This window comes from Pedobacter nototheniae, from assembly GCF_032678625.1.
Lineage (GTDB): Bacteria > Bacteroidota > Bacteroidia > Sphingobacteriales > Sphingobacteriaceae > Pedobacter > Pedobacter nototheniae_A.
The window spans coordinates 288,358-403,700 of record NZ_JAVTSO010000005.1 but is presented as its reverse complement, the minus strand read 5'-3'; the positions used below and the strand labels follow the sequence as shown (position 1 = coordinate 403,700).

Below are 115,343 nucleotides of genomic sequence, written 5' to 3'. Positions count from 1 at the left end.
AATCAATCCGGATTAAAGCACCCAGCTTTTCCCAGCCATAATGTACTTGTAAATCCGTTACAATCTTTTCAAGTGTTATACCGTGTAAAGGATTATTTTTTTGTTCTTCAGCCATGAGGCAAAGTTAATTCAATTAATAAAATTATGAAGGATTATATTGCGCTAACCAAACGGCAGCCCTGTCACAATTTTCGTCGTTTACACCGGCCTCAAGAACAACAAATTTATTTTGCTCTAAAAGTGCTTTGTATTCGCGGGCATCTAAAGAAGCGTGAAACAGATTTTCGCCTCCATTTATTCCCCATGCTTCACCCAACGCTGTTCCGGAAGTAAACAGGAGCAAACCCTTTGGATTAATGTTATTTTTAAAAACATCAAACATTGCCCTTTGATCATCGGCAGGCAAGTGAAAGAAACTATCCCATGCTATAATTGCATCAAATTTCTCGTTTAATGAAAGTACACGCATATCCTGTTGTATAAAGGCAACCGAAGGGAAACTTTGAATTGCGATTTCGAGCATTTTCTGACTTGCATCTACACCAACAACCTTAAAGCCTGAATTAAATAAATATTCTAAAATTGGTTTCCCTGTTCCACAACCTAAATCAAGAATTTTGGCATCAACGGGTAAAAAGGAAATCAGTTTATCCAGGTAGGGCTTTTCCAGCAACCCTGTATACCGGTTTTCAGAAAACCAAGTGGCTATTTTATCATAAACTTCAAAAACATTCCTACGATTTCCTTTTTCCATTGTTATCGTTTTTATTCAAGTAATTTATTTAGCTACCGCAGTTGCATCAATTTCAATTAGCATTCCTGCCAAAGCTAACTTTTGCACCGGGATTAAAGTATTTACAGGAAAGTTTAAATCCGACCAGATCTTTGTCGACTCTTCAATTAATACCTGATGTTTTTCGTCATCGTAATCCACTACCAACGTGGTAAGTTTAGCAATATCCAGCAGGGTTAAGCCCTTGCTTTTAAGCGCTAAACCTAAATTATAAAAAGTTATTTGCACTTGGGTTCTAAAATCTTCACTCAATAGACCATCCAATTTACTGCCTCCCTGTCCGGCTACATAAACTAAAGTATGGCCCGGTAAAACTGTTGCAACGTGAGAATAAGCATGCGCGCGGGGATCATATATTCCTTCTGGATTTGAAATTTCAAAATTCGGATTTTTCATTTGATTTAATTTTAATAAAATCCGAAAGTAGAGTTTACATAGGATTAAAAAGTCGGTGCTGTGCCATAAAAAAAGTCCTGCACAAATAATTTATGCAGGACTTTTAAGATGATCAATAATTATACTATTTATCTTTTGTCAAAATGTAGGTTTCTCCTGCATCCGTAAGTTTCAACTCACCTTTGGCCGTATCAAATACAAGATCCACCCCTTGTTCTTCCATTACAAATTTATCGCCACTTACATAAGTTAGCGTTATAGGAGGTTGACTGCCTAAAGTAGCTACCAAACTTCCATCGGCTTTAGTAATAACAAGTTTGGCCGGGCTTTTTGCCATCGAATAAGTGCCTAGATAAGCATCAAGATTAGCAGGCGCAGCTACAGCCTTAGTTGTACCATCTGCAACCCAGGTATTGTTATCCGGATTTGAATCTGGTAAAACTTTATTTGGATCCAATGTTACTTCAACCACTTCTTCTGTTGTTGGATAGCGAACTGTCCATGTTCCGTTTTTCATCCAAACATCAACCGGAACTTTAACGATATCCGTTTTGCCACTCTTCGTTTTAACCTGAAGAATAATTGGCATTGGCATTTTTTCCAGGTTTAACACTTTAATGTTGTAACTGCTTATCGCGCCATTGGTTTTAACCTCTTTAACATCAGCAATAGCCTGATCCATTTTCCAGTTGTTTATAAACCAGCTTCTCCAAAACCACGAAAGATCTTCGCCGGCACCATTTTCCATGGAGCGGAAAAAATCTATTGGCGTAGGGTGTTTAAAAGCCCAGTTTTTAATATATTGTTTAAAAGCGTAATCAAATCTATCTTCGCCCAAAATCTGGTCTCTTAGAATATTTAAGCCCCAGCCTGGTTTAGAGTATAAGTTTATGCCAATATTAGCTTCTGCCATACCATCAGGTATTTGCATAATATTATCATATTTTAAGTTACCGATAACCGACTTACCAACAGCGTTCATATTCACAATACGTGGTTTATATTCGCCATTGTTAAAGTTTTGGGCAGATATTCCATTAATAAAAGTGTTAAATCCTTCATCCATCCAACCATACTTACGTTCGTTTGATCCAACAATCATCGGGAACCAGGTGTGGCCAAATTCATGATCGATAACTCCCCAAGCAGAGCCTTTTTTAGCTTTCCAACCGCAAAAAACGATACCAGGGTATTCCATACCGCCAACAGAAGTGGCAACATTTACAGCCATTGGGTATGGATATTCGAACCATTTTGTTGAATAATGTTCTATAGTAGATTTTACATACTCTACACCCCTACCGTAAGAATCCATACCATTACTTTCTACCGGATGTGCCGAAACAGCCAAAGCTTTTTTACCACTTGGCAAGTTAATCCGGGCTGCATCTAACACAAAGGCTTTTGATGATGCCCATGCCGCATCACGGGCATTTAAAATTTTAAACTTCCAGGTTAGCTTGTCTTTAGCCGGTCGAGATTTTGGATCAGTAACCTCCGCCTCAGTACGGATATGTACGGTTGCATCGCTGTTTTTAGCAGCATTCCATCTTTGTAATTGCTCTGGTGTAAAAACTTCAGCAGGGTTTAATAATTCACCCGACCCCATAACAATATGTGTTGCAGGTGCCGTAATGGCAAAGTTAATATCGCCATACTCGCAATAAAACTCGCCGCCACCCCAATAAGGCAGTGTATTCCAGCCAATCACATCATCATACACACACAGGCGGGGAAACCATTGTGCAATTGCATAAATTTCTCCGTTTTTTGTAGTTAAGTGGCTCGTGCGGTCCGATCCTTCTTTGGGAACAATATAAGAGTAATCCATTTTAACGGTTACAATATCTCCATTAGGTGCCAAAGGCTGAGCTAAACGAATCTGCATCCGCGTATCTTCTACTATTGAAGTAAATTTTACTGCACCAGCTTTTTGCGATACGCTGATATTTTCAATTTTATAACCTCCATCAAATTTTTCGCCCTGCGCTCCATACCGGCTACGTGCAGGTGTTATGGCATATCCACGTGATGTTTCCTTAAAAGTGTTTTGGTCTAACTGTAACCATAAATAAGGAAGTTTATCAGGGCTGTTATTTTTATAGGTTATAGTCACCGTTCCGCTTACCATATTTTTGGTTTCATCTAAGCTGGCAGTGATATTATAATCTACACGGTTTTGCCAATATTTTGCTCCTGGGGCTCCATTTGCAGAACGAAATTCGTTTCCGTTTGATGTGTAAAATAATGGTCCAAAAGCATCGGCCGCATTGTAATTACTTACAGGCGCGGCAGGTTGAGAAGTGGTTTGTTGTGCAAACGCAGTTATGCTGATAAAAGCAAACGTCAGCGAAAGTGAGGTTCGTTTGAATATTTTTAAATTCATAATAAGGTTGTTATAGAATTGTAAATATAAACAATTAACGATTCCAGATACATTTATGGAAACAATGTTACGTTTAAGAAGATTATACAGTTTAAAAAAAGCTAAAATCTATTTTCCTACTTATAAGGTTAAGGGCTTAGCGGTAAGAAAATATGGAAAAGCTTTTTACTCTATTTAAATATTTTAGAAAAAAGCAACATTATTTTTCCGCTTGCCGCGGGGCTCTTTTCTTCTTTGGACAACCAAAGAAGAAAAACCGAGCATTTCTGCGAGCTCATTAATACAAATAAAAACATAAACAACTATTAATAGTTGCCGGCTCGCAATCTTTCTTTTAAAGTAACTACTAAGGCTTATTTAGTGCTTACCGAAACATTGACCATGCCGGTTTAAAAGCGTAACGGAAAGATGGGGGTTTAGCCTTGCTGGGTGCAAATTGCAATTGCAAAATCATGCTAAACAAGCCTTAACTTTTTTACTGCTCTAACCCAAGAACGCCTCCGGCATAGCAACATTTCGAAGGATAGCACATTAGAATTCTTGCTGAAATTTTAATGCTCCGAATAACCAAGGGAATATGCTGCGAGCGCTGGAATTGTGAATTGGGCTAAGCCTCATATTACCGCAATTAAGAATTCTAATGATGCTATTCAAGAAAGGGTGCAAGCCTTGATTTTTGTTTCTTTTTATCAAGAAAAAGAAAAAAGGCCTGTCTGGCCAAGACAATTTCATCCAGCCGCTGGCCGCGGGGGCTTCTCTTCTTTGGGCAACCAAAGAAGCAAAGTTGCCGGCTCGCAATCTTTCTGTTAAATAACTAAGAAGGCTTGTCCAGTGCCCGCCGAAACATTGACCATGCCGGTTTAAAAGCGTAACGGAGAAATCGTGATTTGGCTTTACTGGGAGGAAATTGTAGCTGCTAAATCATGCTAAACTAACTTTCATTTACCCTTAAGTTACCCAAGCACGCCTCTGGCATAGCAGCATTTCGAAGAAGAGCATATTAGAATTCTTGTATTCCCTTTCATACTTTGAATAACCAAGGGAATATGCAGCGGGCGCAGGAATTGTGAAAAGGACTAAGCCTCATATTGCCGCAATTAAGATTCTAATGATGCTATTCAAGAAAGGGTGCAAGCCTTGATTTTTGTTTCTTTTTATCAAGAAAAAGAAAAAAGGCCTGTCTGGCCAAGACAATTTCATCCAGCCGCTGGCCGCGGGGGCTTCTCTTCTTTGGGCAACCAAAGAAGCAAAGTTGCCGGCTCGCAATCTTTCTTTTAAAGTAACTACTAAGGCTTCTCCGGTGCCTACCGAAACATTGACCATGCCGGTTTAAAAGCGTAACGAAGAGATAGTGATTTGGCTTTGCTGGGTGTAAATGGCAATTGCAACATCATGCTAAACAAACCTTAACTTTTTTACTGCTCTAACCCAAGCACGCCTCTGGCATAGCAGCATTTCGCAGAAGAGCATATTAGAATTCTTATATTCCCTTTCATACTTTGAATAACCAAGGGAATATGCAGCGGGCATTGGGTGGTGAATTGGGCTAAGCCTCATATTGCCGCAATAAGAATTCTGATGATGCTATTCAAGAAAGGATGCAAGCCTTGATTTTTGTTTCTTTTTATCAAGAAAAAGAAAAAAGGCCTGTCTGGCCAAGACAATATTATCCAGCCGCTCGCCGCGGGGGCTTCTCTTCTTTGGACAACCAAAGAAGCAAAGTTGCCGGCTCGCAATCTTTCTGCTAAAGTCATTAAGGCTTATTTAGTGCTTACCGAAACATTGACCATGCCGGTTTAAAAGCATAACGGAGAGATGGAGATTTGGCCTTGCTGGGTGTAATGGCAATTGCAACATCATGCTAAACAAACCTTAACTTTTTTACTGCTCTAACCCAAGAACGCATCCGGCATAGCAGCATTTCGCCGAAGAGCATATTAGAATTCTTGTATTCCCTTTCATACTTTGAATAACCAAGGGAATATGCAGCGGGCGCAGGAATTGTGAAAAGGACTAAGCCTCATATTGCCGCAATAAGAATTCTGATGATGCTATTCAAGAAAGGATGCAAGCCTTGATTTTTGTTTCTTTTTATCAAGAAAAAGAAAAAAGGCCTGTCTGGCCAAGACAATTTCATCCAGCCGCTGGCCGCAGGGGCTTCTCTTCTTTGGACAACCAAAGAAACAAAAACTGCCGGCTTGCAATCTTTCTCTTAAAGTTAGTGGTGAGGCTTGTCCAGTGCCAACCGAAACATTGACCATGCCGGTTAAAAGCATAACGGAGAGATGGAGGTTTGGCCTTACTGCGTGTAGAGAGACAATAAAAAAACTTAATTGCCTTTTAATTTTGGTAAATCCTGCAGCTTTCTTTCCTGAGGTGTTAATTTATTCCAGGCGGCATACGCCCTCGAAATATAGTAAGGATAACGATACGGTCTTTCTGATTTAACGGCTTCTACAGATGGGCGATAGATGAGCAAAAAGTTTTTTAAATCCTGCCCCTCCAGTTTGGTCATTTCAGCAACCGTTTTTTCGTTAAAATTATCGTCGATTTCTTCCTGGTAACGTTCTTTTTCTTCTAAATCAGCTTCTTTCCTTTGCTGTCTTTTATATTTCCCGTAACCAAGGTTTAAACCTAAGCCTCCAACTTTATCTGTCATTCTCTTTCTATCCAAATTCCCACCTGTACTTAATAAAGTATATTTTTCGGCCAAAGGATCTTTAACATTTACAAGGCTTTTATTCAGCCTTACGCCCTGGATATTAACATCGTTCAAACTATTGCTCTTGGCAGGCAAATAAATAGTCCTGTTTAGCAAATTTGTAAGGTATAGCGTATCCGTATGGTAACCTACAAGCGAAAATTCTATAAGATCGCCAACATTTGCACTAATGGTGTATTTTCCGGCATTATTGGTGCTTGTTATTTTTTTATTTGTAAGATTTTTAACCGATACACCAGGTAAAGAGAGTTTTTTGTTCGAATAATCGAAAATGGTTCCTGTGGCAACTGTTTGGGCAAAAGCCCCGGCTGGCAAAGCGAAGAAAAGAAAAATGATTAGCTTATACATAATAATCAAAAGTAATTTTGTTTAACATCTAAAGTTCGCCTTTAACAAATTTTAACATTAAACGTACAGGTTATAAAAGTGTTTGTGTATAAATGGTTTCGTCAAAACTAATCAAAATTGCATGTCCGTTTTTTTCTACCACCGGACGTTTTATAGCACTGGTATTATTTATTAAATATGCAACAGCCAATTCCTGATGATCAATTTTAACCTGTTCCTCTTTAGTTAACTTTTTCCAGGTTAAACCTTTACGGTTTAATACCGTTTCCCATCCAAAAATCTCACACCAGGCATTTAGCTTTTCGGCCGTAATGCCTTTCTTCTTAAAATCGTGAAATTCAAATTCGATTTTATTTTCTTTTAACCAGTCTAAAGCCTTTTTTACTGTATTGCAATTTGGAATTCCGTAAACGATCATATTTAATTTCTTCAGTGTATAAAAAGCAAAAATACGAATAAACTAAGCATTTATAAATTCATCACATTTTTTAAGGCATCCATCACATTTTAAATATTCACTTATTAATGCTTCGTAGAATTGCATCGTTAAACAATTTTTACGCCATAATAAATTATCTGCATTAACTTAGCAACAATGAAAACAAAAAGTATAAACCAGCTGGAGTTTTGGATTTCAACAACGATATACATACTTGCCTTAATTGGCATTTGTGCCAAAACTACCTACAGCCCCGGAAGCTCCTATCGTTTTACTGAAAACCACATTGATTACAGTGTAATGAAGAATTACTTTCTTCCTGAGTTATTTAAAATCAGTATTCTGTACATCAGCTTTTTATTATTTAATTTTTGTTTTATGCCGCAGCTGGCCGCTAAAAGAAATGTAACCTTAAATATTATATTAACAATTTTAGTTACATCTGTATCTGTAATTGCATGGATGGTTGCCAACACCTATGCGCAAGCTTATCTCTTAATAGAATATGGAAATTTAGGCCATGCTTACGATAGATTTTTCGGAGAGGCTTTTTCTTACATTATTTTCCTTTACCTTTTATTTAATGCCTATGCCTATTTTAACGAAAAAGGTTTAGAGCTTCTGAGCAGAATTTCCTATCTAAAAAACTACGAAAACATTATTCCTGAAATTTTCACTTCTACAAGGGTTTGGTTAATCTCTTTAATGATTTTTGCTTCTGTTTTATCGATTACCTATGATTATGAAATTTTTCTTTTTTGGGTAGTTGCACCTCCCGTAAATATCATTTTGGCTTTCTATTCCATCTATTTTATCATTCCAAAGCTTAGAAAAAAGTTAAAGGGTTTTCCAAATTATTTTTGGGGAAATATAGGGATAACCATTATTGTAATTCCATTAATGTTTTTAATTCTTGCTCCGTTAATGAGGGGGGGCGCAACCATTCCAATTACCTTAATTTTAACTTCAATAAGTTTAATTTGCATTACAACTCCCCTATCCTGGTATGTATATAAACATAAATTTGAACAACAAACAGAATTACAGATTCTTAAAACTGAGCTGGGCAAATCTGATGCAAACTTAAATTTCCTTAAATCGCAGATTAACCCGCATTTTTTATTCAATGCACTCAATACCTTGTTTGGTACGGCTCTACAGGAAAACGCAGAAAGAACAGGCGAAGGCATTCAAAAGCTGGGCGATATGATGCGGTTTATGCTCCAGGAAAACATGCAGGATAAAATTGCATTAACACGTGAACTTGATTATTTGAATAATTACATCGACTTACAAAAGCTGCGCACTTCACGCTCTGGAGATATAAGAATTGAAACACAAATTGAAGAACAGCCAGGAGCCCTTCAAATTACGCCCATGTTGCTCATTCCGTTTGTAGAAAATGCGTTTAAACATGGCATCAGCCTGCAGCAACCTTCTTACATTAAAATTACGCTTCAAACTAAAGAAAGTACACTTTATTTCGACGTAAGCAACAGCATCTACATTAAGGCCGATAATGACCCCGAAAAGTTAAAAAGCGGAATAGGATTGGAAAACGTAAAACAAAGATTATCGTTACTTTACATTGGAAAACATGAATTAATTATCCGCGAAACTGCTAAAGAATTTTTTGTTCACTTAACTTTACAGCTGGATTAATATAAAATTACTGAATAAATGATTGCCATAGCTGTAGATGACGAACCGATTGCACTTGATATTGTAAGATCTCATGCATCCAAAGTGCCCTTTATTGAGTTGGCAGCAACATTTACAGATGCTTTTGAAGCCATGGCTTACTTACAGCAAAACAGGGTAGATTTACTTTTTCTCGACATTAAAATGCCCGATATAAGTGGAATAGATTTTTTAAAGAGTTTAAGCAAACCACCAATGGTTATTTTTACAACGGCCTATACAGAACATGCAGTACAAAGCTTTGAGCTGGATGCCATTGATTATCTATTGAAACCATTTGCCCTTTCGCGCTTTTTAAAGGCTTGCAACAAAGCGCAGGATCTTTTTAATCTTCGTAACCAAAAACAAGAAATTAAACCTGAACATATTTTTATAAAAGATGGCTACGAACAAATAAAAGTAATGCTTGGAGAAATATTATATATCGAGGCCTCGGGAAATTATACTCAAATACAGCTTACGGACAAACTTTTAAGTTCGAGAATTACCATTAACGACCTGGCCGATTTATTGCCAAGAGAAAATTTTATCCGTTGCCACCGGGCTTTTATCGTTTCTAAAAATAATGTGAGCAGATTTGATAAAAGCCAAATTTGGATAGGAGACAAAAATATTCCCATTGGCTCTACCTACTCTAATGTTTTAAAAGCCCTTTCTTAACTTCTATTTCTTTTATTCATTTTATTATTAATTGAATTTATATTAATTCTGATCTTATATTTACCAATTAATTAGATTAGGTAGATCTAAGCGTCCCATTTATAGATTCAACATTTAAAAAATGTTTAAACTTTCTTTTAAGCAACAGGTTTTAACCGGCTTTACAATATCCTTGATATTTGTATTTATTTCGGCTCTCAGTTCTTATTTAAGCATCAATTCATTAAGAAGTAGTTCTGATTGGGTAGATCATTCGCAGGAAATTATTCATTTAGCTGAAAAAACTGAAATTGGACTGCTTAATGCTGAAACAAGCTTACGTGGCTTTTTAATAAGTAAGGAAGAAAAACACTATTCAGTTTACATAAAGAACATTAGCCAAATTTTGCCTTACATATCGCAATTAAAAAAGCTTGCGGCAGATAACCCCACACAATTAAAGAAAATAGATAGCCTGGAATCTTACGCCAGCCTTAAAATCGACAACATGAAGCAAATTATGCTTCATTTGGGCAACAAAAGTACTAACCAGGTAAGCTTACTCAGCTTGCTCGATAAAGGAGAAAAACTAAAAAACAATTTTCTATCTGTAAATGAGCATTTCATAAACAATGAACTGGCTCTTTTAAAAAAACGTAAAACATCTACCAAAGACAATAGTAATCAAACCATTATTGTTGTGCTGGCCAGCTCGCTCATTATTTTTTGTCTGATTTTATTTCTCCTGAGGTACATAAGAACAACCTTTAACCAGCAAAAAGAAATAGAAGATGAAATTACCAAAACCAATAAAGAGCTGGAAGAAATTTCAAGAGAAAATGAAAACAACAACTGGTTGTTAAGCGGGGCTGCAGAAATTAATGAAGCCATGACAGGTCAGCAGGGATTGGAGGAACTTTCCAAAAACATTATATCCAAGATAAGCAACTACATTAATGCAACCATTGGAGCTATCTTTTTAGTCGACGAACGGAAACAGCAGCTATACCTCGCAGGTTCTTATGCCTATCAAAAAAACAAAAAGAACATCTATTTCGGCGAGGGTTTAGTGGGCCAGGTTGCCATAGAGCAAGTGCCAAAATTGATTAATGATGTTCCAAAAGATTATATTAAAGTAAATTCTGGTCTTGGAGAAACAACACCTAATTACATTTTCCTGGTTCCAATTGTTCATGAAGACAAAACTATTGCTGTAGCCGAACTTGGTTTTATCAACCATCCGGAAGAGAAAAAACTGGATTTAATTAGCAATATGGCCCGAAATATTGGCATTGCCATAAACAGTGCCATTGCCCACGTACAATTAAGACAGCTTTACGAGCAAACGCAACAACAAACCGAAGAACTGGCCAGCCAACAGGAAGAACTGCGCACCACGAACGAAGAACTGGTGCATAAAACAGAGGCGCTACAGGCATCTGAAGAAGAGTTGCGTGTACAACAGGAAGAATTACAACAGGCCAATTCGGAACTTGAAGAAAAAGCCCAACAGCTGGAAGAGCGTAACGCATCTATCAACCAGGCAAAAGAAGCCATCAGTTTAAAGGCTGAAGAGCTGGAAATGAGCAGCAAGTATAAGTCAGAATTCTTAGCTAATATGAGCCATGAGTTGCGCACACCACTCAATAGTATTTTGATTTTGGCCAGGATTTTAAAAGAAAATCGTCCGGAAAACTTAAATGAAGACCAGATTAAATACGCTGGGGTAATCCATAATGCAGGAAGTGATTTACTTAACCTAATTAATGATATTCTTGATCTCTCTAAAATAGAATCAGGCAATATTGATCTATTGGTTGAAAATATCCGCCCGAATGAGTTAAAACAAAACCTGGATTCGCTTTTCTCTGAAATTGCCAACCAGAAACAAATTAATTTCGATGTTAAACTAAAAGATAACCTGCCGGAAGCTTTCATTTCAGATCAAGGGAGGTTAGAACAGATCATCAAAAATTTACTCTCCAATGCCTTTAAATTTACCCCAAAACAGGGAACAGTAACTGTAGAAATCGGTGTTGGAAATCAATCTCAGATAAAATCAAGGATAGCTTTAAAAGAAAGTAACGAAAAGCCAATTTATTTTAGTGTTATAGACACGGGCATTGGTATTGCTGCAGATAAATTAAACGTAATTTTTGAAGCCTTCCAGCAAGAAGATGGTTCAACCAGCCGAAAATATGGTGGTACCGGTTTGGGCTTATCCATTAGTAAAGAACTTGCCAATATTTTAGGTGGAGAAATTCAGGTACAAAGCCAGGCTGAATTAGGCAGTACTTTTACACTTTTCTTGCCTCAAAATTTAAATAATATTGAAGTACAGAAACCTGAAGCAATAGAAAAGCCAGCTGTTTCTGAACCTGCAGACGTTAAAACAGATTTTGAATTTATACCAACCCAACAGGAAAACGGTAAAACAAAACTTTTAATTGTTGAAGATGATGAGGTTTTTGCAGATGTATTAAAGGATTATGCAATAGAAAAAGGCTTTGCCCCAATACTGGCTCATAGTGGAGATGAGGGTTTAAGCATGGCTATACGGGAACTTCCGGATGCGATTGTTTTAGATGTGATGTTACCGGTTATGGATGGGTGGACAATCCTTAAAAAATTAAAATCCAACCCGGCAACCAAACATATTCCCGTGCACATGATGTCTGCAGGAAATGAAAAAGCCGCCAAAGCACAACAGGAAGGCGCTATAGGATTTCTAAAAAAACCGGTGGAAAAAGATAAACTCGACCAGGCTTTTGAACTGTTAAGCCATCATGAATATACTTTTAATAATGTATTAATTATTGAAGACCAGATTTTACAAAGCAATACCTTAACAGAACAACTGATTCAGAAAGGGGCAAAAGTATGCCAGGCTTACACCGGCAAAGAAGCTTTAGAGATTTTGGAAGAACAAGTATTTGACTGTATTATTCTGGATTTAAAATTACCAGATATTTCCGGCTTCGATTTGCTTGATGAAATAAAATCGAAACCAGCGTTAAAACACATTCCGGTAATTATTAATACCGCCATGGAGCTCAGTAAAGAGAAAATGTCGCATATTATGAAGTATACCGAGGCTATGGTTCTAAAAACCAGTAAGTCAAACGACAGGCTTTTAGATGAAGTAAGTTTATTTATGAATAAACTTCAAAATCAATCGCAGCAAAATGTTCAGGTAACCTATGGAAATGCTTCGGGAGCAAAGAAACACGCCACAACACTTGAAAAAGCGCTAAAGAATAAAACCATTTTAATTACCGATGATGATATGCGTAATATTTTTGCCTTATCAAGTGCATTACAGATTTACGATATAAATATTCTTATTGCCAACAACGGCCGCGAAGCTTTAAACAAACTGAAAGACAATCCACAAACTGATTTAGTGCTGATGGATATTATGATGCCTGAAATGGATGGTTATGAAGCTATGCGACAAATTAGGTTAAATAAAGCAATGAGCAAATTGCCCATTATTGCCCTCACCGCAAAGGCGATGAAAAATGACAGGGAAAAGTGTATTGAAGCCGGTGCAAACGACTATATTTCAAAACCTGTTGATGTTGACAAATTACTTTCGATGTTAAGGGTTTGGCTAAGTTAGGTATGAAAGATTTTCAACAACCCCTGATCGAAGTTTCAACAGCTGAATTAAATACCTTAATTACGCTGATTAAGAATGTACATGGTTTCGATTTTGAAAATTATTCTGTTGCCTCTTTAAAAAGAAGAGTAAGCAGAATTATGAGCCTTCAAAAACTGAGTTTTTTCGAACTTTCCAACTTATTAACAAACGACCACGAATACTTTGAACATTTTTTAGAGGAAATTACGGTTAATGTGACAGAGATGTTCCGTGATCCATTATTTTACAGATCATTAAAAGAACACGTTATTCCTTACTTAACATCTTACCAACATATTAAAGTTTGGAATGCAGGTTGTTCTACGGGCGAAGAGCTATATTCTTTTGCCATCTTATTTGCGGAACAAGGTTTGTATGACCGATGTTTCTTTTATGGAACAGACATCAATTCGGAAGTTTTAGCCCATGCGAAAGAAGGCATATATGATTTGCAAAAGATGAAGCTTTATTCAGAAAACTACAGGGCAATAGGAAATAACAACTCTTTAGCAACTTATTATACAGCGAAATACGACGCCGCATCCATTAACCGTTCACTAAAAAAAAATGTACTGTTTTCAAGTCACAATTTAGTTTCTGATGGACCATTTAACGAATTCCAGATTGTATCGTGCCGCAACGTATTGATTTATTTCAATGTAGAACTTCAGTATAAAGTCATTCAGTTATTTTATGATAGTCTGGCAAATTTCGGCTTTTTATGTCTTGGTGCTAAAGAAACCATTAGAAATTCTGAACTTGCACAAAAGTTTAAACTCATTGATAAGAAAAATAACATTTATCAAAAAATTGGTTAACCTCTTAACTGAAAAATATGAATAAGCTTAATCTCCTGATTGTAGATGATAAGCAGGAAAATATAGTTGCGCTCGAAGCTTTGCTTCATCAGCATGATATTAATATAATTACCACAACATCGCCAAACGAAGCGCTACGTATTTGTTGGGAAAAGGATATTGCCATTGCACTGGTAGATGTTCAGATGCCCGGTATGGATGGCTTTGAACTGGTCGAAATCCTAAAAAATAATCCAAGGACACAAGAGATCATGGTTATTTTTGTAACCGCCATATCTGTTGAAACCAAATATGCCATTAAAGGCTTAAATGTTGGCGCAATAGACTATTTGTATAAGCCCCTGGATCCGTATATTACCTCGGCAAAAGTAGATTCTTTTGTACAACTGGTTAGGAACCAACGGGAAATTAAAAGAAAAAACATTCAACTGGAACATTTTCAGGGCGAACTGATTAAAGCTAAAGAAGAAGCTGAACAAGGTAAAAGAGCCAAAGAAAATTTTTTAGCCAATATGAGCCATGAAATCCGCACCCCAATTAATGGAATTATTGGCTTGGTTCATCTGCTGGAAAAAAGTCAGCTAAATGATGCCCAAAAGGAAATCATTAACTTACTAAGTGTATCATCTGATTCATTGCTGGGTGTAATTAACGACATATTAGACATTTCGAAAATTGAAGCCGGTAAATTCCGGATTAATTTTGCCGAAACCGATATTCGCCAGCTGGTGCAGCAAGCCATTAATCTTTTAAACATAAGAGCAAAGGAAAAACACATAGACCTTATCCTGGAAATAGATAATGATTTACCCTATATTATCATTGCAGATTCTTTACGCCTGAACCAGATTTTAATGAACTTGCTAAGCAACGCCATTAAATTTACCAGTGAAGGAAGTGTTACCCTAAAAGTAGAAGTAGTAAACAAAAAGAGCAATAATGCGCAGATTAATTTTGCCATTACGGATACAGGAATCGGCATATCTGAGAACAACCTGAGTAAAATTTTCGAATCTTTTGAACAGGCAGAAGACCAGACAATTGCCAAATACGGAGGAACAGGACTTGGTTTATCTATTGTTAAAAAGCTGGCCGAATTAAAAGGCGGGCTACTGAATGTGGTAAGTGAAGAAGGAAAAGGCAGTACTTTTAGTTTTACCCGCTGGTACGAATTTGTTGAGGGCATGAGTGTAGAAAAAGAAGTTGTTGAGCCTGATTTTCTAACTTCCCTAAAAGGTATTCGAATACTGGTTGCCGAAGATAACCCAATTAATAAATTTTTAATTGTAAAACTGCTGGATAGCTGGGATGCCGAAACAATGGTGGTAGAAAACGGACAGGAAGCTTTAGATGTTTTAAAAGATAACGATTACGACATTATTTTAATGGATACCTACATGCCGGTAATGAATGGCTTAGAAGCCATAAAAAGAATCCGTTTAGGACATATTCCCGGCAAAAACCAAATCCCTATTATTACTTTTTCTGCAGGTGTACTCGATAAAGATAAAGAAACAGCCATTAAAGCTGGCGCAAATGATGTTGTAGGCAAACCATTTAAGGTAAATGTGCTGCACCAAAAAATTAAACTTTACGCAAATAAAAAGTAAGCTTAAAACTTACAACATTTAAACATTCGGGGCTTTTAACATTCCCTGCTTAGCACTATCTTTGTCACATGTCAACACAATTAAAAAATCTATCCGACTTTTCTCACACTACCGTGCCCAATGGTGCTCATTATAAATTCGGCATTATTGTAGCAGAATGGAATGCCGATATTACCGGAGCTTTATATAATGGTGCTTTAAAAACCCTAATCGAAAACGGTGTAAAAGAAGAAAATATTATTTCTTTGCCTGTTCCTGGAAGTTTTGAATTAACTGGTGGTGCAGAAATTTTGTTGAGTAAGGTAAATGATTTAGATGGTGTTATTTGCCTGGGCTGTGTAATACAGGGCGATACAAAACATTTCGATTTTATTTGCGATGCAGTGGCCCATGGCTTAACAAATGTGGGTATTAAATACAGTAAGCCAGTTATTTTTGGCGTATTAACAACCAATAACCTCGAGCAGGCTCAAGACAGGGCTGGTGGCAAACATGGTAATAAAGGAGATGAAGCGGCAATTACAGCAATAAAAATGGCTGATTTTTCTGCGCGGATTTAACCTTGCGTTTTAATAAAGTATTTGTAACTTAGAAACTTAAAGTTTATAACCCTGAAAAGCGTTATAATTTTTAAAAATTTAACCCGCTTAACATGAAAGTTTCGTACGTATTAATATGCCCACGATTGTTTCATAATCTTTAAATTAATTATAATCTGATGAAAAAAGTAGCCATCTTATTATTGGCAGTATTTTGCTCCATTACCATTTTAGAATCTTGTTCTTCTAAACTTTGTCCTGCCTATGGTTCTTATCCTGAAGGCAAGCGCAGAAGAAATTAATTCTTTTTTCATTCTAAACTCATCTTTTTCAATTCACAGAACTTTCTATTTCTGCTGGTGTTTTAGTATTAAAATATTTATAAAATTATGACCTGGGTTAATTTAACTTCAATGGAACAGCTTGCAGAAATTAAAAATGCAGGTGGTTACAACCTTATTTTTAAGCACAGTACACGTTGCTCCATTAGCTTAATGGCTAAAAGAAACTTTGAAATGGACTGGGAAACAATCCCTGCTGGCACGAAATTATATTTTCTTGATTTAATTAGTTACCGCGATATTTCCAATCAAATTGCTGAAACCTTTCAGGTTGCGCACCAATCTCCACAAATATTATTAATCAAAGATGGCGATTGTATCCTGGAAGCATCGCACAGTGATATATCAGCAGAAGAAGTTGCAGAAGTAATTGCGGCATAATTTAAAAAACATAAAACAAAAAGGGCTTTGAATATTCAAAGCCCTTTTTGTTTATAATAAAATATCATTAAATAAGCAGCGCAAATGCACAAACAAATTCAGCATAATGTACGCTGCTAAGCCTCGTTTATTTTTAAAATTTTAGAAGTTCTGCTTCTGGTTTCTTTACAAAGCGTGGTGTTATCAGCCAAAGTTTGCCCGTAAGTCGGAATCATCTCTTTAACCTTTGCTTGCCACTCAGGGGTTTCCAAATCTTCTTTAAAACAACGGCTTAATAAATCAAACATAATAGAAACTGCAGTTGAAGCTCCTGGAGATGCACCTAATAGCGCCGCAATAGAACCATCAGCAGCACTTACTACCTCTGTTCCGAATTCTAAAATACCGCCTTCTTTTTCGTCCTTTTTAATTACCTGTACACGTTGTCCTGCATTTTCCAGTTCCCAATCTTTCAATTCAGCCTTTGGTAAGTATTCCTTTAATGCTTCGAGCCTATCTTCGGGCGACTGTCTAACCTGATCAATTAAATACTTGGTCAAGTCAAGATTATGCAAACCCGCCGAAATCATCGGGCGGATGTTATTAAATTTTATTGATTTTGGCAAATCAAGGAAAGATCCGTTCTTCAGAAATTTTGTCGAAAAGCCTGCATATGGGCCAAACAATAACGCCTGTTTACCATTTATCATCCTGGTATCCAGATGCGGCACCGACATTGGTGGTGCACCTACCGCCGCTTTACCATATACTTTAGCATGATGCTGGGCAATAATGTCTTCATTGGTGCATTTTAGCCATTGTCCGCTTACCGGAAAACCACCAAAACCTTTTCCCTCAGGAATATCAGATTTCTCCAATAAAGGCAAAGAGCCTCCACCAGCGCCAATAAAAACAAATTTAGCTATGCGTTTACGCTTATCTTTAGTTTCAAGGTCTTTAACCTTAACAATCCAGTTGCCATCCTTATTTTTCTGCAAATCACGAATTTCGTGATTGAAAAACAAGCTTACATTTTTTTGTTGTTTAAGGTTATTAAACATATCGCGGGTAAGAGAACCAAAATTAACATCAGTACCCAAATCCATCTTTGTAGCCGCAATTTTTTCACTTTTTCTACGGCCATCCATAATTAATGGTGCCCAGCCCTTGATCACTTCGCTATCTTCCGTGTATTGCATATCGCTAAACAAATCACAGTTTTGCATCGCTTCAAAACGTTTTTTAAGATAATCAACGTTCTTTTTCCCCCATACAAAACTCATATGCGGAATGCTGCGGATAAAGTTCTCAGGATTCGAAATTAATCCCTTTTCAATCAGATAAGACCAAAACTGTTTAGATACTTCAAAGTTTTCGGCAATTTGAACAGCCTTTTTAATTTCAACTGAGCCATCCTTTTTCTCCGGCGTATAGTTTAACTCACAAAAAGCAGAGTGCCCTGTACCGGCATTATTCCAGGCATCAGAACTTTCGGCTGCTGCAATATCTAATCTTTCGTAAATTTCAATGCTTAAATCTGGTTGTAATTCTTTTAACAATACACCAAGGGTTGCACTCATTATGCCTGCCCCAATTAAAATTACATCTACGTCAGTTTTACCAACTGTCTTTTTCTTTTTTGTCATCTTATCTTAAAGGAGTTACAAATTTAGGAGGTTTTTAAACACAACACGAATTTTAGCCCCCTAAAACTCAAAAAAATTGCTAAAAAATTAGAAATAGTTTACAATTTTCACTTGCTCAACAACAAAGTTCAGTCCAAAGCAGAGTTGTTTTACCCACCAATTCAAAAAAGACATTAAAATAACATTAGAAAAACGAAATGTTCTTCTTCAAAACCAAAGTTTTACAAAATCTTTAAATCCAAACACCTTAATTAACGCACTTAAGTTGCAATATTTAAGAATGAAACTGCCCTAACCCTTTTAATAAGGTTCGCAAATAATTAAATAAAGCAGGCAAAAAACAAGAAAACGTGCTCAAATAATCATTTTGTTTATCAATCTCAAGTGTAAATCATAAATTTAGCCTATTAATGCGCCCAAAATTTGCATTTTTAACAAAAACCGATGAAAAATATATTAATTCTCTCTCTTCTCTTATTTCTTTTTGGCTGTTCAAAAGATAAAACTGATGAGGCTTTACTGGAACTGGATAAAAAAGAACTGGCAGCAAATGTCGATTATGATAAAATCCTGTTTTACAAATTTGCCAAAATTGCAATTAGGTCATCTGCCGTACAGGATACCAGCATGCCTGTTTATAAAAAATTTGTTCACGAATCTTTAAACCTGAACCGCACATTAAGCAATGTGAAACCTGGCAGTAAAGAAAATATCTCGGTTGTAGATGCCCTATTGATTTACAATGACTACCGAAAAGTTAAAAATTTTGTGAAAAACACAGATGAAGACATTTTTCCCTTGCTCATTGAAGGGTTTACAGCCAACCGCGATAGCCTTAAAACTCAAAAACTATTAGTTAAAGAAGATAAACTTTATTATCAAAATGTTGAACATGCCGTTTTAAGCATGGCTGTATTGGCTACAAGAGATTTAGGACGTGATTTTGCACTTTATGAATGCTCTAAAACACAACCAGAACATTTAAAGGATAGTGAAGAAAAAACACTTTTAGAATTTATCCGGGGGTTTTTATTTTTTAGCCACCGGCTTTTTTATTTATCTGAAGATGGTTTATCCAGAAATATTACCTGGCTGGAAAAACATAAAGATATTCCTTTGCCTTACACTAAGGCATTATTTGGTTGGGGCAATTTAAGTAACGAACAAACAAATACGGGCTTTCACAGCATGAATATTCTATTCAGAGGCTTTGACAGGCTGATGATGGAGCGGGATATAGATGAAGAAAGGGCAATGGAAGATTTTGAACTTTTTTTAAAAGATGCCGACAAATTAGGCCTGCAAAATGAATTAATCTGGAGTGTTGAAAGTTACTTGTACCTCAAAAAAGAAAACCCGGAAAAAGCGATTTCTGCTTTAACAAAATTAAGAAACAGCCCCTTATTGAGCAATAATGAAAGAGAAGCAACGGATAAAACGATTGAGTATTTAAAAACAAGAAATTCGGATTCGAAACTTAAAGGCGTTTACGACAAATATTTTATTGGCAAAATTGCCGCTAAATATATGTTTGCAAAGCTTGCTGAGGTAGATTGGGAAAAAGTGATGAAACAACAAAATGTACCACATAGCACCGAAATTTTTGCTGCCGTTAGAAAAGTAAAATCATTAACCAACGCGGTTGATGAATACACCAACGATAAGGCTGTAGAAAAGGGCAAAAATAAAATTAAAGAAACGGGAAGCAATTTAATCGACAAAGCAAAGGGTATATTTAAATAATAAATTTAAAATTTATGATCAGGTTAATCACTTTTTTCGCACTAATATTAGCTGCTAAAACTTCATTCTCTCAGGGAAAAACTGTTTATTTTGATGCGGACTGGCAACCCACTACAAAAAACAAAATGGTTTACTACAGGCCTGAACCTAAAACTGTTAATGGTAAGTTTTTATTTAAAGATTATTATAAATCAGGCAAATTACAATTTGAAGGCTTCTCTTTATCAAAAACGGAAGATAAATTTGAAGGCCAGGTGACTTATTATGGAGAAAACGGGCAAAATATAGGGCAATCTAATTTTAAAAACGGTGTATTAACTGGCAATTTCACTATATATTACCTCAATGGAAAATTGAAATCAAAAGGTACTTATCTGGATGGATCTGTAGAAAAGAGCCTCACATTTAATTACAAAGGATTGGAAGACTGGAACGAAGATTACGATTTGGCAACCAAATACATAGGAGAACAAAAAACTGTGGAGATTATTTTTGATGGCGATATAAGAGGAATCAGGAAAGAAACATTTTTTGATGACAGGATGATTAGAAGCTATGATGAAAGCGGCAAATTAATTGGAGAAGTAACTTTAGATTATAATGACGAGCCTGTTAACGGAACAATAGCGGACTATACTTTTTCACCCATGAAAGTTGAGAAAATCCGTACCTATAAAAATAATAAAGAAGTTATAAAATGATATCAGGATACAGATTTACCTGATAACCAACACCTTTAAGATTCATTCATTAAAATCAGAAAACATTACAAGGCCCAAACATTTCATTATTACAAGTTTTCAGCAGGATTGCTTAACTTTGCAACATGATTGATTTACCGGTAGTACCTGCTGTTACAGAAGTTAAACGTAAACCAGATTGGTTAAGGGTTAAATTGCCTGTTGGAAAGGAATACGCACAAGTGCGTAGCCTTGTTGATACGCATAAGCTGCATACCATTTGTGAGAGCGGAAATTGCCCAAATATGGGCGAATGCTGGGGTGCGGGTACTGCAACCTTCATGATTTTGGGAAATATCTGTACGCGTAGCTGTTCTTTCTGTGCTGTGGCAACCGGAAGGCCATTAGCGGTTGATGTAGACGAACCCAATCGTGTAGCCAATTCGGTTAAATTAATGGGCGTTAAACATTGCGTAATTACATCTGTTGACCGCGACGACTTAAAAGATGGTGGTTCTATTATCTGGGCCGAAACTTTACAAGCCATCCGCCGCGAAAGCCCCGTTACAACCTTAGAAACTTTAATTCCTGATTTTAAAGGCCAGTGGGATAATTTATACAGGGTTTTAGAAGAAAGACCAGAAGTTGTTTCACACAACATGGAAACCGTTAAGCGCCTAACCAAACAAGTGCGTGTTCAAGCAAAATACGATAGAAGCTTAGAAGCTTTAAAAAGAATCTCTGAATTCGGCTTACGCACTAAAACCGGCATTATGCTTGGTTTAGGCGAAACTGAAGAAGATATTTTTGAAGCCATGGATGATTTAGTAGCCAATGGCGTTCACATTTTAACTTTGGGCCAGTATTTACAGCCAACGCGTAACCACCATCCTGTTGTAGACTGGATTCATCCTGATACTTTTGCCATGTATAAAGAAGTTGGTTTGGAAAAAGGTTTAAAATATGTGGAAAGCGGTCCGTTGGTTCGTTCATCGTACCACGCGGAGAAACATCTTTTCCCAATCGAAGGAATTAAATAAAAACATTTTTTTGGAATTGTTGTTCAGTATTGTATATTAGCTAACTAGTGAGCGCATTAAAAAAATCTACCTTAACTGAGCCTGAACTTGTTTTAGCATTACAGCAAAAAGATCCTGTAATACTGAAAACGATATACAGCATGTATTCGTCAGCACTTTACGGTGTAATTTCCCGTATTATAACGCATACCGAACTTGCTGAAGATGTTTTGCAAGAAACTTTTGTAAAAATCTGGCAGTCTGCTGCACACTACGATCAAACAAAAGGACGTTTATTTACGTGGATGATGAATATTGCCCGTAATCTTTCTATAGATAAACTCCGTTCGAAAGACTTTAAGAACTCACTCAAAAACCAAGACATAGAAAATAACGTAAGTTTCGTTGATGAACAAAACAAGGTTACGTTTAACCCCGATGTACTTGGCGTTAAACAACTTGTAGAGAACCTTAAACCTGATTTGCAGGCCGTTCTTGATTTAGTTTATTACAAGGGCTTTACACATGTAGAAGCCGCAGAAAAGTTGGACTTGCCTTTAGGAACGGTTAAAACCCGGATACGACTGGCTATTATTGAATTGAGAAGGAATTTTAATTGAGCGTGGAAAATTTAAAAGCATATATCGAATCTGGAGTACTTGAGCTGTACGTTTTAGGTGATTTATCGCCTGAAGAAGCAGCACAGGTCGAGGAAATGGTGTCTCTTCACCCTGAGGTCAGAGATGAACTTATTTCCATTGAACAGGCTATGGAGCAATATGCAATGCAAAATGCAATAGAACCATCAGCCCATGTTGAAACAAGAATATTTGATGCTTTAGGCTTAAATACCGAAGAAGAAAAGCTGGTAGAGCCTGTTGCTACAGAAGAACCTAAAATTATACAATTAGATACCAGTAATGGCAAAATAAGAACGCTGCGTTTCGCACTTGTAGCTTGCGTAGCTTTACTCATTGTAAGTACGGCAGCATTATTTATTACATACAATAAGCTTAATGATGCACATGATGAAATTGCAAGTTTAAATGTTGATAAACAGAAATTTGCTTCAAATGCAAGTAAACTGGAATTTGAAAATGCTGGCCTGGAAAACATGGTTGCCATGCAAGACAGCAAAGAATGGGCATCAATTAGATTACAAGGTGTAAAAACCAGCCCATCTTCTAAAATGATGGTTTATTGGAACAAAGAAAGCAAAAGTGTTTTAATAAATTATGCAGCAATGAATTTGCCTAAAACGGATGAAGCACATGAATATCAGCTTTGGGCCCTTGTAAATGGAAAACCTGTTAGTTTAGGCGTATTTGGAAGCAATGACAGGGCCAAAGAGGCTTTAATTAAAATGCAAACGATAGAAGGTGCGCAGGCTTTTGCAGTAACAGTTGAACCAATGGGTGGAAGTATTAACCCTACAATGGAGAAAATGTTGGTTTTTGGCAACGTTTAGTCCGTTAAGAATATCATAAAAATAAAAAAGCCTTTGAATAGTGATATTCAAAGGCTTTTTTATTTGAGCATTTCTTTACCGTGTTTATTCCATTATTTTTTTGATTTCTTTAGAAATTCTTTTAGCTACCTGCGATGCGGTTACGACAGTTCTTTTATTGGCTAAGTCATCGCCGGCTTTACCATGAACGTAACAAGCCATTACAGCTGCATCTTGTGAAGGATAACCCTGGGCAATGAGTGAGGCTATTATTCCAGTTAAAATGTCACCCATGCCACCCTGAGCCATTGCTGCATTTCCGGTTGAATTAATCATAATTTTTCCGTCAGGTATACATATAAAAGTAAATTGATTTTTAAGAACGATAACAACCTGAAGTTCCTGAGCTTTATTTTTTGCCGTTTCTACCCTTTCCCACCAGGTTTTATGTTCTCCAAAAATCCGGTCAAACTCTTTTATATGAGGGGTAAGTATGGAATTTTTGGGTAAAATCTCCATTAAATCCTGTCTGTCTGACAAAAGGTTAAGCGCATCTGCATCAATAATTAAAGCTTTATTATTTGCAATTAGAGATTCTAAAAGCTTTTCATTTTCGTTTGAAGTACCCAAACCAGGACCAATAGCAATAGCCTGATATTTAGCCGGATCTTCAATGCGTGTATATTCATCTCTTGGCAATGCCATTACTTCGGGTAAAACTGTATTTAAGGCCGTTAAACCACTATGCGGAATACAGGCGGTAGTTAAACCGGCCCCTGCATGTAAACAAGCCATTGCCGAAAGCAGCGCAGCCCCCATTGTTTCAGCATTACCCGCTACAATTAAGGCATGCCCGTAGGTGCCTTTATGCGTAAAGTTCTTTCTTGGCCTTAGTTTTTGTTTAACATCAGATTTCTCAACAAGATAAAAATCGGATTTAGTTTTCTGAATAAAATCTTCATCCAAGCCTATTTCAACCACTTGAAATTTTTCTGTTGCCTTTATCGACTCAGGGAAGAAAAAATTGATTTTAGCCCTTTGAAAACAAATGGTTTTAAAAGCCTTAATTCCATGATAAGGTTCTGGCATTTTACCTTCCGAAAAAAAACCTGTTGGAACATCAACCGCATAAACCCTTTTGTTGAGCTGATTAATTGTGGTAACCAGTTCTAAGTAATCGCCCGTTAAAGGCTTATTTAGGCCCGAACCCAAAATGGCATCAATAATCAAATCAGCGTCGGCCTTTTTAAATGTTGCCGGCTCATCTACTTTCACCTTTAGGCAATTGGTTTCTTCAAGCCTTTGCAAATTAATGGTATAATCCTCGCTTTCCTTTTTTGAAAAATTAACCAGATATACTTTTAATTTTTTATAGCCAGCGGCCTGCAAAAGATAAGCAATTGCCAGTCCATCGCCCCCGTTATTCCCTTTACCACATAAAATAGCTATGCTTTTATTGGTATCTGGTTCATCCTTTATAAATTGGTTTACAAATGCCCGGGCTGCCTGTTCCATCAAATCAACAGAAGCAATTGGTTTATGGGCAATGGTATATTCATCTGCTTGGCGCATTTGAACGGATGTTAATAGGGTTTGCATATAACTAAGATAATCTAATCTGTTAATTAAAATGGGTTAAATGCAGATATTGTTTTGAGCATGGGTTATAAAGATATTTTTCAACAAAAAAATACCAATAATTATTATTTAACGTTTCTACATCAACAAATTAAAACTCTAAATCTAACCAGGATGAATCAAAAACCATCAAACGCATTCATTGCAGCTGCATGGATTGCCTTAGGGATCGGTATGATAGGCTTTATTATAGGCTTATGGCGATCGGACATGTTACTAAACGAAAAAGGATATTATTTTACCGTATTGATGTTTGGGCTTTTTGCCGTTGTATCTTTACAAAAAGCAGTTAGGGATAAGCTGGAAAGCATTCCCGTTACCGATATTTATTATGGATTAAGTTGGTTTTCGACCATTTTAACCATTGCATTATTGGTTATCGGACTTTGGAATGCGACTCTTTTACCCAGCGAAAAGGGTTTTTATGCCTTTGCCTTTTTACTTTCCCTTTTTGGAGCCATATCCGTCCAAAAGAACACGAGGGATACCCAGATTATTAACAGAAATCAAAATCCAGATTAAAATCAAGGCCGGTTGTTTTACAACCGGCTTTTTTATACCCTTAAAACTGATGTTTCTAAATTAGTTTTAGAAACATATATACCTAAAGCATTATTTTATTCCTTTATCAAAATATAAAGTTGGCATTAAGATATTTAGGCGTTATGCTTTTTTTATCTTTAGCTGTTGAAAGTTTGATTAAAGTATTATGAGTGATAAAATCATTATAGGCGTTACCGATTGTAGCAAATATGAAATTTACAGAGACTGGGTTTTATCGTATAATAACCAGGTTGAAGTAATTAAACTGGGTTATAAACTTAACAACTTTGATGAGATAAAACACTGTCAGGGCGTTGTTTTAACCGGAGGAGAAGATGTGCATCCTCGTTTTTATAACCATACAGAATATTACCATTATTGCCACGAAGATGATATTGATGAGCTGCGTGATGAATTTGAGTTTAAAATTTTAGATTATACTGAAAAGCATCAAATTCCATTATTAGGTATTTGCAGGGGGATGCAGGTTGGCAATGTATATTTTGGCGGCACATTAATTCCTGATATTGCAACCTGGGGTAAATTCGATCATGCTAAAATGCCCGATAAGAGCGACCGCTACCACGAAATAATCATCAACCCATCGTCATGGTTAAATCAGATTGTTAATACCGACAAAGGGCTTGTAAACAGCAATCACCATCAAAGTACAGATAGAATGGGCAAAAATTTGGTTGTAAGCGCCATATCGTCTGACGGAATTGCTGAAGCTATGGAAAGATTACATCCTGAAGGAAAATCTTTTTTATGTTTTGTTCAATGGCATCCTGAAAGATTAAAAGATCAGCAAAGTCCTTTTAGTAAAAACCTGCACGAGGCTTTTATAAGTGCCATCGTTCATTCTAAATGATCATGATTTATTAAACTCAATTCTTTTTTAATAAATTGCGGATTAATACTCATTGGTTAATCCGTATTTTAATATTAATGAAGAAATTATTTCTATTGATTTCTTGCTGTATCCTATCGGCAAGTTCTTTTTCACAATCTATAGTAAGCGAAACCGAAATTGGCGATGCTGAAGATATGATCTCACAAACACCTATCGCCATTATTCCTGAACCTGTTTCTTTAATGAAAAAGGCCGGAACGTTTACTTTACCAGAAAATGTAATTATTCAGGCACAAAAAAATGGCGAGCTTAAAGAAGCTATTGACTATTTATCGGAAAAGATCACCAACGCAACAGGCAAATTTGTAAGCACCTTAGGTAATGCAGCCCACCCTACTATTAAATTAATTTTAAATAGCCAGGAAGAAGCTCAATTGGGCAAAGAAGGTTATAAATTAAATGTTAACCCTACTCAAATTGTAATTACAGCAAATAAACCTGCTGGTATTTTTTATGGTGTACAATCGTTAATTCAATTGTTTCCGGCTGAGATAGAAAGTAAAGAGCTGGTCAATAATGTAAAATGGAAAGCGCCATGCGTAGATATTATTGATTACCCGAAACTGGTGTGGAGAGGTTTAATGTTTGATGTAGCGCGGCACTTTTTTACCAAACAAGAAGTTAAACAGTTTATTGATAATATGGTTCGTTATAAATTTAACGTACTGCATTTACACTTAACCGATGATGAAGGCTGGCGGATAGAAATTAAAGGTTTGCCTAAATTAACCGAAGTTGGCGCATGGAGTGTTAAAAAAACAGGAACTTTTGGTGATTTTATTCCACCAACCGCTGATGAACCACGTACTTATGGTGGTTTTTATACTCAGGAAGATATTAAAGAACTGGTGCAATATGCGCAGGAACGTTTTGTAAATATTTTACCCGAAATTGATGTTCCCGGGCACAGCTTAGCGGCTGTTGCTGCATATCCTGAATTATCATGCACACCTGAAGCCGTAAATTATAAAGTTCGCTCAGGAGAAAAGATTATGGATTGGAGCCGTGGTGCACCACCCATTGCACTTGTAGACAATACGCTTTGCCCTGCCAACGAAAAGGTTTATACTTTTTTAGATACCGTAATTACCCAAATTGCTAAACTGTTTCCTTTTGAATACATCCATATGGGTGGCGATGAAGCATCGCACAATTTCTGGGAGAAAAATGATCAGATTAAACAACTAATGCAACGCGAAGGCTTAAAAACCATACCGCAGGTGCAGGCCTATTTCGAAAAACGGGTAGAACAGATTGTAATTTCCAAAGGCAAGAAATTTATGGGCTGGGATGAAATTTTGGATGGAGGGGTTTCTCCAACTGCTGCTGTAATGAGCTGGAGAGGCATGAAATATGGCATACAGGCCGCAAATGATAAACATCAGGTGGTGATGAGCCCGACTGAATTTGCTTATCTTGATTACATGCAGGCTGATGCGATTACGGAGCCGAAAGTTTATGCCTCACTTAGATTAAACAAAGTTTATCAGTTTAACCCAGTACCTGCTGGTGTTGATGCCAGATATGTAATGGGTGGGCAAGCTAATCTTTGGACAGAACAGGTGTATAACATCCGTCAGGTAGAATATATGATCTGGCCACGTGCCTTTGCTATTTCAGAATCGGTATGGAGCCCTATTGAAAAGAAAAACTGGACTAGCTTCACCGATCGCACAGAACAACAGTTTAAACGTTTAGATTTTTCTGAAACCAAATATTCTCCTGCTATTTACGATCCCATTTTTAATGTAAAACGCTCGCCTGACAAGCAGTTAATGATCGAATTAACCACTGAGATTGATGGCTTAGACATTTACTACAGTTTCGACAACTCTACTCCTGATCGTTTTTACCCCAAATATACCGGTGCTTTGGTTCCACCTAAGGACGCAACTCTATTACGCGTAATTACTTACCGGGGCAAACAAGCTATCGGGCGTTTAATTAGTATGCCCATTACGGAGTTAAACAAGAGAACAAAATAATTAACCAAATCATTCAGGCTTTTAAGTATTCAAAAGCCTGAATGATTTCCATCGCTTTATTACCCGCTTTCTACATTCCATAAACCTTTGTTGGGAAATAAATTTATTATTTCATTTCCAATTTAAACACAATCTTTATATTCGTTAAATCAAAATCATCCTTTTTTAGTTTATTATAATAGTAGAATCATCCCGATATATTCTAAATCTTATTTAATAATTAATTAACCACTGTTAAAACAAAAAGATGAAAACAACTAATTTTTTAATGAGTATGGCTATTGCCTCCAGTCTATTTTTTGTAGGCTGTGGCCCTAAAGATGTCGATCTGAAAACTGCGATCCAGGCGAAAGAAGCCGCAGGTGTTACTGTTGCAGTAGCAAAGGGTAATGTTACCTTAACCGGCGAAGTAGCAGATGAAACTGCAAAAGCAGAAGCTGAAAAAATTGCAAAGGCAGAAAAAGGCGCTAAATCTGTAGTCAACAGTTTAACCATTAAGCCTGTTGCTCCGGTTATTATTGCCGAAGACCCAACATTAAGCAAAAATGTTGTTGATGCGGTTAAAGATTTCCCAACAGTTAAGGCTGATGTAAAAGATGGGGTAGTTACTTTAACAGGCGAAATTAAAAAAGCTTCACTGATTACTTTAATGCAACATATCAGTGCATTAAAACCAAAAAAAATCGATAATAAATTAACTGTAAAATAACAAGAAACATGTCATTAGAAGAAAAATATGCAGATTTAACAAATGCTGCAACAACAGCAGGAATTGCTGATTTAGCTGTGCGTGAACAGGATGGTATTTTATATGTTGATGGCACCGCTCCGGATGGTGCTACAAAAGATCATCTTTGGGAAATTTATAACCAGATAGATCCAAACTTTGCCACAGGTGATTTAGTTTTAAATGTAAATGTTGCCATTGATGCTGAGGTTACCCATGCCAAAGTAATTACTGAAAGCAGCAACTTAAACATCAGAAAAGGTCCTGGTACAGATCAACCAATTGTTGGCAAGGCGGCACATGGAGAAGTTATTACCTTGGTAAACCGAAGTAACGAATTATGGTGGCTTGTACGCACTAACGATGGCGAAGAAGGTTATTGTTATGCGCAGTACTTAGAACCTCAAGCTTAAAAATTTATAATCTATTTTAAAAGCCACGATATTCATTGTCGTGGCTTTTTTATATTCATTGCAAGGCACGAAGCAACTTTAAAGTGTTGAATGGATAAGAAAGAACCTACCCAATTTACTTAAACACACTCATAATAACCCATAAAAAAACCCTGACAATTAAATTGCCAGGGTTTCTATGCGATTCTAATAACTATTTTGCCCGAGGAACTGGGGCTGTACTTTTTATAATCTGCTTTAATTCGATATCAAAAACTAAAGGCGTAAATGGATTAATCGGGCCACCGCCATTTTCACCGTAAGCTAATTTTGAAGGAAGAATAACTTTAACTTTTCCACCAGCACCAATTAATTGTACCCCTTCGATAAAACCTTGCGGCAATTGACCTAAAGGCATTGGACGTGGTGCATACTGTGCACTCGGCGAATAAATCCCCGCTTCTTTTGCTATTTTTTCATCAGAAGTATCAAATACATTCAGTTTTCCGTTACCTTTTTTATTTGTAAACTGACCGGTATAATTGATTACAATAGTATCAATTAAGGCAGCACGTTCGATATTACCTGGAGTTTCAATCACATATTGTAAACCCGAAGCCGTAGTTTTAGGTGTTAAATTATTTTCAGTAATGTACTTTTTTATCTTACCTTCTTCTGTTGCTTTGTTTTTAGTAATTAAAACCTTGTATTCCGATTCAAAGAAATCTCTTTTCTTTTTCTCAAAAACAGAATCGGCTTCGTTAGTGGCTTTATGCAAAACCTTTTCAATTTTAACTACAAAAGTAGAAAAGTTATCTTTTGAACCTGTCGGTTTTGGCTGCCCGGAGTATTTAGCCATTGAATCAAGGTTTAACTTAAATACAGCACTATCGCCCTCACCCAATAATTTTAATGCGGCAACCATATCTCCTTTAAACATTGGTTTTCCAATTGGAAAAAATGCAGGACGCTCATTATCGTATGTATTCACTAATGTAGAATCGCCATTGCTTTTAGTTTCAACGGATTGTACAGCATTTAACTTTACGTAATCGCCTTCCTGAATTTTTGGCTTACCCTCACTTTTGTAAATTTTGTAGGTCATATCGCCTTCACCCTTTTTGAAGTTATTACAAGCAGCCAAACCCAAAGTTGCCGCCAATACAATTACAATCCCTTTTTTCATCTGTATTTTTTTATTTTTTAATCTTATTAATAGGTTAATGATGCCGCAAATATAGTTTATAATAATATGTATGTTATAAAATCAGTGTAAAATGTATTGTTCCAAACAAAAAAGTCCTGCCTAAATTAATAGGCAGGACTTTTAACTTCGTTTGATATTTTTATTTCTTAACTACAGGGGCAGCAACTACTGGTTGTGCCGGTGCAGTACCTTTTTTAATGTCTTTAATTTCAAGTTCAAAAACAATTGGGCTATAAGGCATAATACCAGCTTGCATAGCACCTTGTTCTCCATAACCTAAGTTAGAAGGAATAATTGCCACAATTTTACCGCCTTTACCAATTAATTGAAGCGCTTCTGTAAAACCTGGGATTGTACCGCCAACAGCCATTTTAGTTGGTCCGTATGGTCTTCCAGCCTGGAATTTACCTTCAGCTTTCGCTGTTTTCTCGTCGCTTGTATCAAATACAGTATAAGTACCTTTTTTGTTTTTCTTGGTTAATCTACCGGTATAGTTTACTTCAACGGTATCGCCAAGCACTGCACGATCAGCAGTTCCTGGTTTTTCGATAATGTATTGCAAACCAGAAGCAGTTGTTGTTGTTTTTAATTTGTTATCTGCTACGTAACTTTTAATTTTTCCTTCTTCAGCTTTTTTCTTAACGTCCATTGAGGTTTTATAATCCGTTTGAAAAAACTCTGAAGCTCTTTTTCTGAATAAAGAATCTGGTTCGTTAGCATTCTTTTTAAATACTTTTTCAACTTTAATGGTAAAAGTGATGTATTTATCATTTTTAAATTGCTCTGGTTTAGGCTGTTTGCTGTAAAAAGCCATAGTATCCAGGTTAATTTTAAATTTTGCGCTATCGCCTTCACCAAAAAGGGTTAAAACATCATTCATATCACCAGCATACATTTTCTTTTGAGCTGGAAATACTTGTGCCATTTCATTTTCGTAAGTACTCGCTAATACAGAGTCTTTATCATTTGTTTGGATAAAGTTCATTTTAACGATATCACCTTCCTTGATTTTTTCTTTACCATCAGAATGATAAATGGTGTACAATAAGCCTCCAGCGCCTTTTTTCTCTTGCTTACAAGCAGCTAATCCTAATGTTGCTGCTGCCAGAATAATAATTCCTTTTTTCATTTACTTAATTTAACTTTTAATGTTTTTATTGGTTATTTAATTTATTTTTTATTTCTTTTATTATGCAATTAATTGGTTTTTATATTCAACCAGGATTGATTTAAATTCTTCTACTACTTCGTTTAATGGTTTATCTGAAGCCCCCCCGGCTGCGTTTCTGTGCCCGCCACCATTAAAATATTTTTTGCAGATCTCGTTCGCCGGGAAATCTCCTGTCGATCTTAGAGATAATTTAACCTTATCGGTACGCTCTATAATTAGAGCAGCCAAACGGATACCATTGATTGATAACGCATAGTTTACAACCCCTTCTGTATCTCCTGTGGTGCTGTGGTATTTAGCCAGTTCCTCTTTGGTTACAGAAATAATTGCAGTATTGTATTCTCTTAAAACTTCCAGTTTATTGGATAAACAGTAGCCTAAAAAGCGCAACCTATCTTCGCTTGCATTATCGTAAACCAGCTGGTGTATTTTCCAGTGCTCGGCACCTAAATCAATCAGGTTAGCTGCAATGCGGTAAACATTAGAAGTAGCCAAAGGGAAACGGAACGAGCCCGAATCGGTCATAATCCCCGTATATAAACAGGTTGCAACATCTTTGCTAATGCCTTTTTCATCTTCAAGCTGGTTCACAATAAAATCATAAACCAATTGTGCAGCAGCACAGGCATTAATGTCCCAGTGGCGGTAATCATCAAAATCTTCCGGTTCAAGATGATGGTCGATCATGATTTTTTTAGCTCCAGCCGCTCTTACCAGTTCGCCTAATTCATTTATCCTGCTTAAGGTATTAAAGTCTAAACAAAAAATTAATGCGGCTTCATCGACTAATTTAGCGGCTTTTTCCTGTTCTTCTGTATAAATAATTACATCGGCATTGTTTGGCATCCAATGTAAAAAATTAGGGTAATCTGTTGGGGTAATTACTTTAACATGGTGCCCCTTTTGGATCAGGTAACCATATAAACCTAAAGATGAACCCATTGCATCGCCATCAGGTTTATGATGCGTGGTAATTACAATTCTTTTTGGCGTAGCCAGTATTGATTTTAATTCGGGTAGTGTTAACATAATTTTTGCGTGGCAAAGCTAAGTAATTTTCACATTAATTAGATGATATTTAAACCTTTCGTTTTTAACCTCTTTTTAACGTTAACCCATTCAGTTAAAACGGATCACTTTATAAAAAAACTGGCCATCCTGTTAATAGAATGGCCAGCTTTAAATATTTAGTTATGGATTAGAATTTATAGGCTAAGGTAGCCACCACCTGGCGTGGAGGTATTGGATTTACACTATAATTTTCGTGCACATAATAATTAAGCTCGTTGGTGATGTTAGAAAGTTTAGCTAAAATAGAAAGCTTTTTCCAGCCATAACCTGCTGAAAGATCAACTGTTGTAAATGCACCTAAAGGAATAATGCCCGACGATGAATTGTTTTTAGTTGTGTTTCTACCCCCGTTACGATCACCTACATAATAAGCAGATGCTCCAAATTTTAATCCTGAAGGGAAAGTATAAAACACGGATCCATTTGCCGTATTTTTAGTTGTACCCACCAAACGTTCGCCCTCAACAACGCCTGTAGTTGCTAAAGTACTGGTATAACGCATGTAGTTATAACTGTAGCCGGCAATAAAGTTTAAACCTTTAACAATTGTACCGGTTAAATCAATCTCTAAACCATCGCTTTCAGTACTCCCCGAAAACTCTCGCTTAGTAGCATCTGCAAGTGCCGTTTGTGCAAATTTATTGTTCTTAATTTTATAATAAGTTAGGTTAGCTGAAAGCCTTCCGCCCAAAAAGTCATTTTTAACCCCTGCTTCATATTGATCAATAATTGATGGATCCATTGGAGCGTTTGTTGCGATATCAATTCCTGCATTTGAAGTAAAGTTATTCGAATAACTTGCATAGATTGATGTTGTACTTATGGGCTGATAAATTAAACCTACTTTAGGTGAAAATGCTTTATCTACTTTATCTGCCACTGTACCTGCCGTGGTTACGCCCGTTACTACATTATTTACAGAAGTTGTTGGTGTTTTCTGAAAAGTCCACCTCACACCTGCCAAAACTTTAAATTGTGTGGTAAGTTCAATTAAATCCTGTACAAAACCACCCATTCTGTACACCACTGCATTAGTGTTGGTTAGCAGATTGGTTTCTGGCATTGTAAAATTAGTTGGGATATTAAATGATGAAGGATTAAGTAAATTTACCTGATCATAGTAACTTGATTTGGCCTTCGTTACCGGATCGGTATAGGTTAATGGATTAATTTTACCACTATAAGCACCAGTAATTACTTTAGATTGATCTGCATCGGCGCCAATGGCCAAAGTATGTTTAATTCCAAAAGTACTGAACAGGCCATTTAAGTTAACTTGTTGATTATAGGTGTACTCATTGGTTTTAGATCTGGTAAGTGCACGTCTTAAAATTCCATCAGCTGCTGCAAACGGACGCTCTGCAGCAAAATAATTTCTTGCATAACTTTGAAATGAAGCAATCACATTCAATTTCCAGTTGTCGTTAAATTTGTGGTTTAAATTTGCCTGTGCCGTTGTTGTACCGGTTTCATTATATGCCCAATTTGTATTTAAAAAAGCATTTCTTCCTAATGGGGAAACTTGATTTCCTAATGTTCCAATACCAAAATCCGGTGTAAAATCGCTTTTCAGATAATCGCCCTGAACCAATAGTTCGGTTTTTTCACTTATTTTATACAATACAGACGGATTGATATAAAATCTTTCAGACTTTACCTGATCCCGGAAACTGCCAGCATTCTCATAGGTTTCGATGGTACGAAAAGCAACTTTTTTAGATAATGGCGTGTATAAATCGATTGTTGCTTTATATAAATCGTAACTACCACCTCTTAAAGAAACTTCACCACCGGTTTCAAATTTTGGCTTTTTAGTAACCATATTTACAACTGCACCACCACTCACACCACCGTATAGTAACGCGGCACTTCCTTTTAATACTTCAACAGATTCTAAAGTACTGGCTTCAGGACTACCACCAATAGTGGTACGTGCACCGTTTTTAAATACATTGTTTGCTCCCAGGCTATAACCTCTTGCATAAAAATTTTCGCCTACCGAACCACGGTTAGCGCCTAAAGCTACACCGTTTACATTGCGCATTACATCGCCCAAACGATTAGCCTGCTGATCGGCAATTACCTGAGTTCCGATAATTTGTACAGATTGAGGTAAATCAATAGGTGCAATAGCCACTTTACCCAGGTTTACCGGTTTTTTATTGGGTGTTTTGTACCCATTAACAGCAACTTCATCCAATTGAGATGCCGACTCAGCGATTGAGAAATCTGCATTTACAGTTTTTCCTGCTGCAACCGACACTTTTTTCTCCTGAGTAGCTACGCCAACAGCGGAAATCTTGATTATATAACTACCATCAGTCAGGTTTTTAAAGGAAAAATTTCCTTCCTCATCTGTTTCTGCAGTCTTTCCGGTGTTCTTTAAGCCCACACTTATATAAGGCGCTGGCTTCCCATCACTGGTACTTACTTTCCCTGAAATTATAGCTGATTTGGTTTGTGCATTTGTACTTCCAATAGTCAGAATTACAAAGAGGCTTAACAAACTTAAAAATTGGGTAAATGTTTTATACATGCTTCTATTTAGATTGATTTTAAATTGCGCAAAGATAACAGAAGCTTTTAAAAACCAAAAGGTTATTTATAATTAATTTAAATAAAAATTAAAAACTCTTAAATTTCATACAAGTTGTTGATTAACAAGATATTTTAGACAGCTGTTTTAAGTAAAAATTTGTCTTTCGGTAATTAATTGTACTTTTGCAGAAAATTTGATATCAAACACGATGAGCACGAACAGAACTTTTACCATGATTAAGCCTGATGCAGTAGCAAATGGACATATCGGCGCAATTTTAAACGACATTACCAATGCGGGTTTCAAAATCATTGCATTAAAATATACTAAGCTTACTGAAGAAACTGCTGGTCAGTTTTATGCAGTACACGCTGAACGTCCTTTCTACAAAGATTTAGTAAGTTTTATGTCTTCAGGACCTATTGTTGCTGCAATTTTAGAAAAAGATAATGCAATTGAAGATTTCAGAAAATTAATCGGTGCTACTAATCCTGCTGAAGCTGCAGAAGGTACAATCCGTCAGAAATATGCAAAATCTATCGATGCAAATGCTGTTCACGGATCTGATTCAGATGAGAACGCAGAAATTGAAGGAAACTTTTTCTTCAAAGCTGATGAGCGTTTCTAAGCTGCAGTTAAAAAACCATATAAAACCTCGATTTTCGGGGTTTTATTGTTTTAAAAGAGTTTGTATCTTTCGATCGAATTAAACGCCTATAGTTGCAGGTTATAAAGCAACACACAATATGAAAAAAGCATTTTTAACAATATTTATTTCAGGTGCAGCAGTTGCATCTTTTGCACAAACCAAAACAGCGGCCAAGAAGCCTGTTGCAAAAAAAGCAATTACCACAACTAAATCAACAACAGTAACCACAATGAAATCGCCATTAGACTCTGTAAGCTATGCTTTCGGAACCTCTATAGGTGCAGGATTAAAAACAACAGGCCTAACTACTTTAAATTATGAAGTGCTGCTTAAAGGCTTAAAAGATGCTTTTACGGGTGGTAAAGTTTTATTGGATCAGCAACAAGCCCAACTGGCTATAAACGGAGCTTTGGCAAATGCGAATAAAGGAAAATTTGCAGGAAATATAACTGAAGGTAAAAATTTCTTAGAGCAAAATAAAAAGCGTTCGGGTGTACAAACCACAGCGAGTGGTTTACAGTATGAAGTTTTAACGGCGGGCACCGGTATTAAACCTAAAGCAACCGATTCTGTTTTAGTGCACTATAAAGGAACTTTATTAAGCGGAAAACAATTTGATAGTTCTTACGATAGAGGTGAACCCATTACTTTTACCCTTAACCAGGTTATTAAAGGCTGGACAGAAGGTGTACAATTAATGCCGGCAGGCTCTAAATACAAATTCTTTATTCCTTATAACCTGGCCTATGGAGAACGTGGTTACGGACAGGATATCCCTCCATACAGTACATTGGTTTTTGAAGTTGAATTACTGAAAGTAAACGGTAAATAATCATTTCTGAAAACTTTTCATATCTATGTTGTGTTAGCTTAATACAAAATTATTTAGATATGAAAAGAGCATTTCCATTAGTACTTATTGCATTTTTATGCAGCACATTAGGCAGTTGCCAAATGATAGAGGGAATATTTAAAGCGGGCGTTTGGTCTGGAATTATTATAGTAGTAGTTGTACTGGCTTTAATTATCTGGATCTTAGCTAAGATATTCGGAGGTGGTAAAAGCTAAAAATAGCTACACTTTAAAACATAACGTGGTGTAAGGTTTAAAGCCTTACACCCTAAAAAAGCTATAAGAAAACCATTTCGGTTATTACAATACTGCCCGCATGGTCATTCAGTTTCTGGATAATGCCCTGGCGCACCATTAACAATTCATTTTTAATTACAGAAGATTCAATCCTGATAAAAAGCTTTTTATCGTGGATATAAATCTGGGTAGTCCTGTTTGCAATTGCCGTCCCCATTATTTCGGGCCAGATGGCTAAAATAGAAGTTTCATCAAATTTACGGCGTAAACGATACACATCAAGCATTTTGCCAATGGCATCTTTTAAGGTTACATCATTAGGTTTACGCATGTTTTATAATTCCATTTTCTACTTCAAACAAAGTTACAGCAACTTCTATTTTTTTAAAAACTGATTTCACTCTTTCTATTCCCGTATCCGTAATAAAGATCTGACCAAAATCGTGATGAGAAACCATTTGCATCAACTTCTGCACGCGGTTATCATCAAGTTTATCAAAAATATCATCAAGTAAAAGCAAAGGTTTAAATCCTTTATTTTTGGCTAAATAGGCATATTGAGCTAATTTTAAAGCAATTAAAAAAGATTTCTGCTGTCCTTGGGAGCCAAATTTCTTTAAAGGCATACCGCTAATTACAAAAGCCAGTTCATCTTTATGAATACCTGTAGTAGTACGCTCCAGTACCCTATCCTTTTCAACTGATTTTTGGAGCAGTTGCCCAAAAGCGCTTTCATTAAGCTGCGATTGATAATTAAGTTCTACACTCTCCTTGTTATCGGTAATGTAAGTATAATATTGATCAAACAGTGGAATAAAGTCGTTCATAAATGCTTTACGCAGATGAAATATTTTATTTCCGGATCCAACCAGTTGCTCATCCAAAATCTCGAGCAAAGCCGGATCATATCTTTTTGTAATTGCGATTTGCTTGAGCAAAGCGTTTCTATTTTGCAGAACCTTATTGTAATGAATCAGCTGATCGAGATAATGCGAATCGGTTTGTGAAATTACATTGTCAATAAAACGCCTTCTTTCCTCACTCCCATCCATAATCAGGTTTACATCGTATGGAGAAACCATTACTACAGGAAATAAACCAATATGATCTGCCAGTTTATCGTATTCCTTTTTGTTGCGTTTAAATTGTTTTTTTTGGTTGCGTTTTACACCACAGCTGATTTTTTCATTTTTTTCACTTCGATCAAAATCGCCCTGAACCATAAAAAAATCTTCGGCAGTCTTTATTTGCTGGCCATCTATTGGATTAAAATAACTTTTACACAAGCATAAATAGTGAATTGCATCGAGCATATTGGTTTTACCCGAGCCATTATTGCCGGTAAAAACGTTTACAGTTTCCGAAAATTGGAGATCTGCATCCGCATAATTTTTAAAATTTAGAAGCGTAATATTTTTTAACCACATAAATATCCCGCAATTTACCGTTTTTTAGCCTCTAAATAATCAGACTACGGTTAAATACTTAAAATAAGGTTGCAGGAGCAAAGAAAAATTGTAGTTTTATATAAAGATTTATAAATAGATGGTTGCTCAAAAATTACTGGAAGGAAATGTCTTATGGTCTTACGATCATGAACTTAACGTTAAAACCAGCTGGATAAAAAAAATTGCAGGACTTTTTTCTTTTTTACCCCCGCTACACCACCATGAGGGTGATATTTTACTAACCAATCATAGCCTTTCTATAACCGGAGATGAAGATTTGGTTTTACCCTTACGCGATATTGAAGAAGTATTTATTGGGTTTGACGATTTGTTTCCGGCATCTTCTGTTAAAAATTTCGGAGCATTTTGGCAACCCATCAGGATTAAGGCTTCGCCGGGTATGGCTGATGTATTAACCATTTATATGATGATAAACTACAACGGTATATTTACCGCAAATAAAGACTGGTTTAATACACTGATCAGATTATTGCGTTAAACATTTTACATTATCAATGTTAAACCTGCCGCAATCATTTTTCTGGCGAATTGCCTTTGTATAAAGATAAAAACGCCTTATTATCAAGCTTTCTGTAAATATTAAAAAAAATTCAGCCTTATTTAGCGGATATCGGTGATTTTTAATTAAATACTTCAAAATAAAGGTTGATACTTTGACTGAAAAATGTATTTTTGCAATCTCAATTTTTTAAACAAACATGTCTACAACAGATAATCAGACAACTCAACCTATTAGAAAAGGTTCTTTTTTACAGGAAAACAATAAAAGCTTACTATTTATAGCAGGAGCTGTAGTTTTATTAATCGGTGTTTATTTTTGGTATCAAAATGTATACTTAAAAAACCGTGCTGAAGAAGCTGCAAGCAAAATGTTTAGAGCAGAACAGTATGTAGGTGTTGATTCTTTATCGACCAAAGCTTTAAAAGGCGAAGGCGGTTACCCGGGATTAGAAAAAATTGCTGAAGAGTATGACAATACTAAATCGGCTAACCTTGCTAATTTATATTTAGGTGGTATCTACCTACGTAAAGGCGAATATAAACAAGCGATTGAATCGTTAAGCAAATACAGCGCTACCGGAAGCCCGGTTGCTGATCCATTAGCTTTAGGCTTATTAGGTGATGCTTACAGCGAGTTGAAAGACTATAAACAAGCTGTTACTTACTATAAAAAAGCAGCAGATAAAGCCAGTAAATTTACTTCACCTATGTTTTTGAAAAAATTAGGCTTGGTGAACGAAAACTTAAAAGACTTTAAAGGTGCTGTTGATGCCTACACTAAAATCAAAACGCAATACCCTGAGAGCCAGGAAGCACAATTAGTTGATGCTTACATTGCAAGAGCACAGGAACAAATTAAATAAGTATTAAAAATTATATTTGAGAAAAGACCATCGAAAGATGGTCTTTTTTTGTTTATCACCAATCGTTATTGCGAGTTGAATTAACAGGAATCGTCATTTAATGCTTATTTATTAAATGCTGTCATCGTATGGGCAGGACCTATCGTTACAAAGCTTTTAATCAGCTCTACACTTTTATCAATTAATGCAGGAAGCTCCAGCTGTTCCTCTTTATCAAATAAACCCAAAACAAAATCTACCTGACGTCCTTTTGGATAGTCACTGCCAATTCCAAAACGCAAACGCGCATAGTTTTGCCCACCACATACCTCTTCTATACTTTTAAGGCCGTTATGCCCTGCGCTGCTTCCTTGTAGCTTTAAACGGAGTTTTCCTAAAGGCAAAGCGAGGTCATCAACGATCACCAGCACATTTTCGGGCGCAATTTTTAGTTCTTTCATCCAATAGTTAACTGCTTTTCCACTCAAATTCATAAAAGTGGTTGGCTTTATTACATGCAGTTTTTTACCTTTAAAACCCACTTCCGAATAATAAGCTAATCTGATATTTTCAAAACTGCCACCCAAACCTTTAACCAGTTCATCGGCAATATCAAAACCAATATTGTGCCTCGTATGTGCATAATCAGGTCCAATATTTCCTAAGCCAACTATAAGATATTTCATTGCGCAAAGGTAAAATGTTTAAGGTAAAATGGAAAATATTTTGGCGATGATTGAAAACCAGAATACGCTTTCAAGGTTACAGGATTTGAAAGCTGGATACCATATAAAAAGATAAATCTTAATACAAAAAAAAGCGGTAAAGAATTGCTTCTCTACCGCTTTAATTTCTAATCAGTGAAAATCACCAATTATTTTTTACCTTTTGCAGCTTCAGTTTCTGCTTGTTTCAATGCTCTTGACATTGCAACAGATACGATTGTATCTTCAGGAGTGTTCGTAATTACGTATTTCGTTCCTTTTAAGTCACGAACACGGAATAAACTACCTACTTCTAATTTTTCTAAACTTACTTCAACGTTTTGTGGCATGTCAGCTGGTAAAGCTTTAACACGTAACTTACGTAATTTCTGGATTAACTTACCCCCCATTTTAACACCTGGAGAAGTTCCTGTTAATTTTACAGGGATTTCCATTACGATTTCTTTGTCATCAAATAACTGAAGAAAATCGATGTGCATTAAAACGTCAGTTAAAGGGTGAAACTGAGTATCTTTAACGATAGCTTTAGTTTTAACACCATTAACATTTACTTCTACAAAGTTTACATCCGGAGTGTAAATTACATCTCTTAAGTCTGCGATAACAACAGCTAAATGTTGTTGTGATTGACCACCATACAATACCGCAGGAACTTTACCTTCGTAACGAAGCTCTTTGGCATCGCGTTTCCCTACGTTCTCTCTTGGAGAACCGCTAATTGCGATTGTTTTCATTTTATATTTATTTATTTATTAATACTTAAGTACTCAACACCGGATATGAAGGCTTTTGCCTTTACCCTGAACCTTATACTTTTTTTATTACACTCTAAAAAGATCACTGATTGATCCATGTTCATTTACATTGGCAATTGCCCTTGCAAATAAGCTGGCTGTACTCAGCACCTTAATTTTCGGACTTTCCGTTTTTAATGGAATGGTATCCGTAACTATTAATTCTGTCAAAACAGAATTTTCTACCGTTTCTACTGCTTTACCTGATAAAACTGCATGCGTACATACTGCTCTAACACTTGCAGCACCGTTTTCCATAATTAAAGCCGCAGCTTTTGATAATGTTCCGGCAGTATCGCAAATATCATCAATTAAAACCACATCTTGCCCGGTTACATCTCCAATAATCGACATTGATTCGATTTCATTGGCACGTTTACGGCGTTTATCACAGATAATAACCTCTGCATTAAAAAACTTAGCAAAGGTACGGGCCCTGTATGAACCGCCCATATCAGGCGATGCAATTGTTAAGTTTGGTAAATTCAGGCTTTTAATATAAGGTACAAAAATAACCGATCCATCTAAGTGATCCACCGGAATATCAAAGAAACCCTGTATTTGTGCCGCGTGCAAATCCATTGTCATAATGCGGTGTATACCAGCACTCTTTAATAAATTGGCAACTAATTTTGCGCCTATTGCTACACGTGGTTTATCTTTTCTATCCTGACGGGCTAAACCATAATAAGGAACAACTGCTGTAATATAATGTGCTGAAGCTCTTTTAGCCGCATCAACCATTAAAAGTAATTCCATCAAATTATCACTTGGCTGGCAAGTGGATTGAATTAGAAAAACATCGCTACCCCGGATAGATTCATCAAAAGAAGGTTGAAATTCACCATCACTAAACTTATGAATGGTTACACTACCGAGCGGCTTGCCGTAACTTTCGGCAATTTTAAGTGATAATCCCCTGGAACCTGTTCCGGAAAAAAGTTTTACCGGGTTAAACTGCAATGGCATGGTCCGTGTAGTTTACGGTTAAAAAAAAATCGGATCATGCTAATAAACACGATCCGATGTTAAAATTGTTGTCCGACCTGGATTCGAACCAAGACAAACAGTACCAAAAACTGTCGTACTACCCTTATACTATCGGACAAAAAGTAAATCTTGAGTTACCTCTCGATTGGGAATGCAAATGTAGGAAGCTTATTTTAATTATGCAAGAGTGTTTTTAAAATATTTTTTATTTTTTTTCTTGCTGTTTCCTACTGCGATGCAAAGATAAAAAAATCATCATAATCCATGCAACATTTTGATTTTTTATGTGACTTTTTAAGTCAGAAATCTATAAAACATTTAATATCAATAACTAAACTTTAACGAATGAACTACTCAAAGATTAACACCATTACAGGCTGGCTCTGTTTTTTGATTGCCATGCTAACCTACATCCTAACTTTAGACCAATCGGTAAGCTTTTGGGATTGCGGAGAATTTATTGCAACAGCTTTTAGAATGGAAGTTGTACATCAGCCTGGCGCACCTTTGGTTTCCATGATTCAACGTTTATTTTCGGCATTGGCCATGGGCGATCATTCAAAAGTGGCCTACTTTATGAACATTGCTTCTGCCTTAGCCAGTGCAACAACCATCTTATTTTTATTTTGGACGATTACGGCTTTGGCTAAAAAAACCATCGTTAAGGCAAATGAAGAAATCACCACATCGCAAATCATCAGCATTATCGGTTCGGGCTTAGTTGGTGCATTGGCCTATGCATTTTCGGATAGCTTCTGGTTTTCAGCAGTTGAGGCCGAAGTTTATGCAATGTCTTCACTCTGTACAGCTGTGGTATTTTGGGGCATATTAAAATGGGAGTCGCAGGCAAACGAAAAAGGATCAGATCGCTGGTTGCTTTTTGTCGCTTATATGATCGGCCTTTCTATTGGTGTCCATTTGTTAAACCTATTAACCATTCCTGCTGTAATATTTGTGTACTACTTTAAAAAAACAGCATCCCCTACCTGGCAAGGCACTTTAAAAGTGTTTTTCATTTCGATATTGGCTTTGGCTTTTGTTCAGTTTGGCATCATCCAGTATATGGTTTCATTTGCGGCAAGTTTTGATTTATTCTTTGTAAATACTTTAGGTCTGGGTTTCGGTACAGGAATTTTATTTTTTGCATTATTGCTGATTGGAGGCCTGGCTTATGGTATTCGTTATTCAATTTTAAAACATAAACGGGCTTTAAATCTGATTTTATTATTTACCGTGTTGTTAATTTTTGGCTACAGCTCTTTTGCTGCACTTATAATCAGGGCGCATGGAAAACCAAACCTAAACAATACCGATCCTGAAAATGCCTTTTCTTTCCTGAGTTATGTTAACCGTGCCCAGTATGGCGACAGACCTTTACTTTATGGTGAAAACTACAATTCAGATAAAATAGATATAAAGGAAACGGGAAAATTATACAGGAAGGGTGATCAGAAATATGAATCAGCAGGTACGAAATCGGATTATGTTTTTGACCAGAAAACGTTAATTCCAAGAATGTACAGTGACAAAGCGGAGCATATTAAATTTTATAAAAACTGGATGGGTTTTGATGATGCCCATAAGCCAACCATGATGGATAACCTAAAATATATGTCTTCTTTCCAGGTTGGACAAATGTATATGCGGTATTTTATGTGGAATTTTGTTGGTCGCCAGGACAATCAGGATGGGCAGCATGGTGGAAATGGTGGTGCATGGTTAAGTGGGATAAAACCAATAGATGCCATTCGTTTGGGCGACCAACAAAATCTCCCTCCTTCGATTGTAGACAATAAAGCCTACAACAGATTTTTCTTCCTTCCATTAATAATCGGCTTAATCGGTGCGTTATGGCATTTTAAACGCAACCAAAAAGATGCTGGTATTATTGGGTTGCTATTTGTATTTACTGGTGTAGCCATTGTAATTTATCTAAATTCAGTACCTATAGAACCTCGTGAACGTGATTATGCCTATGTAGGTTCGTTTTATGCCTTTGCCATTTGGATTGGATTAGGTGTGCTGGGCCTAAAAGAATGGGTTTTTAAAAAGTTTACACCCGCCAGGGCTGGAATTTTTGCTTCTGTTGTAGCTTTATTCGCTGCCCCAATTATTATGGCTGGCCAGGGCTGGGATGACCACAACCGCTCAGACAGTCACCTTGCTAAAGACATTTCGGCGAGCTATTTAAAATCCTGTGCGCCAAACGCCATTCTGTTTACTTATGGCGACAATGATACTTTCCCGCTATGGTATGCTCAGGAAGTTGAAAAAATTCGTCCTGATGTAAGAATTGTTAACCTGAGTTTATTTACGGCCGATTGGTATATAGATGGTATGAAAAGGAAGCAAAACGAATCTGCACCCTTACCTATTTCGATGAAACCCGAACAATATGTGGCAGGAACAAGAGATGTAATGTATTACCAGGATTTTAAAATTGCCCAGCACATCGAACTTAAAGAAATTATGAATGTGCTTTTGTCTGATCAGGATGAAGATAAATTAAGTTTAAGAGACGGCTCTAAAACCAATATATTGCCCACCAAAAACCTAAAAATTACCATCAATGCCAAGGATGTTTTAGATACCGGAACGGTGCCGAGAGAGGAAGCCGGAAAAATTGCAGACAGAATGGAATGGACCTATGATTCTGATTACGTAACAAAAGGTACTTTGGCTCTTTTCGACATTCTAACGCATAACGACTGGAAAAGGCCCATATATTTTACCGGTGCCATGCCTGATGATCAGTATGTTGGCTTAAAAAAATACCTGTATTCAGAAGGGTTAAATTTAAGGTTATTACCCCTAAAACCTGATACAAGCGGAAAACAAGTTTACGAACAGGTTAATATTAAACCACTGTATAATAACGTAATGAATGTTTACAAATGGGGAAATATTAAAAATGCAAACCATTTAGACAGACAATCGGCAGATGATGTACCGATGTTTTCAAACATTTTCAACAGCCTGTTAAATGGATTGATTACTGAAGGAAAAATTGAAGAAAGCAAAAAAGTAGTTGATCTGTACTATGCGGTGATCCCTTCTAAATTTCACAGTATGCTGCAGGTTCAGGGAACTTTTTTCTTTACAGAAAACTTATACCGCTTAAACGAGGTACAACGCGCCAATGCAATGATTAACAGAACCGCCGATTTTGTGGATAAAGAACTGGGCCACATTGCTGATGTTTCCATCAGTAAAAACCAATTAGATTCGGAAAGGAAGGTTCAATTTTACATGGCTTATTTAGGGCAAATGGTGAAACTTACTGATGCTTTTAAACAACAGGAACTTAGCCAGAAATTAGAAAAACAATATACAGCACTACTATCACGCTTTTCGCCCTTTATTGGCGGTTAAAATTTAGCTGCATCCTCAAACCCATAAGAACATTTTTAACCGTTCTTATGGGTTTTGCTGTTAAAGTGTTTTTTTAATGAAGCAAAACCTTGTATTATCCTCCTGTTTAGGGTGTGCGAGGTTAAAAATTGTTAAAACAATCGAAGAAATTACTTATTTTATCGACTTTAATAGTTAATTTCGGCAGCATTTTTATGCCAAAAACAATTTTAATTATCATTATCAAAAACCAATGAATTATTCAAAAGTTAATAATATAGTAGGCTGGATCTGCTTTTTAATTGCGACAATAACTTATGTTTTAACCTTAGAGCCCTCTGCCAGTTTCTGGGATTGCGGTGAGTTTATCGCATCAGCATTTAAAATGCAGGTTGTTCACCAACCAGGTGCTCCATTATTTTTAATGATCCAGCGCTTTTTCTCTATTTTTGCTTTTGGCGAAACAACCAAAATAGCTTACTGGATGAATATTGGTTCGGCTGTTTCCAGTGGTGCAACCATCCTCTTTTTATTCTGGACCATTACAGCTTTAGCTAAGAAAACCATAATTAAAGCCGGCGATGAATTAACCACCAGCAAATTAATCAGCATTATGGGTGCCGGTGCAGTTGGTGCTTTAGCCTATACTTTTTCTGATAGTTTTTGGTTTTCAGCTGTAGAATCTGAAGTATACGCACAATCATCTTTATTTACGGCAATCGTTTTCTGGGGTATTTTAAAATGGGAAGCGCACGCCGATGAACCTAAGGGAGACCGCTGGTTACTATTCATTGCTTATGTAATGGGTTTATCAATAGGTGTTCACTTATTAAACTTATTAACCATACCTGCTATGGCATTTGTTTACTATTTCAAAAGAACTGATAAAGCAACTACAGCTGGTATTTTTAAAACACTAATTGTTGGAATCCTTATTTTGGCAGTTGTTCAATATGGTATTATTCAATACCTGGTTTCATTCGGTGCCTATTTCGATCTTTTCTTTGTAAATACACTGGGCTTGGGTTTTGGTACAGGTGTACTGTTCTTTGCCGTTGTGCTTATTAGCTTGTTTGTTTGGGGTATTCGTTACTCTATTACGCACCAAAAGAAACTATTAAACTTGGGTTTAATTTCTACTGTTTTAATCATTTTCGGTTATGCATCATTTGCCATGATTGTAATCAGGGCTAAAGCAGAACCAAACTTAAATAACAGTGCTCCTAAAGATGCTTTTTCTTTCTTAAGCTACTTAAACCGTGAGCAGTATGGCGACCGTCCTTTAGGTTATGGGCCAAACTATAATTCGGAAAGAATTGGTGTAACAGAGGGAAAAACGATCTGGAGAAAAGGCGACACTAAATACGAGGTTGCCGGCAAAAAAAGTGAATACGAATACAGCAACAATACTTTATTGCCCCGTATGTATAGCGATGATGCCCGTCATGCTTCTTTTTATAAGGAGTGGATGCACATGGATGACAGCAAAAAGCCAAATGTTGTAGATAATGCAGGCTTTTTATTCAGTTACCAAATTGGTTATATGTACATGCGCTACTTTATGTGGAACTTTGCTGGTCGCCAAAATGATGAGCAAGGACAGGGAAGCGGGTTTGAAGGCGAATGGTTAAGTGGTATTAAACCAATTGATGCCATACGCCTGGGCGATCAGAGCCACCTACCGCCATCAACTGTAGATAATAATGCTTATAACCGCTTTTTCTTTTTACCATTAATTTTAGGTTTATTAGGTGCAATATGGCATTTCAAACGCAACCAGAAAGATGCTGGTGTGGTAGCCTTACTCTTCTTTTTTACAGGTATCGCCATTGTTTTATACCTCAACCAAAAGCCATTGGAGCCTCGTGAAAGGGATTATGCGTATGTAGGATCGTTTTATGCCTTTGCCATCTGGATTGGACTCGGGGTGTTGGCCTTAAAAGAATGGCTATTTAAAAAATTAACGCCTACCAATGGTGCAATTGGTGCTACCGTTATTGGTTTATTGGCTGCACCAACCATTATGGCTGAGCAAGGATGGGATGACCACGACCGTTCTACTAAATTAGTAGCACACGATATTGCCTTGGATTATCTGCAATCTTGTGCGCCAAATGCCATTCTATTTACTTATGGAGATAACGATACATATCCACTTTGGTATATTCAGGAAGTTGAAAATGTGCGCCCTGATGTACGTATTGTTAATTTAAGTTTATTTGATACAGATTGGTACATCAATGGTTTAAGACAAAAACAAAACGAATCAGAGCCATTGCCAATTACCATGAAACCTGCTCAGTATGTTCAGGGAGAAAGAGATGTAATGCCTTTTGATGATTATAAAATTGCGGGTAGCATTGAATTAAAAAATGTAGTGGATTTATTATTATCAGATAATGCAGATGATAAAGTAGCTATGCAGGATGGCACAAAATCTAACTTCTTACCTACTAAAAATCTAAAAATCACAATAGATCCTCAACAAGTAATCAACACCGGTACTGTTTCTGCTGCTGATGCGGGGAAAATTGCACCAGAAATGGATTGGAAATTTAACAAGGGATACGTAACTAAAGGTACACTCGCCATGTTTGATATCCTTGCGCATAACAACTGGAAAAGGCCAATCTATTTTGCTTCAACAGTTCCCTCAGAGCAATATAATGGTTTAGATAAATATTTATACAGTGAAGGTTTAGCCTTACGCTTATTACCTTTAAAAGCGGATACAACTTCTAACAAAGAAGAAAGAGAAGAGCAATTAAACACGCCTGTTCTTTACAACAACGTAATGACTAAATTTAAATGGGGCAATATGAAAACGGCTACTTATTTAGATCCGCAGTCATCTGATGATACGTTTATCTTTACTAACCTTTTCACCAGTTTAAGTGGCAGCTTGATTAAAGATGGTAAAACGGCTGAAGCTAAAAAGGTAATTGACAAGTACTACGAAGTAATGCCTGATAAGTTTTTCGGGATTCGTACAGTAGTAGTTAAATTCTACCTTGCTGAAAACCTGTATAAGTTAGGCGAAGTTGCAAAAGCCAATGATATTATGACCAAATCGGGCGATTATATCAATAAGGAGCTAACCTACCTGGCTGATATCTCTCAATCGAAAGGCACCCTTACAGGCTCACAAAATGTACAAACCGGATTATATTACTTAGATAGAATGATTAGAACAAGTAAAGCAGCCGGACAAACTAAAGTGAGTTCGCAGCTGGAGAAAATATTTGCTGGTTTAGAAAGCAGGCTATCTGTTTATTATCCTCAACAGCCACAGCAATAAAAAATTCTTAAATGGAATTGAAAAAGCTTTGCATTAATTTGCAAAGCTTTTTTTTTTAACCAAACCCAATTGATTAAACCCCTGTAACTGAAAGTTTATAAGGTTGGCTAAAGAGAGAAACAAATTCTACCCTTTAAAAGCGGTCATGAAGAAACATTAAAAAATTTTAAACAACAAATATTCAATACATAGAGATTGCTTCGTGCCTCTCAATGACGCAAGAATTTTATTACCTATTTAAAATTTGTCTAATCGTATCCAAATCAAAAATGTTCCTGGCAATTATTTTCCCATCTGAGTTTATAAGAATATTGGCTGGAATTGCATTTATTTTATAATTTTTTGGCGTATCGGAAGAATGTCCTTTACCATCAGAAATGTTTAACCAAGAGTAATTGTCATACAGGCTGGCTTTTTTCCATTCGCCAGCGTCATCATCCAGCGAAACCAGAATGATATTAAAATCCTTTGATTTGTTTTGATAATAAAATGAATATAGCTTCTTTAGTGATTCCCTGCAAGGAGCGCACCAGCTTGCCCAAAACTCTATTATTGTTACTTTACTATAATTTTGTTTGAAATAATGTTGATTTAGCAATATGGTACGACCCGCTAATGTATTTCCTTCAATTGGAATTAAGTCTTCTTCAATTAGCTTCAGTTTTTCTTCCGTCTTGCCACCACGCAGGGCTATATCCATATTTTCTTTAAGGGCAATACCATAATTGCTTTTTTTGATGTCATTAGAAAAGTTTTCATAGATTTTCTGCTCTTCCAGATCAAAATTATTGTTTTTGATTAGTATATAGGGCGATATGATATTGTCTGGATTTTCAAAAGCTATTTTTTTACTGAAATTCCGTAAATCGTTGTTAAAATTGTTCGTTATTCTTAATACACTATCTGCCGAGTATACATTCTTCGCAACTATAAATTCTTTATGCAAAGAAAGCCTTTGGTCTTGTTGTTTATACAAACTGTCCAGTCCATTAAAAAAAAATCTCAATAGGTGATCTGATTTAGAATTGCTTACAATATCAAATTTTTTATTGTCCACATTATAGGTTATTTGATAGGTAGCCCCCGGTTCAACCGCTATCTTATATGAAGCATACCTGGTGCCAATATCCAGGCCCAACATGGCTATATAGGCGGTATTTATCGTATCTTTAAGTGTAGCTTTTTTATTATGAACCTCAGCAGTATAAATATGTTTAGCACCTGAAAGAGCGTCTTTATTATAGGTTGTTAAATTACAAAGACTGTTATCAGCGATTTTATTCTCAGGGTCTATAAATTTTAGATTAAGTTCAAAATTTTGGGCAAAAAGAATCTTGGGAATAAAAACGGAAAAGAGAATGATTATGAATTTCATTTTTTCGGGTTTAAATTTTTGACTCATAATCACTACAAGCCACAATTAATCAATCAAACATTAACGCCTGCAATCTACAAAAGCACAGCTTTGGTCATTATCGCAAAACACTTCGGCAAATTGATGTGCAAAAGCAAATCCGCTACCGGCGGGAACGGTTACCCCTCCGGATTTGAAATTAAGTTTTTCATTATTCAATAATTGTTTAAGTTTTGCCTCCTTTTAACGCAAGGATAACTTAGCGACGCCAGTAAAAGCGCTGGTGTGTGTATTGTTCTTATGTGTTTGCAACGACACCTACAAAAAACAGTCAATCTGAAAATATTAAGCGGGATGTAAAACTTATGCCTTGAGGATGCATCTAATCACCAGTGTGTTAAATATTTGACAACATAAATTAAGAGATATAAAAGGATAAAAGCAAATAATTTCATGCTTATTTTACCTGCTCATTGCTCAACAAAAAGCATTCTAAGCAGTAATATATTCTGATTGATTACGGTTAAAAAAAGACTATAAACGAAAAAATCCTCCAGGTTTTAACCTAAAGGATTTAATACTTTTAAATAAAATTTTCGCTTTATTTATTTTTATTCATTTACAACACCCATTGCGCAAAATTTATCAATTCTTTGCTCAATCAGTTTGTCTGTTTTTATTTTACCTAATGATTTTAAATCACCAATAATTTGCTCTTTTAAAGTTGCCCCCATTAATTCAGGGTTTTGATGTGCGCCACCAAGTGGTTCTCTTATGATGCCATCGATTAGCTTATTTCCAAACATATCATCGGAAGTTAACTTTAGGCATTCGGCAGCTTTTTCTTTAAAATCCCAGCTTCTCCACAAAATCGAGGAACAAGATTCAGGAGAAATTACTGAATACCAGGTATGCTCAAGCATATATACTTTATCACCAATACCAATGCCTAAAGCACCACCAGAAGCACCTTCACCAATAATAATACAGATAATCGGAACCCTTAATACCGACATTTCCAGTAAGTTTCTGGCAATGGCCTCTCCCTGTCCGCGTTCTTCTGCTTCCAAACCAGGATAAGCACCCATTGTATCGATAAAAGAAACTACAGGTTTGTTAAATTTCTCTGCTAAACGCATTAAACGTAAAGCTTTGCGGTAGCCTTCAGGATTAGCCATACCAAAATTACGGTACTGACGCTCTTTGGTATTTTTACCTTTCTGATGGCCAATAACCATTACGGTTTGACCATTAATGGTAGCAAAACCACCTATAATTGCTTTATCATCTTTTACGGTTCTATCACCGTGCAATTCAATAAAGTCATCGCAAATCATGTTGATGTAATCAAGCGTTTGCGGTCTGTCGGGGTGGCGGCTCATCTGAACCTTATTCCAACCCGTTAGGTTATTATATAGATTTTTAGTGGTTTCATCTAATTTACCATCAAGTTCCTCTAAAGTGGCAGACATATCTACCTTGGTTTTTTCGGCAACTTGCTTAACCTTTTCTATCTGCTGAACTAAATCGGCAATAGGCTTTTCAAAATCGAATGACGTTTTTATTTCCTGCATAATTGGGTCACAAAAATAAGTAATTATTTTTAGTTTGAGCTAACAGTTTTTTTATTCAGATTTTTAATGGAGAATAGCGCCAAAATCCTAAACTAAACCGAGCTGATTTTAGAAAGCAATTACAAAGGTTTTGTTTTGAACCTGCTAATTTTAAAGCTTTAACTACAGTCATTTATGTGTTGAGTTTTAAACAAAGCACCGGCTTTAAGCTTATTTTGTATAATTTAGCAATTTCACATTGCCTTTATACATGACTGATATTATTCATTTATTACCTGATGCTGTTGCCAACCAGATTGCTGCCGGAGAAGTTGTTCAAAGACCTGCTTCTGCGGTAAAAGAATTGCTCGAAAATTCTATTGATGCTGGGGCAGATAAAATTCAACTGGTGATAAAAGATGCAGGTAAAGCCTTAATCCAGATTATTGATAACGGCTGTGGCATGAGCGTTACCGATGCAAGAATGTGTTTTGAACGCCATGCAACTTCTAAAGTAAAAAAGGCCGAAGATTTATTTGCCATTCGTACTATGGGTTTCCGTGGAGAGGCAATGGCTTCTATTGCCGCCATTGCACAGGTTGAAATGAAAACCCGCAGGCATGAAGATGAAATTGGTACCTGTATTAGTATAGAAGGTGCCCAGGTTATCAACCAGGAGCCAGTAGCAACCTCGCCCGGCACGCAAATAGCAATTAAAAATTTATTTTTCAATACACCAGCCAGGCGGAATTTCTTAAAAAGCAATCCTGTTGAAATGCGCCATATTATTGATGAATTTCAGCGTGTGGCTTTAGCGCATCCAGCTGTGTTTTTCAGTTTGCACCACGATGGTGTAGAAATTTACAACCTGCCGAAGGGAAATTTAAAACAACGCATTGTCCATTTATTTGGCAACAATTATAACGAACGCCTGGTTCCGGTTGAAGAGGATACAACCATCATTAACCTTAAAGGATATATTGGTAAACCTGCCTTTGCAAAAAAAACCAGAGGTGAGCAGTTTTTCTTTGTAAATAACCGTTTTATTAAAGATCCATATTTAAACCATGCAGTTAGTTCTGCTTTTGAAGATCTTTTACCGGATGATAGCTACCCGCTTTACGTTTTGTTTATAGAAATCGATCCTGCAAAAATTGATGTGAACGTTCACCCAACAAAAACGGAGATTAAATACTTAGATGAGAAATCTATTTATGCCATTTTAAAATCGGCAGTAAAACGATCAATTGGCCGTTACAATATTGCACCAACACTTGATTTTGACCAGGAAACTGGTTTCAGCAACATGATTACGCCGAAAGCAGTGGAGGATATTGTGCCACCAAGTATTAATTTTAACCCTGATTTTAATCCGTTTGCAAGCGATAAAAATGAAGTTGGTTTGGGTTATACAACTGCTTCGAGCGCACCAAGAAATTATGAAGCTAAACCCAACACTAAAAACTGGGGCTCCTTATATGAAGTAACCCAGCAGCCTGTTGTAGAACAAACCTCATTTTATGCTGATGATGCCGTTTTAGAGACTAAACAAAAGCAATATATGCAATTGCATAACCGCTATATTGTATCGCAGATAAAATCGGGTTTAATGGTTATCGATCAGCAAATGGCCCATGAGCGAATCCTTTACGAGCGATTTCTCGTACATCTCGACGATCGCAAAGGCGCCTCACAGCAAAGTTTATTTCCGCAAACCATTACCTTAAATGCCAACGATTTTGAACTGGCCAAAAGTTTACTCGATGATATAAAAAGTTTAGGCTTTGATGTACGCGAATTCGGGAAAAACACGTTAGTGGTAGAAGGTATTCCTGTTGATTTAGGCAGCAGTAATATTAATGAAACACAATTATTTGAACAGCTTATTGAGGGTTTTAAAAATTCGCAGCAAGAGCTAAAATTAAATAAGCGGGATAGCTTAGCCCGAAGTTTAGCTAAAAACAGCGCCATAAAAGCAGGAACAGCTTTAAGCCAGGAAGAAATGAATACACTTATTGATGAACTTTTTGGCTGTAAAACACCTAACTTTAGCGTAACCGGAAAGCCGATTATACAAACCATTACTTTGGCCGAACTGGATAAGAAGTTTGAGAAATAAGCAGGGAGCATAACCAAATTACTCATAAAGCAAACGTGGTTAAAAGTACTACAAAGGCTTAATTAGAACAATAACACTATAAATGAACAACATACATATCCCACCGGTAGTAAAAAACCTGCTGATTATAAATATTTTATTTTTTGCGGCTGCAAACCTGCTTCCAAAGCTTGATATGGATAATTTATTCGCAGCTTTTTACTTCGACTCCCCAAAATTTAATTTCTGGCAGCCCATTACATATATGTTTATGCATGGCGGCATTGCACATATATTTTTCAATATGTTTGCATTGTATTCGTTTGGCAGTTTGCTCGAATCTCGGTGGGGGGCAAAGAAATTTATTATTTTCTATTTGATAACGGGTTTAGGTGCTTTGTTTTTACAATGGGCCGTACAAGCTTTTGAAGTTCATCAAATTTTAGGTTCTATAACCGCCAGTGGTAAAATAAATATGGATACCTTTTCTCAGGGCCAGTTTGACAATAGATCTTTAACCTTAGCTAATGCAACTACCTTATACGGAATTTATTTCGGGGGTATGGTGGGCGCATCGGGTGCAATATTTGGGCTTTTGGTTGCTTTTGGAATGCTTTATCCTAATGCAGAGCTTTTAATTATGTTTATTCCGGTTCCGGTTAAAGCAAAATACATTATACCTGTGTATATTATCATAGAATTTTCTTTAGGTGTAGCACAAATACAAGGCGATTCTATTGCTCATTATGCGCATTTAGGGGGTGCTTTAATTGGATTTATCCTGGTAAAACTGTGGAAGGACAAGAACGATACTTTTTATACGCTGTATGAATAATAATATTTTTAAAGATTTAAAGTTTAAAATATTCCAGTCGGGCAACCCATTGTTTTTTTACATTGGTATTAATGTTATTTTATTTCTTGTTCCTGCGCTGGTTTCTGTTTTCTGCCTGCTTGGTAACGTACCATTTAATATTTACAACTGGATTAACAGTTACTTAGCCTTGCCAGCATCATTTTCGGCATTGCCGGCACATTTTTATACTATAATTACGTATATGTTTTTTCATGCCGGCTTTTTGCATCTTCTTTTTAATATGCTGGGGCTATTTTGGTTTGGAAACATATTTATGAACTTTTTAAATGCCCGCCAGTTTCATTTTGTTTATATAGCAGGCGGCTTGGCGGGTGCCATATTTTATATTGCTGCTTTTAATATATTTCCATTTTTTACCTCAACAGTAAGCTCTGCTGTACTTATTGGTGCATCAGCAGCAGTGATGGCTATTATTGTCGGTACGGCAACATTGGTTCCAAACTATGCTATTTTCCTGATGTTTTTTGGGGAGGTTAAAATTAAATACCTTGCCATAGCCTATATTATTTTAGATATTATCGGCATTACTTCGTTTAATGCCGGTGGCAGTTTGGCCCATCTTGGTGGTGCATTTTTAGGCTTTGCATTTATTAAAAGCCTTCAAAGTGGAAAAGACTGGAGCAAATTGTTCGAACGTAAGCCTAAATTAAGGGTCGTAAGAAATGAACAGCCTGTTAAAAAGGCCGAATTTAAAAATGTTTCGCAACAGGAAATTGATGCCATCTTAGATAAAATTTCTACTTCCGGTTACGATAAATTATCTCCGGTAGAGAAAGAAAAACTTTTTAAAGCGAGTAAAGATTAATGGCTAAAAAAAAATACAGCTTTTTTGATAAGTTACTTTTACCCATTGCTGTTGTATTGGCTATTTTTTTGCTGCTTGGTACTTTAGCCGGCAGCATGGATCCACGTAAACATGCAATAATTGCTTTTTTCGGTCTGGCCTATCCTTTCACTTTACTGGCCAATGTTATATTTTTAATCTGGTGGTCAGTTAATAAAAAATGGCTTTTTGCCATAATCACGTTTGCGGTTATTGCCTTTGGGTACAAAACGCTTAAAGCAACACTTGCTTTTGGTGGCAGTGAAGGCCGGACAGAAAAATCGGAGGGTAGCATCAGGATGATGACCTACAATGTACATAGCTTTAAACTTTACGGAGAAAACAACACCGAATCTGTTAAAGAAAAAATGCTGAAAGTAGTTAAAGAACAGAATCCAGATATTATTTGTTTCCAGGAATTTTATACGCGTTACAAGGGCTCTTTTGATACCATCGACAGTTTAAAGGCTTTATTGAATACCAGGTATTACTATTTTGTACCCACCAATAAAAATGATTACGAAGCCAATGGCCTGGCTATTTTTTCTAAATATAAAATTATAAATAGCGGGAAAATTCCTTTTGAACAAGGCATAGCAGGCAATATGAGTATTTATGCCGATTTGCAAATGGGCCTTAAAACTTTAAGAATTTATAATGTGCATTTCCAGTCAATCTCTTTTGAAAAACAGGATTACGATTACTTAGACAAGGTAAAGGAAATGAATACGGAACTCCAGCCTTCTAAACGAATCTTAAAAATGCTTAAAAGTGCTTTCTTAAAAAGAAGCAACCAGGTAGACATTATGAAAAAAGAAATGGCTACTTGTAAAACACCTTATTTAATTGCCGGCGATTTTAACGATACCCCCGCGTCTTATGTTGTAACTCAAATTACGGCTGGTTTAAACAATGCTTTTATTAAAAAAGGTTCGGGCCTGGGCAGAACTTACAATGGTAAATTCCCTAACTTTCAAATCGATTATATTGCTACAAGTAAAGAATTAGAAATTCTAAATTATCACATTACACAGGCGAAGCTGTCAGACCACTTTCCGGTAAGAAGTGACATCAGGTTTTTACCATAATTAAGGATTTCAATATCACTATCCTTTAAGATACTGCGAGTAATTCTTACCATACATCAACAAAGAGTTTTAAGCTAATCCAGATATTTGTGCTATTAATTGAAAATAAAAAACTTATAATATGAGCTTAATAGATGCCCTGAACTGGCGTTATGCCGTTAAAAAAATGAATGGTCAGCCTGTTGACCAAGAAAAGGTTGATAAAATTATTGCCGCAGCACATTTAGCACCTACTTCTTCGGGCTTGCAACCCTTTAAAGTTATTGTGGTGACGAACCAGGAGTTAAAAGAGAAAATTGCCCCTATCGCTTTTAATCAGTCGCAAGTTATAGATTCTTCTCACTTATTAATTTTTGCTGCAAACGAAAATTATACAGACGAGGGTATTGATGCCGTTTTTAACAGAATGAATGCTGAGCGTGGCTTACCTGAAAATGCAACTGATGCTTATAAAACACAGTTAAAAGGTATGATTTTATCAAGAACAGCTGAAGAAAACTTTAACCATGCTGCACGTCAGGCTTATATTGGTTTTGGCGTTGCCATTGCTGAAGCTGCAAGTTTACAGGTAGATGCTACACCAATGGAAGGTTTTAACGGCCCTGAGTTAGATAAACTTTTAGGTTTAAACAAACAAGGCTTACGTAGTGTAACCTTGCTTCCTTTAGGTCACCGTGATCCTGAAGGCGACTGGTTGGTAAACCTTAAAAAAGTACGTACTCCGTTAAACGAATTTTTAATCGAGTTTAAATAAGCAATTCGTTTATTTAGCAATCCTCTGAGGTTTTAAAACCTTAGAGGATTAATACAATGCCAAAGAGACAGATAATTTGGGTTTCTATTTTTATGTAAAAAAGTGTTAAACATCATAACATTTTAGGCGCTCTATGTATAATTGGATATATTTACCTCTTAGTATTTAAATTCCAATTCATGAAGATTTTTAGAGTTTTATTAATATTAGTTGCCTTTATATCAGTTCTAAACCTGCATTCATCGGCCCAAACCGATACCGTTAGCATCAATACCATTATTAATAAAACCAATAAAGTTTTAAACGATTACCCTGCCGAAAAAATTTACCTGCATTTTGATAAACCTTATTATGCCGTTGCAGATACCATTTGGTTTAAGGCCTATGTTACCGAGAATCAGAATTTCCTATCCGGGTTAAGCAAAATCATCTATGTAGATGTAATTAATCAGCAGGATTCGCTCATTCAAACGATAAAGTTACCCCTTACTGATGGTACCGCCAGTGGAAATATCCCTTTAGACCAGGTTAACTTTAAACAGGGTAATTATCACCTCCGGGCTTATACCATGTGGATGTTAAATGCAAACGATCCAGCATTTTTCAATAAAGCTTTTTTTGTTGGCGAAGCCATTGATAAAGAGGTTAAAACCAACATTACACTCAAAAACTCTTCAACAGATAAACAGGAAAAGATTGATGCACGTGTGCAGTTCAAAGATGCCGCTAATAAACCATATGCCAATCGAAATGTAACCTGGCAGGTGGTAACCAGTTATACCGTTATTGCTAAAGGGCGGGGTACTACAGATGCCAACGGCTTTTTAACCATTAATATGACGGCCAATCAAAAAGCTGAATATCAACTACAAAAAGGGCAGTTAATAACCAGCATTAATACAAGTGAAAAAGATATAGTTAACAATAGTTTTCCGTTAAAAACAGCCATCATCAGCAAAGACATACAGTTTTTTCCTGAGGGTGGTAAACTTATTGCGGGTTTAACTACCAAAATTGCTTTTAAAGCAATTAAAAGTGATGGTTTGGGCATTAATGCAAAGGGCACAGTAACGGATAATGACGGAAAACAGGTGGCTACTTTTTCTGCCCAACACTTAGGCATGGGAACTTTTACTTTAGCTGCTGAAGCGGGTAAAACTTATACTGTAGCGATTACTTATGCGGATGGCACAACGCAAAATGTAACCTTGCCAGCAATAGAGGCAACGGGTATTACCATTGTGGCCGACAATAGTAATCCTGAAAACATATCGGTAAAAATTGCTTCCAACGATGCTTTTTTCCAACAAAATCAAGGCAAAAAATTCTATTTAATTGCGCAAAGCAAAGGGGTAATTTGTTATGGTGCGCAAACGGCACTTTCAAACAAAGAGTATTCAACATCAATTTTAAAATCGAAGTTTCCGGCAGGTATTGCGCAATTTACCCTATTTGCAGAGAGTGGGAAACCGCTTAGCGAAAGGATTATTTTTGTACAACATAAAAATGGTTTAACGCTTAATGTTACCAGTCCGTTACCAGCTTACGGTGTAAAGAAAAAAGTTAAAATTAATTTAGCAGCTAAAAAGGATGCATTGCCGGTTGCAGGGAATTTCTCTGTATCGGTTATTGACGAAACCAAAGTGCCTTTTAATGAGGACGGTGCCAGCACCATCTTTACGGGTTTGTTATTAAACAGCGATGTTAAAGGATATATCGAAAAACCTAATTATTATTTTAACAATACCGACGCTAAAAAAAGTGCAGATTTAGATGTTCTTTTACTAACACAAGGATATCGCAGTTATGCCTACACCGATATTATTGCCGGTAAGTTGCCAAAAGTTGATTTCCTGCCTGAGCAGGGTATAGAAATTTCAGGAATATTGAGAATGTCTAATGGTATCCCTGTAAGAAAAGGAGCACTCTTATTAACAATTCCTGATAAACGTTTTAATTTAGAGGGCACCACAGATCCGGTTGGTAATTTTAAGTTTTCTAACCTTGTTTTTAACGACTCATCGAAAGTGACCATTACAGCAAAATATAATACCAATTATAAAGGCATGGTGATTAGCTTAAGCGGGTCGCCTACACCAACCATCAGCCGAAACTTAAATGCACCGGAAGAGGTTTTAAACATAGACAGCGCCTTAACAACTTACTTAGCCAACAGTCAGAAACAATATTCTTATTTACACACCTTAAAGGATATAACCATTAAAGCGGCGGCCATACCTAAAGTAAGCCATAAAGATTATCCTGCTTTAACAGGCTTAAGCCAAATAGCAGATCATGAAATATCGGGAGATAGGCTAACGGGTTGTAATTTATTAATCAATTGTTTACAATCCATGTTGCCTGGCGTAACCTTTGTTGACAATAATTTCTATGTATCGAGAGATTATAATGCCGGCAAAAAGATCCCAATGGGTGTATTTATAAACGGAATGTTGATGGATGTTAACCAGCTTAATACTTTAGAGGCAGGTAACATAGAATCGGTAGAGGTATTTTTAAGAGATGAACTTGGCCTTGTAAACAGAGCCAATAATGTAAATGGTGTGATTGTGGTTAACCAGAAAAAAGCACCTAAGGGTACTAAAATTTCGAAAAGCCAGTTATTGGATATGTTGCCTAAAAACTACGAGATTACCTTCTCTCCTCAAGGTTATAATAAAGAGCGTCAGTTTTATGTACCTAAATATGATGTTCCGGCAAACTTAAACCGTAATGATTTAAGAACCACAATTTACTGGAATCCAAAGGTAATTACAGATGCAAGCGGAAATGCTTCTTTTGAGTTTTACAATGCCGATGGCAGAGGTCAGTATAAAGTAGTGGTTGAAGGAATTGATGCAAGTGGCAATTTAGGTCGGTCTGTTTTTAAATATACCGTAAAGTAACCACAAATTTTATTTCATATAAACAAGTATGCCGGACATTTTTGCCCGGCATACTTGTTTAACAGCAGGTTACTTTACCGGGTAAGGTAAAACGTCTCCCTTTAAACCAGCCATAATATTTTTTGCAATAATGTTAGCCATTGCCGATCTGGTTTCTATTGTAGCTGATCCGATATGTGGCAAAACAGCAACATTTTCCATGTCCAGCAATGGATTATTTTTCTGCATCGGTTCAGGATTAGTTACATCCAAACCAGCACCCCAAATTTCTCCTGATTGCAAAGCGTCCAGTAAATCTCCTTCATTATGTATGCCTCCTCTTGCGGTATTGATAAAAATAGAGGATGGTTTCATTTGTTTAAAAACCGATGATGTAAATTTGTTTTTAGTTTCGGCTGTTAATGCAGTATGCACAGAAAGCACATCGCTCTGCTCCAGCAGTTCCTCGAAAGAAACGTACTTTGCTCCTATGGCTTTTTCGGCTTCAGCATTTCGACTACGATTGTGGTAAATTACCGGCATTTGATAAGCACCAATGCATTTCTTCGCCATCTCCAACCCTATTTTACCCATGCCAAAAATCCCCAGTGTTTTGCCATTCAGTTCAATACCCAGTTCCGGTACAGGTTCATAGTTCTTCCATTCACCATTAATAATTTTTTTATGAAAGTAAAATGCTTTGCGCGATACTGCCAGCATAAGCAAAAAAGCGGTGTCGGCTGTTGCACCACTTAACACACCAGGTGTATTTCCAATCGGGATATTCAACTTTTTAGCTTCTTCAACATCAACCTGATCAAAACCTACGGAATGCAATGCAATTACCTTTAAATGGCTGCAAGAATTTAAAAAATTTGCATCGATTTTATTAGGGCCAACACTAATCAGTGCATCGTTTTGCTTACAGGCCGCAATTAGTTCTTCTGCAGTAATTTGCCTGCTTTCTTTCCATTGGGTAATGGAAATATTGTTTTCTTCTAATTCTTTTATGCCACTTTCGGCTATGTTGCCGCTAATAAATACTTTCATCATCTATTAACAAAGGTAGCTTTATTGATGTTTTAGGAAAGTCAAAAAGAAGTGCTGCTGTAAGATAGATTGCCTCGCCCAAACGCACAAAAAACCTAAGCTTCGTTCGCAATGACGGTCCTATTTCCGTCTTTGCAAGGGGGGAAAGTGTGAGCCGAAGCAATCTGTGAAGCTGTTCGTTATCTAAAGTAAAAAGATTGCTTCACCCAAACGCAAAAAAACCTAAACTTCAGTTCGCAATGACGTTCCTGTTTTCATCTTTGCGAGGCAGGAAAGTATAAGCCGAAGCAATCTGTGAAGCTGTTCGTTATCTAAAGTAAAATAAATTACTTCACCCAAACGCACAAAAAACCTAAGCTCAGTTCGCAATGACGTTCCTATTGCCGTCTTTGCGAGGCAGGAAAGTGTGAGCCGAAGTAATCTGTGAAGCTGTTCGTTATCTAAATAGATTGCTTCACGCAAGCGCACAAAAAAAACCTAAGCTTCAGTTCGCAATGACGTTCCTGTTTTCATCTTTGCGAGGCAGGAAAGTGTGAGCCGAAGCAATCTGCGAAGCTGTTCGTTATCTAAAGTAAAATAAATTACTTCACCCAAACGCACAAAAAACCTAAGCTTCGTTCGCAATGACGGTCCTATTTCCGTCTTTGCGAGGGGGGAAAGGGGGAGCCGAAGCATTCTGAAAAGAAAAACTACATCCGAAGACTAAGGTGCTGTAATGCTAATTTTTTGATATGTATGTGCCGAAAAATAACCTAAAGCATTATTGGAAATGTTTGAAGTAGGATTTGAAGGAGTTGTACCCTGATTTGGCCCCCTGCCCGATTGCTGGCTTAACGCATACCAGTATTTAAAAATATTGGCATCAATACATTCCATCTCTACACTTACCTTGTCGCCAGTGTTTAAACCTTCATCATCATCGTCACTTTTTTCATAGTACAGCTGCAAACGTAGCTTGTTTCCATTAGTTAAACGATCATCATTTACATAGATACGATTAGATAAAGTGCCATTTACATATAAATAGAAGTGATAATAATTTGCATCTAATACCGGGTCGACCAAATAAGCCGCGGCCGTTTTACGCTCCTTACCAAAAAAACTATTGCTAATTACGCCAACCGAATCCAATTTAACCACTTGTGGCATAGTAGAAATTGCAGTGTAGCTTTTATTTTCTGCCGTTACCATCAGGCTATAGGTCAAACCAGGAACACCCTTCATTTTATTAATGTACACACCAGGTTCTTTTTCTGTAAAAGTATAAGTATTGCCTTTGTTATCGGCTACAGTAACATTTGCTCCGCTTACCTTCGGGTATATACTCTGATCGCTATAACCTACAGATTTTGTAATCCTGATTTGCTGATCAGTGAGTTTATCCGTAATGTTTGCTTCTATTACAATTTGAGGCTCGGCGTTGTCGGTATCAATGCTGATAATTTTCTTGCAGGAGGTTAGACACAAACAAAGGGCTGCAAAGTATAGAGTAAATGTTTTCATGTTGCTACTAAAATTTAAAGTTCCAGGTTACAGATGGAATTAATCCGAAAAGAGAAGTTTGTTCGGCCACTGTTTTTGTTGGATCTTTTGGATCATTAATAAATTCAATTGAATATGGATTTTTGCGGGCAAGGGCATTATAAATTCCAAAATTCCAGCTCGACTGGTAGCGTCCTGTATGCTTACCTTCTAAAGTTGCACTTAAATCAAGGCGCATGTTATAAGGCATTCTGCCGGCATTTCTTTGGGTATAATAGTACATGGTTTGGTTGCCAACGCTATACTTGCCGGCTGGAAAAGTAACGGCATTGCCCGTACTGTAAATGAAACTTGATGAAAATGTCCATCGCTTATTTAAATTATAAATACCAACTACCGATACATCGTGGGTTCTATCCTGCCGGGCCGGGAAGTAATTACCATTATTTAATTCAGCAAACTTCCTTTCCGTACGCGAAAGTGTATAACCTACCCAACCGTTTAATTTCCCGAATTTCTTTTTGAAAAACAATTCTAAACCGTATGCTCTTCCGGTGCCATAAAGCAGCTCTGATTCTACATTTGAATTGGCAATTAACTGTGCTGCATTTTTATAGTCGATTTGGTTCTGCATCCATTTATAATAAACTTCGCCCGAAAGTTCGTAATTGTTTTCTTCCAGATTTTTAAAATAGCCTAAAGCAACCTGATCGGCAATTTCGGGTTTAATGTTATTGCTGCTTAAAACATACTGATCGGTTGGCGAACTGGAGGTAGCATTGGTTAAAATGTGAACGTTTTGCGTGTTTCGATTGTAGGAGGCTTTAATGGAGTTTTGCTCATTAAACAAGTAACTTACAGAAAAACGAGGTTCTAAATTCAGGTAGTTTTTGTAAAACCGGCCGCTTTCTATATGATCTACATTACTGATGTTTCCATCTGTATCGTACTGGCCAAAATTACCTGGTCCCATTAAAGAAAATGCGGCTAAACGCAAACCATAAAGAAAATTTAATTTATCGCTTACGGCCCATTCATCAGAAATGTAAAGAGCAGACTCCAACCCGTAACGTTTTTCCTGTGTTAATGAATTTACCTGCGACTCTTGCGAAGTTGAGGTGATGTCTATCGGAGAAATGCGGTGCTGCGTTGCGTTTAAGCCAAACCGTAAAGTGTGTTTATTACTGAAATACTGAAAATCCTCTTTAAAATTGAAATCCCTTACTAAAGAAGTGGCTTTAAAATTAGTCGCATCGTTAAGTAACCTTACCGTATAATTGTAATTGTTGTAAATTAAAGCAGTATTGGAAAACAATCTTGCATTAAAAATATGATTTAACCGGATGGTGGTGGTTACATTACCCCAGTTATTCTCAAAAAGATCTTTTACGCCAATATTATCCTTCCCAAAATAACCCGAAATGTAAATGGTGTTTTTATCATTGATTTTATAATTGGCCTTTGCATTAATATCGTAAAAATTCAGCGTACTGCCATTTATAGAAGAATCAGGCGAAGCTTTTAAAAACAAATCGATATAAGTTCTTCGGAAACTAACCATAAAAGAACCCCTATCTTTAACAATTGGTCCTTCTGCTTTCAAACGCGATGCAATTAAACCAACACCGCCCTGAAACTTAAATTCTTTATTATTTCCATCGTCCATTTTAACATCTAAAACAGAAGATAAACGACCGCCATATTGCGCCGGCATACCACCTTTATATAAACTTACATCTTTAATGGCATCTGCATTAAACGTAGAGAAGAAACCCAGTAAATGGGATGAATTGTACACTACGGCTTCATCAAGCATAATTAAATTCTGATCTGCTGCACCACCTCTAACATAAAAACCGGTATTGCCCTCACCCCCAGATTTTACACCTGGCAACAGTTGAATGGTTTTTAAAACATCTTTTTCACCTAATAAAACCGGGATGGAATTTAAAGATTTCATATCCACTCTTTCCAATCCCATTTGAGCACTTTTAACGTTTTCATTTTTACGGTTGCTGGCACTAACCACCACTTCAGCCAAATCATTTGCTGTTTTCAGCTCCTCATTTAGCTTAATGTTTTTATCCAGGGTAATGCTTTTGGTAAAGGAGGTGTAGCCCGTATAACTAATGGTTACGGTGTAAGTACCTTCGGGTTGTGTTAAAGCATAATAACCATAGGCATTGGTTTGCGTACCCGCAGTGGTGTTTCCGCTTATTTTTATTGTTGCACCAATTAAAGTTTCTCCGGTACTGCCATCGCGAACGGTACCACTTAATGTAAATTTATTCTGTGCAACTGCAGAATTAATGAAGAGGAAAAGCAATAATAAAGGGAAGTAAAATTTTAAGGGCATATCTGATCAGAATCTTATGGAGATTGATGCCAAATGTACGAATTACAACTTCTTAAAAAATATAAATTCAAGCCATTAAAAGCTAAGCCATACCTTTTAACATTTAATTAACGTGCTGCAGAAGATTGTGCAACAGGATAAATACCAATATGATGCGAACGCAAAAGATACGGGCTTACCTGATCTTGCCCTGCTTTTTGAAAACTGATTAATTTTGAAGGCTGCTTAGGCATGTGGCAATCGATGCAATTATCTTTGAGTATGCCTTTAGCCAATGTAACGGCACTATGTTGTGTTGTTTTATGGCAGTTTATACAGCGCTGGCTATAAAGCTGCATATTTCCTTTTACACTTTCGTGGGTATTATGGCAAGATTGACACGTCATGGTTTCGCTTTTCCGGTAACACATACTACCTGTTAGCATGGCGGTTTGATTACCGTGTACATCGGGATTGGCACCGCCGAAGGATACAAAATCCTGAAAGTAATAATCACCCAAATCATCGCCAGGCTGAAAGCCAAAGACAGATTTCTGAGGCAGAACATTGTTTCCTGAATGGCAAACACCACAGGCATCCATTTTTTGTTTCCGGCTTAGGGTTTTATAAATGGTTATAAATTTTGCATTCTTTTCTTCCGGATTTTCCATATGAAAAACGACATGCTGTTTACCTGGTCCATGGCAGCGTTCGCAATCTATTCCATAAATTAAGGATCCTTTTTCCATTTCCTCATCCAAAACCAAGGCTGATTTTTGGGTAACTTTCTTTTTTACATAACTTCCGTGGCATTCAATACAGCGGCTGGTAATTCCTCTGCTGTAATAAATTTTATCCATTGGAAAACCGGGACTGTTTGCCCAGTTATTAATAGAGGAGAAATAAGATAATGGCAGTTCGAGTAACTTTTTCCCTTGCCAGTAACCATAGGTATATGCTTTTTCGCCCGATCCAAATTGAATATCGAAGCGTTCTGCATGGGTTTCTTTTCCGTTTTCGTAAGCAACCTGATAAATGCCATTTTTCCTTTTTTCGATTGCTACCCGCATATGGTCGTTATAAGAAAAGGTATTAGAATCGGCTGCAAACACTTTCAATAAATCCCGATCAATGATGGGTTTGGAGGTTAAGCCATGCGCACTGTGGGCATAAGATTGAGATAGAGCCGCATGGCATTTTACGCACGTTGCGGCTCCGGTATAATTTTCACCCCTGATGTCTTTTGGCAATTGATCGGCTACACTCATACACCTGGATAAGATAATAACAACCAAAATAATTGTTGCAAATAGGAGGAGAATGCGCTTAAAGCCTTTCAAGGGGATGTTTTGTTATTTTACAAACTGAATATAAGAAAAATTATAACCACCTGTATCAGTTATAATCCGAATATGCTGTTTGCCTGCATTTAAAGCTATGTTTTTAATTTCAAAAGGTATAAAATTTTTATTATTTCCGGTATTGGGAATTTTAATGTCAGTTGCCATAATTTTACCGTTTACAGCAACTGAAATTTTTCCATCGTTCTGGTTGGAAGCTGTACTTAGTTTTAGTGTATAATTGCCTTTTTTCTCTACCGCAAGTGTGTATTGTAGCCATTCTCCCTTTTCAATATTGGTTACATAATATTTTTCGTATTGGGCTGAATCTTTCAAAATATCAACCCCGTCATTTCTATAGATACGACCACGGTTACCAGCACTTCTTTTACCTGTAGATACATGGTAATCTGCCGTATCAGCATCAAAATAGGCGTAGCCATTTCTACCCAAATCATAATCAACGGCATTAATTATAGCATTATTTTTCACTAAATTAGCCTTAAAAGATTTGGTTTCAGTGGTGAAGGGCTGGCGAATCATGGCATCAATTACATCTCTATGAATAATTGTATTTTCTAACTTTACGTAAGTTGCCAATTCCATCAATCCACTGTATACATTACTTTCTTTTGGCTTGTTGCCACCTTCGTTCATGTATTTAACCACGCTGTCGTAATTTGGATTAGATTTTATTTCCATCGGGTTATTGAAGCCAATCTTTTTTAAGGGCCACCATGACCAGCCAATGTTATTTTCTTCCAGCAAGTGAATGGCATCCGTAAACCAAACATTGGAGTTTTCGCCGGTTTCACCCAACCATACCGGTACATTTTGCTCCTCTCTTGCTTTTATCAGGTGTGCAATAGAAGCCTGATCATTGTAATTCCAGTACTTATGGTAACTCAATACCATATTTTTATCCCATACCGGGAAAATGCCATTGTAATTATTGCCCCAACCGTTGCCTTCTATAATGATAATGTGTTTCTGATCTATTTTTCGGATGGCAGCAGTAATATCAACCATTAATTTTTTTAAAGGCGCATTTAATTTTTCTTTGGTACCATTTTTATCCTCTTCCAGGTTCTGGAAACCCCAGTTTGGCTCATTCAAAATGTCGTAAGCTCCAATATAAGGTTCATCTTTATACCTTTCAGCTAATTTTACCCATAGTGCAATTGTTTTCTGCTGATTGGCTTCGCTGTCCCAAAGCGATAGCTTTGACGGATCTCTGTCGGCAATATTTAAATCGCTGCCTTGTCCGCCAGGTGCGGCATGTAAATCTAAAATTAAATACATATGATTGGCCTTACACCACGAAAGCAAACTATCCGTTAAAGCAAAGCCCTTTTCCAACCAGGTATTTTGTCCGGCAACAGGCTCTTTATCAACAGGCAAAGTATAAAGGTTATAGTGCATGGGCAGGCGTACAGAATTAAAGCCCCATGCTTTTAAAGAGTCTATATCTATTTTTCTGGTATGGTTATTTAACCAGGCATCATAAAATTCCTGCGTTTGCCTGGCACCCATCAGTTCTTCTAAACGTTCGCGGATTCTATATTGCTGTGCATCTTTATTAATTTTAAGCATATAACCTTCCTGCAACATCCATCCGCCTAAACCAATACCTCTGAGTAAAACATTTTCGCCCTTTTCGTTTACTATTTTCTTGCCTTCGGTTTTTAAGAAACCTTGAGCGAAACCGTTGAGCGAGGTAATGCTTATTAGAAGGAGAAAACTTAGTTTTTTTACAGTGTTAACAAACCGGTATTTTTTTTTGATTGGGTTTTGTGACATAGAAATTTTGATTACGTAAATTATAAAACGGGATTAGTGATTGACTACCAGATATAAGTTCCAACAGCACCTTTATCCAGGCTTGTAGCAAGCATTTTGCCCTTGTAGCTGATGTTGAATTTTGCCATTTCTTTACCTGTGTTTGCAACAATCAGCACCCTTTTTCCATCGGGTGTTTTAAAGGCTACATTAGATAAATCGTTAAATTCTGTAGAGGCAATGCGTACCGAACCAGGGCGAACAAATTTTGATGCATGGGCTACAGAATAATAGGCCAGATTTCTGCTTACCACATCTTTATCTATCGTTACGGCACCCTGGCAGGTGGGACATCCGCCACGATCCGTAAAGGGCTTATTTTCAGAATCGGCTGCTAAATTCCATTCCAAAACATTGCGGCTCCAGTTACGCGTTGCGCCAATAATTAATCTTTTAACCGGGCCGGTAATATTAATACCTGTACTACCGGGGCGTTCGACAACCATTTGCTCAGAAAAGTAAATGTTTTTATCCGGATGGGCATTATGCACATCGCTCAGGGCCTCAATCTTACCTCCATATAAATGAAATGCCGAACCATCAATATATTTGGCTGCTTGAGGGTCGTTCAAAATTGTGATTGGATAATCGGGCCGATCGGCATTATGATCGTAAATAATAATTTTAGTTTTAATACCTGCTTTTGCAAATGCTGGCCCCAGGTTATTTTTAACAAATGTAGCTTGTTCAGGCGCAGGCATTAATAAGCTTGGATTATTACCTGGATGCAAGGGTTCATTTTGAACAGTAACCGCATCGATAATAATGCCTTCTTTTTTCATTTCCTGTACGTAACGCACAAAATATTTGGCGTACGCTTCATAATATTCGGGCTTTAACATACCACCGCGAGCATCATAAGCGGTTTTCATCCATAAAGGCGGAGACCAGGGCGAACCTAATATTTTAATTTTAGGGTTTATAGCCAGGATTTCTTTCATAACCGGAATCACATCATTTTTATCCAGCCCTAAATTAAATTTACTTTGTTCTAAATCGGTTTGTCCTTCGGGCAAATCGTTGTAAGAGAAAACTTTTTCATTCAAATCGGATGCTCCAATACTCAGGCGAATGTAACTTATACCTATATTATTCCCATCGGTTGCAAATAATTCTTTAAGTAATGCAGCCCTGGCCGGAGCAGACATGTTAATAATGTGTTGAGCACTTCCGCCCGTAAGCGAATATCCAAATCCATCAATTGGCTGGAAAACTTCCTCTTCATTTACGAGAATGGTAGTAAAGTCATTTTTTTCAGCAGAAAATTTTAAGGCAAGATCTTGTTTCGCAAATAAAATAGATCTGTCGGCTTTGGTGAGCCAGAGCTGAGCTGCCGTTTGTGCCTGAACAGAAAAAGATAATGCAATTAAAAGGCACGTTAAAGGAAGGACAAAAAATTTGTGTATCATCATATAGAATCAAATGAAAAATGGAGACGGCAATGAAATTCTGAAAAAACAGGAAGAGGCTTTTTTTCCCCTCCCTGTTAACAATTAAACGTAATTTAAGCTATTTGCTACCTCCCCATTCTTTACTTTGGAGTATTTTTGTATTATTTAATTCAGCCTGCGGAATTGGCAAAATTTCATTTTTATTGGCCTTAAACCCTTTAAAAGCTAATTTTGTTGGAGCAAGGCCCCATCTAACTAAATCAAACCACCTTTGCCCTTCGGCCACTAATTCAAGGCGTCTTTCTTTCATAATGTTATCCATATTTACCTCAACAGGATTTAAACCTACACGTGCTCTTACGGCATTTAAGAAAATATAAGCTCTTGTACCCGCGCCAACCGCAGCTCCACTTTTTAATAATGCTTCGGCTTCCATCAGGTAAGTATCGGCTAAACGTATTTCGTACATATTCTGACCGAAATTTAATTCTAACTGGCCAATAGCAGCTTTAGTAGATACTCTTCCTGCATATTTTTCAACAAAATACCCGGTGTTATCATTGGCATGTTTATAGGTTACAATACCTGCTTTTTCTAAACTATCTAAATTGGCCACCGTTGGTTTATTACGAGGATCATAGTGAATTAAATCAAACAATTCTTTCGTTATTGGCATAACACTCCAGCCCGAAACATAATCTGGTGCCTTTGCTGCAATTACCGGAATGTAGTTACGTGGCCCTACTAAAATGCCCATCACATTTCCCTCGCGACTACCCACATTGCTCCAACCCATGTTTGAGGTGGTATTGTAGCTGAGTTCCAAAATAGATTCTGAATTGAACTTATTTTTCCAGTTCCATAAATCGGCAAAATTTGGCAATAGTTTATAGCCATAAGTGCCTACACCAGGTGCTGTACCATTCACTAAAGCAAATTCTGCGGCGGCCGGCCCCCATTTTTCTTGCCACAGGTACACTTTACCTAAAACGGCATGCACTGCGCCCTGATTTAGACGTCCTGCATCGGCAATAGGAATGGTTGTAGGCAGTGCGGATAAAGCATCGGTTAAATCTGTTTCTATTTGTTTGTACACATCGGCCGGAGCAACTTGTGTAACATCAAACATAGCGGAGGCCTCTACTGGAGCTAATATTAATGGTATATTTTTGAAAATACGCACTAAATCAAAGTAAAATATAGCACGCAATGCTTTCGCCTCTGCAATATATCTTGCTTTTTTAGAAGCATCCATAGAAATGCCCTCTATTTTTTTCAGTAAAACATTTGCACGATAAATTCCTGTAAAGCCCTTGCCCCACAAATAACTTGGCGCACCGGATAATGAATTCACCGTATAATTGTTCATTGCCTGCAAATCGCCCAAATCAGATGGGGAATCGGCTCCCGCAAAGTGATCATCAGACGCAGAACTAAATAGATTAAGTTTGGTAAGGTACCCACCAGATTGATTACCCAGCTGATCGTAAACCGCTACTAAACCTGTAAAAGCTTGCTGTTCGTCTTGATAATAGCTTGTTTCCAAAATACGTTCACGCGGATTTACATTGAGTTGTTTTTGACAAGAAACCATTAGTTGTGAAGCCGCTAACAAGGCTGCAATGGCTAAAATATTTTTTTTCATTTTAATTTTTTTAGAATCCAACATTTAAACCTACCATGAACGAACGGGCCTGTGGATAGATACCTCTATCTACGCCCAGTACAGTTCCACCAATTTCAGGATCGTAACCTGTATATTTTGTAACTGTCCAAAGGTTTTCACTCATTAGATATACACGAACCTTTTGTGCTCCAATTTTTTTAATAAAATCATTTGGAAGATTATACCCAATCTGAAGGGTTTTCAACCGGAAGTAATCTCCTTTTTCTAAATATTTTTGAGAGAATTTTGTATAGTTTCCGTTTAAATCCTTATCCGCTACACGTGGCGTGGTGGTTGAAGGATTTGTAGGTGTCCATCGATCAAGAATTGACTTTTGCCAGTTTCCATAAGTTACGTCCAAACGTCTTAACCCCTGAAAAATCATATTGCCACCAACACCATTTCCAAAGGCAACAAAATCAAAGTTTTTGTAAGCCAAGTTAATGGTAATACCGTAAGTATATTTCGGAAGTGGGCTCCCCAAATATTTACGATCGGCAGCATTTATGGTTTCGTTACCATCCAGGTTTTCAAATTTAATATCGCCCGGTTTTGCCGAAGGCTGAAGAATTGTACCGCCTGGCCCTCTATAGGCATCAATTTCGGCTTGCGACTGGAAAATACCAATCATATTGTAGCCATAAAACTCATTAAATGCCCGGCCAATTCCGGTACGTGTAAAGTTGCCCATACCCTGGAAACTCTGTGCATTGTCTTCAATAAATTCTCTACCCGGTAATAGCTTGGTTACCTTGTTTTTTAAGGTTGATACATTAGCGTTGATGCCTAAATTAAGTTCACCAATTTTCTTTCTATAGCCGATTTCAAATTCGATACCGGTGTTTTGCATATCACCAACATTTTCTGCTGCACCACCTGCAGCACCCAAATAAAGTGGAATTGAAGGGGTTTGCAATACACCTACGGTTTTCTTTTTAAAGTAAGATGCGCTTATCGTAAAATCAGTAAATAAGGTTGCGTCTAAACCAATATCTGTTTGGCGTGTTTCTTCCCATTTCAAATTGGGGTTTGATAAAGCAGCCGGGCTCCATCCAATGGTACTAACATCAGTAGTTCCAAAAGTATAGTTACGGCCACTGTTTACCAATGATACATAACTGAAATCGCCAATTGCATCATTTCCTGTAATACCGTAACTACCACGGAGTTTTAAGAAATTAACAACTTTGTTTTCTGGCCAGAAACTTTCCTTTGTAGGTACCCATCCAACTGAGGCTGACGGAAAATAACCGAAGCGGTTGTTTGTACCAAAACGAGAAGAACCATCACGACGAATAATACCTGTAAACAAATATTTTTCATCATAATCATAGGTAACACGGGTAAATAAAGAGTTTACAACATGTAAAGTTGCATCGCTACCATCACCTTGAATATCGGCTGTAGCAGGTTTATAGTTTAAATTGCCTTGATAAAAATTTTGCGCAATTACGTTGTTAAACCGCACGTTTAAACCACGGTTATTGTTATCCATGTAATAACCTTGTCCAAAAAGTGCATATGCATGGTGTTTGCCGAAATTTTTAGAATAACTTATTGTGTTTTCCCAGGTATAGTTTAGCGTTTGGTTCATCTCCCGATAAAAATTTGCCTTTGTATTTGTATTTGAAGGACTTAACCAGAATAACGGGGTAAAAGATTCAGTGCCGTAAAAAGCAATTTTAGTTCCTAATGATGATCTGAACTTTAAATTTTTAATAGGCTCAATATCTAAAAAAGCATTACCAACAATGTTATGATCCCAGCCATAGTTACCCAACCTGGTTTGAATATAAGCCAATGGATTACTCATTTCCTGGCCAACAGGACCTGAAATACCATATGGAAAGCCCGTTGCCGGATCTTTAATAATATTTGCAATGGTATAAGGAGATTTAGCAATAGCAGTTGGATCAGTTTGAATTACTGGTGTAATTGGATCCAGGTGAATTGCCGAACTTAAAGGACCGCCAAATTCACTATTGGTATTACCTAAAGAACTGTTAACGGAGTGACTATAGCCTAAATTTTGACCGAAACTGATCCATTTAGCTGGTTTAAAGGTCGAGTTAATCCGAACATTGGCTCTATTAAAATCAGAAATGGGTGTGGCTACAATACCTTGTTGCTCTATATAACCAAATGAAGTATAAAACGTATACTTATCGCTTCCACCCGAAACGCTAAATTCATGGGTTTGTCTGCGGGCATCATCATTAAAAACAACTGATTGCCAATCTGTACCTTCTCCATAATTAGTCGTAGCTGAATAAGGAAGTACGAAAGGATTACCTGAAGCCGGATCGTAGCTATTGGTATAAGCTTCATTTCTAATGGTAGCATATTCGTTTGCATTTAATAGCTTGAGTTTTTTAGCAGGCGCCTGCGTACCGTAAAACCCATTGTAATTTACGCTAAGTCGCCCATCTTTACCTTTCTTGGTTGAGATAATAATTACGCCGTTTGCAGCACGTGCACCATAAATGGCTTGTGAAGCAGCATCTTTTAAAACCTCAATGGATTCAATATCTGATTGATTTAAATAACCAATCCCTCCATTATCCACAATTACACCATCAACAACCCAAAGCGGATCATTATTACCTGACGACGCGAAAGAAGTGAAACCCCTAACCCTTACCGTTGATGCCGATCCAGGTTGACCATTACCACTTGCAATAGTTAAACCAGAGGTTCTGCCTTGTAAAGCTTGTTCTACCCTGTTAATCGGCATCGTTTCCAGGTCTTTGGCCTTTACACTGGAAATTGAACCGGTAACCAAAGCTTTCTTCTGTGTACCGTAACCTACTACCACCACTTCGGTTAATTCTTTGGTATCGGTCAGTAAATCCACATTAATGGTTGATGAGGTAACGGTAACTGTTTTATTGATCATTCCTACTAAACTGAATGTTAGTTTTGCGCCATTAGCAGCCTGAATAGAGAATCGGCCCTGGCCATCTGTAGAAGTTGCCTTAGCTTGGCCTTCTACTTTTACGGTTACCCCCGGAAGTGGCAACCCTTCTTTTTGATCTGTTACTTTTCCTGTAACGGTAATATCCTGCGCCATTAAAGCAAAGGGAAATACCATAATACAGTAAATGAAGAATACGAATGTAAATCTTCCTCTCATAGAAAATAGTTTTTAGTTAATGATTTGGTTAGCTCGAGCGCCTGCACAGCTGCCGCAACTCAAATCAAATCTAATAGAGGAAAATTATTTTAGGCTATTTCAGGCCTACTACACCAACCATACAAAAACCTGTTTTAGGTCAAAAATAAGATTATTAAGCACCTACATAAGCACTACACAGCGTTTGCAACGAACTGAAAACAAGATAGATACAGAAACACCCAATGAAATTCAAAAAAATGATTTTAAAGCACGTATAAAGCGTTGTTACTGGCCTTTTTGTCTGGCAATTTCAATCAGGAATTCGTAAAGATTAACTTCTGGTTTGATCTGGAGTTTCTTTCTTAAACGATACCGTCCTACTTCAACAGCTTTTATCGTTACATTCATGAGTTGTGCCATTTCTTTTGTAGAAAGGTTCATGGATAAATAAGCACAAAATTTCAGGTCATTTTGACTAAGCTCCGGGTAAAGATCTTTAAGCTTATTAAAAAACTCTGTATTTACATGGTTAAAGTGTACACTTAAATGATCCAGTTCCTGGTCTTTCTTTTCTACTTCACGAATCAACCGAATCAGGTGCCTGAAATTTGGCGAACTTTCCGAAAGGTCGGGGCTTTTAATTACAGCAGAAATAACCTCCTTTATTTTTGCCAGTACTTTGCCTCTTTGCACTAAATGCATTGTCATGGTAGAAAGCTCTTTATTTTTATAATTTACATCAGCTTCCAGTTTCTCATTTTTAAGGCGCACAATTTCTTTTTCAGTTTGGTCTAATTCCAGCTGATGGAGGTAGCTCATTCTTTCCTGCTCCTTTAAGTGTTTGCTTTTTTGCCATCTAATAATTAACCTGACCAGCAAAACCAGCAACGCGAGGTAAAATATTCTCATCCAGATGGAGTTGTACCAGGCAGGTAAAACCTCAAAAGTATAACTGACAATTGCCGATTCATTTCCTGCATCCGTTCTTGCTTTTATATTAAAGGTATATTTCCCTGCAGGGAGATTGGTATAATCTTTCTCACTCTTTACACCCCATGCAGACCACTCACGATCAAAACCAACCAGCTGATAACTAAAATTAATATTCTTTTCGTGCTCAAAAAGGGTAGATGAAAACTCAAAATGTACTGAGTTTAGCGCATTTTCAAGCTTAAGTATTTGTTTTAAATCCTGTTTGTTTACAATATTGCTCTTTTCAACAAAATATCCGCCAAAGATATTACTGTCGGTAACTAATAGTTTAACTGCACCCAAAAGCACCACAGGCTTGGTAATGTTCTCTATATATTTATCATAGTTAATATGATAAGCACCTTTATTAGCCCCGATAAATATATTTTTCTTATCTAATGCATAAATAGATTCAAAGCCACCTACAACTTTTCCATCCAACTCGGGCAAGTAAAATATACTAAATGGATTGCTGCCCGATGGTTTGCTAAAATCAACAATACCAACTTTTTTATTGGTTACAAACCAAATGTTACCCTCGTTATCTTCTTTTAAATATTGAATGGAAACTCCATTAAGGGCATTTTTCAGCAATTTTAACCGGATAAATTTTTGATGTTCAATATCGTATTCATAAACCCCGTCTACCGTGGCAATAACCACCCTGTTTTTAACCCGGTAAACATAGTTGTACAATTTTGATGGCAAACCCTCCTTTGTAGAAAACATTTTTGTACGGATTACCTTTTTGTGATCGGCGCTTAATTCTATTTTATAAACACCATGATAAGGATGAGAAGCCCAGATATTATCATTATTATCTACAACAATAAACCTCAGGGTTTCTGTAATGCCTTCTATTTTACCACCATTGGTGAATGTACCATTTGCATAATTTAATTTTTGCAGCCCCCAGTAGGTTCCGGCTAAAACGTCAGATGCGGGTAAAACATTTTGTAAGGGCTGGAACATCCAGGTACCAGGAAGTGTATATAAAGGTTTCGCCACATTGCCCTGAATTAAAGAAGTGCCCTCTTCATGTGCCATTAACAATTGGTTGTTAATTTCATCAAGGCCCCAAACCTGTCCTTTTGTATTTTTAACCTCCTCAAAACTGGAAGATGAATAACTTAAATCTTTAGTCGCTGGATTAACCGGAGTTCGGTATAAACCGTTAGAAGTACCAATGTATAAGGATTGGTTATACTTGCGAAAAGCATAACTGGTAATTTGTTTATTCCGGTCGGGATAAATGTTTTTAATGGCACTGTTTATGGCTACGTAGGCAATTCCATCATCCAATGCAAGCCATATATTTTTATCCTGATCTAATAAAATCCCCCTTACATTATTGTTCTGCAAACCTTCCCGGTAGTTGTATTTCTGTACCAGTTCTCCCTTTCTGTTCATGATATAAACTCCACCCGATGTGGTGCCAACAGCATAAAGATCGGCACTGATTTGGCTGGCAAAAAAAATACGGTCGTTTATAAATACTGCATCCAATTGAGTATGCATCGGGATAAGCTGGCTATTATGGATCAGAAAAAACCCTTTTTTTAAGGTAGCAACCAGAAGCGTGTCTTTTCCATAAGGTATAACCGAAGTAACTGAAAATCTTTTTAAAACGGTATCGGTGCAATAAGGTTTCCAAACTTCTTTATCATAAACCAGGATACCTGCATCTTTAGATTGGGCAAAAACCTGTTTATTTACATAACCGAGATACAACCATGTTGAGCTGGGCTTATAGCTTTTAATTGCACCATCTTTATAATGGAGCACTGCATTGGTTGAACGGAAGAAAACCTCATCTTTAACAATGGCAATATCCCATATATCAGCAAATTTACGTTGGGATTCGGGTAACAATGACAATAATGAAGTATACCTTAAAATTCCACGCGAATCTGGAAAAAAATAACCCAGCTCATCTTGTCCGCCAACATAAATCTTGTTTTTAGAATCTATTCCGATAGACCTTACCGATGTATAATTAGGCAAACGATGCAGGTTCCAGTAACGACCGTTAAATGTTAATAGTCCTTCGTTGTTACCAAAATATAGGATGCCCTGTTTATCTTGCTTTACGTCCCAGTTTTGAATTCCGCCATGATATTGTTCGTTATTGTAATTTACAATCTGAGGAATTCCTAACAAATCCTGCGCATAGGATTTAAAATTCATCAAAAATATAAACGCAATAAGTATAGTTTTTTTCATGGTTAGCGGGAGGCTTTTTGCAATAATAAATATATAATTTTAATTTCTGCAAGCGTATTAATTATTGGCAACATTCTATTTTAAAGCACGAAAATTATAAATTGCAGGCTCATTTGATTCAAATCCCTTTATGATTCATTGCTATAAAAGCGCATCTATAAAATTCTTTTTGCTTTCAATTTTTACCTTGAGTTTGTTTTCGGCCAAAGCTCAGGACAATGTAGTGGTTAAAATTTCTAATGGTTATTTAAAAGGATTTAAAGAAGAAAAAAGCTTTGTTTTTAAAGGAATTCCTTATGCCGAACCACCAATTGATTCCTTAAGGTTTAAAGCTCCAAAGCTCAAAACAAACTGGGCCGATACGCTATCTTGTTCTAATTTTGGCCATCCCGCAGCACAGTTTGATGGTGGCAGTAAAAGTTTGAAAGGAAATGAAGACTGTCTGAAACTAAATGTATATACGCCTGTACCCGATCAAAAGAAAAAAATGCCGGTTCTGGTTTGGGTACATGGAGGTGGTATGACGAATGGATCAGGATCGGGGCAAAACGGGCATGCTTTTGCAGATACTGACAGCATTGTAACGGTAACCATTAATTACCGGCTTGGTGTTTTTGGTTTTTTATACCTGGCAGATCAAAAAACTGACTATCAAACGGCTGGCAATAATGGTTTGCTGGATTTAATGATGTCGCTAACCTGGATTAAAAATAATATTGCCGCTTTTGGTGGCGATCCAAATCAGGTTACGGTTATCGGAGAATCGGCGGGTGCAAAATTGACCAGTGCTTTATTATTAACGCCTGGTGCAAAAAATCTTTACCATCAGCTTATTCTCGAAAGTGGCGGCGTTCAATGTGTAAGGGATATTAAAACGGCTAAGGCAATACGTACTAAATTGCTAAAAGCACTAAAACTGCGTAAGCCCGAAGATCTTTTAAACCGATCAGCAAATGATTTAATTAAAGCTCAAAATGAGGTTTGTAAAGGTGCTCAGGGTACAAACTATTTTGGTCCGTTAGCAGATGGCGTAATCATTTCTGGTGACCCATATGACTATGCAGTTAAAAATACCGCTAAGGAAAAGCGTTTTTTAATTGGCACCAACAAAGTGGAGAGCCGCTTATTTATGGATATGGATAAACGTTTATATCAGCCCGATAAAAAAGTTTTAAAGGATTGGTTCGGGCAAAATGCACGCTACATCTTAAAAAATTTTAAGCAAAATGAGCGCCGGCTGGGTACAGATTCTGCCGCCAAAACAACACTTACACAATACATGTACACCATGCACAGTTACCGGTTGGCCAATCAATTATCAACTGTTAACCAACATGTTTGGATGTATCGTTTTGATTATGCTAAAGACGGAAAGCCAGCAACTCATGCTGCCGAATTACCATATGTCTGGTATCAGGCAAATCAACCGCAACAAAAAATAAATACAAACCTTGCCGCAACCATCCATCAGTACTGGGTTAACTTTATTAAAGGGCAGGAACCTGGATTAAATAAAAATACCGGCGCAACTATAAGCTGGCCGGTCTATCAGGATAATTTAAAGCAGGTTATAATTTTTGATCAAACGACGATGGTAGAAACTTTAGGACATGTATTTAATGACCCTAAATTTCCTTCTGCTTGTTTTATTTTAAAGTAAATCTAATTTTTAATCAACTTTGGTTTAATGGCCTTACGCCAAATGGCATAGCCCTGTGCATTCATATGCAACATATCTTCCAAAAACAATTCAGGTCTTAAAGCCCCGGTTTTTGTAAGCATGGGTTTAAAAACATCTACAAAAACTACATTTTGTTCTCCAGCTAAAAACTTCTCAATAAGCTGGTTTGAAGCTATGGCCTTTGCTCTGAATTTATCGCGACTTGGACTTGGTTTTATTGAAATGTAAACAATAGGCGTAGTTGGCAATTTGGCCCTTATGGATTTATATAAATTAATGGTTCTGTTTAAAACTGTATCAGGGGTTACTTTTGCATCTGGCAAATCATTTTCACCAACATACAACACAATTTGGCGCGGTTGATACGGGAAAACAATATCGTTCAGGTAAAAAGTGATATCGTTAATTACCGCACCGCCGATGCCCCGGTTTAAACCATTATGTTTTGCAAATACCTGTGTTAGGTCGTCCCACTTTCTGATAGAAGAGCTACCTACAAACAAAACAGGATTGGCTGGTGCCTTATACATGGCATCGTAATGTTTAATGGCCTGTACATCGTCCCAGTAAGCAGGTTTTTGTTGTGCGAAAGCAAGGCTATTAAGCAAAAAAATAAGACTAAGGGCTACAAAATATCTTCTCATACGAATCGTGAATAAATTATTAAACTCCAAAGTTACAAATTATGCTTACATGCTTACCCGGCTTTGGGCTTTATCACAATTTTATTAGTTTAAAGGTTTGATTTTTATTAAAAGTTTTAGCTAAGACAATATTATCCAGCCGCTGGCCGCGGGGGCTTCTTTTCTTTGGAAAAGCCTAACGGAGAAATAGTGGTTTAGCCTTGTTAGGAGGAAATTGCTACTGCCAAATCATGCTAAACCGCCTTAAAATTTACACTGCTCTAACCCAAGAACGCCTCCGGCATAGCAGCATTTCGAAGGATAACACATTAGAATTCTTGCTGAAATTTTAATGCTCCGAATAACCAAGGGAATATGCAGCGGGGGTTGGGTGGTGAATTGGGGCTAAGCCTCATATTGCCGCTATTGGAATTCTGATGATGTTATTCAAGAAAGGGTGCAAGCCTTGATTTTTGTTTCTTTTTATCAAGAAAAAGAAAAAAGGCCTGTCTGGCCAAGACAATATTATCTATCCGCTGGCCGCGAGGGCTTCTCTTCTTTGGACAACCAAAGAAGCAAAGTTGCCGGCTCGCAATCTTTCTGTTAAAGTAACTAAGAAGGCTTGTCCAGTGCCCGCCGAAACATTGACCATGCCGGTTTAAAAGCGTAACGGAGAAATCGTGCTCTGGCCTTGCTGGGTAGAAATAGCAATTGCAAAATCATGCTAAACTAACTTTAAATTTTCTACTGTTTTAACCCAAGCACGCATCCGGCATAGCAGCATTTCGCAGGAGAGCACATTAGAATTCTTGAATAAACTTTAATGTTGTGAATAACCAAGGGAATATGCAGCGGGCGCAGGGCTATGAATTGGGCTGAAGCCTCATATTGCCGCTATTGGAATTCTGATGATGCTATTCAAGAAAGGGTGCAAGCCTTGATTTTTGTTTCTTTTTATCAAGAAAAAGAAAAAAGGCCTGTCTGGCCAAGACAATATTATCTATCCGCTGGCCGCGAGGGCTTCTCTTCTTTGGACAACCAAAGAAGCAAAGTTGCCGGCTCGCAATCTTTCTTTTAAAGTAACTAATAAGGCTTGTCCAGTGCCCGCCGAAACATTGACCATGCCGGTTTAAAAGCGTAACGGAGAAATATTGGTTAGGCCTTGTTAGGTGGAAATAGCAATTGCAACATCATGCTAAACAAACCTTAACTTTTTACTACTATAACCCAAGCACGCATCCGGCATAGCAACATTTCGAAGGAGAGCATATTGGAATTCTTGTATAAACTTTAATGTTCCGAATTATCAAGGGAATATGCAGCGGGCGCAGGGATTGTGAAAAGGCTTAAGCCTCATATTACGGCTATAGGAATTCTGATGATGCTATTCAAGAAAGGGTGCAAGCCTTGATTTTTGTTTCTTTTTATCAAGAAAAAGAAAAAAGCCCGTCTGGCGAGGACAATAACTTTATCTGCTGGCCGCGGGGGCTTCTCTTCTTTGGACAACCAAAGAAGCAAAGTTGCCGGCTCGCAATCTTTCTTTTAAAGTTAGTAATGAAGCTTTTTCAGTGCTTACCGAAACATTGACCATGCCGGTTTAAAAGCTGAACGGAGAAATGGTGGTTTAGCCTTGCTGGGTGTAAATAGCAATTGCAAAATCATGCTAAACAAACTTTAAATCTTCTACTGTTCTAACCCAAGTACGCATCCGGCATAGCAGCATTTCGCAGAAGAGCATATTAGAATTCTTGTATAAACTTTAATGTTCCGAATGATCAAGGGAATATGCAGCGGGCGCAGGGATTGTGAAAAGGATTAAGCCTCATATTGCCGCCATCAGAATTCTGATGATGCTATTCAAGAAAGGGTGCAAGCATTAATTTTTGTTTCTTTTTATCAAGAAAAAGAAAAAAGGCCTGTCTGGCGAAGACAATAACTTTATCCGCTGGCCGCGGGGGCTTCTCTTCTTTGGACAACCAAAGAAGCAAAACCGAGCATTTCTGCGAGCTCATTAATGCAAATAAAAACATAAACAACTATTAATAATTGCCGGCTCGCAATCTTTCTTTTAAAGTAACTAATAAGGCTTGTTCAGTGCCAACCGAAACATTGATCATGCCGGTTTAAAAGCTGAACGTAGAAATGGTGGTTTAGCCTTGCTGGGTGGAAATTGCAAATTTTACGTCATACTAAACAAACTTTCATTACTTTAGATGATGCTAAAAATTACTCGTTTTCTACCCATTCTGTTGCTAATCAACACTTCTTTATTTGCACAATCTAAAAAGGCAGATAGCCTTTATAAGGCCAAAAATTACGCTGAAGCAGGTAAATATTACCTTATTAATGCATCCGAAACTGATTTCAATGGTTCTAAAAAGGGCTACTACTACAATGCAGCCTGCGCTTATGCCCTTGCCGGAAAAACCGACAGTGCAGTCATTTTACTAAAAAATGCCATTTCTGGTGGTTATAATAATATAGACCAGATAAAAAAAGATACCGATTTTATCAGTCTGCACGAGTTGCCCGAATGGAGTAAAATTTTAAACTCGGTTAAAGTTAAAACCTCATCCTTTACTACTGACCCAAATCAGGTAAAACTGGTTACTTCCGATATTCACAATTTCTGGAAGGCTTATGATCTCGCGAAAAAAGATACGGCCAATCGGCTAAATATTTTTAAAAAGTATTATGTCGATCCAGGATCTGAAGGCATGCAGGATTATTTTGCCACCAAAGTTTGGACCATGAAAGGTTTTATCAATTCACAGGATAGAAAACCAAAATTTTATGCAGCCATTCGTAAAAACACCTACCTGGTTGATGCTCAAAAGCCAATGATGCTCAAAAGCTTTAAAAAGTTTAAAGAAACTTACCCGGATGCCAGGTTCCCATCCATTTACTTTGTAATTGGTTCTTTCAATTCGGGTGGTACTGTATCCGATGCTGGTTTACTTATAGGATTAGATCAATCTGCTGGCAGTGATGACATTCCTTTGGGAGAACTAACGCTTTGGCAACGCAATAATTTAGGTAAAGTGAATGGAATCCCCTATTTAATTGCACATGAATTAATTCATTTTAACCAAAAAGATGTAGCCAGAGACACCACCCTTTTAGGTGCTGCACTGGTGGAAGGAATGGCTGATTTTTTAGGCGAATTAATTTCAGGTAAAAATGCCAATGCGCGTTTGCATGTTTGGGCTATAGGAAAGGAAAAACAGGTTTGGACAGATTTTAGAAAAGAAATGTACTTAAACCGTGCAAAAAACTGGATTGGAAATGGAAGCCAGGAAACAGCAGAAAAACCTGCAGATCTGGGCTATTGGATAGGTTATCAGATTTGCAAAGCTTATTATGATAAAAGCACGGATAAAAACCAAGCCGTTTACGATATGCTGAATATTAAGGATTATAAAGTTTTTTATGAAAATAGTGGCGCAGCAGACCTTTATAAGCTATAATTAACTTTACACCGTCGCTCTAAGGCAATTTGGAGCGACGGCCTAAACAGCTTCTTTTTTATTTAACCATTTAACCAATAGCGGCAAGGTAAGCCCCTGTCCAATCAATGTAAAAAGAACCACCACTACAGAGATAAAGATAATGGCATTGCGTTGCGGAAATGGCGAACCATCGCCTAAAGTAGTAGGTAAACCTATGGCAATAGCCAACGATACGATACCACGCATACCAGACCAACTGATGATTAAACTATTTTTCAGATCGAGCAAAGCACTTTCTGTAATTTTATGTTTGCCACTGCTAAATGCTTTCTGAAGATTAAACTGCTGCAAAAACATTCTGCCCATACGCAACAACAGCGCAACAACGGTAATCATAAAACCATAACCTATATATGTATATATACTGGCCTCGCTAATGTTTTTAATTAAATATGGAAATTGAAGCCCAATCAGGATGAAGATTAATCCATTCAACAGAAAAATAATAATATCCCAAATGGATTTGGATTGATTTTTTAACCCTTCCGGAAAAACCTTTCTGCTAAACCTCGAAATACCGAGCCCCAGTACCACAACAGAAATTACACCCGATACGTGGAGTGCTTCGGCCGTTAAATAAGAAATAAAAGGCATAATGAGCATAAAACTAATTACGACAAGGTTATTTTCTTTTATCCGTTGTATGATAAAGGACAGTATTTTACTCATAACCATGCCCACTAAAAAACCACCACCCATTAAAACAACAAATTCCAAGGAGGCTTTCCAGAATACAAAAGCCGATCCGGTTACCGCAGCTACGGCAAAACGATAGGCAACCAATGCCGATGCATCATTTACCAGGCTTTCGCCTTCCAGTATAGTTGTGGTTTTATGTTCTAAACCCAGGCCCTTGGTGATACTCATTGCAGCTACCGCATCTGTTGCAGAAAGAATGGCGCCGAGCACAAAAGATAACGGCCACGTCATACCCGGAATGCAATAATGGGCAAATACCGCTATAGCCAGCGTAGTTAAAAACACTAAAGAAATAGCCAAAGTACTAATTGTATTAATATTGGTTTTAAATTCCTTAAAAGAGATGTTAAATGCAGCATCGTACAATAATGGAGGTAAAAAAATTAAAAACACCACCTCCGAATTTAGCGTAATATTTGGCAAAGACGGGATAAAGCCAATGGCAATACCGGCAACAATCAATAAAATTGGGTAAGGCAACTTAATCTTATCTGCAAGTGCCGATAAGCCAATCATAATCCCCATAATAAGCAGAACAATACTATAGTTTTCCATTTTTTATGTCTTTAAAAGATTATAATTCATCCGGGCAAAAGTGTATTAAAGAAAAAAGCCACACATATAGTGAAGCTTTTACCAGGCTAAATATACAAATATCAACTAAAGCACCTATAAATTAATTAAGCGATTACATTCCTTCAGGATAAACTTTCTAAAAAAATCCGTGCCTCTGCCCTTGCTTGTTTACACACTTCATTTATAATTTCAATGTGCATTTTAAGTTTTTTAGGTACGCTGTAATCCTTTAATGCCTGAAGATGGGTTTCGAGTTTCGGACCTAAACCCATTACGTAAATAGTAGAGAGCATACTGTGTGCTACAGGTTGCATTTTAGAATAATCTTGTGCCTCGAAATAGCTTTGCAGTTGTGTTCCTTCCTGAATGGAAATTTCAATAAATTGTTTCGTCAGCTCTCCCTGAAACACCGTATCGCCCATGCTTAATTCCTGGAGATAATCCAGATTAATTACTTTATACTCTGGACTGACAGGAATTGCAGGTATTCTTTTTAAAAGATCAGATTTATCGGTCATTTTTTGGTTATTTAAAGGATTTGCATCCTTTTATTTAATGCAGATTTATAGGCGTCGGAAACGGGCACAAAACTTTTATTGATGATTAAAGTGCCGCCTTCAATCGTATCAATTTTACTTACATTAATAATAAAAGAACGGTGTACCCGTGAGAATAAATCTGGTGAAAGTTTATCCTCTACAGATTTGAGAGAAGAATGAATAGTATAAATTTTATCAGCATCGTATATCTTCACGTAATCGCCTTTTGCTTCCAAATAGCAAATATCACTTAGCTTTAGCCTCCTGATTACCCCTGCATCACGGATAAAGATGAATTCGTCCTTTTTGGTTTCTATAAACAGGTTTCTACTCTTGTATATTTCCCGGGCTTTAACGATAGCTTTTAAAAACCGGGCAGGCGTTACAGGTTTTAAAATAAAATCTACCACATTTAAGTCGAAAGCGTCGGCAGCATAATCCTTTTTCGAACTGATAAAAATAATTAGTGGTTTTATATTCCCTAAACCATCAACAAGTTCCAAACCTGTAATACCTGGCATTTCCACATCAAGCAATAATAAATCTATTTTGTGGCTGGCAATTTTCTGGTAAGCCTCGGTTGCATTCATACACTCACCAATTAAGGTTAGCGATTCCTCCATTTCTACCAAATGCTTTAGTGCACTAAGCGCTATTTTGTTGTCGTCAACAATCAGGCAATTCATATGTAAGGGGATGATTTGAATTATAAATTTAAGTATATCAACACTTTAAAAACATAGCCCAATATAAATGAATAAAATGAATGAGCTTAAATTTTAAAAGATTAAATCGGTCTGTTCAACTCTCATTTTTGCCTTTCTACCGATGGTTTATAGGTGCTAATTAAAACCAAAGCTAAATTTGTTCAACAATTACAAAAAAGAAAAAATGTTATGAGCATCCTAAAAAAAGTTTTATTCACTACCATCAGTATATTAACAGTTTATACCAGCCAGGCGCAAATCACTTTTAAAGAACCTGTTAGTTTTAAATTAAAAAACGGAATGAATGTTATCATTTCAGAAAATAACCAATCGCCAAAAGCCTATTCTAATTTCACTTTGGATACCCGCACCCTTAAGAACAGAAAAGACGGTGTAGCTGAATTATTAGTAGCCATGATTGGCGAAAATGCTGGCAAAAACGAAAATATTAGCTTTAAAGATCGTACCGGCAGCATTGCAACCCAAACAGCAAATTTTGATGAAGAATTACAAAATATGGCCGCAGCAGTTCAAAATATTGCTTTAAATCAAAACAACTTTAACACTGCAAAAGCAAAATTAATGTTAAGCCTTAAAGCACAAGATTATGATTACGACGGAACCGTAAATGAAAATTCTGTTATGGCACTTTCTTTATCAGATGTAACCGATTTTTATAATCAAATTACACCTGCAAATTTCCACCTTACTGTAGCTGGCGATGTACATTCTGACGAGGCTAAAACATCAGTTAAAAAAGCATTTGGCAACTGGAATAAAAAAGCACAAAAAGATCAGGACTTAGAAATTTCTAAATAGAAATAGTCTTTCCAATAAGTTAAATCCTTTCCCTGCCGGAAAGGATTTTTTTAGTTCCTCAAATTTTTAAAAAACAAAAAGAGCTTTTCTCTATGAAAGGCTTTCTTAGCTTTTTCATAGATTATTTCTAAATCTGGAAAACCTTAAGTATCAAAAATTTTCTCCAGTTAGATAAAATTAAAAAATCTCCTTTTCGATTACAAAGATTTTTATTTCTAACCGTTAATAAATAATTAAGCTGTAACTATAGTCTGCTTTTTTTATCTTAATTAAAATAAGGAATGGAAGCTCTATCGTCTGGCAATTTTTTTGGCAATACCGATCAAACTATTAAGTTGGATGGCCTTACCATAACCAATACAGAATATACGCATGCCTTTGTTGATTGGCACTTTCACGAGAACGCTTATTTTACTTTTCTGCTGGCAGGACAGGTTTCAGAAATCAACAAAAAAGAACGTCATAACTGCGGTTCAGGAACCTTGCCTTTTCATAATTGCCAGGAGCCACATTACAACATAAAACCAAAAGGTTATACTAAGGGAATGCATCTTGAATTATCACCAAAATGGCTTAAAGAATTTGCAGATAATGATATTGCGGCCGGGAGCTTTGAGGTAATTAATCCCTTGGTAAAATCACTTTTCCATCAAATTTTATTATCTGCCAAAAACCAAGATGATACCACTCCATTATCAATCCACGCACTAACCATATCAGCACTTGATAAACTTTCGAAAAAAACAGATTTTCGCAGTTACAAACAACCGCCAGATTGGATTAATAAACTGGAGCAACTGCTTCAAGATAACCCTCATTTAAGTCATTCTCTCGAATCTATATCTGATGTACTGGGCATACATCCAGTCCATATCTCCAGGTATTTTCCAAAATATTTTGGATGTAATTTAGGGGCTTATATCCGTAGTATCAGACTTTGCAGAGCGGCAGCGGAGCTTAATTCTGGAACCAAATCAGCTATCCAAATTGCTTTTGAATGTGGTTTCTATGATCAAACCCACCTTATTAAATGCTTTAAGGAAGAGTTTCGTGTTACGCCACATCAGTATCAACGGTATTTAAGGTAAAACCCCAAATAAAATGAGTCATGTTAATTCTGTACTATTTTATAGTTTCAAAAAGCATTAACCTTGTTGAGTTAAATTATTTATATGAAGCGATTTTTATTTTTGGCCATATTTGCCATACCTTTAGTCTTAAGCATTACTGCAACTGCCCAACTAAAAGGCTTAAAGTTTCTCGATCATCGGCCTAATGCTCAAACGGATTCCGCTTTAAAGGAGCCGACAATTTCCAACTATAATATTGGAAGTAATAAAGATTTATACCTACTGTTAAATACAGAAAAATCACTTGTTGAAGAACTTGCCGAATTAGCCCCTTCAATTAAAGGCGATTCAGCAATTAAGCTTGGTAATTTTCAGTTTTCCTTCCTGCTAAATGATAAACTTGTTTATAAAGAAGATTTGCATCCTGGCGCTATTCTTTCTCAGGATAAAGTTATAAGAAAGCCACTCCCGGTAGTATTGATAAGTTCAAGCAGATCCGGTTTATGGAGTTTAAACATGTGGGATCGTTTTATGATTTACGCAGGTATAAATTTATTAGGCACCGAACCAAAAAAGCTAACCATACAAATCAGAACTTATATTGATGCTTCCCAGAGAATTTATTCTCCAGTTTTATTAACAGCCAATATCAATATTACCAGGATTATCCCACCTATTGATCCACAAATGATTAAAACTCAACAAATTTTACCTGGTAGTGGCTGGCCACTTTTTACAGGAAAATATGATCGTGAACTTATTAAACAACTCAACACTAAAATAGTAGATCAATCTTACAAAAAGATCAATTCAATAGTGGTGATTAAAAAAGGAAAATTATTTTTGGAAGAATATTTTAATGGAGAATCCAGATCTACCCTTCACGATCCCCGCTCCGTAAGTAAATCTTTTACAGGCACATTAATTGGTATGGCCATTAACGATGGTTACCTGAAGTCGGAAGAACAAAAACTAAGTGAGTTTTACGATTTAAAGCAATTCAAAAATCCATCCGTTAAAAAGGAAAATGTGCGTTTAGCTGATTTATTAACAATGAGTTCTGCTTTTGATGGAAACGATGATTTGGGAGAATCTCCGGGCAATGAAGAAAACATGTATCCAACAACCGATTATGTGAAATTTGCGCTCGATTTGAATATGGCTGAAGATAAACAAAACGGGAAGCAATGGTCTTATTTCACCGTTGGCACAATGCTTTTAGGAGATATTATGGATAAAGTAATACCTGGTGGCTTAGAATTGTATGCAAAAAATAAATTATTCGCTCCTTTAGGTATCGATTCGCTTGAATGGGCGCGCACGCCTCAGGGCAAACCTTTTACCGGTGGTGGACTCCGATTAAGGGCTCTTGATTTTGCGAAATTAGGACAGCTTTACAAGAATAACGGGATATGGAATGGAAAACAGGTATTGCCAAAATCATGGGTAGAAAAATCATTTCGCCACCTGCAAACGCTGCCAGCAGATAGACCTGGTTTTTATGGATTCCTTTTCTGGAACAAAACTTTCAATATTAATGGAAAGAAATTAGAAACTTACTACAGCTCCGGCAATGGTGGAAATAAAATTTATATTTTTAAGGATATAGATTTAGTTGTAGTGATTGATGCATCCGCCTACGGAACTTCCTTTGCTCATCAGCAAGCCGATCAGATTATAGAAAAATATATACTCCCTGCTGTACTTTAGCTTGTATAGATATACGACATAAGAAAATTATTGCATTGCTTATTTAAGGTGACCCCGCAGGGGGTCGAACCCTGGACCCACAGATTAAGAGTCTGTTGCTCTACCAACTGAGCTACGAAGTCGTTATAAACAAATATAACATTAAACTTCAGCAAGTTACCACTTATCAGCCTATTAAATTTCAGCTAAATTTATTTTGATCTTGTTAAGTTATCAGCATAAAACTATATTTATAACATTGTTTGCTTAATGTACAGCGCAAGACAACCAAACCTGTTTATTATGAAAAAATATATTTTTATATGCCTGCTATTTATTTCGGTAGCAAGTTTTGCCCAAAGCACCATTAACAATTATAAATATGTAATTGTACCCGAAAAATTTAGTTTTCTTAAAGAAACCAACCAATATAATTTAAACAGCCTTACTAAACTTGTTTTGGAAGAAAAGGGTTTTTCGGTTTATTATGACAATGCGCAACTGCCAACTGAAATTGCAAACAATAAATGTGATGCATTAGTAGCCGATTTATTGGAGAAAAACACCATGTTTACCACTAATTTAACCTTCATACTTAAAGATTGTAAAGGTAATATCCTGTTTAAAAGCAAAGAAGGAAAAAGCAGGGAGAAAGAATATAAGGTTTCTTATAACTTAGCTTTAAGAGATGCTTTGAGTTCTTTAAATGAGGCAAAATATGCTTACAGCGCCACTACAACCGCGAGCCAGCAAGCAACCCCTGTACCCGCAGTTGCAACCGTACAAACTGCAACAGCAACCACAAACACAGTTGTGCAAACACCGGTGGAAGAAGTTAAACCTGTGGATGGAACGCTTTATGCACAACCGGTAACGAATGGTTATCAACTTATTAATACAGCGCCTAAAATAGTTTTAACCCTATTAAAAACCTCGGTTCCCGAATATTTTATTGCCAGCAACGGAACCGCAAATGGTATCGTTTTAAAGAAAAATGGGAACTGGTTTTTCGAATACTATCAAAATGATAAATTAACTGCAGAAAAGCTTTTAATTAAGTTTTAACATTAGTTTATCAGAATAGCCATAAAAAAAAGGGGCGCTATCCCAGCGCTCCTAACAAAATAAATAAGTATAAATATTTTCCTGTTTTAAACAGGCAGATGTATGGATAAAAACGACATTTAACCCAAAAGGTTTTATCTTTTTTTAAAAAAATCTATTTTTGGGTTAAAATTTTATTTGCACCCTCGGCTATTTTTTTAACCTGTAAATAGCCTCCCGCTGTACTGCCAGCTTTCTTAAAATTCATTTCAATTATACCTGCTGATGCCTTCAAATCAACTTTTTGTCCGTTTTGCAAGGTTATAACCAAATCCAGGTCCTCATCCAGTGAAAGCTTTTCGTTTAATGCAGAATCGAGGAATTTTTCCAAATTTTTGGTTTTATCTTCCGGATATTCTGCTTTAAAATCGTAAGAACTGTTGGTATCTCTGATAGAGACGTTTAAATTATTATTACGCCGGTTACAACCAAAACTCAGTGTACACAATACAATTGAGATGATGTAGATTAAAAATTTCATGTCTGTTTTATTTAAAGTATAATAATTAATTACCTCCGGCCCTGCCTTTAATATCGTCAGTAGCCGTATTCCGAGTTCTTTCTGATTTTACATTCTGATTTCCAAATGCATAACTGATGCTAAAATACGCTCTTCGGCTAATGTAATGGTTCACCACCGTCATATTAATATTTTGATATTCTAATTTACCTTCCCAATGGTTGGTTAAAAAAATATCATCTACATTTAACCTGAACTTCAGTTTCTTGTTCAGCATACTTTTCTGCAAACCTGCATTTAAGGCATATTGGGGAATGGTGGTTTGCTCCACACCGGAAATACTTGGCGAATTATACCAGAAATTGATCTCGAAGCTAAAGTTTTTTGGTAAAGTAAAGGAACTCGAAGTATACAAATTAAACGACGCTTTGCTGGCGCGATATGCAGCGCCTTCTAAATTACCATCATTAAATTTCCGGTAATATAAACTGCCGCTGTTCTGTAAATTCCACCAGCTAAATATTCTTACCGGCACATAAACATTGGCAGAAAAATTCTGCGACCGGCCCAAATTTTCGCGGATAACGCTAATTACCCTGGTTGCATCATCCTGCTTGCTAATTTGGGTAATCATATCGCGGGTATCCGAATAATTTAAAGTAAATGATGCTTGTTTGTAAGTATATCCGATTTCGAAATTATCAGTAAACTGAGGTTTTAAGTATGGGTTTCCCTGATCTACGGCTAATGGATCCAAATAAAACACAAATGGATTTAATTGCTGGTAATTGGGTCTATCTACGCGCCTGCTATACGAATAACGAATGTTATTATCCTTATCTAATTTTTGGTTAATAAATATCGTTGGAAATAGAGAGAGATAATTTCTATTTACCTGTTTATTATCGGTTACCGAATTTCCTTTAGAATTGGTATGCTCAGCCCTTAAGCCTACTTGTATTTGCCATTTATCCCATTCTTTAGAAAAATTGGTATAAGCTGCGTTAATATTTTCTTTATAGATAAAGTAATTCGATTTGCTAAAATCATTTTGCCATACCCCGCCAATAAATTGCTCCGAAATAAAATCATTTTTGGTTACCACATAACTGCTTTTTAAACCTGCTTCAATTTTCATTGTTTTAGAAAGTGGCAAAGTCAAATCTGTTTTTGCAGCATACACGTTAATCCTGGCATCTGTTGAGTTTTTTAACGTTGTATTATTGGTTGGTGCCCCGTTGGCATTTAAATAATCAGCTAAAAAATTTTCATCCTTTTTATTACTGAAGCCTGAGTAATCGGCATCGAAAGTAATGCTCTTGCCATCTTTATTATAATCGTGCTTAATATTAAAATTTGCCGTTACATTACTGGTTGGAAATTCTGAATTTGCATTTTGAACGATCGAACTGGAGTTTGGAATGCCATTCTTCACCTCATTAATATCCGTATTGCTTAAATTAAGCAGCTTGGAACTTACGGTATTTGCATCTACCATAACTCCGAAAACTGTTTTTTCAGATGCATAATAATCTGCTCCTAATTTCCCCTGATAAGCTACTCCGGTATTCTGACGGTCAAAATTTTGCGTTAACACACTGGCTAAACCATCAGACTCTGTAGTACGGGTTAAAAACGTATTGTTAAAATTTACCTTTCTATTTACATTTCCGTTTCCAAAAATATTCCATTTTCCTTCTCTGTGGTTTAAATTTAAATTTAATGCCCCACGATATAAATCGCTTGGTGCATTGGGTATAATCCCGCGGCCCAGATTTGCAGATACTGTACCATTTGTACCGTAGGCTTTATTTCTCTTCAACTTAATATTTATAATCCCAGCATTACCCGCAGCGTCGTATTTAGATGATGGATTAGTAATGAGCTCAATCGTTCCAATCTGATCGCTGCTCATGTTACCCAATAAAGTGGTTACATCTGCACCCGACAGGTAATTGGTTTTTCCATCAATCATAATCAGTACCCCTGCTTTATTATTCAGCTTTATCTGGTCATTTTGGCGATCGACCTGTACGCCAGGGGCTTTTTCTAAAACATCTAAAGCACTACCGCCTGTAGATACAATGCTGTTTTCTACATTTAAAACTGTTTTATCTATCTGATGTTCGATAAAAGGCCTTTTGCCTTCTACATTTACTTCATTTAATTGTTTGGTGGTACTTTCTATTCCAATTGCAGGAATGCTCCGATCACCGTTAACAGCAAGCCTGGCTGTTTTCTTACTTTTATAACCCACCATGGAAACACTAATCAGGTAATCTCCATTTTTTACTTGGTCTATAAAAAATTCACCATCCGGATTGGTAGATACACTTTTTACCACAGCAGTATCCGGGAGGTTCAATAACCTAACAATTGCAAAAGGTACAGCCTGGTTTTTTTCATCAACAACTTTACCTGAAAGTTTATTGATTTTTTGGGCAAAGGAAACCCCACATACCATAAGGCATGCAATTAACGTAAAGAAAGTTTTCATGTTATATTTTTTTTGCCGCCAATCTGCAGATTAACAAATTGGCGCCTGGTTCGATTTATTGTTTAAGTATTGTTAAAATCTGTCGGTTACCTTTAAATTACATGCTAACTTCGACGTTAATTTTTAGATTTAGGTTACAGACATTTTTTAATTATTTTGTTGATCTTGCTCTTCTGGTTTCGGATGATCAATTTCATACTTACACTTTAATCCTTCATCAGTCATAATCCAGGTACTAAAATCATCGCTATTATTTTGATTGTCATTACAGCTCCAGGCATAAAAATTATTGATGTAACGATAAGCGTCTTGCTTTAAAACAAGCTTCGTACCGATGGGCACCTTTAAGGTTAAGTTAACTTCCTGCGCTCTCCAGTTCAGGTCCTTTTTAAGTTGTAACCTTGGGCTAAACATTAAAACATTATCTGTATTTGTATAGCTGTAAGCAATGTTTTGTGCATTTTGTAAGGCTATTTTAAAAGTTTTGCCCTGCGAGGTATAGGTTTGCACTAAACTTGTTTTACCACTTTCACTTTTTTCAACATTGATTCTTATATTTTTAGGTGCCCTGAAAGGATTATCTTCCGGATTATCCAGCACTTTTCTGTTTTTAAAAGAATCAGGTCCGATGTGAAAAGAAATACTATCTTCCAGGCTAAACAACATGCTTTTATCTATATCTATTACGTACAGGGGCAATGTTTTTAATTCGATTGTTTGTATAATTTCTGCGTGTTCTTTAAATTCTGAGGAGATTTTTGCGGTATAATAGCCTGCAGTTGCCACGCCGGCCAGCCATATTATTAATAAAGCGAAAGAAAGGGTTTTATTAATGGCTTGTTTATTAAAAGCAACACGAATAGAGAACAATACAAGCGCTAAAATTGGCACAAAAAGTACCGTGAAAGCCGATAAAAGTAAAATATCGCGGTAACCATAGTTGATAATGGATAAAGGAAAATAGTCGTAAGCATTCCCATCGTAAAAACCTAAAAAGGCAGCTGAAGAAATAATTAAAGTGATTAAAAACAATACACCAAATACAACAATAAAACCTGCAATTACTTTAAAAATAACTTTACCCGTACCTGATATAAAACTTCCAAGCCACTCAAAAAACTCACCAATTACCTGGCCGAAACGGGCAAAAATAGGTTGCGCGTGTGCATTAACTTCTTTTAAACGATCTTTAACAGCTTCCAGTTCTTCATCCAGGTTTTTCTGAAATCCCTGAAGATTGGCCGGCTCACCTTTCATTTCCATTTTCTCTAAACGTGATTTGGCTTTCGGCATAATAATCCATAATAAAGCATAAACCAAGAGCCCGAATCCGCCTATACATGCAATCAGGAAGGTTGCCATTCTGATCCATTTGGCCTCGATATTTACATAATGTGCTATACCCGAACAAACTCCCGCTACAACACGATCATCCATATCACGGTATAATTTTTTTTCAGCATGGTACTGAAAATTTGTGTTTATTACGGGCTCTTCTTCTCCTTGTTCAACGGTATCGAAATCCTGAACACGACCCATTTTACCAATTACAAAATTTACATTAGGTAAATCAACTACCTGTTTTTTCTGCTCTTCTAATTGTTCTGTAAGCAATTCAACAATTCTGTTCTCAATATCAGTTACAATTTCCAAATCATCTGCATGATTCGCAAAATGTTGTTTTACTTCGGTCAAATATGCTTTTAAGAGTTCGTAGGCACTTTCTTCTATGTGAATGATGGTGTTGCCTATATTTATGATGATGGTCTTTTCCATTTCTGTATGATTTAATAATTATGAATTGGCTCCTTTTTGCGAAATCCCCACAGCATAAGCCAATTCCTGCCAGGTTTGATTCAGTTGAGATAAAATATCTTTTCCTACTTCAGTAAGTGTATAGTATTTCCTCGGCGGGCCGGAAGTAGACTCTACCCAATTGTAAGCCAAAAGGCCGTTATTTTTAAGCCGGGTCAGTAGCGGATACAAAGTGCCCTCTACAACCAAAAGCTTTGCCGACCTCAGTTCGGCAATTATATCTGAGGCGTATATTTCTCCCCGGGAGATTATCGATAAAACACAATATTCCAGAATTCCCTTCCGCATTTGTGTTTGCGTATTTTCTGCTATCATAATACAAAGATATATGTTTAATAATGTACTATGCAATACATAGTACTAAAATAAATTAAAATAAACACATAACAAACTCAAAATCAGATAAATAAAATTTTAGTATTTTTATTTAAAATTTTATTAAACGCAAAAAAATGACCTAAAAAGATATTAATATATAAATACTATAGATTTAATATATTTTAATATTTTTGCACATTCTAATTTATTTTCATGAAGAAATCTATTGCCAGCATAGTTGCTGAAGCAAACGAAAAAGGCGAGGGCACACTGAAAAGAACGCTTGGTCCAATTAACTTAATTTTAATTGGAGTGGGCTTAACGCTTGGTGCCGGTTTATTTTCCATTACCGGGCTCGCAGCAGCAAACCACTCTGGGCCTGCGGTAACCCTTTCTTTTGTAATTGCAGCCCTGGGCTGCGGTTTTGCAGCATTATGTTATGCCGAATTTGCATCCATGATTCCGGTAGCGGGCAGTGCATATACCTATTCGTACGCAACCATGGGCAAGCTTTTTGCCTGGATTATCGGCTGGGATTTGGTTTTAGAATATTCTGTAGGCTGTGCAACAGTTGCCATTAGCTGGTCTCAATATCTGACACGTTTTTTAGCAAGTTTGCATATTTATCTGCCTCCGCAACTTACCTTATCTCCTTTTGAAACCGGAAAACTTGCCGACGGAACCTCCGTTCATGGCATTATTAACATTCCGGCTGCTTTGGTTGTGGTATTAATGACTGCAATTTTAATTCGTGGTACAAAAGGTTCGGCCATTGTAAACGGAATTATTGTGTTTTTGAAAGTGGGTGTAGTATTGGTGTTTATAGCGCTTGGCTGGCAATATATAGATCCGGCTAATTATCATCCTTACATACCTGAAAACACCGGAACATTTGGACAGTTTGGCTGGAGCGGTGTTTTACGTGGTGCCGGATTGGTGTTTTTTGTATTTATCGGTTTTGATGCGGTTGCGGCCTCAGCCCAGGAAACCAAAAACCCTTCCCGTGATTTACCCATTGGAATTATTGGATCTTTAGTGGTTTGTACAGTTTTGTTTGGTTTATTCGGGCATGTAATGACGGGTTTGGCTAATTATAAAGAATTTGCCAATAGTGGTGCTCCTGTTGCCATTGCCATTGAAAAAACACCTTATGCGTGGTTGAGTCAAGCCATTATTTTGGCCATTTTAATTGGTTATACATCAGTAATATTGATTGATTTAATGGCACAATCGCGTATGTTTTACTCCATTAGTAAAGATGGATTATTACCAAAAGTATTTTCGGATGTGCATCCGAAATTTAAAACACCATGGAAATCGAACATTATGCTTTGCATTTTTATCGCCTTGTTTGCGGCCTTTGTTCCGATAAATGTTGTAGGAGAAATGACCAGTATTGGTACTTTGCTTGCCTTTTTAATGGTTTGTGTAGGTATCCTGATTTTGCGCAAAACTGATCCTGATGCCAAACGCCCTTTTAAAGTTCCTTTAGTTCCGCTTATTCCTATTTTAGGAATTTTAACCTGTATTGCTATGATGGTTTTTCTGCCCTGGGAAACCTGGTTAAGGCTGGCCGTTTGGTTAATTATTGGGTTGGCCATTTATTTCTGGTATGGTAAAAAGAACAGTAAGCTAAAAGCGAAAATGAATAAAGTTACCGAGGAATTATAAAATATTTTTTCCTGCAGTGCAGTAAATCATCTACATTGTTCTTATAAAAAAGGTACATTTCTGATCAGGAAATGTACCTTTTTTTATTGAATGTATTTTTGCAAGAGTATAAATATCAATTATTTAACATAAAAACATAAGTTATTAACATTTTAACAATTATTTCTTGATTTGGCTCAACATTTGTTTTATGAAAAACATCCTATAAAACATTTGACCATTATGATTATCAAATTAGACACATCCCTTTTCAGGCTTTCCAGGGTGAAAGATGAAAGTTTAAAAAAAGAAATCAGACCGCTTACTAAAGCAGAGTGGATTAACGCAGATAGAGTTGTAATGGCTGCATTATTTCTGATTGCAATTGTAGGTTCAATTTTCTTTTAAAAATCTTCATTAATCATTTCCTTATTTAGCATAACACCAGCCATTGTACCTGCTGCGGTTACGCCACCAAGTGTTCTGAACAATGAGGCACAATCGCCTGCTGCATAAACACCCTTAATGTTTGTTTTATAAAATTCGTCAACCTTTAGTGTTCCGTTTTCAGTTAGCTCACAATTTAAGTGCTTAAATAATAATCCGTTTTGCTCGATTTCCGGTCTGGCGTATATAGCAACCAGCGGCAATTCTTTTCCACTTTTGAGAACAACGCTTTTCAGGTTTCCGTTTTTATGTGTTATTTCAGCAATTTCATCTTCTATAATTTCAATAGATTTTTCTTTAAACTTATCCAGTTGCGATCCGGTAAACTGCGCTTCCCCGTTTGTTAATATAACCAAGTCTTTATTCCAGTTGTTCAGGTTTTTAGCCATATCAAATGCCTGATCTCCGTTCATTAAAAGACCAATTTTCTGGTTCTGAACTTCATATCCGTGACAATATGGACAATGTAAAACAGAAATACCCCAGCAGTTGGAAAAACCTTTAATATCAGGCATAATATCTTTCAACCCATTGGATAATAATATTTTACGGGCACTGAACGATGTTCCGTTTTCTACTTCAACAATAAAACCTTCATCCTGCTTATAGGCTGAAACCGCTTTTTCATCCAAAAAATTTATATTCAGGTAGCGGGCAACTTCCAGTCTTGCTTTTTTTGCAATATCAGCAGGCTTGTCTCCATCATGTGTTAAAAAATTATGCGCATGCGGCGTTGGCGCATTACAGGGTTTTTGGTCATCTATCACTAAAACTTTTCTTAATGATCGGCCTAATGTTAATGCGGCAGAAAGACCTGCATAGCTTCCTCCAATTATAATTACATCAAAATCCATAGTATTATTTTTATGCAAAGATCTGTTATAAAAACACAAAAGCAACATTGTTGCATAAAAATATTGTCATATTTAATTTTTCTTGAAAATAGCTGCTTTTATAAAGTTTCCGTAATAAAAATTTTCTTCTATTTTGAAGTAACCTTTTGATAAGAAATGGGGTTCCATATTAACCAAATTAGAGGCTTCAACAATTTTTAACAGTTTAAAAAAAATGTACATAGATTTAAGTAAAATTGATTTCCACCATTTCCCGTTTCCTTTGTTTAGCGTAAAATCAACCAGAAACCAATACCCATTATTTTTTAAAAGTGAATCTAATTTTTCAAAAACCGTTGCAGCCTTATTCTGGGTAAAGTTATCAAACAGAAAAGGCGTTAGTATAACATCAAAATCTAAACTGGTTTGAAAGTCTTCAATACCTATGTGTACAAAATCTACCCGATTGTTTTTAATCTTTCTTTTTTTCGAAAGTTCGATCATCTTTTCTGATATTTCTACGTACACAATATGTAATCCTGTATCAAAAAGCTGGGCTATTTCTTCTAAAATCCATCCGGTACCGCCACCAACGATTAAAATAACATTATTTTTTTTGAGGTATTTTAATTGGTTGATTTGTGCATTTAACTGCGATTTAAAAAATACCATTCTGCTAAGCTGATCATAATGATTGGCAATTTTATCGTAGTTATTAATCATCATGGGTTAGTTTTTAAACTGGTGTTTTGGTAAACTAATGAACAAATTGCATACCTATAATACCACAGATGGCTTTGAATAAAATTAAACCATCAATAACCATTAAGTAATACAAAATATTTTTCCGTTTATGCATGGAATAGGCCACGTAAATGGTAAGCACAAAGGGTAAAACGTTAAAAAATACCTGCAATATGCCAAAACCTTTAAAATATGCAAATACAAATAAAGAAATAAGCCCAATAATTAACAGGGGGATTAACACATAGAAAATGGTATTCCGCAAACCATATCGCACTACAAATGTTCTGAGGTGTTTGTTCGCATCAGTTGGATAATCTTTAATATCAAAAATAATGGCATTTACTGTGCAAAACATCCAGTTTTTAATAAAAAGCCAGGTCCATAAAACCGAATCATGGTATTCAATTCCAGTTTCAATTTTCAGCATAATTAAGGGCAGTACATTTGCGCAACAAGCCCATACAAAACCAATTACAAAAGCTTTGAGCCAACCTGTACTGCGTAGATTAAATTTAATAAATGAACGGGGAAGTAATCCATAATATAAGCCTCCGGCTACAATAATGATTAGGATTGCAACCCAATAACTAAGGGGTAACTTCAGGATATTGTGATCGTTTATATAAAGCAAATTAACCGCCAGCAGTAAACAAATTCCAAAGAGTAAGCCCTGACTCCAGTTAATAAAAGTTTTATGTTTATAATACCATTGGTTACGTGGGTTGGTTAAAGATGGCTCTGTAGAAACCTTATTGTAAGCATAAGTATAATATATGATGGGTGCTAAAAACAACAATGCAAAATAATTTAAGGAATTGTAAGGCAACCGGAGTTGTTGAGTTGCTTCTATTGTTAGGGCAACGGCCAGTATCCCTACGAAGTAGTTCCCAAAGAAAATAAAGCGAACAATTTTATTACCCATCTACATTTTAAAACAAATTTCTCCTGCCAATTTCGGATATAAATTTGAATAAGATAAATAATTTATTGCGATTACTTTAAATTAAGGGCAAAACAGTATACATCAACCTGCTTTGCCCTTAAACCGTTATGGAAGTGTAGTTAAATCAACAGTTGGTGCCGCACCGGTTGCCGTTCTGGTAAAGGTTTGGTTGGCATTTACATAGCTGGAAAAGAAACCACCATTTTGCAAATAGAACTTCCCGCCCGATACGCCGCCTGCAAAATCCATTCGCTGCTGGTTACTTCCCGTAGCATCCACGGTAAAGTTAGCCGAGGTAATTTCTGTCCAGGTACCCGAAGTATTTCTAATCCACTGGTTATTGTATTCTGCCTTTCTTCCTAAATAACCATTGGTATCTATAAAGTTTTCCAGAAAGGAATATAAACCTCCTAAATAAGCATTTGTATTTGGCTTTTTCCATGAAGCCATAAAAGTCCAGGTGTTTAACTCAGGCGCATAAAACCAGGAAGAATAAATGGTATTTCCCAGGCGATCAGGTTTTGCCTGTGTTAAAAATTTATAAGTATTTCCCGTAATCCAGTTGTATATTAAGTAAGATTGTCCGCCCTCCCCTTCTCCGGTAAAGTTAGTGGCAACCACATTGGTTCCTTTCCTGGTCCAGGTAGTTGTTCCCGATGTTGGATTCCAGACAGAGAAAATCATTCTTCTCTCTGTTGCTGAATTTACCTGCATACCGAAATATCCACCATTAAAACCATTTGCCATATAATAACTTCCGATTTTATCCTGCCCTGATGGAACAGTAACCTCATTGTAAAACCACTCTGTATTGGCTGGAGTTGTAAAACCTAAATGAACTGAAGGTCCTCGTCTTGACCAATAGTAGTTTGCAGGGTCATCAGCATAATTAACATTAGCAGCTACTGAAGAACCACTAATTACCAGATCGGTTACATCGGCAAAATAAGAACCTGTTTTGCTTACTCCCTGGAATTGAACCGTTACATAACCTGGATTGGTGATATTAATCGTACCCACATTATACGTGGTATATGCAGAACCTGTTGCGGTTACATTAAAAGGCGTACCATTGATGGTAATTTTCAAAACGCTTGTGCCGGTAGGTACTGAAGCTTTAACAGCTACCGTAAGCGCCCCTGTATTTCCTAACCTGAAGTAAGAACTGAAAATACTGTTTGCATTGGTCCAGTTGGCTAATTTTGTAGTTGTAACCGTTTCGGCACCGCCAGAGGCTAATGTAGTTACGAAAGCATTACCACCCATAGAAACGGTTAGCGATGTGCCTCCCAAAGATTTTGCAGATAGCAACCCTTCTTTATTTAAAATCGTATCATTTTGGCTCAAGCCAGTTTCTTGCTTTTTACAGGAAACGGTAAGTAATACAAAACCCAATACCATTAGGTTTGCTATTGATTTAGTTATTTTTTTCATTGGTTAAGCTTGTATTTATAGTTTAGTTAAGATGTATTATATCAACACATTAGTAACCTAATTTAACATTAGCGAACTAAACAACGATAAAAATACAGCACAAAAATCAGCGCAAACGTTTGTTTTAAAGAACGTTGATTTTTAATAGAAATAACTTTAGTGAATAATTAATACTACAAAGAGAAATTTGTTGAAAACATTTATTTTTTAAACGCTGATTTGGCAACTATAGACCTAAACAAAACGCGGGGAAAGGTTGAAATTATGCCTTATTAAAATTAGAATCAATCGTTTGCGTAGAAAAAGAGCTTCATTAATGACAATATTTTACGCGATAAATATTTAAACGAAAAAAGCCCTCCAGTATTACTGAAAGGCTTAGTGTGGGAAATGAGGGGTTCGAACCCCCGACCCCCTCGGTGTAAACGAGGTGCTCTGAACCAGCTGAGCTAATTTCCCTTTTTAGGGTATTCCAAACTTAGTATAAAAAAGCCTTCCAGTTTAAATGAAAGGCTTTTTTGTGGGAAATGAGGGGTTCGAACCCCCGACCCCCTCGGTGTAAACGAGGTGCTCTGAACCAGCTGAGCTAATTTCCCTTTCTCCGTTTGGGAATGCAAATATAGCGCTATAAAATTGTTGTGCAAATATTTTTTTCATTTTTCTCAAGCCAATAATGTTTCGAGGATTTTATGCGACTGAACTTCGCCGAAAGAGGCTGTATGTAAGGTATAGAAAACCAATATCTTATCTAACAGAAATCTGCGCTGAACATTGCTGAATTTTATTTCAAATATTTTTTCTAATGGCGCATTAAAAAGTGAAATAAAGCGCAAAGCATCTTCCAATTCGAGATAATTGCTGTGAATTGGCGGCCTTGATACGAATGCGCCCTCCTGTAAATCAAAATAATTTTGATCAGCTCTGCGTTTATCATTTGGCGAAAAACCTAAAAAACGGGTTAATTTTAATAAAAACGAAAGGTGAAAATTAGGATTCAGTTCTGTATTCTCATCAAACCATGCAATAGAATTAAAAATATAATTGAATAAACTTTCATCTGCGGATTGTTGCCTGATACTTTTATACAGCACCTCATTTAAAAAAATGGTGATGCTGCTTTTAATTACATCATAGGGTATCGTTTTAAAAACTGGGGTCTGCCTAAGTTCCGAGATGCGCTGGATATTTGTATTTACCTTATGATACACCACCATATCCAATAAATGAAGCGATTGGAGCATATTCATTTTAATCTTCGCCCTGGGCTTTTTAACTCCATTAATCAGGTACGACTGCATGCCAAATTTATCGGTAAAAACCTGTACAATCACACTGGTTTCGCTGTAATTTGTGGTCTTTAAAACTATACCTCTAACTTTATGTAGCATACGGATCAAACAATTTTTTCAAAAGTATGTTATTTGTGCAAATTTAAATACGCAAAAAATATTCCTCATTTGCAAATAAGGTTTAGTTTTGTCGTTATTACTATAAATTAAAACTAAACTTCACATGTGGGTTAAGCTATCGAGATTCATCCTTCAGAACAGAATTGCTATCATCGTATTTTTTTTATTGGGTACTGTTTTCATGGCTTGGCAGGCTAAAAATGTTAAATTATCTTATACAGGAAGTAAAATTTTACCCGTTACAGATAGCGCCTTCATAAAGTATAATGCCTTTAAAAAACAGTTTGGAGAAGATGGAAGCATTATGGTTGTTGGCATACAATCTCCTGATATTTTTAAAAAAGAGGTTTATAATCAATGGGTTCAGCTTTCCACAGAAATCCAAAAATTAAAAGGCATTAAACAAGTTTTATCAACCGGAAGAATTTTTCAGCTTGAAAAAGATACGGTAAATCAGAAATTCGCATTAAAACCTTTGCCCGGTGGCTTGGTTAAAACGGATGCGGAGATGGATTCTATCAAAAATACCTTATATAATACGCCATTTTTTGAAGGAAAGGTTTTTAATAAAACTAACGCTACTTTGATGGCGATAACCTTTGATACCAAAATACTTAATACCGCTGAGAGAAATCCGATTTTAAAGCAGATTGAAGAAAAAGCAAAGGCTTTTCAGAAATCGACTAAAATCCAGGTACATATTTCAGGCCTTCCTTATATCCGTACAGCTGTTAGTAAGCTTGTAAGTAATGAGTTTGTTCTCTTTCTGGGTTTATCAATACTCGTTTCGGCGATTATCCTCTTATTATTTTTCAGAAAGTTTTATGCGGTGTTCTTCCCCATCCTTGTGGTTATTATGGGTGTAATCTGGAGCATTGGAACATTGGTATTGTTTGGCTTTGAATTAACCATTTTAACTGGATTAATTCCGCCTCTTATTGTAATTATCGGTATCCCGAATAGTATATTGCTCTTAAATAAATACCAAAATGAATTAAGGAAACATGGCGATAAACAAAAAGCTTTAAGCATTACCATAGAGCGTATTGCGGTAACTACTTTAATTGCAAACATTACCGCAGCGATTGGTTTTGGTGTTTTGTATTTTACCGGAAGCGAGTTGTTAATGCAATTTGGTAGCGTTGCTTCTATAAACGTTATGGTTACCTGGTTAATGTGTTTATGCCTTGTACCCATTATTTTCAGTTATTTACCTGCACCGAAATTAAAAGCCCAAAACCATGTTGAAGCGGGTTTTTTACATCGTATTTTGGTGGGTACAGATAAATTAGTACAAAACAAAAGCAGCTTAATTTACATTGGCACCATTGTAATTGCAATTATTGCTTTTATAGGTGTAATGAAAATTAATGTTAATGGTTATGTTGTAGATGACTTACCTAAAAACTCCGAAATTTTAACCGATCTTAAATTCTTTGAGAAAAATTTTGAAGGTATCTTACCCTTAGAGGTGAGTGTAGACACTAAAAGAAAAAATGGTGTTTTAAACCTGACCAACTTAAAAAGGATAGAAAAACTGGAGAATATGATTTCGGCTTATCCTGAATTTTCAACACCGCTTTCTTTAAACATGGGGCTCAAGTATGCCACTCAGGCCTTTTACAATAATGATTCTACCTACTTTCGTTTGCCCGATAATATGGAGAAAAACTTTATTCTGGCTTACATTGCTAATGGTGGAAAGGGGAATGCAAGTTTATTAAACAATTTTGTTGATAAAGATAAACAGAGTACCAGACTAAGTTTTCAAATGGCGGATGTGGGTTCGAAAAGACTCGATGCCATTTTACTGGAATTAAAACCAAGAATAGACAGCATTTTACCACCAGCAAAATTTGATGTGGAGCTTACCGGATCAAGTATTATTTTTTCTAAGGGTACCGATTATATGCTTAAACATTTGGTTGAAAGTATTGCACTGGCCATTGTATTGATTTCTTTATTGCGACTAGCGCAATTTAAAAGCCTCGGCATTATGTTTATTTCATTATTGCCTAATATTGTTCCTTTGATTATTACCGCCGGAATTATGGGATATTTCGGAATTTCTTTAAAACCTTCAACTATTTTAATTTTTACAATCGCTTTTGGTTTGGCTTCTGATCAAACCATCTACTTTTTAACCCGCTACCAACAGGAGCTGAATTTGACTAACTTCCCTGTGCGCAAGGTAATTACAGATACCATAACTGAAACGGGCGTGAGCATGACGCATATTGCTTTAATCTTATTTTTTGGCTTTGGGATATTTACAGCATCAACTTTTGGTGGAACGGTAGTTTTAGGCTTATTACTCTCTATAACCCTATTTGTTGCCTTAATTTTTAACTTAACCTTATTACCTGCACTGGTTTTATGGCTGGATAAAAAGAAAGTTAGAAAAGTTATTTCTGAAGAAGATTTAGCTAAAAACCCTACTGAATTCGATCATTAAGCAAGGTGAGTTTAAATTTTAAGACTTTTAAACTTTATAGATTTGGATGTACTTTTCGTCACCTTGAATCCATTTCAAGGTGACGATTGTAAAAACATTATTGGCCCGGATTTTTACTTAAAGTAGCAGCAGCCCAACACTCCAACCCAGCCAGCCTGTATAATTGGTATTGCCAAAAGAAAAATCTTTATGCTTTTCCTGGAGTAGCCCATAAGCTCCGATTTTTTCACTTTGTTTGGTATAATACACATTTAAAGATGGGCCACCCTGCACGGCCAGCCATTTATTTAGCCTGATGTTTAACGGAAGCTCAATCTTATTTAAAAGATTAAAATGATCCCAGCTTCCCTGGTATACATATTGCGCACTTATTTCGGGGTTAATAGAGAATCGTTTATATACATTAAGTTCTGTTCCAAAACCCAAGCCTCCTGTATAAAGTTTTGAAGATGATTTATTTTCTATTCCAAACATCAGCATGTTGTACAAATGCTTGCTTCCGCCTTTGTAAACAAAATTTACCGGAGTAGTTTCGTTGGTATTAAACCCTATTTTATGGTAACCATTCAATGCAACATTAACCAGGCCAATCGAATATCCTTCATTTTTTCCTGAAAAATTAATCAATCCAACCTGCAGGCCTTTTAAAGTTTTAGCATAATTAAAGGCTGCAATTTGCATTCCGCTGGCCGTTTTAGCCGTAATATTGGTTAAAGAAGCCACACTAAAGCCATTAACTTCTTTATTGTAGTTGGCAACACCTGCAATTTGGAATCCAGAGCTTCTCCCTCCTACAGCATTTCCAAAAACCCCTATCTGCAAACCTCTTTTATTTCTTCTTATCTGATTAAATGTTGAAACCTGCACACCATTTACATTGCCCCCTACAGCATTAAGTCCTACAGAAACCTGCATGCCGTCCATATCTGCTTTCACCCTGTTATAAAATCCGGCTACCTGCACGCCCCGCATATTTTTACCAATCTGATTATAGCCTAAACCAATCTGCAATGCGTTGCTATTCCCCAATACAGCATTAAAAAGACCAGCGATCTGTACACCCTGTACGTTTCCGCCAGCCAAATTAAAAGCACCTGCAAACTGAAAATACCTAACATCGGTTTTATTAATGTTAAAAACCAATCCTATTTCCATCCCATCAACACCAGCGCTATATGCACCTATTGCATTAAATGAAAAATTATTAACGACCTGCCCGCTTAATGAACCATGAGAATTTATTCCGGGAACTAAGGCGAGCTGTATAGGTGCTTCTGAAATAAGCCCTCCAATATTAACAGACTGAATCCTTTGTTTTGTTGTAATTAATGCCCTGCCCAAAGCTGTTTGCTCAACATCAAATAAATCTCCATCTACAAAACGTTCAGTTGCTTTGCTATCGGTTCGATCATCTGCATCTTCATTAATGTTTACTTCAGCTAAGAAATAATTGGTTATCACTTTATAATTCTCTTTGGTAACTGTTAGGGCTATCGGCTGAGTAATATTTTTTAACCTCATGGAGAAATACCCGTTTTCATCTGACAGTTGAGACTGAAGCAGGAACCGCTCATAAACACTCGCATTTTTTATGGGCACACCACTATATTTGTCTACAATTTGACCCGTAATAGAATACGCATCGGTATTACCGGATGATTCTTTTACCATTAGCACCAATTCGTTTGGTGCATACCTGATAATTACAAAATTGCCCGACTGGTGGTATTCGTATCGTTGGTTTAAAATCTGGTCGAGCGCATCAGAAATTGTTAAATTATTTTTCCGGATATTAATTAGGCTATCCAAAGGCATAATGTTGCTATTGAAAGAAAACCTGAAATCGCCTTTTTGTTCGATCATGGCCAGCACTTTTTTAAGAGACTGGTTTTCGATTTGCAGGGAAATTTTTCTGTTTAAAGTGGTTTGCGCATGTACAACGAATGAAAAACGGATCAGAAACAATAAAAAGAAACAGAATTTAGTATAAAAATGCATAGGAGGATTTATTTTAATTCAGTAACTCCATTTTTGGTAACCACCTTTATTTTAAAGGTCTCCACAATTATTCCTAAAATTTCATTGAGCGATTCGTCTTTAAAAACAGTACTGATTGGTAATGATTTAATTTTGGGGTTACTGATGATGATATTTACGTTAAATTTTTCATTTAATACGGGCACCAGTTCTTCCAGTGGTGTGTTATCACAAACCAATTCGTTGGTATAATAGTAATTGTACAATTTCCCTTTATTTAAAACCTTTTTTAAATGTGCCTGATTGGATTGCAACTGGACGCTTTCTCCCGCAATTAAACGAATACTATCTTTAGCATTATTCACTTTCACTATTCCGGTTTCTACAATAACAATGGTTTTACCATTCAAGCTTTTAACATTAAAAGATGTACCCACAACGGTTACAGTTACCTGATTTACTTTTATAATAAAAGGCTTTGATTGATCTGGTTTAACTTTAAAGAATGCTTCTCCTTTTAGGCTAACCGCTCGGTTTTTACTAAAAAAACCGCCTTTAAAAGTAAGTACCGATTCTTTATTTAAGATGGCAACCGAACCATCGGGAAGAGATGTAGTAACTACATGATTTGCCGACTGAACATCTATGTTGCTTGCGATGGTATTTAAATATATAAACCAGCTCAATCCGCAAACAACGATAATAGCTGCCGCCAAGCGGAATAATTTTAAAAATCCATTTCTTTTATGCTGTAGCGCTAAACGTGCATTTAACCGCTCAAGTGCTTCATACTCATTAATACTTTCGTCGGGTTGAAGTTTACTCTTCTCCAGAATGGTTTTTAAGTCTTCAAAATATTTTAAATTTAAAGCGTGTTCATTTACCCACTTTTGTACCTCCAAATGCTCTTCTTCCGAAGCTTCATTCAACAGACATTTAGCAAGTAAATCGTCATTTATATATGTATACTTTTCATCCATACGCTTTATGCTTGGAATTTTTGTTTTATTCGTTTTACCATTTCATTAAATAAATGAATAAGACAATCAGAAAATCGACCATTTTTAAACGGAGGATCTTTAAAGCTTTACCCATTTGGTTTTCTACTGTTTTTATTGAAATGTTCAGAGCATCAGCAATTTGCTGGTATTTAAGCTGTTCGAAACGGCTTAACTGAAACACTTCACGACATTTTTCGGGCAATTCATTTATTGCAGCATGGATATTTCGTTCCAGTTCTGCAGCCATCAAATCTTTATTTAAGTTGCCCATTTCATTTTTAGCCGAATCTGCATAATGCAGGTCAAATTTCGACCGTATTTTTTTATGCTTCAAATAATTTAAACTTTCGTTGTGTACTGCCCGATATAGAAATGATTTTAAATATCCATCTGTTTTAAGCTGTTCTCTTTTGGTCCATACCTTTACAAATACATTCTGAACAATTTCTTCAGCATCATCCCGCTCTTTAACAATGGCATTGGCATAGGCATGCAATTGCTTAAAATGTTTGATAAAAACAGCATCAAAAGCAGGCTTATTTCCTTGTTTAATTAGTGCTATAAGGTTGGTGTCGTTACTTTCCAAGTGAGTTAATAAGATTGTTATCTGGTTTTTTCTATCGTAATCGCGCCATCAACCCCTGCTAAACATTTAAAATTGCGCTCAATTTACGCCTTATAATCATTTCTTTTAAAAATCCCGGGATAATTTTATCCAGTATAACCAAAAAGCGGTTAGCTAAACCCGGAACAATTTCCTTCTGTCCTTTCAGCACGCCGTTTATTGCAGCTCTTGCTACAAACTCGGGTTCCAGTATGGTGGCTTTTGCTATTCCCTTTAAAGCATGGTTAAGTACAAGCAACTCGGGTTTGGTATTAATTCCTCCCGGGCTTAATAAGCTAATATTTACTTTTGTACCGCTCAACTCCAGTTGTAAACACCGCGTAAAGTAACCAATAAAAGATTTTGTAGCACCATAAACTTGTTTCTTTGGTACAATAAAATGACCACCCAAACTGCCTACATTTAAAATATAATTCTGCTCATTTTTATTAATATGATTTAAAAATAACCGGGTTAGCAACACGGTGCTCGTAATATTTAAATCTATCTGCGTTTTATAAAAATCAATATTTTTTTCTTCAAACCACGACCAGTTCCCAAGACCGGCATTATTAATTAAAAGGTTAACCTTAACTTCCTGCTCGCTTAACATTTTAAAAATGTCGTAAGCAGAATTGGCCTCTGTTAAATCTTTTTCGATACAAAAAACTTTACAATTAAAGTTTAAGCGGAGGTAATTGGCCAAATGGTCTAATCCGCTGTTTGGTAAAGAAACCAATACTAAATCCATCCCTCTGCCCGCAAGTTCTAAAGCAAAAGATTTCCCCAACCCTTCGCTTGCTCCGGTAACTAATGCAATTAACTTCTCCATAATACATTTTTTTGTAAGTGTTCAATGGTTTTTCCAATTCCTATATTAAATGGCGTAATTCTATAATTTAGTTCAGCAATTGCTTTATTGCTGTTATATTGCTGGTTGCAATTTAACCGATCAGCAAATTCGGGCAAAAAGTAGGGTGTTAAATTTAGCAACCGGGTTTTAAAGGCCTCAAAATGGCTGTAAGCTTTAATTACACCTACCGGAATTTTAAACAAATTCCGATTTTTCCCAGTAATCCTTTTCAGGGTTTCAAAAAAACTGTTAAAGCAAATGTCTTCTCCGCCTAAAATATACCTTTCCCCGTTCCTCCCCTTACCCATTGCCGATACATGCCCGTTGACTACATCATCCACAAAAACATAATTTGCAATTGCATTTCCATCACCCGGAATAAAATGCCAGGTACCATTAATATAGCCACTTACCATTTTACTTACGGTATTACTGTCGGTTATCGGGCCATCGCCGTACACCCTGGAGGGATTTACGATAACAACATCCAATCCCCTTTTCACAAATTCTTTTACCTCAAGTTCTGCCAGGTATTTTGTTCTTTCGTAATTTATTGCAAAACCTACTGCACGGGGATCATTCTCAGAAATCGGTAAATTTAAAGTTGGCCCCCAAACACCACAGGTAGAAGTATGTACCACACGCTCTACCCCCAGTTTTAAAGCACAGGTTAAAACATTTCGTGTACCTACTACATTTACATCGTAAAAATCCTGCTCGTTTTTACACCACATTTTAGCCATAGCAGCAGTATGGTAAACCTGGTAACAATTTTCCATTGCATGCTCCAAACTTGCTGCATCTAAAATATCACCTTTTACAAACTGGATGTTACGGTGTGGAATAAGGTAAGGGTGATGAATGTTTCGGCATAATGCAATTACATCATAACCCATTTCGGCCAGGGTTAAACTTAATTTACGCCCAATAAAACCTGATGCACCTGTTACTAAAATTTTAATGTATTTATTATTTACAGCTTCCATAATTAAACCCTTTCCATTTTAATGGTGTACATAGAATGATTAACGGTTACAGTTTTACAAATACCATCCTCAAACTGGTAGTCGTTATAATTACCATCGGGCAGGGTAATGCGGTATTGATGTTTGCCTTTCTTTTCAACAGGAACAAAACATTGAAAATTATCAGAATATATTTCCGTTTCATTTACCGGTTCTTTGCTATATAAAAGCATCATACTATAATTGATACTTTTTTTGAGGGTACCTGTTTTTTTTCCGGCCTGAGTTTGATAAATCTCGTTTTGAAGACTGGTTTTTTTAAATTCTTTTGGATCACCATTTACGATGCGGTTAACACCTGAAGAAATTAGCCTGCCATTTTTAAAATGTGCTACATCTTCCGTTTCCACATCAATTTTAAAAACAAAGCGGGTGTTTACCTTAGAAGTAATTTTCAGAAAAGTATTGTTTCCATCTTCTTTCTGGTTGAAATATAATTGCCCAATAACTTCGCCATTGCGCTTAATGTTATATTTACTGCTACTTTGCGATTGAGCAGGCAACTGTGACGCAACCGCTATAAAAACGACGGTCATGACCTGAATTTTTAAAGCGGTTGCTTTTCTAAGTAAACTTCTTTTGTGGATTCTGGGTGCAATGTATTTTTTGCATAGCCAAATAATAAGTGCAGGTATCATATTATCTCTATTAGGTTATTTTAGAGCTAATACAATTGTGATGGCGTTTACCCCTACGCACGGTTTATTTATTTTTTTTACACCACCATTAAAACCAATAAAGCGAAATCTCCTGGTTTTTTTTTAACCGGGTTTAAAGTATAGATCAGCACTTTAAGTTAAAAAGTGCCGCAGCTTACTTTCCAAATTAAAATCGATTGGAAAATTATTGTTCTTTAAAAAATGGCTTTTATTCTACGGCAGGTTTTTCTTCTTCATCTTCTTCAACTTCAACCGTGGGATCGGTTAAAATTTCAGCATTTCCATCCTCATCTTTTTTGGAAAATAAAATTGGATATAAAAACCAGAGTGCACCCACAATAAGTAATACACCCGATAACATTTCGAAATAGATGCTGCCGCTCACTTCATTTGCATCCAAAATTTTATATGCAATGAACGAAAGTATACCTGTTATGATTACAAATACAGCTTTCTGTAATTTTAAGAGCTTGATCATGGGCTTTTCTTTTTAAGGGTAATGATATGAATTAAAACAAACAATAACCCAATTAGTTCAAGAAAACCACAAAAATAAAATCCATACAATACAAAATCACGGTTAGCAGAATTAACCACTGCTACAATGGGTAAGGCCACAACAGCAACAACCATTAGCGTAATTCCGATATTGAATAATTTCATTGGCAAAAGTATTTACCGTTAAAACTACCAAAATTCGGTCAAAAACTTTAACTTTGCATCCTTATTTTTTTTGAAGTTACTTGATTGATGTATAGGGAATTTAAACAATTAGACCTTGCCAAAATAGGGCAGGAAATATTAGATTTTTGGAAAGAAGAAAACATATTCGAAAAGAGTATTTCTTCACGTCCGAAGTCAAATCCGTTTACTTTTTACGAGGGTCCGCCGTCTGCCAATGGTATGCCGGGCATTCACCACGTAATGGCTCGTGCAATTAAGGATATTTTTTGCCGTTACAAAACCATTAAAGGCTTTCAGGTAAAACGAAAAGCCGGATGGGATACACACGGATTACCCGTTGAACTTGGAACAGAAAAAGAACTGGGCATTACCAAAGAAGATATTGGTAAAACCATTTCTATTGAAGCCTATAACGAAGCTTGTAAAAAAACAGTAATGCGCTACACTGATGTGTGGAACGACCTGACCGAAAAAATGGGTTATTGGGTAGATATGGACGATCCGTACATTACCTATAAGTCTAAATACATGGAATCGGTATGGTGGCTTTTAAAACAGATTTACGATAAAGGATTATTATACAAGGGCTATACCATCCAGCCTTATTCGCCAAAAGCAGGAACGGGTTTAAGTTCTCATGAGGTTAATCAGCCGGGTGCTTACCGTGATGTTACAGATACCACCATTGTAGCTCAGTTTAAAGCGATAGCTGCAAGTTTGCCATCTTTTTTACAATCATTTGGCGACATTTACTTGATGGCATGGACCACAACACCATGGACTTTACCCTCAAACACAGCTTTAACGGTTGGCCCAAAAATCGACTATGTTTTAGTTAAAACTTTTAACCAGTATACCTACCTTCCAACCCATGTAATTTTAGCAAAAAACCTGGTTGGAAAACAGTTCAGTAAAATCTTCTTCGAAAGCAATGAAGCAGATGATTTCATCAGTTTTAAGGCTGGGGATAAAAAAATACCTTACCAGATTTTAGCTGAATGTAAGGGAACTGAACTGGTCGGAATTAAATATGAACAACTTTTAACCTATGCATTACCTTACCAGAATGCTGAACATGCTTTCCGTGTAATTTCAGGAGATTTTGTTACTACAGAAGATGGTACCGGTATTGTACATACTGCCCCTACCTTTGGTGCCGATGATGCTAAAGTTGCCAAAGAGGCCATTCCTGAAGTGCCTCCAATGCTGGTACTGGATGAAAATGATACCCCTGTTCCGTTAGTAGATTTACAGGGCAGATTTACAAAACATGTTGGTCCTTTTGCCGGAAAATACGTTAAAAACGAATACTACAATGCGGGCGAAGCCCCTGAGAAATCAGTAGATGTAGAGATTGCAATTCTGTTAAAAGAAGAAAACAAAGCTTTTAAAGTAGAGAAATATGTGCACAGTTATCCACACAGCTGGAGAACTGATGAGCCACTTTTGTATTATCCATTAGATTCGTGGTTTATTAAAGTTACCGACATCAAAGACAGGATGTTTGACTTGAATGAAACCATTAACTGGAAGCCAAAATCAACAGGTGAAGGTCGTTTTGGAAACTGGCTAAAAAATGCCAACGACTGGAATTTATCCCGCTCAAGGTATTGGGGTATTCCTTTGCCAATCTGGAGAACTGAAGACAAGAAAGAGGAAGTGCTGATTGGCTCGGTTGAAGAACTTTACCACGCTATTGAGAAATCTATAGCAGCTGGCTTTCAGAAAGAAAATCCGTTTAAAGGATTTGAAATCGGAAACATGACCGAAGAGAACTATAACCTGATTGACCTGCATAAGAATGTGGTAGATGGTCTAATTTTAGTTTCGCCATCGGGCAAACCAATGAGCCGTGAAAGCGATTTGATCGATGTATGGTTTGACTCTGGCGCTATGCCTTATGCACAATGGCACTATCCATTTGAAAACAAGGAAAAGATTGACGGAAATGAAGATTTCCCTGCAGATTTTATTGCTGAGGGCGTTGATCAGACACGTGGATGGTTTTATACCTTACATGCCATCTCTTCACTTGTTTTTGATAAGGTTGCCTATAAAAATGTGGTATCAAACGGATTGGTACTGGACAAAAATGGGCAAAAAATGTCCAAACGCCTGGGCAACGCTGCAGATCCGTTCCAAACCATTAATGAGTATGGAGCTGATGCAACCCGTTGGTACATGATTTCTAATGCAAATCCATGGGACAATTTAAAATTTGATATTGAAGGCATTGCCGAGGTACGCCGCAAGTTTTTCGGAACATTGTACAACACGTATAATTTCTTTGCACTGTATGCCAACATCGATAAATTTGAAATCGATAAAAATAATTTAAGCAAAGTTGAAGACCGGACAGAATTAGACCGCTGGATTTTATCGTTATTGCAAAACCTTATTAACGAAGTAGATGAGGCTTATAATGCTTATGAACCAACTAAGGCAACAAGATCAATCCAAGCTTTTGTTGACGAACATTTAAGCAACTGGTACATTCGTTTAAGCCG

At 36.6% G+C, this 115,343-nt stretch carries 92 protein-coding genes and 3 tRNA genes (2 of these 95 only partly in view); 42 read left to right on the top strand and 53 right to left on the bottom strand.

Annotated elements, in window-relative coordinates:
- From R2Q77_RS16505 to R2Q77_RS16475, 7 genes are all read right to left on the bottom strand, one after another.
- Nucleotides 1-115 carry the 5' portion of a VF530 family protein gene (locus R2Q77_RS16505; RefSeq protein ID WP_316804828.1) on the bottom strand. Its footprint begins 107 nt before the window's first position, so 115 of the gene's 222 nt are visible here — the first part of the coding sequence; it begins with the start codon at nucleotides 113-115; its stop codon lies off the left edge, out of view.
- Nucleotides 116-142: 27 nt separating this feature from the next.
- Nucleotides 143-754, bottom strand: a complete 612-nt coding sequence (locus R2Q77_RS16500; RefSeq protein WP_316804827.1) for a class I SAM-dependent methyltransferase — start codon at nucleotides 752-754, stop codon at nucleotides 143-145.
- Between the two features lie 24 nt (nucleotides 755-778).
- Entirely contained in the window at nucleotides 779-1,189 is a 411-nt protein-coding gene (locus R2Q77_RS16495) for a RidA family protein (RefSeq protein ID WP_316804826.1), read from the bottom strand.
- A gap of 124 nt (nucleotides 1,190-1,313) precedes the next feature.
- Nucleotides 1,314-3,575 carry a M1 family metallopeptidase gene (locus tag R2Q77_RS16490; protein ID WP_316804825.1) on the bottom strand — a complete coding sequence of 754 codons (2,262 nt, stop codon included), beginning with the start codon at nucleotides 3,573-3,575 and terminating at the stop codon, nucleotides 1,314-1,316.
- Nucleotides 3,576-5,626: 2,051 nt separating this feature from the next.
- Nucleotides 5,627-5,851, bottom strand: coding sequence for a hypothetical protein (locus R2Q77_RS16485; protein WP_316804824.1), 225 nt, complete (start codon nucleotides 5,849-5,851; stop codon nucleotides 5,627-5,629).
- Nucleotides 5,852-5,904: 53 nt separating this feature from the next.
- Nucleotides 5,905-6,645 carry a carboxypeptidase-like regulatory domain-containing protein gene (locus R2Q77_RS16480; protein ID WP_316804823.1) on the bottom strand — a complete coding sequence of 247 codons (741 nt, stop codon included), beginning with the start codon at nucleotides 6,643-6,645 and terminating at the stop codon, nucleotides 5,905-5,907.
- A 70-nt stretch (nucleotides 6,646-6,715) separates the two neighbouring features.
- The gene (locus R2Q77_RS16475; protein WP_316804822.1) at nucleotides 6,716-7,063 is read right to left on the bottom strand and encodes a Spx/MgsR family RNA polymerase-binding regulatory protein; all 348 of its coding nucleotides are present in this window, start codon (nucleotides 7,061-7,063) and stop codon (nucleotides 6,716-6,718) included.
- A gap of 177 nt (nucleotides 7,064-7,240) precedes the next feature.
- Here R2Q77_RS16475 and R2Q77_RS16470 point away from each other — a divergent pair, with 177 nt between their 5' ends.
- From R2Q77_RS16470 to ytxJ, 8 genes are all read left to right on the top strand, one after another.
- Nucleotides 7,241-8,746: a sensor histidine kinase gene (locus tag R2Q77_RS16470; RefSeq protein WP_316804821.1), complete on the top strand. Its 1,506-nt coding sequence runs from the start codon at nucleotides 7,241-7,243 to the stop codon at nucleotides 8,744-8,746.
- An 18-nt stretch (nucleotides 8,747-8,764) separates the two neighbouring features.
- Nucleotides 8,765-9,445 carry a LytTR family DNA-binding domain-containing protein gene (locus R2Q77_RS16465; protein WP_316804820.1) on the top strand — a complete coding sequence of 227 codons (681 nt, stop codon included), beginning with the start codon at nucleotides 8,765-8,767 and terminating at the stop codon, nucleotides 9,443-9,445.
- Nucleotides 9,446-9,566: 121 nt separating this feature from the next.
- On the top strand, nucleotides 9,567-13,046 hold the full coding sequence (locus R2Q77_RS16460; RefSeq protein ID WP_316804819.1) for a response regulator: 3,480 nt from the start codon (nucleotides 9,567-9,569) through the stop codon (nucleotides 13,044-13,046).
- Nucleotides 13,047-13,048: 2 nt separating this feature from the next.
- Entirely contained in the window at nucleotides 13,049-13,885 is an 837-nt protein-coding gene (locus R2Q77_RS16455; RefSeq protein ID WP_316804818.1) for a protein-glutamate O-methyltransferase CheR, read from the top strand.
- Between the two features lie 17 nt (nucleotides 13,886-13,902).
- Entirely contained in the window at nucleotides 13,903-15,495 is a 1,593-nt protein-coding gene (locus R2Q77_RS16450; protein ID WP_316804817.1) for a response regulator, read from the top strand.
- 68 nt (nucleotides 15,496-15,563) lie between these two features.
- Nucleotides 15,564-16,055, top strand: coding sequence for a 6,7-dimethyl-8-ribityllumazine synthase (ribH, locus tag R2Q77_RS16445; RefSeq protein WP_316804816.1), 492 nt, complete (start codon nucleotides 15,564-15,566; stop codon nucleotides 16,053-16,055).
- A gap of 158 nt (nucleotides 16,056-16,213) precedes the next feature.
- Entirely contained in the window at nucleotides 16,214-16,336 is a 123-nt protein-coding gene (locus tag R2Q77_RS16440; protein WP_316804815.1) for a hypothetical protein, read from the top strand.
- Between the two features lie 87 nt (nucleotides 16,337-16,423).
- A complete protein-coding gene (ytxJ, locus tag R2Q77_RS16435; protein WP_316804814.1) occupies nucleotides 16,424-16,756 on the top strand; it encodes a bacillithiol system redox-active protein YtxJ in 333 nt (110 codons plus the stop codon).
- 116 nt (nucleotides 16,757-16,872) lie between these two features.
- Here the strand turns inward: ytxJ and R2Q77_RS16430 are convergent, their stop codons facing one another.
- A complete protein-coding gene (locus tag R2Q77_RS16430; RefSeq protein ID WP_316804813.1) occupies nucleotides 16,873-18,381 on the bottom strand; it encodes a malate:quinone oxidoreductase in 1,509 nt (502 codons plus the stop codon).
- Between the two features lie 444 nt (nucleotides 18,382-18,825).
- Here R2Q77_RS16430 and R2Q77_RS16425 point away from each other — a divergent pair, with 444 nt between their 5' ends.
- From R2Q77_RS16425 to R2Q77_RS16405, 5 genes are all read left to right on the top strand, one after another.
- On the top strand, nucleotides 18,826-20,124 hold the full coding sequence (locus R2Q77_RS16425) for a hypothetical protein (RefSeq protein ID WP_316804812.1): 1,299 nt from the start codon (nucleotides 18,826-18,828) through the stop codon (nucleotides 20,122-20,124).
- A gap of 14 nt (nucleotides 20,125-20,138) precedes the next feature.
- Nucleotides 20,139-20,825, top strand: a complete 687-nt coding sequence (locus tag R2Q77_RS16420; protein ID WP_316804811.1) for a hypothetical protein — start codon at nucleotides 20,139-20,141, stop codon at nucleotides 20,823-20,825.
- A 125-nt stretch (nucleotides 20,826-20,950) separates the two neighbouring features.
- The gene (gene lipA / locus R2Q77_RS16415) at nucleotides 20,951-21,844 is read left to right on the top strand and encodes a lipoyl synthase (RefSeq protein WP_316804810.1); all 894 of its coding nucleotides are present in this window, start codon (nucleotides 20,951-20,953) and stop codon (nucleotides 21,842-21,844) included.
- 47 nt (nucleotides 21,845-21,891) lie between these two features.
- Complete coding sequence (locus tag R2Q77_RS16410; protein ID WP_316804809.1) at nucleotides 21,892-22,443, top strand: RNA polymerase sigma factor; 552 nt, start codon at nucleotides 21,892-21,894, stop codon at nucleotides 22,441-22,443.
- A gap of 2 nt (nucleotides 22,444-22,445) precedes the next feature.
- Nucleotides 22,446-23,291: an anti-sigma factor gene (locus R2Q77_RS16405; RefSeq protein ID WP_316804808.1), complete on the top strand. Its 846-nt coding sequence runs from the start codon at nucleotides 22,446-22,448 to the stop codon at nucleotides 23,289-23,291.
- Nucleotides 23,292-23,375: 84 nt separating this feature from the next.
- On the opposite strand, the gene R2Q77_RS16400 is transcribed toward R2Q77_RS16405, so the two are convergent.
- Nucleotides 23,376-24,869, bottom strand: coding sequence for an NAD(P)H-hydrate dehydratase (locus tag R2Q77_RS16400; protein ID WP_316804807.1), 1,494 nt, complete (start codon nucleotides 24,867-24,869; stop codon nucleotides 23,376-23,378).
- A 153-nt stretch (nucleotides 24,870-25,022) separates the two neighbouring features.
- On the opposite strand from R2Q77_RS16400, the gene yiaA reads away from it, so the two are divergent.
- The 5 genes from yiaA to R2Q77_RS16375 all read left to right on the top strand — a co-directional run bounded on the left by yiaA (nucleotide 25,023) and on the right by R2Q77_RS16375 (nucleotide 29,489).
- Nucleotides 25,023-25,430 (top strand): inner membrane protein YiaA, encoded by a 408-nt coding sequence (gene yiaA, locus R2Q77_RS16395; RefSeq protein WP_316804806.1) that lies wholly within the window; start codon nucleotides 25,023-25,025, stop codon nucleotides 25,428-25,430.
- Between the two features lie 187 nt (nucleotides 25,431-25,617).
- Nucleotides 25,618-26,322 (top strand): gamma-glutamyl-gamma-aminobutyrate hydrolase family protein, encoded by a 705-nt coding sequence (locus tag R2Q77_RS16390; protein ID WP_316804805.1) that lies wholly within the window; start codon nucleotides 25,618-25,620, stop codon nucleotides 26,320-26,322.
- Between the two features lie 77 nt (nucleotides 26,323-26,399).
- Nucleotides 26,400-28,349 carry a beta-N-acetylhexosaminidase gene (locus R2Q77_RS16385; RefSeq protein WP_316804804.1) on the top strand — a complete coding sequence of 650 codons (1,950 nt, stop codon included), beginning with the start codon at nucleotides 26,400-26,402 and terminating at the stop codon, nucleotides 28,347-28,349.
- 247 nt (nucleotides 28,350-28,596) lie between these two features.
- Nucleotides 28,597-29,058 (top strand): BON domain-containing protein, encoded by a 462-nt coding sequence (locus R2Q77_RS16380; RefSeq protein WP_316804803.1) that lies wholly within the window; start codon nucleotides 28,597-28,599, stop codon nucleotides 29,056-29,058.
- Nucleotides 29,059-29,066: 8 nt separating this feature from the next.
- A complete protein-coding gene (locus R2Q77_RS16375; protein WP_316804802.1) occupies nucleotides 29,067-29,489 on the top strand; it encodes an SH3 domain-containing protein in 423 nt (140 codons plus the stop codon).
- A gap of 193 nt (nucleotides 29,490-29,682) precedes the next feature.
- Here R2Q77_RS16375 and R2Q77_RS16370 read toward each other — a convergent pair whose 3' ends face one another.
- The 4 genes from R2Q77_RS16370 to R2Q77_RS16355 form a co-directional block, all read right to left on the bottom strand.
- A complete protein-coding gene (locus tag R2Q77_RS16370; protein ID WP_316804801.1) occupies nucleotides 29,683-30,654 on the bottom strand; it encodes an FKBP-type peptidyl-prolyl cis-trans isomerase in 972 nt (323 codons plus the stop codon).
- Nucleotides 30,655-30,814: 160 nt separating this feature from the next.
- On the bottom strand, nucleotides 30,815-31,804 hold the full coding sequence (locus tag R2Q77_RS16365; protein ID WP_316804800.1) for an FKBP-type peptidyl-prolyl cis-trans isomerase: 990 nt from the start codon (nucleotides 31,802-31,804) through the stop codon (nucleotides 30,815-30,817).
- A 60-nt stretch (nucleotides 31,805-31,864) separates the two neighbouring features.
- Nucleotides 31,865-32,875, bottom strand: coding sequence for a DHH family phosphoesterase (locus tag R2Q77_RS16360; RefSeq protein WP_316804799.1), 1,011 nt, complete (start codon nucleotides 32,873-32,875; stop codon nucleotides 31,865-31,867).
- Between the two features lie 169 nt (nucleotides 32,876-33,044).
- Nucleotides 33,045-35,453 (bottom strand): TonB-dependent receptor, encoded by a 2,409-nt coding sequence (locus R2Q77_RS16355; RefSeq protein ID WP_316804798.1) that lies wholly within the window; start codon nucleotides 35,451-35,453, stop codon nucleotides 33,045-33,047.
- Nucleotides 35,454-35,664: 211 nt separating this feature from the next.
- Between R2Q77_RS16355 and R2Q77_RS16350 the strand changes: the two genes are divergently transcribed.
- The 3 genes from R2Q77_RS16350 to R2Q77_RS16340 all read left to right on the top strand — a co-directional run bounded on the left by R2Q77_RS16350 (nucleotide 35,665) and on the right by R2Q77_RS16340 (nucleotide 37,173).
- The gene (locus tag R2Q77_RS16350) at nucleotides 35,665-36,084 is read left to right on the top strand and encodes a nucleoside-diphosphate kinase (RefSeq protein ID WP_131538607.1); all 420 of its coding nucleotides are present in this window, start codon (nucleotides 35,665-35,667) and stop codon (nucleotides 36,082-36,084) included.
- 118 nt (nucleotides 36,085-36,202) lie between these two features.
- Nucleotides 36,203-36,937 (top strand): FKBP-type peptidyl-prolyl cis-trans isomerase, encoded by a 735-nt coding sequence (locus R2Q77_RS16345; protein ID WP_316804797.1) that lies wholly within the window; start codon nucleotides 36,203-36,205, stop codon nucleotides 36,935-36,937.
- A gap of 59 nt (nucleotides 36,938-36,996) precedes the next feature.
- Nucleotides 36,997-37,173, top strand: coding sequence for a hypothetical protein (locus R2Q77_RS16340; RefSeq protein WP_165585842.1), 177 nt, complete (start codon nucleotides 36,997-36,999; stop codon nucleotides 37,171-37,173).
- Nucleotides 37,174-37,234: 61 nt separating this feature from the next.
- On the opposite strand, the gene R2Q77_RS16335 is transcribed toward R2Q77_RS16340, so the two are convergent.
- Together R2Q77_RS16335 and recF are read right to left on the bottom strand one after the other, a co-directional pair.
- On the bottom strand, nucleotides 37,235-37,525 hold the full coding sequence (locus R2Q77_RS16335; RefSeq protein ID WP_131538605.1) for a DUF721 domain-containing protein: 291 nt from the start codon (nucleotides 37,523-37,525) through the stop codon (nucleotides 37,235-37,237).
- The gene (recF, locus tag R2Q77_RS16330; protein ID WP_316804796.1) at nucleotides 37,518-38,621 is read right to left on the bottom strand and encodes a DNA replication/repair protein RecF; all 1,104 of its coding nucleotides are present in this window, start codon (nucleotides 38,619-38,621) and stop codon (nucleotides 37,518-37,520) included. Before recF ends, R2Q77_RS16335 begins: the two co-directional genes overlap by 8 nt.
- Before the next feature lie 118 nt (nucleotides 38,622-38,739).
- Between recF and R2Q77_RS16325 the strand changes: the two genes are divergently transcribed.
- Nucleotides 38,740-39,141, top strand: a complete 402-nt coding sequence (locus R2Q77_RS16325) for a hypothetical protein (protein WP_316804795.1) — start codon at nucleotides 38,740-38,742, stop codon at nucleotides 39,139-39,141.
- A gap of 220 nt (nucleotides 39,142-39,361) precedes the next feature.
- Nucleotides 39,362-40,027: a tetratricopeptide repeat protein gene (locus R2Q77_RS16320; protein WP_316804794.1), complete on the top strand. Its 666-nt coding sequence runs from the start codon at nucleotides 39,362-39,364 to the stop codon at nucleotides 40,025-40,027.
- 104 nt (nucleotides 40,028-40,131) lie between these two features.
- On the opposite strand, the gene pth is transcribed toward R2Q77_RS16320, so the two are convergent.
- The 3 genes from pth to R2Q77_RS16305 all read right to left on the bottom strand — a co-directional run bounded on the left by pth (nucleotide 40,132) and on the right by R2Q77_RS16305 (nucleotide 42,494).
- A complete protein-coding gene (pth, locus tag R2Q77_RS16315) occupies nucleotides 40,132-40,692 on the bottom strand; it encodes an aminoacyl-tRNA hydrolase (protein ID WP_316804793.1) in 561 nt (186 codons plus the stop codon).
- A 188-nt stretch (nucleotides 40,693-40,880) separates the two neighbouring features.
- Nucleotides 40,881-41,465, bottom strand: a complete 585-nt coding sequence (locus tag R2Q77_RS16310) for a 50S ribosomal protein L25/general stress protein Ctc (protein WP_316804792.1) — start codon at nucleotides 41,463-41,465, stop codon at nucleotides 40,881-40,883.
- 87 nt (nucleotides 41,466-41,552) lie between these two features.
- Nucleotides 41,553-42,494 (bottom strand): ribose-phosphate pyrophosphokinase, encoded by a 942-nt coding sequence (locus R2Q77_RS16305; RefSeq protein ID WP_316804791.1) that lies wholly within the window; start codon nucleotides 42,492-42,494, stop codon nucleotides 41,553-41,555.
- Between the two features lie 366 nt (nucleotides 42,495-42,860).
- Here R2Q77_RS16305 and R2Q77_RS16300 point away from each other — a divergent pair, with 366 nt between their 5' ends.
- Both R2Q77_RS16300 and R2Q77_RS16295 read left to right on the top strand, forming a co-directional pair.
- Nucleotides 42,861-45,887, top strand: a complete 3,027-nt coding sequence (locus tag R2Q77_RS16300) for a DUF2723 domain-containing protein (protein WP_316804790.1) — start codon at nucleotides 42,861-42,863, stop codon at nucleotides 45,885-45,887.
- Nucleotides 45,888-46,119: 232 nt separating this feature from the next.
- On the top strand, nucleotides 46,120-49,164 hold the full coding sequence (locus tag R2Q77_RS16295) for a DUF2723 domain-containing protein (protein WP_316804789.1): 3,045 nt from the start codon (nucleotides 46,120-46,122) through the stop codon (nucleotides 49,162-49,164).
- A 229-nt stretch (nucleotides 49,165-49,393) separates the two neighbouring features.
- Here the strand turns inward: R2Q77_RS16295 and R2Q77_RS16290 are convergent, their stop codons facing one another.
- Both R2Q77_RS16290 and R2Q77_RS16285 read right to left on the bottom strand, forming a co-directional pair.
- Nucleotides 49,394-50,539, bottom strand: a complete 1,146-nt coding sequence (locus R2Q77_RS16290; protein WP_316804788.1) for a TlpA disulfide reductase family protein — start codon at nucleotides 50,537-50,539, stop codon at nucleotides 49,394-49,396.
- 590 nt (nucleotides 50,540-51,129) lie between these two features.
- Nucleotides 51,130-52,092, bottom strand: a complete 963-nt coding sequence (locus R2Q77_RS16285; RefSeq protein ID WP_316804787.1) for an acetyl-CoA carboxylase carboxyltransferase subunit alpha — start codon at nucleotides 52,090-52,092, stop codon at nucleotides 51,130-51,132.
- A 250-nt stretch (nucleotides 52,093-52,342) separates the two neighbouring features.
- On the opposite strand from R2Q77_RS16285, the gene mutL reads away from it, so the two are divergent.
- The 6 genes from mutL (at nucleotide 52,343) to R2Q77_RS16255 (ending at nucleotide 60,617) form a co-directional block, all read left to right on the top strand.
- The gene (gene mutL, locus R2Q77_RS16280; protein ID WP_316804786.1) at nucleotides 52,343-54,190 is read left to right on the top strand and encodes a DNA mismatch repair endonuclease MutL; all 1,848 of its coding nucleotides are present in this window, start codon (nucleotides 52,343-52,345) and stop codon (nucleotides 54,188-54,190) included.
- Between the two features lie 82 nt (nucleotides 54,191-54,272).
- Entirely contained in the window at nucleotides 54,273-55,004 is a 732-nt protein-coding gene (locus R2Q77_RS16275) for a rhomboid family intramembrane serine protease (protein ID WP_316804785.1), read from the top strand.
- Nucleotides 54,997-55,851 carry a rhomboid family intramembrane serine protease gene (locus R2Q77_RS16270; protein ID WP_316804784.1) on the top strand — a complete coding sequence of 285 codons (855 nt, stop codon included), beginning with the start codon at nucleotides 54,997-54,999 and terminating at the stop codon, nucleotides 55,849-55,851. Before R2Q77_RS16275 ends, R2Q77_RS16270 begins: the two co-directional genes overlap by 8 nt.
- Nucleotides 55,851-56,957 carry an endonuclease/exonuclease/phosphatase family protein gene (locus R2Q77_RS16265; protein ID WP_316804783.1) on the top strand — a complete coding sequence of 369 codons (1,107 nt, stop codon included), beginning with the start codon at nucleotides 55,851-55,853 and terminating at the stop codon, nucleotides 56,955-56,957. Before R2Q77_RS16270 ends, R2Q77_RS16265 begins: the two co-directional genes overlap by 1 nt.
- Nucleotides 56,958-57,078: 121 nt before the next feature.
- Nucleotides 57,079-57,711 (top strand): nitroreductase family protein, encoded by a 633-nt coding sequence (locus R2Q77_RS16260; protein ID WP_316804782.1) that lies wholly within the window; start codon nucleotides 57,079-57,081, stop codon nucleotides 57,709-57,711.
- Between the two features lie 179 nt (nucleotides 57,712-57,890).
- A complete protein-coding gene (locus R2Q77_RS16255; RefSeq protein ID WP_316804781.1) occupies nucleotides 57,891-60,617 on the top strand; it encodes a carboxypeptidase regulatory-like domain-containing protein in 2,727 nt (908 codons plus the stop codon).
- Between the two features lie 69 nt (nucleotides 60,618-60,686).
- On the opposite strand, the gene R2Q77_RS16250 is transcribed toward R2Q77_RS16255, so the two are convergent.
- The 9 genes from R2Q77_RS16250 to R2Q77_RS16210 form a co-directional block, all read right to left on the bottom strand.
- Complete coding sequence (locus R2Q77_RS16250) at nucleotides 60,687-61,649, bottom strand: D-glycerate dehydrogenase (RefSeq protein ID WP_316804780.1); 963 nt, start codon at nucleotides 61,647-61,649, stop codon at nucleotides 60,687-60,689.
- A gap of 699 nt (nucleotides 61,650-62,348) precedes the next feature.
- Nucleotides 62,349-63,149, bottom strand: a complete 801-nt coding sequence (locus R2Q77_RS16245; RefSeq protein WP_316804779.1) for a DUF4249 domain-containing protein — start codon at nucleotides 63,147-63,149, stop codon at nucleotides 62,349-62,351.
- Nucleotides 63,150-63,156: 7 nt separating this feature from the next.
- Entirely contained in the window at nucleotides 63,157-65,484 is a 2,328-nt protein-coding gene (locus R2Q77_RS16240; protein WP_316804778.1) for a TonB-dependent receptor, read from the bottom strand.
- Nucleotides 65,485-65,591: 107 nt separating this feature from the next.
- Nucleotides 65,592-66,731, bottom strand: a complete 1,140-nt coding sequence (locus R2Q77_RS16235; RefSeq protein ID WP_316804777.1) for a multiheme c-type cytochrome — start codon at nucleotides 66,729-66,731, stop codon at nucleotides 65,592-65,594.
- Between the two features lie 84 nt (nucleotides 66,732-66,815).
- Nucleotides 66,816-68,603 (bottom strand): cellulase family glycosylhydrolase, encoded by a 1,788-nt coding sequence (locus R2Q77_RS16230; protein ID WP_316804776.1) that lies wholly within the window; start codon nucleotides 68,601-68,603, stop codon nucleotides 66,816-66,818.
- A 44-nt stretch (nucleotides 68,604-68,647) separates the two neighbouring features.
- Nucleotides 68,648-70,054, bottom strand: a complete 1,407-nt coding sequence (locus R2Q77_RS16225) for a glycoside hydrolase family 30 protein (RefSeq protein ID WP_316804775.1) — start codon at nucleotides 70,052-70,054, stop codon at nucleotides 68,648-68,650.
- 97 nt (nucleotides 70,055-70,151) lie between these two features.
- The gene (locus R2Q77_RS16220) at nucleotides 70,152-71,678 is read right to left on the bottom strand and encodes a RagB/SusD family nutrient uptake outer membrane protein (RefSeq protein ID WP_316804774.1); all 1,527 of its coding nucleotides are present in this window, start codon (nucleotides 71,676-71,678) and stop codon (nucleotides 70,152-70,154) included.
- Between the two features lie 10 nt (nucleotides 71,679-71,688).
- Complete coding sequence (locus tag R2Q77_RS16215) at nucleotides 71,689-74,832, bottom strand: TonB-dependent receptor (RefSeq protein WP_316804773.1); 3,144 nt, start codon at nucleotides 74,830-74,832, stop codon at nucleotides 71,689-71,691.
- A gap of 267 nt (nucleotides 74,833-75,099) precedes the next feature.
- Nucleotides 75,100-78,009 (bottom strand): triple tyrosine motif-containing protein, encoded by a 2,910-nt coding sequence (locus tag R2Q77_RS16210; protein ID WP_316804772.1) that lies wholly within the window; start codon nucleotides 78,007-78,009, stop codon nucleotides 75,100-75,102.
- Between the two features lie 169 nt (nucleotides 78,010-78,178).
- On the opposite strand from R2Q77_RS16210, the gene R2Q77_RS16205 reads away from it, so the two are divergent.
- Nucleotides 78,179-79,669, top strand: coding sequence for a carboxylesterase/lipase family protein (locus R2Q77_RS16205; RefSeq protein WP_316804771.1), 1,491 nt, complete (start codon nucleotides 78,179-78,181; stop codon nucleotides 79,667-79,669).
- Between the two features lie 2 nt (nucleotides 79,670-79,671).
- Here the strand turns inward: R2Q77_RS16205 and R2Q77_RS16200 are convergent, their stop codons facing one another.
- The gene (locus tag R2Q77_RS16200; protein WP_316804770.1) at nucleotides 79,672-80,334 is read right to left on the bottom strand and encodes a GDSL-type esterase/lipase family protein; all 663 of its coding nucleotides are present in this window, start codon (nucleotides 80,332-80,334) and stop codon (nucleotides 79,672-79,674) included.
- Nucleotides 80,335-81,178: 844 nt separating this feature from the next.
- Here R2Q77_RS16200 and R2Q77_RS16195 point away from each other — a divergent pair.
- Together R2Q77_RS16195 and R2Q77_RS16190 are read left to right on the top strand one after the other, a co-directional pair.
- The gene (locus R2Q77_RS16195) at nucleotides 81,179-81,391 is read left to right on the top strand and encodes a hypothetical protein (RefSeq protein WP_316804769.1); all 213 of its coding nucleotides are present in this window, start codon (nucleotides 81,179-81,181) and stop codon (nucleotides 81,389-81,391) included.
- A 1,135-nt stretch (nucleotides 81,392-82,526) separates the two neighbouring features.
- Nucleotides 82,527-83,780, top strand: a complete 1,254-nt coding sequence (locus R2Q77_RS16190) for a TPR end-of-group domain-containing protein (protein ID WP_316804768.1) — start codon at nucleotides 82,527-82,529, stop codon at nucleotides 83,778-83,780.
- A 42-nt stretch (nucleotides 83,781-83,822) separates the two neighbouring features.
- Here R2Q77_RS16190 and R2Q77_RS16185 read toward each other — a convergent pair whose 3' ends face one another.
- The 3 genes from R2Q77_RS16185 to R2Q77_RS16175 form a co-directional block, all read right to left on the bottom strand.
- Complete coding sequence (locus tag R2Q77_RS16185) at nucleotides 83,823-85,076, bottom strand: Na+/H+ antiporter (RefSeq protein WP_316804767.1); 1,254 nt, start codon at nucleotides 85,074-85,076, stop codon at nucleotides 83,823-83,825.
- 143 nt (nucleotides 85,077-85,219) lie between these two features.
- A complete protein-coding gene (locus R2Q77_RS16180; protein ID WP_316804766.1) occupies nucleotides 85,220-85,615 on the bottom strand; it encodes a hypothetical protein in 396 nt (131 codons plus the stop codon).
- Nucleotides 85,616-85,626: 11 nt separating this feature from the next.
- Entirely contained in the window at nucleotides 85,627-86,322 is a 696-nt protein-coding gene (locus R2Q77_RS16175; protein WP_316804765.1) for a LytTR family DNA-binding domain-containing protein, read from the bottom strand.
- A gap of 210 nt (nucleotides 86,323-86,532) precedes the next feature.
- On the opposite strand from R2Q77_RS16175, the gene R2Q77_RS16170 reads away from it, so the two are divergent.
- From R2Q77_RS16170 to R2Q77_RS16160, 3 genes are all read left to right on the top strand, one after another.
- Nucleotides 86,533-87,162, top strand: a complete 630-nt coding sequence (locus R2Q77_RS16170; protein ID WP_316804764.1) for an insulinase family protein — start codon at nucleotides 86,533-86,535, stop codon at nucleotides 87,160-87,162.
- Between the two features lie 281 nt (nucleotides 87,163-87,443).
- On the top strand, nucleotides 87,444-88,250 hold the full coding sequence (locus tag R2Q77_RS16165; protein WP_316804763.1) for an AraC family transcriptional regulator: 807 nt from the start codon (nucleotides 87,444-87,446) through the stop codon (nucleotides 88,248-88,250).
- 84 nt (nucleotides 88,251-88,334) lie between these two features.
- On the top strand, nucleotides 88,335-89,942 hold the full coding sequence (locus R2Q77_RS16160) for a serine hydrolase (protein ID WP_316804762.1): 1,608 nt from the start codon (nucleotides 88,335-88,337) through the stop codon (nucleotides 89,940-89,942).
- A gap of 49 nt (nucleotides 89,943-89,991) precedes the next feature.
- Here R2Q77_RS16160 and R2Q77_RS16155 read toward each other — a convergent pair.
- A tRNA-Lys gene (locus tag R2Q77_RS16155) sits at nucleotides 89,992-90,064 on the bottom strand.
- Nucleotides 90,065-90,224: 160 nt separating this feature from the next.
- Here R2Q77_RS16155 and R2Q77_RS16150 point away from each other — a divergent pair.
- Nucleotides 90,225-90,986, top strand: coding sequence for a hypothetical protein (locus R2Q77_RS16150; protein ID WP_316804761.1), 762 nt, complete (start codon nucleotides 90,225-90,227; stop codon nucleotides 90,984-90,986).
- A 154-nt stretch (nucleotides 90,987-91,140) separates the two neighbouring features.
- On the opposite strand, the gene R2Q77_RS16145 is transcribed toward R2Q77_RS16150, so the two are convergent.
- From R2Q77_RS16145 to R2Q77_RS16130, 4 genes are all read right to left on the bottom strand, one after another.
- Complete coding sequence (locus R2Q77_RS16145; RefSeq protein ID WP_316804760.1) at nucleotides 91,141-91,506, bottom strand: hypothetical protein; 366 nt, start codon at nucleotides 91,504-91,506, stop codon at nucleotides 91,141-91,143.
- A 25-nt stretch (nucleotides 91,507-91,531) separates the two neighbouring features.
- Nucleotides 91,532-93,982, bottom strand: coding sequence for a TonB-dependent receptor domain-containing protein (locus R2Q77_RS16140; protein WP_316804759.1), 2,451 nt, complete (start codon nucleotides 93,980-93,982; stop codon nucleotides 91,532-91,534).
- Between the two features lie 147 nt (nucleotides 93,983-94,129).
- A complete protein-coding gene (locus R2Q77_RS16135) occupies nucleotides 94,130-95,758 on the bottom strand; it encodes a PspC domain-containing protein (protein ID WP_316804758.1) in 1,629 nt (542 codons plus the stop codon).
- 18 nt (nucleotides 95,759-95,776) lie between these two features.
- Entirely contained in the window at nucleotides 95,777-96,112 is a 336-nt protein-coding gene (locus R2Q77_RS16130; RefSeq protein WP_316804757.1) for a PadR family transcriptional regulator, read from the bottom strand.
- Nucleotides 96,113-96,328: 216 nt separating this feature from the next.
- Between R2Q77_RS16130 and R2Q77_RS16125 the strand changes: the two genes are divergently transcribed.
- Both R2Q77_RS16125 and R2Q77_RS16120 read left to right on the top strand, forming a co-directional pair.
- Nucleotides 96,329-97,786, top strand: a complete 1,458-nt coding sequence (locus R2Q77_RS16125) for an amino acid permease (RefSeq protein ID WP_316804756.1) — start codon at nucleotides 96,329-96,331, stop codon at nucleotides 97,784-97,786.
- A 222-nt stretch (nucleotides 97,787-98,008) separates the two neighbouring features.
- Nucleotides 98,009-98,173 (top strand): hypothetical protein, encoded by a 165-nt coding sequence (locus R2Q77_RS16120; RefSeq protein ID WP_316804755.1) that lies wholly within the window; start codon nucleotides 98,009-98,011, stop codon nucleotides 98,171-98,173.
- Here R2Q77_RS16120 and R2Q77_RS16115 read toward each other — a convergent pair.
- From R2Q77_RS16115 to recO, 7 genes are all read right to left on the bottom strand, one after another.
- Entirely contained in the window at nucleotides 98,170-99,066 is an 897-nt protein-coding gene (locus R2Q77_RS16115) for an NAD(P)/FAD-dependent oxidoreductase (protein ID WP_316804754.1), read from the bottom strand. The two genes, R2Q77_RS16120 and R2Q77_RS16115, sit on opposite strands and share 4 nt — an antisense overlap.
- Nucleotides 99,067-99,138: 72 nt before the next feature.
- Entirely contained in the window at nucleotides 99,139-99,771 is a 633-nt protein-coding gene (locus tag R2Q77_RS16110; protein WP_316804753.1) for a class I SAM-dependent methyltransferase, read from the bottom strand.
- Between the two features lie 31 nt (nucleotides 99,772-99,802).
- Nucleotides 99,803-100,714 (bottom strand): UbiA family prenyltransferase, encoded by a 912-nt coding sequence (locus tag R2Q77_RS16105; protein WP_316804752.1) that lies wholly within the window; start codon nucleotides 100,712-100,714, stop codon nucleotides 99,803-99,805.
- A 126-nt stretch (nucleotides 100,715-100,840) separates the two neighbouring features.
- Nucleotides 100,841-102,169, bottom strand: a complete 1,329-nt coding sequence (locus R2Q77_RS16100; RefSeq protein WP_316804751.1) for a DUF3472 domain-containing protein — start codon at nucleotides 102,167-102,169, stop codon at nucleotides 100,841-100,843.
- Between the two features lie 384 nt (nucleotides 102,170-102,553).
- Nucleotides 102,554-102,628, bottom strand: a tRNA-Val gene (locus R2Q77_RS16095).
- 62 nt (nucleotides 102,629-102,690) lie between these two features.
- Nucleotides 102,691-102,765 (bottom strand) — tRNA-Val (locus R2Q77_RS16090).
- 66 nt (nucleotides 102,766-102,831) lie between these two features.
- Nucleotides 102,832-103,557 (bottom strand): DNA repair protein RecO, encoded by a 726-nt coding sequence (gene recO, locus R2Q77_RS16085; protein WP_316804750.1) that lies wholly within the window; start codon nucleotides 103,555-103,557, stop codon nucleotides 102,832-102,834.
- 124 nt (nucleotides 103,558-103,681) lie between these two features.
- On the opposite strand from recO, the gene R2Q77_RS16080 reads away from it, so the two are divergent.
- On the top strand, nucleotides 103,682-106,033 hold the full coding sequence (locus tag R2Q77_RS16080) for an efflux RND transporter permease subunit (protein WP_316804749.1): 2,352 nt from the start codon (nucleotides 103,682-103,684) through the stop codon (nucleotides 106,031-106,033).
- 117 nt (nucleotides 106,034-106,150) lie between these two features.
- Here the strand turns inward: R2Q77_RS16080 and R2Q77_RS16075 are convergent, their stop codons facing one another.
- From R2Q77_RS16075 to R2Q77_RS16040, 8 genes are all read right to left on the bottom strand, one after another.
- On the bottom strand, nucleotides 106,151-108,031 hold the full coding sequence (locus tag R2Q77_RS16075; RefSeq protein ID WP_316804748.1) for an STN domain-containing protein: 1,881 nt from the start codon (nucleotides 108,029-108,031) through the stop codon (nucleotides 106,151-106,153).
- A gap of 8 nt (nucleotides 108,032-108,039) precedes the next feature.
- A complete protein-coding gene (locus R2Q77_RS16070) occupies nucleotides 108,040-108,990 on the bottom strand; it encodes a FecR family protein (protein ID WP_316804747.1) in 951 nt (316 codons plus the stop codon).
- Nucleotides 108,991-109,024: 34 nt separating this feature from the next.
- The gene (locus tag R2Q77_RS16065) at nucleotides 109,025-109,597 is read right to left on the bottom strand and encodes an RNA polymerase sigma-70 factor (protein ID WP_316804746.1); all 573 of its coding nucleotides are present in this window, start codon (nucleotides 109,595-109,597) and stop codon (nucleotides 109,025-109,027) included.
- 58 nt (nucleotides 109,598-109,655) lie between these two features.
- A complete protein-coding gene (locus tag R2Q77_RS16060; protein ID WP_316804745.1) occupies nucleotides 109,656-110,447 on the bottom strand; it encodes an SDR family NAD(P)-dependent oxidoreductase in 792 nt (263 codons plus the stop codon).
- On the bottom strand, nucleotides 110,435-111,454 hold the full coding sequence (locus R2Q77_RS16055; protein WP_316804744.1) for an NAD-dependent epimerase/dehydratase family protein: 1,020 nt from the start codon (nucleotides 111,452-111,454) through the stop codon (nucleotides 110,435-110,437). The genes R2Q77_RS16060 and R2Q77_RS16055 overlap by 13 nt, the downstream gene beginning before the upstream one ends.
- Nucleotides 111,455-111,456: 2 nt before the next feature.
- Nucleotides 111,457-112,131: a DUF6134 family protein gene (locus R2Q77_RS16050; RefSeq protein WP_316804743.1), complete on the bottom strand. Its 675-nt coding sequence runs from the start codon at nucleotides 112,129-112,131 to the stop codon at nucleotides 111,457-111,459.
- A 229-nt stretch (nucleotides 112,132-112,360) separates the two neighbouring features.
- Nucleotides 112,361-112,630: an isoleucyl-tRNA synthetase gene (locus tag R2Q77_RS16045; protein ID WP_316804742.1), complete on the bottom strand. Its 270-nt coding sequence runs from the start codon at nucleotides 112,628-112,630 to the stop codon at nucleotides 112,361-112,363.
- On the bottom strand, nucleotides 112,627-112,815 hold the full coding sequence (locus R2Q77_RS16040) for a hypothetical protein (protein ID WP_316804741.1): 189 nt from the start codon (nucleotides 112,813-112,815) through the stop codon (nucleotides 112,627-112,629). The genes R2Q77_RS16045 and R2Q77_RS16040 overlap by 4 nt, the downstream gene beginning before the upstream one ends.
- Before the next feature lie 87 nt (nucleotides 112,816-112,902).
- Here R2Q77_RS16040 and ileS point away from each other — a divergent pair, with 87 nt between their 5' ends.
- A protein-coding gene (ileS, locus tag R2Q77_RS16035; RefSeq protein ID WP_316804740.1) for an isoleucine--tRNA ligase crosses the window boundary here: on the top strand, nucleotides 112,903-115,343 show its 5' portion. 961 nt of this gene lie beyond the right edge of the window; 2,441 of the gene's 3,402 nt are visible here — the first part of the coding sequence; the start codon lies at nucleotides 112,903-112,905; its stop codon lies off the right edge, out of view.

Excerpts from the sequence above, each read along its gene's own strand:
- R2Q77_RS16310 (WP_316804792.1), bottom strand. The coding sequence starts at position 41,465 with ATGAAAACAATCGCAATTAGCGGTTCTCCAAGAGAGAACGTAGGGAAA.
- R2Q77_RS16060 (WP_316804745.1), bottom strand. The coding sequence starts at position 110,447 with ATGGAGAAGTTAATTGCATTAGTTACCGGAGCAAGCGAAGGGTTGGGG.
- R2Q77_RS16240 (WP_316804778.1), bottom strand. The coding sequence starts at position 65,484 with ATGCCCTTAAAATTTTACTTCCCTTTATTATTGCTTTTCCTCTTCATT.
- R2Q77_RS16500 (WP_316804827.1), bottom strand. The coding sequence starts at position 754 with ATGGAAAAAGGAAATCGTAGGAATGTTTTTGAAGTTTATGATAAAATA.
- recF (WP_316804796.1), bottom strand. The coding sequence starts at position 38,621 with ATGTGGTTAAAAAATATTACGCTTCTAAATTTTAAAAATTATGCGGAT.
- R2Q77_RS16200 (WP_316804770.1), bottom strand. The coding sequence starts at position 80,334 with ATGAGAAGATATTTTGTAGCCCTTAGTCTTATTTTTTTGCTTAATAGC.
- R2Q77_RS16055 (WP_316804744.1), bottom strand. The coding sequence starts at position 111,454 with ATGGAAGCTGTAAATAATAAATACATTAAAATTTTAGTAACAGGTGCA.
- R2Q77_RS16425 (WP_316804812.1), top strand. The coding sequence starts at position 18,826 with ATGAAAAATATATTAATTCTCTCTCTTCTCTTATTTCTTTTTGGCTGT.
- R2Q77_RS16150 (WP_316804761.1), top strand. The coding sequence starts at position 90,225 with ATGAAAAAATATATTTTTATATGCCTGCTATTTATTTCGGTAGCAAGT.
- R2Q77_RS16495 (WP_316804826.1), bottom strand. The coding sequence starts at position 1,189 with ATGAAAAATCCGAATTTTGAAATTTCAAATCCAGAAGGAATATATGAT.
- R2Q77_RS16290 (WP_316804788.1), bottom strand. The coding sequence starts at position 50,539 with ATGAAATTCATAATCATTCTCTTTTCCGTTTTTATTCCCAAGATTCTT.
- R2Q77_RS16455 (WP_316804818.1), top strand. The coding sequence starts at position 13,049 with ATGAAAGATTTTCAACAACCCCTGATCGAAGTTTCAACAGCTGAATTA.
- R2Q77_RS16365 (WP_316804800.1), bottom strand. The coding sequence starts at position 31,804 with ATGAAAAAAGGAATTATTATTCTGGCAGCAGCAACATTAGGATTAGCT.
- R2Q77_RS16165 (WP_316804763.1), top strand. The coding sequence starts at position 87,444 with ATGGAAGCTCTATCGTCTGGCAATTTTTTTGGCAATACCGATCAAACT.
- R2Q77_RS16125 (WP_316804756.1), top strand. The coding sequence starts at position 96,329 with ATGAAGAAATCTATTGCCAGCATAGTTGCTGAAGCAAACGAAAAAGGC.
- R2Q77_RS16485 (WP_316804824.1), bottom strand. The coding sequence starts at position 5,851 with ATGCTTTTAACCGGCATGGTCAATGTTTCGGTTGGCACTGGACAAGCC.
- R2Q77_RS16285 (WP_316804787.1), bottom strand. The coding sequence starts at position 52,092 with ATGCAGGAAATAAAAACGTCATTCGATTTTGAAAAGCCTATTGCCGAT.
- lipA (WP_316804810.1), top strand. The coding sequence starts at position 20,951 with ATGATTGATTTACCGGTAGTACCTGCTGTTACAGAAGTTAAACGTAAA.
- R2Q77_RS16340 (WP_165585842.1), top strand. The coding sequence starts at position 36,997 with ATGAAAAGAGCATTTCCATTAGTACTTATTGCATTTTTATGCAGCACA.
- R2Q77_RS16345 (WP_316804797.1), top strand. The coding sequence starts at position 36,203 with ATGAAAAAAGCATTTTTAACAATATTTATTTCAGGTGCAGCAGTTGCA.
- mutL (WP_316804786.1), top strand. The coding sequence starts at position 52,343 with ATGACTGATATTATTCATTTATTACCTGATGCTGTTGCCAACCAGATT.
- R2Q77_RS16430 (WP_316804813.1), bottom strand. The coding sequence starts at position 18,381 with ATGACAAAAAAGAAAAAGACAGTTGGTAAAACTGACGTAGATGTAATT.
- R2Q77_RS16210 (WP_316804772.1), bottom strand. The coding sequence starts at position 78,009 with ATGAAAAAAACTATACTTATTGCGTTTATATTTTTGATGAATTTTAAA.
- R2Q77_RS16250 (WP_316804780.1), bottom strand. The coding sequence starts at position 61,649 with ATGATGAAAGTATTTATTAGCGGCAACATAGCCGAAAGTGGCATAAAA.
- R2Q77_RS16400 (WP_316804807.1), bottom strand. The coding sequence starts at position 24,869 with ATGCAAACCCTATTAACATCCGTTCAAATGCGCCAAGCAGATGAATAT.
- pth (WP_316804793.1), bottom strand. The coding sequence starts at position 40,692 with ATGAAATATCTTATAGTTGGCTTAGGAAATATTGGACCTGATTATGCA.
- R2Q77_RS16145 (WP_316804760.1), bottom strand. The coding sequence starts at position 91,506 with ATGAAATTTTTAATCTACATCATCTCAATTGTATTGTGTACACTGAGT.
- R2Q77_RS16050 (WP_316804743.1), bottom strand. The coding sequence starts at position 112,131 with ATGATACCTGCACTTATTATTTGGCTATGCAAAAAATACATTGCACCC.
- R2Q77_RS16490 (WP_316804825.1), bottom strand. The coding sequence starts at position 3,575 with ATGAATTTAAAAATATTCAAACGAACCTCACTTTCGCTGACGTTTGCT.
- R2Q77_RS16350 (WP_131538607.1), top strand. The coding sequence starts at position 35,665 with ATGAGCACGAACAGAACTTTTACCATGATTAAGCCTGATGCAGTAGCA.
- R2Q77_RS16355 (WP_316804798.1), bottom strand. The coding sequence starts at position 35,453 with ATGTATAAAACATTTACCCAATTTTTAAGTTTGTTAAGCCTCTTTGTA.
- R2Q77_RS16390 (WP_316804805.1), top strand. The coding sequence starts at position 25,618 with ATGAGTGATAAAATCATTATAGGCGTTACCGATTGTAGCAAATATGAA.
- R2Q77_RS16255 (WP_316804781.1), top strand. The coding sequence starts at position 57,891 with ATGAAGATTTTTAGAGTTTTATTAATATTAGTTGCCTTTATATCAGTT.
- R2Q77_RS16260 (WP_316804782.1), top strand. The coding sequence starts at position 57,079 with ATGAGCTTAATAGATGCCCTGAACTGGCGTTATGCCGTTAAAAAAATG.
- R2Q77_RS16370 (WP_316804801.1), bottom strand. The coding sequence starts at position 30,654 with ATGAAAAAAGGGATTGTAATTGTATTGGCGGCAACTTTGGGTTTGGCT.
- R2Q77_RS16245 (WP_316804779.1), bottom strand. The coding sequence starts at position 63,149 with ATGAAAACATTTACTCTATACTTTGCAGCCCTTTGTTTGTGTCTAACC.
- R2Q77_RS16440 (WP_316804815.1), top strand. The coding sequence starts at position 16,214 with ATGAAAAAAGTAGCCATCTTATTATTGGCAGTATTTTGCTCCATTACC.
- R2Q77_RS16100 (WP_316804751.1), bottom strand. The coding sequence starts at position 102,169 with ATGAAAAAAATAACTAAATCAATAGCAAACCTAATGGTATTGGGTTTT.
- R2Q77_RS16325 (WP_316804795.1), top strand. The coding sequence starts at position 38,740 with ATGGTTGCTCAAAAATTACTGGAAGGAAATGTCTTATGGTCTTACGAT.
- R2Q77_RS16040 (WP_316804741.1), bottom strand. The coding sequence starts at position 112,815 with ATGAAATTATTCAATATCGGAATTACGCTAATGGTTGTTGCTGTTGTG.
- R2Q77_RS16190 (WP_316804768.1), top strand. The coding sequence starts at position 82,527 with ATGATGCTAAAAATTACTCGTTTTCTACCCATTCTGTTGCTAATCAAC.
- R2Q77_RS16215 (WP_316804773.1), bottom strand. The coding sequence starts at position 74,832 with ATGAGAGGAAGATTTACATTCGTATTCTTCATTTACTGTATTATGGTA.
- R2Q77_RS16450 (WP_316804817.1), top strand. The coding sequence starts at position 13,903 with ATGAATAAGCTTAATCTCCTGATTGTAGATGATAAGCAGGAAAATATA.
- yiaA (WP_316804806.1), top strand. The coding sequence starts at position 25,023 with ATGAATCAAAAACCATCAAACGCATTCATTGCAGCTGCATGGATTGCC.
- R2Q77_RS16070 (WP_316804747.1), bottom strand. The coding sequence starts at position 108,990 with ATGGATGAAAAGTATACATATATAAATGACGATTTACTTGCTAAATGT.
- R2Q77_RS16335 (WP_131538605.1), bottom strand. The coding sequence starts at position 37,525 with ATGCGTAAACCTAATGATGTAACCTTAAAAGATGCCATTGGCAAAATG.
- R2Q77_RS16320 (WP_316804794.1), top strand. The coding sequence starts at position 39,362 with ATGTCTACAACAGATAATCAGACAACTCAACCTATTAGAAAAGGTTCT.
- R2Q77_RS16105 (WP_316804752.1), bottom strand. The coding sequence starts at position 100,714 with ATGGGTAATAAAATTGTTCGCTTTATTTTCTTTGGGAACTACTTCGTA.
- R2Q77_RS16230 (WP_316804776.1), bottom strand. The coding sequence starts at position 68,603 with ATGTCACAAAACCCAATCAAAAAAAAATACCGGTTTGTTAACACTGTA.
- R2Q77_RS16120 (WP_316804755.1), top strand. The coding sequence starts at position 98,009 with ATGATTATCAAATTAGACACATCCCTTTTCAGGCTTTCCAGGGTGAAA.
- R2Q77_RS16160 (WP_316804762.1), top strand. The coding sequence starts at position 88,335 with ATGAAGCGATTTTTATTTTTGGCCATATTTGCCATACCTTTAGTCTTA.
- R2Q77_RS16235 (WP_316804777.1), bottom strand. The coding sequence starts at position 66,731 with ATGAGTGTAGCCGATCAATTGCCAAAAGACATCAGGGGTGAAAATTAT.
- R2Q77_RS16295 (WP_316804789.1), top strand. The coding sequence starts at position 46,120 with ATGAATTATTCAAAAGTTAATAATATAGTAGGCTGGATCTGCTTTTTA.
- recO (WP_316804750.1), bottom strand. The coding sequence starts at position 103,557 with ATGCTACATAAAGTTAGAGGTATAGTTTTAAAGACCACAAATTACAGC.
- R2Q77_RS16195 (WP_316804769.1), top strand. The coding sequence starts at position 81,179 with ATGAATTGGGCTGAAGCCTCATATTGCCGCTATTGGAATTCTGATGAT.
- R2Q77_RS16480 (WP_316804823.1), bottom strand. The coding sequence starts at position 6,645 with ATGTATAAGCTAATCATTTTTCTTTTCTTCGCTTTGCCAGCCGGGGCT.
- R2Q77_RS16380 (WP_316804803.1), top strand. The coding sequence starts at position 28,597 with ATGAAAACAACTAATTTTTTAATGAGTATGGCTATTGCCTCCAGTCTA.
- R2Q77_RS16270 (WP_316804784.1), top strand. The coding sequence starts at position 54,997 with ATGAATAATAATATTTTTAAAGATTTAAAGTTTAAAATATTCCAGTCG.
- ytxJ (WP_316804814.1), top strand. The coding sequence starts at position 16,424 with ATGACCTGGGTTAATTTAACTTCAATGGAACAGCTTGCAGAAATTAAA.
- R2Q77_RS16170 (WP_316804764.1), top strand. The coding sequence starts at position 86,533 with ATGAGCATCCTAAAAAAAGTTTTATTCACTACCATCAGTATATTAACA.
- R2Q77_RS16185 (WP_316804767.1), bottom strand. The coding sequence starts at position 85,076 with ATGGAAAACTATAGTATTGTTCTGCTTATTATGGGGATTATGATTGGC.
- R2Q77_RS16375 (WP_316804802.1), top strand. The coding sequence starts at position 29,067 with ATGTCATTAGAAGAAAAATATGCAGATTTAACAAATGCTGCAACAACA.
- R2Q77_RS16465 (WP_316804820.1), top strand. The coding sequence starts at position 8,765 with ATGATTGCCATAGCTGTAGATGACGAACCGATTGCACTTGATATTGTA.
- R2Q77_RS16075 (WP_316804748.1), bottom strand. The coding sequence starts at position 108,031 with ATGCATTTTTATACTAAATTCTGTTTCTTTTTATTGTTTCTGATCCGT.
- R2Q77_RS16300 (WP_316804790.1), top strand. The coding sequence starts at position 42,861 with ATGAACTACTCAAAGATTAACACCATTACAGGCTGGCTCTGTTTTTTG.
- R2Q77_RS16175 (WP_316804765.1), bottom strand. The coding sequence starts at position 86,322 with ATGAATTGCCTGATTGTTGACGACAACAAAATAGCGCTTAGTGCACTA.
- R2Q77_RS16305 (WP_316804791.1), bottom strand. The coding sequence starts at position 42,494 with ATGCCATTGCAGTTTAACCCGGTAAAACTTTTTTCCGGAACAGGTTCC.
- R2Q77_RS16470 (WP_316804821.1), top strand. The coding sequence starts at position 7,241 with ATGAAAACAAAAAGTATAAACCAGCTGGAGTTTTGGATTTCAACAACG.
- R2Q77_RS16460 (WP_316804819.1), top strand. The coding sequence starts at position 9,567 with ATGTTTAAACTTTCTTTTAAGCAACAGGTTTTAACCGGCTTTACAATA.
- R2Q77_RS16115 (WP_316804754.1), bottom strand. The coding sequence starts at position 99,066 with ATGGATTTTGATGTAATTATAATTGGAGGAAGCTATGCAGGTCTTTCT.
- R2Q77_RS16360 (WP_316804799.1), bottom strand. The coding sequence starts at position 32,875 with ATGTTAACACTACCCGAATTAAAATCAATACTGGCTACGCCAAAAAGA.
- R2Q77_RS16180 (WP_316804766.1), bottom strand. The coding sequence starts at position 85,615 with ATGACCGATAAATCTGATCTTTTAAAAAGAATACCTGCAATTCCTGTC.
- R2Q77_RS16220 (WP_316804774.1), bottom strand. The coding sequence starts at position 71,678 with ATGAAAAAAAATATTTTAGCCATTGCAGCCTTGTTAGCGGCTTCACAA.
- R2Q77_RS16135 (WP_316804758.1), bottom strand. The coding sequence starts at position 95,758 with ATGGAAAAGACCATCATCATAAATATAGGCAACACCATCATTCACATA.
- R2Q77_RS16130 (WP_316804757.1), bottom strand. The coding sequence starts at position 96,112 with ATGATAGCAGAAAATACGCAAACACAAATGCGGAAGGGAATTCTGGAA.
- R2Q77_RS16265 (WP_316804783.1), top strand. The coding sequence starts at position 55,851 with ATGGCTAAAAAAAAATACAGCTTTTTTGATAAGTTACTTTTACCCATT.
- R2Q77_RS16385 (WP_316804804.1), top strand. The coding sequence starts at position 26,400 with ATGAAGAAATTATTTCTATTGATTTCTTGCTGTATCCTATCGGCAAGT.
- R2Q77_RS16275 (WP_316804785.1), top strand. The coding sequence starts at position 54,273 with ATGAACAACATACATATCCCACCGGTAGTAAAAAACCTGCTGATTATA.
- R2Q77_RS16045 (WP_316804742.1), bottom strand. The coding sequence starts at position 112,630 with ATGATCAAGCTCTTAAAATTACAGAAAGCTGTATTTGTAATCATAACA.
- R2Q77_RS16475 (WP_316804822.1), bottom strand. The coding sequence starts at position 7,063 with ATGATCGTTTACGGAATTCCAAATTGCAATACAGTAAAAAAGGCTTTA.
- R2Q77_RS16225 (WP_316804775.1), bottom strand. The coding sequence starts at position 70,054 with ATGATGATACACAAATTTTTTGTCCTTCCTTTAACGTGCCTTTTAATT.
- R2Q77_RS16420 (WP_316804811.1), top strand. The coding sequence starts at position 20,139 with ATGATCAGGTTAATCACTTTTTTCGCACTAATATTAGCTGCTAAAACT.
- R2Q77_RS16140 (WP_316804759.1), bottom strand. The coding sequence starts at position 93,982 with ATGAAAACTTTCTTTACGTTAATTGCATGCCTTATGGTATGTGGGGTT.
- R2Q77_RS16080 (WP_316804749.1), top strand. The coding sequence starts at position 103,682 with ATGTGGGTTAAGCTATCGAGATTCATCCTTCAGAACAGAATTGCTATC.
- R2Q77_RS16110 (WP_316804753.1), bottom strand. The coding sequence starts at position 99,771 with ATGATGATTAATAACTACGATAAAATTGCCAATCATTATGATCAGCTT.
- ribH (WP_316804816.1), top strand. The coding sequence starts at position 15,564 with ATGTCAACACAATTAAAAAATCTATCCGACTTTTCTCACACTACCGTG.